At 61.8% G+C, this 114,285-nt stretch carries 102 protein-coding genes, 1 other RNA gene and 3 pseudogenes (1 of these 106 only partly in view); 59 read left to right on the top strand and 47 right to left on the bottom strand.

Features of this window, described 5'->3' with window-relative positions; translation table 11 throughout:
- Positions 1-2,020, bottom strand: partial view of a hybrid sensor histidine kinase/response regulator gene (locus tag ACSVIK_RS11390; protein ID WP_442444432.1) — the 5' portion only. 893 nt of this gene lie to the left of the window's left edge; only the first 2,020 of its 2,913 coding nucleotides appear in the window; the start codon lies at positions 2,018-2,020; the stop codon falls past the left edge of the window.
- Positions 2,021-2,146: 126 nt separating this feature from the next.
- On the opposite strand from ACSVIK_RS11390, the gene ssrA reads away from it, so the two are divergent.
- Positions 2,147-2,538, top strand: a transfer-messenger RNA (tmRNA) gene (ssrA, locus tag ACSVIK_RS11385).
- Positions 2,539-2,638: 100 nt separating this feature from the next.
- A complete protein-coding gene (locus tag ACSVIK_RS11380) occupies positions 2,639-3,691 on the top strand; it encodes a hypothetical protein (RefSeq protein WP_442444431.1) in 1,053 nt (350 codons plus the stop codon).
- Here the strand turns inward: ACSVIK_RS11380 and ACSVIK_RS11375 are convergent.
- Together ACSVIK_RS11375 and ACSVIK_RS11370 are read right to left on the bottom strand one after the other, a co-directional pair.
- On the bottom strand, positions 3,660-4,184 hold the full coding sequence (locus ACSVIK_RS11375; RefSeq protein ID WP_442444430.1) for a tyrosine-type recombinase/integrase: 525 nt from the start codon (positions 4,182-4,184) through the stop codon (positions 3,660-3,662). The two genes, ACSVIK_RS11380 and ACSVIK_RS11375, sit on opposite strands and share 32 nt — an antisense overlap.
- Positions 4,185-4,254: 70 nt before the next feature.
- On the bottom strand, positions 4,255-5,304 hold the full coding sequence (locus ACSVIK_RS11370; protein WP_442444429.1) for an AraC family transcriptional regulator: 1,050 nt from the start codon (positions 5,302-5,304) through the stop codon (positions 4,255-4,257).
- A gap of 155 nt (positions 5,305-5,459) precedes the next feature.
- Between ACSVIK_RS11370 and ACSVIK_RS11365 the strand changes: the two genes are divergently transcribed.
- The 3 genes from ACSVIK_RS11365 (at position 5,460) to qhpR (ending at position 8,923) form a co-directional block, all read left to right on the top strand.
- Positions 5,460-6,848 (top strand): flavin-containing monooxygenase, encoded by a 1,389-nt coding sequence (locus ACSVIK_RS11365; protein WP_442444428.1) that lies wholly within the window; start codon positions 5,460-5,462, stop codon positions 6,846-6,848.
- 12 nt (positions 6,849-6,860) lie between these two features.
- Positions 6,861-7,724: an SDR family NAD(P)-dependent oxidoreductase gene (locus ACSVIK_RS11360; protein ID WP_442444427.1), complete on the top strand. Its 864-nt coding sequence runs from the start codon at positions 6,861-6,863 to the stop codon at positions 7,722-7,724.
- Positions 7,725-7,870: 146 nt separating this feature from the next.
- The gene (qhpR, locus tag ACSVIK_RS11355; protein WP_442444426.1) at positions 7,871-8,923 is read left to right on the top strand and encodes an AraC-like transcriptional regulator QhpR; all 1,053 of its coding nucleotides are present in this window, start codon (positions 7,871-7,873) and stop codon (positions 8,921-8,923) included.
- Here qhpR and ACSVIK_RS11350 read toward each other — a convergent pair.
- Both ACSVIK_RS11350 and fabG read right to left on the bottom strand, forming a co-directional pair.
- Positions 8,920-10,230: an aspartate aminotransferase family protein gene (locus ACSVIK_RS11350; protein WP_442444425.1), complete on the bottom strand. Its 1,311-nt coding sequence runs from the start codon at positions 10,228-10,230 to the stop codon at positions 8,920-8,922. The genes qhpR and ACSVIK_RS11350 overlap by 4 nt on opposite strands.
- 14 nt (positions 10,231-10,244) lie before the next feature.
- Complete coding sequence (gene fabG, locus ACSVIK_RS11345) at positions 10,245-11,018, bottom strand: 3-oxoacyl-ACP reductase FabG (protein ID WP_442444424.1); 774 nt, start codon at positions 11,016-11,018, stop codon at positions 10,245-10,247.
- 213 nt (positions 11,019-11,231) lie between these two features.
- On the opposite strand from fabG, the gene ACSVIK_RS11340 reads away from it, so the two are divergent.
- Positions 11,232-12,209: a phosphotransferase enzyme family protein gene (locus ACSVIK_RS11340; RefSeq protein WP_442444423.1), complete on the top strand. Its 978-nt coding sequence runs from the start codon at positions 11,232-11,234 to the stop codon at positions 12,207-12,209.
- Here ACSVIK_RS11340 and ACSVIK_RS11335 read toward each other — a convergent pair.
- On the bottom strand, positions 12,203-13,084 hold the full coding sequence (locus ACSVIK_RS11335; RefSeq protein ID WP_442444422.1) for a LysR family transcriptional regulator: 882 nt from the start codon (positions 13,082-13,084) through the stop codon (positions 12,203-12,205). The genes ACSVIK_RS11340 and ACSVIK_RS11335 overlap by 7 nt on opposite strands.
- A 105-nt stretch (positions 13,085-13,189) precedes the next feature.
- Between ACSVIK_RS11335 and ACSVIK_RS11330 the strand changes: the two genes are divergently transcribed.
- The 4 genes from ACSVIK_RS11330 (at position 13,190) to ACSVIK_RS11315 (ending at position 17,516) form a co-directional block, all read left to right on the top strand.
- A complete protein-coding gene (locus ACSVIK_RS11330) occupies positions 13,190-13,888 on the top strand; it encodes a CoA transferase subunit A (RefSeq protein WP_442444421.1) in 699 nt (232 codons plus the stop codon).
- An 11-nt stretch (positions 13,889-13,899) separates the two neighbouring features.
- Positions 13,900-14,556 carry a CoA transferase subunit B gene (locus ACSVIK_RS11325; RefSeq protein WP_442444420.1) on the top strand — a complete coding sequence of 219 codons (657 nt, stop codon included), beginning with the start codon at positions 13,900-13,902 and terminating at the stop codon, positions 14,554-14,556.
- A gap of 197 nt (positions 14,557-14,753) precedes the next feature.
- Positions 14,754-15,932 (top strand): acetyl-CoA C-acetyltransferase, encoded by a 1,179-nt coding sequence (locus tag ACSVIK_RS11320; protein ID WP_442444419.1) that lies wholly within the window; start codon positions 14,754-14,756, stop codon positions 15,930-15,932.
- A 240-nt stretch (positions 15,933-16,172) separates the two neighbouring features.
- Positions 16,173-17,516 (top strand): short-chain fatty acid transporter, encoded by a 1,344-nt coding sequence (locus tag ACSVIK_RS11315; RefSeq protein WP_442444418.1) that lies wholly within the window; start codon positions 16,173-16,175, stop codon positions 17,514-17,516.
- Between the two features lie 22 nt (positions 17,517-17,538).
- Here ACSVIK_RS11315 and ACSVIK_RS11310 read toward each other — a convergent pair whose 3' ends face one another.
- The 9 genes from ACSVIK_RS11310 to ACSVIK_RS11270 all read right to left on the bottom strand — a co-directional run bounded on the left by ACSVIK_RS11310 (position 17,539) and on the right by ACSVIK_RS11270 (position 31,364).
- Positions 17,539-20,145, bottom strand: a complete 2,607-nt coding sequence (locus ACSVIK_RS11310; RefSeq protein ID WP_442444417.1) for a LuxR C-terminal-related transcriptional regulator — start codon at positions 20,143-20,145, stop codon at positions 17,539-17,541.
- A 170-nt stretch (positions 20,146-20,315) separates the two neighbouring features.
- Positions 20,316-21,683: a DUF1329 domain-containing protein gene (locus tag ACSVIK_RS11305; protein ID WP_442444451.1), complete on the bottom strand. Its 1,368-nt coding sequence runs from the start codon at positions 21,681-21,683 to the stop codon at positions 20,316-20,318.
- A 25-nt stretch (positions 21,684-21,708) separates the two neighbouring features.
- Positions 21,709-23,502 carry a DUF1302 domain-containing protein gene (locus ACSVIK_RS11300; RefSeq protein WP_442444416.1) on the bottom strand — a complete coding sequence of 598 codons (1,794 nt, stop codon included), beginning with the start codon at positions 23,500-23,502 and terminating at the stop codon, positions 21,709-21,711.
- Between the two features lie 333 nt (positions 23,503-23,835).
- Positions 23,836-26,589, bottom strand: a complete 2,754-nt coding sequence (locus ACSVIK_RS11295) for an AAA domain-containing protein (protein WP_442444450.1) — start codon at positions 26,587-26,589, stop codon at positions 23,836-23,838.
- 153 nt (positions 26,590-26,742) lie between these two features.
- Positions 26,743-27,897: a phospholipase D-like domain-containing protein gene (locus tag ACSVIK_RS11290; RefSeq protein WP_442444449.1), complete on the bottom strand. Its 1,155-nt coding sequence runs from the start codon at positions 27,895-27,897 to the stop codon at positions 26,743-26,745.
- 214 nt (positions 27,898-28,111) lie between these two features.
- Positions 28,112-28,432: an amidase gene (locus ACSVIK_RS11285; RefSeq protein WP_442444415.1), complete on the bottom strand. Its 321-nt coding sequence runs from the start codon at positions 28,430-28,432 to the stop codon at positions 28,112-28,114.
- Entirely contained in the window at positions 28,429-29,547 is a 1,119-nt protein-coding gene (locus ACSVIK_RS11280; RefSeq protein WP_442444414.1) for a serine hydrolase domain-containing protein, read from the bottom strand. Before ACSVIK_RS11280 ends, ACSVIK_RS11285 begins: the two co-directional genes overlap by 4 nt.
- Positions 29,548-29,621: 74 nt before the next feature.
- Positions 29,622-30,407 (bottom strand): MBL fold metallo-hydrolase, encoded by a 786-nt coding sequence (locus tag ACSVIK_RS11275; RefSeq protein ID WP_442444413.1) that lies wholly within the window; start codon positions 30,405-30,407, stop codon positions 29,622-29,624.
- 66 nt (positions 30,408-30,473) lie between these two features.
- A complete protein-coding gene (locus tag ACSVIK_RS11270; protein ID WP_442444412.1) occupies positions 30,474-31,364 on the bottom strand; it encodes an acyl-CoA dehydrogenase family protein in 891 nt (296 codons plus the stop codon).
- Positions 31,365-31,526: 162 nt separating this feature from the next.
- Between ACSVIK_RS11270 and olsB the strand changes: the two genes are divergently transcribed.
- Together olsB and ACSVIK_RS11260 are read left to right on the top strand one after the other, a co-directional pair.
- Positions 31,527-32,258 (top strand): L-ornithine N(alpha)-acyltransferase, encoded by a 732-nt coding sequence (olsB, locus tag ACSVIK_RS11265; protein WP_442444411.1) that lies wholly within the window; start codon positions 31,527-31,529, stop codon positions 32,256-32,258.
- An 83-nt stretch (positions 32,259-32,341) separates the two neighbouring features.
- Positions 32,342-33,124: a lysophospholipid acyltransferase family protein gene (locus ACSVIK_RS11260; protein WP_442444410.1), complete on the top strand. Its 783-nt coding sequence runs from the start codon at positions 32,342-32,344 to the stop codon at positions 33,122-33,124.
- Positions 33,125-33,182: 58 nt separating this feature from the next.
- On the opposite strand, the gene ACSVIK_RS11255 is transcribed toward ACSVIK_RS11260, so the two are convergent.
- Together ACSVIK_RS11255 and ACSVIK_RS11250 are read right to left on the bottom strand one after the other, a co-directional pair.
- Positions 33,183-34,031 (bottom strand): universal stress protein, encoded by an 849-nt coding sequence (locus tag ACSVIK_RS11255; RefSeq protein WP_442444409.1) that lies wholly within the window; start codon positions 34,029-34,031, stop codon positions 33,183-33,185.
- A gap of 178 nt (positions 34,032-34,209) precedes the next feature.
- Positions 34,210-34,803 (bottom strand): ACP phosphodiesterase, encoded by a 594-nt coding sequence (locus ACSVIK_RS11250; RefSeq protein ID WP_442444408.1) that lies wholly within the window; start codon positions 34,801-34,803, stop codon positions 34,210-34,212.
- A gap of 126 nt (positions 34,804-34,929) precedes the next feature.
- Between ACSVIK_RS11250 and ACSVIK_RS11245 the strand changes: the two genes are divergently transcribed.
- Together ACSVIK_RS11245 and ACSVIK_RS11240 are read left to right on the top strand one after the other, a co-directional pair.
- Positions 34,930-35,232: an ArsR/SmtB family transcription factor gene (locus tag ACSVIK_RS11245; protein WP_442444448.1), complete on the top strand. Its 303-nt coding sequence runs from the start codon at positions 34,930-34,932 to the stop codon at positions 35,230-35,232.
- A gap of 172 nt (positions 35,233-35,404) precedes the next feature.
- A complete protein-coding gene (locus ACSVIK_RS11240; protein WP_442444407.1) occupies positions 35,405-36,454 on the top strand; it encodes an alkene reductase in 1,050 nt (349 codons plus the stop codon).
- 161 nt (positions 36,455-36,615) lie between these two features.
- Here the strand turns inward: ACSVIK_RS11240 and ACSVIK_RS11235 are convergent, their stop codons facing one another.
- Positions 36,616-37,467 (bottom strand): ATPase, encoded by an 852-nt coding sequence (locus ACSVIK_RS11235; RefSeq protein ID WP_442444406.1) that lies wholly within the window; start codon positions 37,465-37,467, stop codon positions 36,616-36,618.
- A gap of 350 nt (positions 37,468-37,817) precedes the next feature.
- On the opposite strand from ACSVIK_RS11235, the gene ACSVIK_RS11230 reads away from it, so the two are divergent.
- On the top strand, positions 37,818-38,105 hold the full coding sequence (locus tag ACSVIK_RS11230; protein ID WP_442444405.1) for a hypothetical protein: 288 nt from the start codon (positions 37,818-37,820) through the stop codon (positions 38,103-38,105).
- Here the strand turns inward: ACSVIK_RS11230 and ACSVIK_RS11225 are convergent.
- Both ACSVIK_RS11225 and ACSVIK_RS11220 read right to left on the bottom strand, forming a co-directional pair.
- Complete coding sequence (locus tag ACSVIK_RS11225; RefSeq protein WP_442444404.1) at positions 38,096-39,094, bottom strand: NAD-dependent epimerase/dehydratase family protein; 999 nt, start codon at positions 39,092-39,094, stop codon at positions 38,096-38,098. The two genes, ACSVIK_RS11230 and ACSVIK_RS11225, sit on opposite strands and share 10 nt — an antisense overlap.
- Positions 39,095-39,134: 40 nt before the next feature.
- Positions 39,135-40,028 (bottom strand): LysR family transcriptional regulator ArgP, encoded by an 894-nt coding sequence (locus ACSVIK_RS11220; RefSeq protein WP_442444403.1) that lies wholly within the window; start codon positions 40,026-40,028, stop codon positions 39,135-39,137.
- A gap of 94 nt (positions 40,029-40,122) precedes the next feature.
- On the opposite strand from ACSVIK_RS11220, the gene ACSVIK_RS11215 reads away from it, so the two are divergent.
- Together ACSVIK_RS11215 and ACSVIK_RS11210 are read left to right on the top strand one after the other, a co-directional pair.
- Positions 40,123-40,536, top strand: a complete 414-nt coding sequence (locus tag ACSVIK_RS11215) for an ACT domain-containing protein (RefSeq protein WP_442444402.1) — start codon at positions 40,123-40,125, stop codon at positions 40,534-40,536.
- Positions 40,536-41,138, top strand: coding sequence for a LysE/ArgO family amino acid transporter (locus tag ACSVIK_RS11210; protein WP_442444401.1), 603 nt, complete (start codon positions 40,536-40,538; stop codon positions 41,136-41,138). Before ACSVIK_RS11215 ends, ACSVIK_RS11210 begins: the two co-directional genes overlap by 1 nt.
- Positions 41,139-41,147: 9 nt before the next feature.
- Here ACSVIK_RS11210 and ACSVIK_RS11205 read toward each other — a convergent pair whose 3' ends face one another.
- On the bottom strand, positions 41,148-41,711 hold the full coding sequence (locus ACSVIK_RS11205) for a lipocalin-like domain-containing protein (protein ID WP_442444400.1): 564 nt from the start codon (positions 41,709-41,711) through the stop codon (positions 41,148-41,150).
- Between the two features lie 96 nt (positions 41,712-41,807).
- Here ACSVIK_RS11205 and ACSVIK_RS11200 point away from each other — a divergent pair, with 96 nt between their 5' ends.
- The 10 genes from ACSVIK_RS11200 to ACSVIK_RS11155 all read left to right on the top strand — a co-directional run bounded on the left by ACSVIK_RS11200 (position 41,808) and on the right by ACSVIK_RS11155 (position 55,991).
- The gene (locus tag ACSVIK_RS11200; protein WP_442444399.1) at positions 41,808-42,698 is read left to right on the top strand and encodes a LysR family transcriptional regulator; all 891 of its coding nucleotides are present in this window, start codon (positions 41,808-41,810) and stop codon (positions 42,696-42,698) included.
- A gap of 402 nt (positions 42,699-43,100) precedes the next feature.
- Positions 43,101-47,036, top strand: coding sequence for a trifunctional transcriptional regulator/proline dehydrogenase/L-glutamate gamma-semialdehyde dehydrogenase (gene putA / locus ACSVIK_RS11195; protein ID WP_442444398.1), 3,936 nt, complete (start codon positions 43,101-43,103; stop codon positions 47,034-47,036).
- 983 nt (positions 47,037-48,019) lie between these two features.
- Positions 48,020-49,447, top strand: coding sequence for an arginine-ornithine antiporter (gene arcD, locus ACSVIK_RS11190; RefSeq protein ID WP_442444397.1), 1,428 nt, complete (start codon positions 48,020-48,022; stop codon positions 49,445-49,447).
- A gap of 159 nt (positions 49,448-49,606) precedes the next feature.
- Positions 49,607-50,857, top strand: coding sequence for an arginine deiminase (gene arcA / locus ACSVIK_RS11185; RefSeq protein ID WP_442444396.1), 1,251 nt, complete (start codon positions 49,607-49,609; stop codon positions 50,855-50,857).
- A 64-nt stretch (positions 50,858-50,921) separates the two neighbouring features.
- Positions 50,922-51,932 carry an ornithine carbamoyltransferase gene (locus ACSVIK_RS11180; protein WP_442444395.1) on the top strand — a complete coding sequence of 337 codons (1,011 nt, stop codon included), beginning with the start codon at positions 50,922-50,924 and terminating at the stop codon, positions 51,930-51,932.
- A 144-nt stretch (positions 51,933-52,076) separates the two neighbouring features.
- Positions 52,077-53,003: a carbamate kinase gene (gene arcC, locus ACSVIK_RS11175; RefSeq protein WP_442444394.1), complete on the top strand. Its 927-nt coding sequence runs from the start codon at positions 52,077-52,079 to the stop codon at positions 53,001-53,003.
- Positions 53,004-53,013: 10 nt separating this feature from the next.
- Entirely contained in the window at positions 53,014-53,379 is a 366-nt protein-coding gene (locus ACSVIK_RS11170) for a DUF5064 family protein (RefSeq protein WP_442444393.1), read from the top strand.
- 321 nt (positions 53,380-53,700) lie between these two features.
- Entirely contained in the window at positions 53,701-54,507 is an 807-nt protein-coding gene (locus ACSVIK_RS11165; RefSeq protein WP_442444392.1) for an outer membrane protein OmpK, read from the top strand.
- Positions 54,508-54,617: 110 nt separating this feature from the next.
- A complete protein-coding gene (locus tag ACSVIK_RS11160; protein ID WP_442444391.1) occupies positions 54,618-55,463 on the top strand; it encodes an EamA family transporter in 846 nt (281 codons plus the stop codon).
- Positions 55,464-55,517: 54 nt separating this feature from the next.
- A complete protein-coding gene (locus ACSVIK_RS11155) occupies positions 55,518-55,991 on the top strand; it encodes an LEA type 2 family protein (protein ID WP_442444390.1) in 474 nt (157 codons plus the stop codon).
- A gap of 14 nt (positions 55,992-56,005) precedes the next feature.
- On the opposite strand, the gene ACSVIK_RS11150 is transcribed toward ACSVIK_RS11155, so the two are convergent.
- Positions 56,006-56,806 (bottom strand): gamma-glutamyl-gamma-aminobutyrate hydrolase family protein, encoded by an 801-nt coding sequence (locus tag ACSVIK_RS11150; RefSeq protein WP_442444389.1) that lies wholly within the window; start codon positions 56,804-56,806, stop codon positions 56,006-56,008.
- 444 nt (positions 56,807-57,250) lie between these two features.
- Between ACSVIK_RS11150 and ACSVIK_RS11145 the strand changes: the two genes are divergently transcribed.
- Positions 57,251-57,592, top strand: coding sequence for a zinc ribbon domain-containing protein YjdM (locus tag ACSVIK_RS11145; protein ID WP_268181804.1), 342 nt, complete (start codon positions 57,251-57,253; stop codon positions 57,590-57,592).
- Positions 57,593-57,684: 92 nt separating this feature from the next.
- Positions 57,685-58,410 carry a substrate-binding periplasmic protein gene (locus ACSVIK_RS11140; RefSeq protein WP_442444388.1) on the top strand — a complete coding sequence of 242 codons (726 nt, stop codon included), beginning with the start codon at positions 57,685-57,687 and terminating at the stop codon, positions 58,408-58,410.
- A 3-nt stretch (positions 58,411-58,413) separates the two neighbouring features.
- On the opposite strand, the gene ACSVIK_RS11135 is transcribed toward ACSVIK_RS11140, so the two are convergent.
- Positions 58,414-59,166: a hypothetical protein gene (locus ACSVIK_RS11135; protein WP_442444387.1), complete on the bottom strand. Its 753-nt coding sequence runs from the start codon at positions 59,164-59,166 to the stop codon at positions 58,414-58,416.
- 213 nt (positions 59,167-59,379) lie between these two features.
- On the opposite strand from ACSVIK_RS11135, the gene ACSVIK_RS11130 reads away from it, so the two are divergent.
- Positions 59,380-59,730, top strand: a complete 351-nt coding sequence (locus ACSVIK_RS11130) for a hypothetical protein (RefSeq protein ID WP_442444386.1) — start codon at positions 59,380-59,382, stop codon at positions 59,728-59,730.
- Positions 59,731-60,709: 979 nt separating this feature from the next.
- On the opposite strand, the gene ACSVIK_RS11125 is transcribed toward ACSVIK_RS11130, so the two are convergent.
- Entirely contained in the window at positions 60,710-61,732 is a 1,023-nt protein-coding gene (locus ACSVIK_RS11125; RefSeq protein ID WP_442444385.1) for a ferrochelatase, read from the bottom strand.
- A 21-nt stretch (positions 61,733-61,753) separates the two neighbouring features.
- A complete protein-coding gene (locus ACSVIK_RS11120; RefSeq protein WP_442444384.1) occupies positions 61,754-62,653 on the bottom strand; it encodes a TIGR01777 family oxidoreductase in 900 nt (299 codons plus the stop codon).
- 199 nt (positions 62,654-62,852) lie between these two features.
- Between ACSVIK_RS11120 and ACSVIK_RS11115 the strand changes: the two genes are divergently transcribed.
- From ACSVIK_RS11115 to ACSVIK_RS11065, 11 genes are all read left to right on the top strand, one after another.
- Positions 62,853-63,833, top strand: a complete 981-nt coding sequence (locus ACSVIK_RS11115) for an NAD(P)/FAD-dependent oxidoreductase (protein ID WP_442444383.1) — start codon at positions 62,853-62,855, stop codon at positions 63,831-63,833.
- A complete protein-coding gene (locus ACSVIK_RS11110; protein ID WP_442444382.1) occupies positions 63,830-64,060 on the top strand; it encodes a TIGR02450 family Trp-rich protein in 231 nt (76 codons plus the stop codon). Before ACSVIK_RS11115 ends, ACSVIK_RS11110 begins: the two co-directional genes overlap by 4 nt.
- 345 nt (positions 64,061-64,405) lie before the next feature.
- Positions 64,406-65,356 carry a YbgA family protein gene (locus tag ACSVIK_RS11105; protein ID WP_442444381.1) on the top strand — a complete coding sequence of 317 codons (951 nt, stop codon included), beginning with the start codon at positions 64,406-64,408 and terminating at the stop codon, positions 65,354-65,356.
- Between the two features lie 4 nt (positions 65,357-65,360).
- Positions 65,361-66,317, top strand: a complete 957-nt coding sequence (locus tag ACSVIK_RS11100) for a MerR family transcriptional regulator (protein WP_442444380.1) — start codon at positions 65,361-65,363, stop codon at positions 66,315-66,317.
- Positions 66,305-67,744 carry a deoxyribodipyrimidine photo-lyase gene (gene phrB, locus ACSVIK_RS11095; RefSeq protein ID WP_442444379.1) on the top strand — a complete coding sequence of 480 codons (1,440 nt, stop codon included), beginning with the start codon at positions 66,305-66,307 and terminating at the stop codon, positions 67,742-67,744. The genes ACSVIK_RS11100 and phrB overlap by 13 nt, the downstream gene beginning before the upstream one ends.
- Positions 67,741-68,163, top strand: coding sequence for a nuclear transport factor 2 family protein (locus ACSVIK_RS11090; protein ID WP_442444378.1), 423 nt, complete (start codon positions 67,741-67,743; stop codon positions 68,161-68,163). The genes phrB and ACSVIK_RS11090 overlap by 4 nt, the downstream gene beginning before the upstream one ends.
- Positions 68,160-68,915, top strand: a complete 756-nt coding sequence (locus tag ACSVIK_RS11085; protein ID WP_442444377.1) for an SDR family NAD(P)-dependent oxidoreductase — start codon at positions 68,160-68,162, stop codon at positions 68,913-68,915. Before ACSVIK_RS11090 ends, ACSVIK_RS11085 begins: the two co-directional genes overlap by 4 nt.
- Positions 68,912-70,159, top strand: coding sequence for an NAD(P)/FAD-dependent oxidoreductase (locus ACSVIK_RS11080; RefSeq protein ID WP_442444376.1), 1,248 nt, complete (start codon positions 68,912-68,914; stop codon positions 70,157-70,159). The genes ACSVIK_RS11085 and ACSVIK_RS11080 overlap by 4 nt, the downstream gene beginning before the upstream one ends.
- Positions 70,156-70,956 (top strand): DUF1365 domain-containing protein, encoded by an 801-nt coding sequence (locus ACSVIK_RS11075; RefSeq protein WP_442444375.1) that lies wholly within the window; start codon positions 70,156-70,158, stop codon positions 70,954-70,956. The genes ACSVIK_RS11080 and ACSVIK_RS11075 overlap by 4 nt, the downstream gene beginning before the upstream one ends.
- Entirely contained in the window at positions 70,943-72,232 is a 1,290-nt protein-coding gene (locus tag ACSVIK_RS11070) for a class I SAM-dependent methyltransferase (protein ID WP_442444374.1), read from the top strand. The genes ACSVIK_RS11075 and ACSVIK_RS11070 overlap by 14 nt, the downstream gene beginning before the upstream one ends.
- A gap of 244 nt (positions 72,233-72,476) precedes the next feature.
- Positions 72,477-73,004 carry a DUF2878 domain-containing protein gene (locus ACSVIK_RS11065; protein WP_442444373.1) on the top strand — a complete coding sequence of 176 codons (528 nt, stop codon included), beginning with the start codon at positions 72,477-72,479 and terminating at the stop codon, positions 73,002-73,004.
- Positions 73,005-73,601: 597 nt separating this feature from the next.
- Here ACSVIK_RS11065 and ACSVIK_RS11060 read toward each other — a convergent pair.
- Entirely contained in the window at positions 73,602-75,965 is a 2,364-nt protein-coding gene (locus tag ACSVIK_RS11060) for a DNA polymerase II (protein WP_442444447.1), read from the bottom strand.
- Positions 75,966-76,173: 208 nt separating this feature from the next.
- Here ACSVIK_RS11060 and ACSVIK_RS11055 point away from each other — a divergent pair, with 208 nt between their 5' ends.
- From ACSVIK_RS11055 to ACSVIK_RS11020, 8 genes and pseudogenes are all read left to right on the top strand, one after another.
- On the top strand, positions 76,174-76,605 hold the full coding sequence (locus ACSVIK_RS11055; RefSeq protein ID WP_268181771.1) for a group II truncated hemoglobin: 432 nt from the start codon (positions 76,174-76,176) through the stop codon (positions 76,603-76,605).
- Positions 76,598-76,786: pseudogene (locus ACSVIK_RS11050) on the top strand (FKBP-type peptidyl-prolyl cis-trans isomerase); the annotation flags it as partial. The gene ACSVIK_RS11055 and the pseudogene ACSVIK_RS11050, both read left to right, overlap by 8 nt.
- Before the next feature lie 927 nt (positions 76,787-77,713).
- Complete coding sequence (locus tag ACSVIK_RS11045; protein ID WP_442444372.1) at positions 77,714-77,902, top strand: hypothetical protein; 189 nt, start codon at positions 77,714-77,716, stop codon at positions 77,900-77,902.
- Between the two features lie 202 nt (positions 77,903-78,104).
- A complete protein-coding gene (locus tag ACSVIK_RS11040; RefSeq protein WP_442444371.1) occupies positions 78,105-78,362 on the top strand; it encodes a hypothetical protein in 258 nt (85 codons plus the stop codon).
- Positions 78,363-78,710: 348 nt separating this feature from the next.
- Positions 78,711-79,430, top strand: a complete 720-nt coding sequence (locus ACSVIK_RS11035; protein WP_442444370.1) for a hypothetical protein — start codon at positions 78,711-78,713, stop codon at positions 79,428-79,430.
- Positions 79,431-80,098: 668 nt separating this feature from the next.
- A complete protein-coding gene (locus ACSVIK_RS11030) occupies positions 80,099-80,419 on the top strand; it encodes a hypothetical protein (protein WP_442444369.1) in 321 nt (106 codons plus the stop codon).
- Between the two features lie 19 nt (positions 80,420-80,438).
- The gene (locus ACSVIK_RS11025) at positions 80,439-80,924 is read left to right on the top strand and encodes a hypothetical protein (protein WP_442444368.1); all 486 of its coding nucleotides are present in this window, start codon (positions 80,439-80,441) and stop codon (positions 80,922-80,924) included.
- 312 nt (positions 80,925-81,236) lie between these two features.
- Positions 81,237-81,953 carry a recombinase family protein gene (locus tag ACSVIK_RS11020; RefSeq protein ID WP_442444367.1) on the top strand — a complete coding sequence of 239 codons (717 nt, stop codon included), beginning with the start codon at positions 81,237-81,239 and terminating at the stop codon, positions 81,951-81,953.
- An 835-nt stretch (positions 81,954-82,788) separates the two neighbouring features.
- Here ACSVIK_RS11020 and ACSVIK_RS11015 read toward each other — a convergent pair.
- Positions 82,789-82,869, bottom strand: a pseudogene (locus tag ACSVIK_RS11015) (hypothetical protein); the annotation flags it as partial.
- Positions 82,870-84,428: 1,559 nt separating this feature from the next.
- On the opposite strand from ACSVIK_RS11015, the gene ACSVIK_RS11010 reads away from it, so the two are divergent.
- The 3 genes from ACSVIK_RS11010 (at position 84,429) to ACSVIK_RS11000 (ending at position 86,879) form a co-directional block, all read left to right on the top strand.
- Positions 84,429-85,607 (top strand): LA2681 family HEPN domain-containing protein, encoded by a 1,179-nt coding sequence (locus tag ACSVIK_RS11010; RefSeq protein WP_442444366.1) that lies wholly within the window; start codon positions 84,429-84,431, stop codon positions 85,605-85,607.
- 61 nt (positions 85,608-85,668) lie between these two features.
- Positions 85,669-86,433: a hypothetical protein gene (locus ACSVIK_RS11005; protein ID WP_442444365.1), complete on the top strand. Its 765-nt coding sequence runs from the start codon at positions 85,669-85,671 to the stop codon at positions 86,431-86,433.
- 80 nt (positions 86,434-86,513) lie between these two features.
- A complete protein-coding gene (locus ACSVIK_RS11000; protein ID WP_442444364.1) occupies positions 86,514-86,879 on the top strand; it encodes a hypothetical protein in 366 nt (121 codons plus the stop codon).
- 83 nt (positions 86,880-86,962) lie between these two features.
- Here ACSVIK_RS11000 and ACSVIK_RS10995 read toward each other — a convergent pair whose 3' ends face one another.
- On the bottom strand, positions 86,963-88,648 hold the full coding sequence (locus ACSVIK_RS10995) for a recombinase family protein (protein WP_442444363.1): 1,686 nt from the start codon (positions 88,646-88,648) through the stop codon (positions 86,963-86,965).
- Between the two features lie 60 nt (positions 88,649-88,708).
- Between ACSVIK_RS10995 and ACSVIK_RS10990 the strand changes: the two are divergent.
- Both ACSVIK_RS10990 and ACSVIK_RS10985 read left to right on the top strand, forming a co-directional pair.
- Positions 88,709-88,873 (top strand): annotated as a pseudogene (locus ACSVIK_RS10990) (FKBP-type peptidyl-prolyl cis-trans isomerase); the annotation flags it as partial.
- Entirely contained in the window at positions 88,866-89,792 is a 927-nt protein-coding gene (locus ACSVIK_RS10985; protein ID WP_442444362.1) for a class I SAM-dependent methyltransferase, read from the top strand. The pseudogene ACSVIK_RS10990 and the gene ACSVIK_RS10985, both read left to right, overlap by 8 nt.
- Positions 89,793-89,913: 121 nt before the next feature.
- On the opposite strand, the gene norR is transcribed toward ACSVIK_RS10985, so the two are convergent.
- Positions 89,914-91,464, bottom strand: a complete 1,551-nt coding sequence (gene norR, locus ACSVIK_RS10980) for a nitric oxide reductase transcriptional regulator NorR (RefSeq protein WP_442444361.1) — start codon at positions 91,462-91,464, stop codon at positions 89,914-89,916.
- Positions 91,465-91,656: 192 nt separating this feature from the next.
- On the opposite strand from norR, the gene hmpA reads away from it, so the two are divergent.
- Positions 91,657-92,838 carry an NO-inducible flavohemoprotein gene (hmpA, locus tag ACSVIK_RS10975; RefSeq protein WP_442444360.1) on the top strand — a complete coding sequence of 394 codons (1,182 nt, stop codon included), beginning with the start codon at positions 91,657-91,659 and terminating at the stop codon, positions 92,836-92,838.
- A 17-nt stretch (positions 92,839-92,855) separates the two neighbouring features.
- Positions 92,856-94,031, top strand: coding sequence for an NnrS family protein (locus tag ACSVIK_RS10970; RefSeq protein WP_442444359.1), 1,176 nt, complete (start codon positions 92,856-92,858; stop codon positions 94,029-94,031).
- Between the two features lie 4 nt (positions 94,032-94,035).
- Here ACSVIK_RS10970 and ACSVIK_RS10965 read toward each other — a convergent pair whose 3' ends face one another.
- The 17 genes from ACSVIK_RS10965 to ACSVIK_RS10885 form a co-directional block, all read right to left on the bottom strand.
- The gene (locus tag ACSVIK_RS10965) at positions 94,036-95,280 is read right to left on the bottom strand and encodes an SLC13 family permease (RefSeq protein ID WP_442444358.1); all 1,245 of its coding nucleotides are present in this window, start codon (positions 95,278-95,280) and stop codon (positions 94,036-94,038) included.
- A gap of 138 nt (positions 95,281-95,418) precedes the next feature.
- Positions 95,419-95,961 carry a hydrolase gene (locus tag ACSVIK_RS10960; protein WP_442444357.1) on the bottom strand — a complete coding sequence of 181 codons (543 nt, stop codon included), beginning with the start codon at positions 95,959-95,961 and terminating at the stop codon, positions 95,419-95,421.
- A 2-nt stretch (positions 95,962-95,963) separates the two neighbouring features.
- Entirely contained in the window at positions 95,964-99,398 is a 3,435-nt protein-coding gene (locus tag ACSVIK_RS10955; protein WP_442444356.1) for an AAA family ATPase, read from the bottom strand.
- Positions 99,399-99,451: 53 nt separating this feature from the next.
- Entirely contained in the window at positions 99,452-99,820 is a 369-nt protein-coding gene (locus tag ACSVIK_RS10950; RefSeq protein WP_442444355.1) for a hypothetical protein, read from the bottom strand.
- 223 nt (positions 99,821-100,043) lie between these two features.
- Positions 100,044-101,126, bottom strand: a complete 1,083-nt coding sequence (locus ACSVIK_RS10945; RefSeq protein ID WP_442444446.1) for a diguanylate cyclase — start codon at positions 101,124-101,126, stop codon at positions 100,044-100,046.
- 128 nt (positions 101,127-101,254) lie between these two features.
- Positions 101,255-101,863, bottom strand: a complete 609-nt coding sequence (locus ACSVIK_RS10940) for an HD domain-containing protein (protein ID WP_442444354.1) — start codon at positions 101,861-101,863, stop codon at positions 101,255-101,257.
- A 39-nt stretch (positions 101,864-101,902) separates the two neighbouring features.
- Positions 101,903-102,466 (bottom strand): GNAT family N-acetyltransferase, encoded by a 564-nt coding sequence (locus tag ACSVIK_RS10935; RefSeq protein ID WP_442444353.1) that lies wholly within the window; start codon positions 102,464-102,466, stop codon positions 101,903-101,905.
- Between the two features lie 71 nt (positions 102,467-102,537).
- Complete coding sequence (locus tag ACSVIK_RS10930; protein ID WP_442444352.1) at positions 102,538-103,224, bottom strand: DUF4336 domain-containing protein; 687 nt, start codon at positions 103,222-103,224, stop codon at positions 102,538-102,540.
- A gap of 129 nt (positions 103,225-103,353) precedes the next feature.
- On the bottom strand, positions 103,354-103,854 hold the full coding sequence (locus tag ACSVIK_RS10925) for a metal-dependent hydrolase (RefSeq protein ID WP_442444351.1): 501 nt from the start codon (positions 103,852-103,854) through the stop codon (positions 103,354-103,356).
- 82 nt (positions 103,855-103,936) lie between these two features.
- A complete protein-coding gene (locus tag ACSVIK_RS10920) occupies positions 103,937-104,314 on the bottom strand; it encodes a DUF4288 domain-containing protein (protein ID WP_442444350.1) in 378 nt (125 codons plus the stop codon).
- Positions 104,315-104,331: 17 nt separating this feature from the next.
- Complete coding sequence (locus tag ACSVIK_RS10915) at positions 104,332-104,640, bottom strand: hypothetical protein (protein ID WP_442444349.1); 309 nt, start codon at positions 104,638-104,640, stop codon at positions 104,332-104,334.
- 81 nt (positions 104,641-104,721) lie between these two features.
- Positions 104,722-105,345: a suppressor of fused domain protein gene (locus ACSVIK_RS10910; RefSeq protein ID WP_442444348.1), complete on the bottom strand. Its 624-nt coding sequence runs from the start codon at positions 105,343-105,345 to the stop codon at positions 104,722-104,724.
- A 94-nt stretch (positions 105,346-105,439) separates the two neighbouring features.
- Positions 105,440-105,805, bottom strand: coding sequence for a hypothetical protein (locus ACSVIK_RS10905; RefSeq protein ID WP_442444347.1), 366 nt, complete (start codon positions 105,803-105,805; stop codon positions 105,440-105,442).
- Positions 105,806-105,896: 91 nt separating this feature from the next.
- Positions 105,897-106,538 carry a hypothetical protein gene (locus tag ACSVIK_RS10900; RefSeq protein WP_442444346.1) on the bottom strand — a complete coding sequence of 214 codons (642 nt, stop codon included), beginning with the start codon at positions 106,536-106,538 and terminating at the stop codon, positions 105,897-105,899.
- Between the two features lie 336 nt (positions 106,539-106,874).
- Positions 106,875-107,150 carry a putative quinol monooxygenase gene (locus ACSVIK_RS10895; RefSeq protein ID WP_442444345.1) on the bottom strand — a complete coding sequence of 92 codons (276 nt, stop codon included), beginning with the start codon at positions 107,148-107,150 and terminating at the stop codon, positions 106,875-106,877.
- Between the two features lie 31 nt (positions 107,151-107,181).
- Positions 107,182-108,402, bottom strand: a complete 1,221-nt coding sequence (sbcD, locus tag ACSVIK_RS10890; RefSeq protein WP_442444344.1) for an exonuclease subunit SbcD — start codon at positions 108,400-108,402, stop codon at positions 107,182-107,184.
- Positions 108,399-108,818 (bottom strand): Lrp/AsnC family transcriptional regulator, encoded by a 420-nt coding sequence (locus tag ACSVIK_RS10885; RefSeq protein ID WP_442444343.1) that lies wholly within the window; start codon positions 108,816-108,818, stop codon positions 108,399-108,401. Before ACSVIK_RS10885 ends, sbcD begins: the two co-directional genes overlap by 4 nt.
- A 125-nt stretch (positions 108,819-108,943) precedes the next feature.
- Between ACSVIK_RS10885 and yjeH the strand changes: the two genes are divergently transcribed.
- Together yjeH and ACSVIK_RS10875 are read left to right on the top strand one after the other, a co-directional pair.
- On the top strand, positions 108,944-110,197 hold the full coding sequence (yjeH, locus tag ACSVIK_RS10880; RefSeq protein ID WP_442444342.1) for an L-methionine/branched-chain amino acid transporter: 1,254 nt from the start codon (positions 108,944-108,946) through the stop codon (positions 110,195-110,197).
- Positions 110,198-110,455: 258 nt separating this feature from the next.
- Positions 110,456-111,781, top strand: coding sequence for a TAXI family TRAP transporter solute-binding subunit (locus ACSVIK_RS10875; protein WP_442444341.1), 1,326 nt, complete (start codon positions 110,456-110,458; stop codon positions 111,779-111,781).
- A 170-nt stretch (positions 111,782-111,951) separates the two neighbouring features.
- Here ACSVIK_RS10875 and ACSVIK_RS10870 read toward each other — a convergent pair whose 3' ends face one another.
- On the bottom strand, positions 111,952-113,562 hold the full coding sequence (locus tag ACSVIK_RS10870) for a M28 family metallopeptidase (RefSeq protein WP_442444340.1): 1,611 nt from the start codon (positions 113,560-113,562) through the stop codon (positions 111,952-111,954).
- A 337-nt stretch (positions 113,563-113,899) separates the two neighbouring features.
- Here ACSVIK_RS10870 and ACSVIK_RS10865 point away from each other — a divergent pair.
- On the top strand, positions 113,900-114,285 hold a 386-nt coding region (locus tag ACSVIK_RS10865; RefSeq protein WP_442444339.1), incomplete at its 3' end, for a nucleoid-associated protein.

Raw genomic sequence — 114,285 nt, 5'->3', positions numbered from 1 at the left:
GCTGACGCCGGCTCTCGATGCTGGAGAGATCGAGGATATCGTCCACCAGCGAGGTCAGGTGGCGGCTGGCATTGACGATCTCGTGGGCATAATCGGCCTCCTGCGTTGCATCGGGTTTGTCCTGTGTCTCGATCTCGATCAACTGGGCGAAGCCATGAATGGCGTTGAGTGGCGTGCGCAGCTCATGGCTCATGCTCGACAGGAATCGGCTCTTGGCCTGGCTGGCGGAATGGGCCTCGAGGCTGGCCCGGCGTAGTTCTTCCTGCACCTGCTTGAGGCGGGTGATATCCACATGGGTGCCGGCAATACGCTGCGGCCAGCCACTTTCGTTGCGCGCCAGCAATCGCCCACGGCTGAGCAGCCAGGCGTACTCGCCATGGCGGTCGAGGTAGCGGTATTCGGCATCGAAGTACTCCTCGCCCTGCTCGGCGAACAGCAGGCGCAAATGGCGCAGGCGCTCGAGATCGTCCGGGTGTACCCGGCGGTTGAACTCGCTCAGGGTCAGTTGACGAGCCCCGAGGCCGAAACGCTGGACGAAACGCTCGCTCAACTCGATGGTCTGGCTGCATACGTCGATCTGCCAGAGGCTCTCGGTGGTGCTGTCGATCACCAGTTGCAACAGCTCGTGGGTCTCCTGGCGCTTGCGCTCGCTGGCCTGCAATTGCAGACCAGCATGCTGCATCGCCGCTGCCAGACGGCTGACTTCGCGTATCGGGGTTTGCGGTACCGTCGGCAGGTAGTCACCCTGACCGAGGCTGCCGGCCATCTCGACGACACCATCGATCGGACGCGCCAGTTGAGCACTGAGCTGGCGCGAGCGCAGCCACATGCCCGCGAAGAACAACAGGTAGAAGAACAACAGCCCGGCAATCAGCAGATAACCGATCTGCAGATAATGCTCGGCCAGCAGATTGGTTTCCTCGAAGATCTGCGCTTCGTCGACCACCAGCATCAAACGCCAGCCGGTTTGCGGAATCTCGCTCCAGGCCACCAGTTGCTGACGCCCACCGAGCACGACCTCCTGCACATCGTTGGTGGCCACCTGCATGGCTGCAATCAAAGGCGCCATGCCGTTGTGCTTGCTCAGGTTGAAGTCCTCGGGTTTGAGCACTTCGCGGCGCACCGCCTCGTCGTAGGAATAGTGGGTCAGCTCGCGCAGGCCGAAGTCCTGCTCACCCGCCCTGGGCAACGCCATGATGCGATTGTCCGGGCTGACCAGCATGGCATAGCCATGCCAAGGCACGTTCAGCTCCTCGATCTCGCCCAGCATCTGGTCGATGGTGATGTCGAAGCCGACCACGCCTTCGAGAAAATCGTCGCGGTAGACCGGCGCAATGGCCGAGATCATCCAGCCCTGACCTGCCGGGTCGAGGTAGACCTCGGTCCAGACCACTTCACGCAGCGGATTGTGCTGAGCATCGGCCAGGTAGTAGAAGTTGTAATCCGGTATCACCATGTCGTGGGGATACTGGGCGGGTGTGTCGAACCAGGGATAGATGCGGTTGTAGCTGTCCCAGCTATTGAAGTAGAGCCCCGCCACCATGGGGTTGGCCTGGTGGATCGAACGCATCAGCGGATCGACCTGCGACAGGCGCAGCGCCTTGTCATGATCCTGCTGGGCCAAGGGCGTGCTGTTGGCATAGAAGGAAGCGGCGCGGCCATCGTCGCTACGGCTGTAGAACACACCACTGGACGTCACCGCATGACGCTGGCGTTCGGTGTCGTCGGGCTTGAACTCCTTATCGAGCAAGGCCCGCAGCACGGCGTCGCGAAATACCGGCACCTGCACCTCCACCGAACGCAGACGAGCATCGATGACCTGTGCCTCGCGCTGCGCTGCGGAGGTCAGGTCACGTACCGCCGCTTCTTGCAGATGGGCGATCTGCTCGTCACGAATGGCCTGGTTGCTCAGCAGATAGACCGCGATCAACACCGACTCCACCAGAATCAGCGGAATCAGCGCGCTCTGCACGAACGCCCGCCAGATCCATCGACGCAGAGGGTAACCGCTACTCGGCATGAGACAACTCCTCGATTGGCCCACCCGGGGCACAGAGGCCATCATAGCCGTCCTGAACCGAATACGCAGTCGACGCGATGGAACCTTTGCCGTACACTCTCGTCCCATCTGTAACCGCAAAGCTTTGGGGCCGATTAGGATTCGACGCCGGTAGCGAAGCTCGAGGTGCATGCCGACTTGGTAACAGAAGTCGTAAATCAACTGTTGCAACTTTCTATAGTTGCCAATGACGAAAACTACGAGGGCTACGCTCTCGCTGCGTAAGCGGCGCGACTAGTCCTTCTGGTAGCTTCGGCTCCAGCGATCACTAGGGGATGCCTGTAAACCCGAAGTGATTGTCATGCAGAACAGGATCGCCGCGTAGTACGTTGTGGACGAAGTGGCTAAAACTTACACAACTCGCCCAATGCACCCTGCCCGTCGGGCGGCTGAGGGTTAACTCAATAGACACGGCTAAGCATGTAGTACCAACAGTGGAGAACTGGCGGACGGGGGTTCAAATCCCCCCGGCTCCACCAAATAAGCCCCTGATTTTCCTAGAGAAAGTCAGGGGTTTTTCTTTGGGGTGTCGAAAAAGTGTCGACACCTATCATTAGGGCCGAAGGACAGCGATGCACTATGGACAACCTACAACCTAACCAAGAAGGTTTTGACAGCTTAGACAAGCTCTCTTTAGTCGTTAAAAGAAACCTCAAAAGCATTATAAAATCCGCGCCAGCCATAATAGGATTTTCGCTTTTCCTAATATACTTCTGCGAGAACCATTTCTTTCCCAGCTTTGATATATTCTCCTTAGGCTCCCTACTAATAGCAGCCTCAATACTAGGCCTACTTGTATTTGCAACACTCACATTTGGCATTTCAATGCCAGGCCTGATGTGGACAGATATATTCCTAAAAGACAAAGAAGTAAGCAACGAGTTCAAATACTACTTACCCAAAGACAACAAAAGAAAACTTAGCCAAGCACAACTACGGATAATTAGAGTCTATTTTTTTCTACCAGCCACCCTCTGCGCATACATTAATATCTATGCAATCACAAGCAACAGTGACTATGCGCTATATTCATTTGCCGCCCCTGTGGCAGTATGCTTAGCGCTCGCAACCTGCCTAAAACTTGAGTACCGCCTCTCAGCCCCAAGCCTACTGAAATTCGTACTCGCCAGCCTGATCTCATATTCACTCGCAAGCATAATAAGCCTGTTATTTGTAGTAATCTCTCTTAAAGGACACTTCCCCGACGCCCCAGAGCACCTGCAAATCATACTAGCTTTAATAGTAACACTCGCCATGAATGTTACATTTACCGTATGCGCCATCTCCTTTCAAAACTTAAAATATAGCCATACGATATTTTTTAGCATGCTGTTTGCTTTTTTCCTTTCATTCATCAGCAACATGTGGTTCACCCTACCTGGAGGCATTGCAAAAACATTAGGCATTGGAAACTACACCGCAACTGAGATTCACGTTAGCGGAGATCCATGCAAAATAAAAAGCATCCCCTGGGAAAACAATAACGACCAGTCTTGCACGCTGATAAATGCAAAAGTCGTATGGAGTCTTGGCGACACTCACCGAATCAAAGCGTATAACAAAGACATCAGCCTACCTACAAAGAATATAATTTCAGTAATCAAGGAAGGACAACAAAAGAATCCTGGCTAACTATATAACTAGGCCCATACCTCACCGCATCCTGCAGATGATCCGGAGCCAAGTGCGCATAGCGCATGGTCATGGCCAAGCTGGAGTGACCCAGGATTTTCTGCAGGGTGAGGATGTTCCCGCCGTTCTGGATAAAGTGGCTGGCGAAGGTGTGCCGCAGGGCGTGGGCGGCCTGCCCTTTCGGTAGGCGGATGGTTGTCCTGGCCAGGGCGCGGCGGAACGAGGTGATGGCCGAGTTCGGCTGGCAGTATTGCTTCCAGTGCCTGACGATCCTAGCTTCTAGCTCTGCAGTGATCGGCACCGAACGAACCTTGCCGCTCTTGGTTCCACTGAAGGTGATCACGCCATTACGCAGGCCGGTCGGTTTCAGCTTTTCAGCCTCTGACCATCGAGCACCGGTGGCCAGGCAGATCAGAGCGATTATCTCGACGTGTGGGTTGCCACAGCGGCGCCGGATTTCTTCCAGCAGCTCGACAATCTGTTCGGTGGTCAACCAGGGCAGCTCACGCTCTTGAACCTTGAGCGCACTGCCACCAACTGCTTTGCAGCTATATCCGAAAGCCCTACCCCATCTCCCCCAATTGCTGCAGCAAGCCCTTGCGCGCCTCGCGCGGGGCCACGCCGGTCCAGCGTTTGAAGGCACGGCGGAAGTTGCGTACGTCGCTGAAGCCGGTCTGCACCGCCACTTCGGCGAGGGGCAGGTCATCACGCCCGAGCAGAACCAACGCACGGGCGCGGCGGCTTTCGTCGATGATGCCCTGGTAGCTCAAACCCGCCGACTCGATGCGCCGACGCAAGGTGCGTTCGCTGATGTTGAGCTGGCGCGCCAGTTGCGCCAAGGAAGGCGGCGCGTCCAGTTGCTTGCGCACTTCGCGTTGCAGCCCTTCGATCAGTTCCGAGCGCTCCTGGTCGAGCCAGCGCGCTTCCTTGAGCAGTTCAACCACTTCGGCCGCCACGGCGTCATCCCGCGTCGCCAGCGGCATGGCCAGCCAGGCGGAATCGAACTCGATGGCGTTGACCTGCTCGGCAAAGCGCACCGGGCACTCGAACAGCGCCTCGTACAGTTCGGCGTGAGCCGGACGCGGGTAGTCCAGGCATAGCAGGCGTGGCCTCAGCCGCGCAGCGCTGAGGTGGCGCACGATGCTGAGCGAACTGGAGAAGGCTTCCTCCATGTAGAAGGCCTGCACGTCCGGCTCGTAGAACAGGGGCGTGAGCAGCAAGCGTGCGCTGTCGCCCTGAATCTCCAGGTCATGGCCGAGCATCGCTCCGGCATGCCGTTGGAATTGCAGCCCCAGCTCCAGGGCCTCACCAAGGGTCGCGCAGGCCTGCATGCCAAGGCCGACCAGCCCGAGGGATACCGCGCTCTGCCGCCCACCGACAAGCAGGCCCAGGCCGTTATCGCCGACCTGCTCGATCACCCGCCGCACCAGCAGGTAGCTCTGCCGATGCGACAGACGAAAGCCTGGCCTGGCCAGGTCGGTCGGGGTGAAGCCCAGCCCCAGGCAAACCCGCTCGGCATTGCCCTGGCGCTCGGCCACGACGCGCAGCAAGGCGCGCGAGACATGAGCGGGCGCCGAGGCGTTGGAAAAGCGCGGATCGGCAATGTCTTTCATGGCGGCATGAGTCCTCACGATGGCGGCGTGCTGTGCCGATGATAAACGACAATCAGGCTGTCCGTTCCGGCCCCCTTTGCTGTCCGTCAGCGACCTGATCAAGGCGACTGGCTGGGGATAACGTGAGCGTCACGATTCCAATAACGGAGGCGATCATGCCTAACGACGTGCCTTATGTGGATTGCGGCGACAGCGTCTGCATCATCGGCGGCGGCCCCGGCGGCCTGTGCATGGCCCGCGCCCTGAAACGCCAGGGCCTGGATTACCAGCAGTTCGAGCGCCACAGCGATTTCGGCGGCGTGTGGGATCTGGAAAATCCCGGCACGCCGATGTACGAGTCCGCGCATTTCATCTCCTCGCGCGACCTTTCCGGTTTTCTCGACTACCCCATGCCCAAGCACTTCCCGGACTACCCGAGCAACCGGCAGATCCTCGAATACCTGCGCTCCTTCGCCCTGGCCTTCGGCCTCTACGACAAGGTGCGTTTCAACACTGCAGTGGAGCGCGTGGACAAGGATGAGGACGGCCGCTGGATCGTCACCCTGAGCAATGGCGAACGCCGTCGCTACCGCGCGCTGGTGTGCGCCACCGGCTGCAACTGGGATCCGAACATGCCGGAGATCAAGGGCCATTTCAGCGGCGAGATTCGCCACTCGGTGACCTACCGCCGCCCCGAGGAATTCAAGGGCAAGCGGGTCATGATCATCGGCGCGGGCAACTCCGGGGCGGATATCGCCTGCGATGCCGCCGCCAACGCCGACAAGGCCTTGATCAGCCTGCGCCGGGGCTACCACTTCATTCCCAAGCACATCTTCGGCCTGCCGGCGGATGAAGTCGGCGAGAAAGGCCCGCAGTTACCCATGTGGCTGACGCGTCTGCTGTTCGGCGGCATCTTGCGCCTGGTCAACGGCAACCTGACCCGCTTCGGCCTGCCCAAGCCGGATCACAAGTTGTTCGAGAGCCACCCGCTGCTCAACAGCCAGTTGCTGCATCATCTGCAGCATGGCGATATCCAGGTGCGCCCGGACGTTTCCCACTACGAAGGCGACCAGGTGGTGTTCAAGGACGGCAGCCGCGAAACCCTCGACCTGGTGCTCTACGCCACCGGCTACAAATGGAGCTGCCGCTACGCCACCGACTACTTCGAGTGGAAAGGCGGGCGCCCGCAGATGTACCTCTCCATCTTCAGCCGCCAGCACCACAACCTGTTCGGCATCGGCTATCTGGAAACCAACTCCAGCGCCTACAAGCTGTTCGACAACGAGGCCCATCTGATCGCCTGCTACCTGGCCGACCAGCTCCAGCGTCCGCTCCTGGCCAGGGAGTTCGAGGGGCTGATCCAGCACGACGACCCCGATCTGTCCGGTGGCATCCAGTTCGTCAAATCGCAGCGCCACGAGGTGTACCTGGAGGTGCACGCGCTGAAGAAGCACATGCAGCGGCTGCGCCACCGCATGAACTGGAGCGACCTGAGCGAAGGCTATTTCGCCCCCGTGCGCCAGCAGCCGGGCTACGTCGCTGTCCCCCTGTCACGAGCCTCCTGAGCGAGAATCCCCATGAGCGAAGTCATTCTCATCACCGGCGCGGCAGGTGGCATCGGCCAGTGCCTGTGCCGGCAACTGATCCAGCGCGACGTGCAACTGATCCTGGCTGATCGCGATGCTGCGCGCCTGCAAACGCTGTGCGCCAGCCTGGGCGAACGGGCCACGCCCTTCTCCCTCGACCTCACCGACGAGCAGCAGGTCGAGGCGCTGATCAGCTTCATCGGCGAACGCTTCGGCCGCCTCGATGCCCTGATCAACAACGCCGCCATCGTCCATGTCGAGCCCTTCGCCACGCGCAGCCATACCAGCATCCGCCGCGAGCTGGAGATCAACCTGCTGGCTCCGTTGCTGCTGACGCGCCAGGCGGTCAGCCTGCTGGAGGCCTCGCGCAATGCGCGGGTGGTCAGCACCGTGTCGATCGCGGGTATCTTCCCCACCGCCGAAAGCCCCATCTACAGCGCCAGCAAGTTCGGCCTGCGCGGCGCCATGCTGTCGCTGGCCCTGGAGTTGGAGCCGCGTGGCATCAAGGTGTGCTGCGTGCTGCCCTCGGCCACCGACACGCCCATGCTGCGCCAGGAAGCCATCGATGGTGGCAATGCCCTGCAGTTCATGGATCCACCGCAAGCGCCGCAAGCGGTGGCCAGCAATATCGTGCGCATGCTCGACAAGCCGAGCCTGGAGAGTGCGCCGAAACGCAGCGAACTGTGGCTGACCAAGCTGGTGATGCTCTTCCCCAACCTGCTGCCGCGCCTGCTGCCGTTTTTTCAGAGCCGTGGCGAGCGTGGTCTGCAACGCTATCTGCAAGGCCTGGAGGCGCGCGGCCTGGCCGAGCGCAAGGACGGCAAGTGGCAGCTTATCGGCGAGGCCCTCGACTGACGCCTGGGTTTTGCCAGGGATGGTGTTTACCTGCTCCGGCCTCTACAGCCCGCTGCCGGCCAGTCGAAGACGCCACAACGCGCTGGCTGGTGCGTGGAACGCTTCTTGAATGCCGTGAGAGACCTGCGTTCCAGCGGAGCATCAAGGTGTCCTACACAGCAACGGACAGGTCTCATCGTGTTGGCGTTCTGGCCTCGGCAGCCACGGGCCTGGTGGCGTTCATCCAGCGGAGCGGGGGTGACCCGGATCGTATCCTCGGGCGCGCCGGCATCGACCCCGAATGCCTCAGCCAGCCGACCCTGAGCCTCGATCTGCACCAGTATTGCGCAGTGTTCGAGGAGGCCGCACGGCAGACGCACGACGCGCACTTCGGCCTGCGCTATGGGCGCCAGTTCAAGCCCGACGCCCTGGGCCTGCTCGGCTACATCGGCATGAGCTCGGCCACCCTCGGCGACGCCCTACGCAACGTGGTGCGGGCCTTTCCCTACCACCAGCAGGGCAGCCTGCTCAGGCTCGACGAGCAAGGCCCGCTGTGCCGGCTGGACTATCAGGTACAGCACGGCAGCATCCTGCACAAACGCCAGGATGCCGAGCTGTCGCTGGGCATGTTCTTCAACCTGATGCGCCACGCCCTCGGCACGCGCTGGGCACCGGAGCAGGTGCATTTCGAGCACGCCCGACCGGAGGCCTGGTATGAGCACTGCAAGGCCTTCGATGCACCGGCCTTCTTCGATCAGCCAAGCAATGCCCTGGTGTTCCAGCGCAGTGTGTTGGAACAGCCTATGCCGGGGCGTGACGCTCGCCTGCTGGCGCTGATGTTCGACAACCTGCGTCAGCTTGCCGGCAACACGCCTGAAGGCGCGCCACGCCCCGGCCTGATGGATGAGGCCAGGCGGCATATTCGTCTGTTGCTGGAAAGCGGCGAACCCAGCCTGGAGAAACTGGCCGACGCCCTGCGCCTGCCCAGCTGGACGCTGCAACGCCGCCTCAACGATGAAGGCCTGAGCTTCTCGACCCTGCTCGACCAGACCCGCCGCGAACTGGCCGGCCTGCACCTGGAACAGGGCGTTTGCCTGGCCGAGATCACCGCCCTGCTCGGCTATTCCGAGCTGAGCGCCTTCTCCCGCGCCTTCCGCCGCTGGCATGGGCTCAGCCCACGGCAGTGGCGGCAGGCGCGCCAGGGCACTGGACGCAATTAGCTTCTGGCCAGGACGGTTTCAAGCACTTGCAGGAAGCGCTCGCCCTGGGCTGCGCTCAGGCACAGCGGTGGGCGGATCTTGAGCACGTTGCTGGCCGGCCCGGAAGCACCGATCAGCACGCCCTCATCACGCAGGGCATTGACCAGGCGCCGCGCGCCACGGGTATCGGCGCGCCCCTCGCCATCGAGCACGTCGACGCCAATGAACAGACCAGCGCCGCGCACCTCGCCGAGCTGCGCATAACGCGCGGCGAGGCTGCCAAGCCCGGCCTGGAGCAAGGCCCCGACCCGCGCCGCATTGGCCTGCAAGCCTTCCGCCTCGATCACCTCCAGCACCGCCAGGCCCACCGCCGCCGCCACCGGGTTGCCACCGAAGGTATTGAAGTAAGCCGCGCACTGGCCGAAACGCTCGACCAGGTGCGGCTGGCAGATCACCCCGGCCAGCGGGTGACCGTTGCCCATCGGCTTGCCCAGGGTCACCAGGTCGGGCACCAGGCCATGCCGCTGGAAACCCCAGAAGTGGCTGCCGGTGCGGCCAAAGCCGGGCTGCACTTCGTCGGCGATGAACAGCCCGCCCGCTGCACGCACGGCGGCCACCGCCTCGGCAAGAAAGCCCGGCGGGTCGGCGAATACGCCATCGCTGGTGAACAGGGTATCGACCAGCAGGGCTGCCGGGCGGATGCCATGCCGGCGCATGTCCGCCAGTGCCGCGCGCACCTGCGCGGCGAACTGCGCGCCCACCTGCTCCGGCTGCTGTGGCCGGTGCAGCGGCGCATCGACCAGGCGCGCATCGCCGGCCAGCGGCACGTACTCGCCCATCGACGGCGACAGCTCGGCAATCGCCGTGGTGATGCCGTGGTAGGCGTAGCGAGTGACGATCACCCCCGTGCCGCCGCTATGGTCGCGAGCGATGCGCAATGCCAGGTCGTTGGCCTCGCTGCCGGTGCAGGTGAACATCACGTGCGCGGGCATCTCCGGCAGGGTCGCCAGCAAGCGCTCGGCATAGTCGAGGATGCCGTCGTGCAGATAGCGGGTATGGATGTTCAGCTCCCCCGCCTGGCTGGCCATGGCTGCCACCACGTGCGGATGGCAATGCCCCACCGAGGGCACGTTGTTGTACAGATCCAGGTAGGCGCGCCCCGCGCTGTCGAACACCTCGGCGCCCCGCCCGCGCACCAGGTGCAGCGGCTGGTCGTAGAACAACTGGTAAGCCGGCCCCAGCAGACGTTGCCGCCGCTCCACCAGGCGCTGACGCGCAGCATCCAGGCTGGCGATCTGTTCACTCTCGAAGGCATTGACCTTGAGCATCCTGCGCCTCCGCCTCAGCCCAGCGCCTGCAACGACTCGGGCAGGATCTGCCCACCGTCGATGATCAGGCTCTGCCCGGTGATGTAGCCCGCCTCACGCGAGGCGAAGAACAGCGCACCGGCGGCGATGTCGTCGACACTGCCGAGGCGCCGCAGCGGCACCGAGGCGGCCATGCTCGCCACATAGTCCGCGCCCATCTCCTGCAGCCCTTCGGTCAGCACGTTGCCGGGCAGCACGGCGTTGATGGTGATGCCGTCGCGCGCCAACTCGATCGCCGCGGTGCGCATGAAGCCCAGTTGCGCCGCCTTGCTCGCGCCGTAATGGGCCCAGCCGGGAAAGCCGGTGACCGGCCCGGTGATCGACGAGGTGAGGATCACCCGCCCGTACTCGGCCTGGCGCAGATAAGGCAACGCCGCCTGCACGCAGAGGAAGGAGCCCTTGGCATTGGTCGCCAGCACCTGATCCCAGTCCGCCTCGCTCAGTTCGTCGAGGCTGCCGGAGGGGAAGATCCCGGCATTGCAGCACAGCACATCGAGGCCGCCGAAGGCCTGCGCCACCTCATCGACCAGGCCACGCACCGACGCGGCACTGGCCACGTCGGCGACGAAGCCGTGCACGTCCAGCCCCTCCTCGCGCAAGGCCGCGACGCAGGCGGCGAGCCGTTCGCCATTGCGTGCGCTGAGCGCCACGCGTGCGCCTTCGCGGGCAAAGCCGCGGACGATACCCAGGCCAATGCCGGCACTGCCGCCGGTAACCAGTACACGCTTGCCTTGCAGGGAAGTGAACATGGAGGGCTCCTCATCGAATGGATGACGCCATCCTCGCCCTCCCCCACGCCAAACACTTGACCGCAGAACACAAGTTGCGCGGCGAGCGATCAAATCCACCCTTGCCGGGGCGCTGTCTGTGCCGAGCGGTCAAGTTTTCGCCAGGCGCGGTCAAGCCGCCTGCTCGCGCCATGGCGATGCTGGCCTCATCGTCAGCCATCAGGAAAGCTCGCCATGATTCAGGCCGCCACCTTCGATCACCTGGCCGAGGCCATGCTCGCGCGTTATCCCGCGTCATGCCGGGGCCGCCTGCAATTGCTCTGCCTGTCGGAGAACGCCACCTACGCCGTGCATGGCGACGGCGGGCGCCATGTGCTGCGCCTGCACCGCCCGGCCTACCACAGCGCTCAGGCGATCCGCAGCGAACTGCACTGGCTCGACGCCCTGCGCGCCTCGGGCGTGGAGGTGCCCAAGGCCCTGCCCGGCCTGGATGGCGACTGCCTGCAGCAGCTCGAACTGGCCGGCCAGCCCCGCCATGCCGTGCTGTTCGAGTGGATCGAGGGCACGGAGCCGGATCCTCGGCAGGATCTGCTGGCCTCCTTCGAGCGCCTGGGTGCGATCAACGCCCGCCTGCATCGCCAGGCCCGCGACTGGCGCTTGCCAGCGGGCTTCGAGCGCCTGCGCTGGGATCACGCCAGCATGCTCGGCGCCGATGGCCACTGGGGCGACTGGCGCCAGGCGCCCAACCTGAGCGCGGCGCAGCAGCCGCTGATCGAGGCCACGCTGTTGCGTCTGGCCGAGGAACTGGCCGCCTATGGCCAGAGCAGCGAACGCTTCGGCCTGATCCACGCCGACCTGCGCCTGGCCAACCTGCTGGTGCAGGGCGAACGCACGCGGGTGATCGACTTCGACGACTGCGGCTTCGGTTGGTACCTGCACGACCTCGCCTCGGCCCTGAGCTTTCATGAGGATCATCCAGACGTGCCGCGCTGGGTCAGCCACTGGCTGCAGGGCTACACCCGCGTGCACAGCCTGAGCGACGCCGAGCTGGCGATGATTCCGGCCTTCGTCGTGCAGCGCCGCCTGCAACTGTTGGCCTGGACGGGCACCCATGCCGAAACGCGCACCGTGCAGGAACTGGGGCCGGACTGGGCCAGCCGCTGCCTGCCGCTGTGCGAGGCCTATCTGGAGGGGCGGCTGCGCCTCTACTGAGCCGGGCGCAACAGCACCTCGCTCAAGGCCTGCGCTGCGCTGGATAGCTGGCGCCCAGCCAGGTGCAACAGGCCGACGCGGCGCGACACCTGCGGCTCGCTCAGCGGCAGGCAGCGCGCGCCGAGATCCTCCATCTGCTGCCGGCACAGTTGCGGCACCGCGCTGACGCCCAGGCCTTCGGCGACCATGCGCCCGACCGTGACCAACTGGTGGCTCTCGAAGGCCACCGGCAGCTTGCCGTGGCGGGCGATCACGCTGTCTTCCAGCAGCAGGCGCACTGCCGAAGGCCGTTGCAGGGTGATGAAGGGCTGCTCCAGCAACTGCGCCCAGGTCAGCACTTCGTGGTCGGCCAGATGGCTGACTGCCGGCACCACGGCGACGAAACGATCCTCGTACAGCGGCGTGAATTGCAGGCCATCGAGGGTTGCTGGCTCGAAGGCGATGCCCAGCTCGACGCGACCGTCGCGCACCATCTCCATCACCTGCTCGTTGATCACGTCGTGCACCGCCACATTGACCCTAGGGTAGGCGTCGCGAAACGCGCGCAGCACCGCCGGCAGGCGGTTGCCGGCGAACGACGGCATGGCCGCCACCGCCACCTTGCCCATCTGCAGGGTGAAGTGCTGGCGCAGCAGGTCCTCGGCGTTGTCCCAGTCGGCCAGCAGGCGCACGGCGATCGGCAGCAACGTCTCCCCCTCGGGCGTCAGCGCCACGCTGCGGGTGGTGCGCACCAGCAACTGGCCGCCGAGCGACTGCTCCAGGTTCTTGATCGCCAGGCTCAACGCCGGCTGCGACAGATGCAGGCGTTCGCAAGCCTGGGCGAAGCTCAGGCTCTGCGCCACGGCGAGAAAGGCGCGTAGCTGCTTGACGGTCATTGATTTATTTACCTGATCAATCAAGAGAAAAAACAAACTTAACAAATAAGCTCACAGCGCAGAAGCTTGGCCTCACACCCGATAACAACAAAGAGGCAGCCTCGAATGAGCGGACTCGACAAACGCGTCGCCAGCTACGCAGAAGCCCTGGACGGCCTGCAGGACGGCATGACCGTGCTGGCCGGCGGTTTCGGCCTGTGCGGCATCCCCGAGAATTTGATCAATGAGATCCGCCGCCGTGGCGTGCGCGACCTGACCGTGGTGTCCAACAACTGCGGTGTCGACGGTTTCGGCCTCGGCGTGCTGCTGGAAGACCGGCAGATCCGCAAGATGATTGCTTCCTACGTCGGCGAGAACGCCCTGTTCGAGCAGCAACTGCTCTCCGGCGAGCTGGAAGTCGAACTCACCCCGCAGGGCACCCTGGCCGAGAAGCTGCGCGCTGGCGGCGCCGGCATCCCCGCCTTCTTCACCGCCACCGGCTACGGCACCCCGGTCGCCGAAGGCAAGGAAGCGCGCGAGATCAATGGCCGCCACTACATCCTCGAGCCGGCCATCACCGGCGACTTCGCCATCGTCAAAGGCTGGAAGGCCGACCACTTCGGCAACGTGGTCTACCGCCACACCGCGCAGAACTTCAACCCGGTGGTCGCTACCGCCGGGCGCATCACCGTGGTCGAGGTCGAGGAGATCGTCGAACCCGGTGAACTCGACCCGACGCAGATTCACACCCCCGGCATCTACGTCGACCGGCTGATCTGCGGCAGCTTCGAGAAACGCATCGAAAAACGCACCCTGCGCGCCTAGGAGAGACCGGCATGGCACTGACCCGTGAACAAATGGCCCAGCGCGTGGCCCGCGAGCTGCAGGACGGCTTCTACGTCAACCTCGGCATCGGCATCCCCACCCTGGTGGCCAACTACGTACCCGAGGGCATGCAGGTGATGCTGCAGTCGGAGAACGGCCTGCTCGGCATGGGCGCCTTCCCTACCGAAGACGAAGTGGACGCCGACATGATCAACGCCGGCAAGCAGACCGTTACCGCGATCAAGGGCGCGGCGATCTTCGACTCGGCGCAATCCTTCGCCATGATCCGTGGCGGCCACGTCGACCTGACCGTGCTCGGCGCCTTCGAGGTGGACGTGCGCGGCAACATCGCCTCGTGGATGATCCCCGGCAAGCTGGTCAAGGGCATGGGCGGTGCCATGGATCTGGTGGCCGGCGCCGACAACATCATCGTCACCATGACCCACGCCTCGAAAGACGGCGAATCCAAGCTGCTGGAACACTGCAGCCTGCCGCTGACCGGCTGCGGCTGCATCCGCAAGGTGCTGACCGACCTAGCCTACCTGGAGATCGACAACAACGCCTTCATCCTGCGCGAACGCGCGCCGGGCGTAAGCGTAGAGGAGATCGTCGCCAAGACCGCCGGCAAGCTGATCGTTCCCGAGCACGTGCCGGAAATGAGCTTCTAAAGTTGTCTACCGTCTCGAAGGCGCCACCACGCATGGCGTCTTCGGGGCGTTTTTCTGCATTGTGGGAGGGGCTTTCGGCTCGGGCATCCTGCTTCGCTCTACCTCCTGCATCCATGCAGTCGTAGCGGCGAGCCTTTCTCGTCGCGGCTAAAGCCCCTCCCACAATACGCGGCCCATCAGCCGAGAGGAGTCACCCCATGCAAGACGTCGTCATCGTCGCCGCCACCCGCACCGCCATCGGCAGCTTCCAGGGCAGCCTGGCGGAGATTCCCGCGCCGGAGCTCGGCGCCATCGTCATCAAGCGCCTGCTGGAGCAGACCGGCCTCGACGCCGCCCTGGTCGATGAAGTGCTCCTCGGCCAGGTGCTGACCGCAGGCTCCGGCCAGAACCCCGCACGCCAGGCCGCCATCCGCGCCGGCCTGCCCCATGCCGTGCCGGCCATGACCCTGAACAAAGTCTGCGGCTCGGGTTTGAAAGCCCTGCACCTGGCCACCCAGGCCATCCGTTGCGGCGACGCCGAGGTGATCATCGCCGGCGGCATGGAGAACATGAGCCTGTCACCCTATGTGCTGCCGAAAGCGCGTACCGGCTTGCGCATGGGCCACGCTCAGATGCTCGACAGCATGATCGTCGACGGCCTGTGGGACGCCTTCAACGACTACCATATGGGCATCACTGCGGAGAATCTCGTCGAGAAGTATGGGATTTCCCGTGAAGCCCAGGACACTTTCGCCGCCGCCTCGCAGCAGAAGGCCGTGGCGGCCATCGAGGCCGGGCGCTTCGATGCCGAAATCACCCCAGTACTGATCCCGCAGCGCAAGGGCGACCCCATCGCCTTCGCCCGTGACGAGCAACCGCGTGCTGGCACCACCGCAGAATCCCTGGCCAAGCTCAAGCCCGCATTCAAGAAAGACGGCAGCGTCACTGCCGGCAACGCCTCCAGCCTCAACGACGGCGCCGCTGCCGTACTGCTGATGAGCGCAGCCAAGGCACAAGCGCTGGGCCTGCCGGTGCTGGCGAAGATTGCCGGCTATGCCAATGCCGGGGTCGACCCGGCGATCATGGGCATCGCCCCGGTATCCGCCACTCGCCGCTGCCTGGACAAGGCCGGCTGGAGCCTGGCCGATCTGGATCTGATCGAAGCCAACGAGGCCTTCGCCGCCCAGGCCCTGGCCGTGGGCCAGGAGCTGGGCTGGGATGCCGACAAGGTCAATGTCAACGGCGGCGCCATCGCCCTTGGCCACCCCATCGGCGCCTCCGGCTGCCGCGTGCTGGTGACCCTGCTGCACGAGATGATCCGCCGCGACGCGAAGAAGGGCCTGGCCACCCTGTGCATCGGTGGCGGTCAGGGCGTGGCCCTGGCCATCGAGCGCTGATCCGTAGGGTGGATCACGCTTCATCGATCCACCGTTTTGGTGGATGTAAAAAGCGACATCCACCCTACACCGTAGCCCGGATGAAATCCGGGGAAATCTGGCAGGGAATTCCCGGATTGCATCCGGGCTACGCCAAACCGCTCGGCCTGGTGTCGGGCGTTGTCATATCCATTGCAACGACCAGGCGCAGCTAGAATCCCTGGTCAAAGCCACACAACCATAAGAAAGAGGCATCCCCCCATGTTCAACACCCTCACTCGCATGAGCGTGAGCCTGGTACAGAAGTACCTGCCTTCACCCTTCGTCTTCTCCGCCTTGCTCACGCTGGGCGTCCTGCTCGCCGGCATCGTCTCCACCGGGCAATCCTTGCCGGCCATGGTGCAACACTGGAGCAGCGGTTTCTGGACCTTGCTCGGCTTCGCCATGCAGATGGCGCTGATCTTCGTCACCGGCCATGCCCTGGCCAGTGCACCGATCATCAACCGCCAGCTCGACCGCCTCGCCGGCATGGCGCGCACGCCGGGCCAGGCGATCATCATGGTCACCCTGGTGGCGCTGGTCGGTTGCTGGCTCAACTGGGGCTTCGGCCTGGTGATCGGCGCCGTATTTGCCCGAGCCCTGGCGCGCAAGGTCAAAGGTGTCGACTATCCGCTGCTGGTGGCCTCGGCCTACTCGGGCTTTCTGGTCTGGCACGGCGGCCTGGCGGGTTCGATCCCGCTGTCGATGGCCACCGGTGGCCCGGATCTGGCACGCATCACCGCCGGCGTGCTGACCAGCCCGGTGAGCATCAGCGACACCCTGTTCAGCCCGCTCAACCTGACCATCGTCGCCCTGCTGGCCATCGGCCTGCCGCTGCTCAACCGCGCCATGCACCCCCGGCAGAACGCCAAGGTGGCCGATGCCGCGAAGCTGGTGGAATCGCGCGCCGAACTGCCGACCCGGGAAACCCCGGCGCAACGCCTGGACGACAGCCGCATCCTCGGTCTGGCACTGGTGGCCATGGCCGGCATTTACCTGTTCAACCACTTCGCCAGCAAGGGCTTCGTCCTCGGCCTGGACGTGGTCATCGCCATCTTCCTGTTCTGCGGCCTGCTGATGCACGGCACCCCGGAGCGCTACATGCGCGCCGTGGACGAAAGCGTGCGCGGCATCGGCGGCATCGTCCTGCTGTTCCCCTTTTATGCCGGGATCATGGGCATGATGATGGGCGCCAACGCCGACGGCATCTCCCTGGGTCGGCAGATCAGCGAGGCGTTCATTTCCTGGTCGTCGGCCGACACCTTCCCGCTGCTGGCCTTCTTGAGCGCCGGCGTGGTCAACGTGTTCGTGCCGTCCGGTGGTGGCCAGTGGGCCGTGCAGGGGCCGATCATGCTGCCAGCCGCTCAGGCCCTGGGCGTCTCGCCCACCGTCACCGCCATGGCGATTGCCTGGGGCGACGCCTGGACCAACATGATCCAGCCGTTCTGGGCGCTGCCACTGCTCGGCATCGTCGGCCTCGGCGCGCGCGACATCATGGGCTACTGCCTGATCATGCTGCTGTATTCGGGCGTGGTGATCTGCGGCGCGTTCTACTTGCTCGGCTGAATCACGCTGCAGCAGACCGAACTCAATCCCCCATCAGCCCCTGCGCCTTGGCCATGGCCACGGCCTGGGTGCGCCGCTGCACACCGAGCTTGACGTTGATTCGCCGTGCATGGGTCTTGACCGTGTGCAGCGAGATGAACAGGCGATCGGCGATCTCCTGATTGGAGCAGCCCTGGGCGATCAACTGCAGCACCACCAGCTCCCGCGAGCTGAGCAGCGCCGTCCCGGCACTGGCCGGCTCATCCAGTGCAGGCGCCGGCTGCAACAGGCGTCGATGCAAGTCATGCGTGGCCTCGCCCGGCAGCAGGCGCTCGAGCCAGTGCTCATGGCGCTGCCGCAGCTCCTCCACGGGGCGCAGCAAGCGCAGTTGCCGCGCCTCGCCCAGCGCCTGTTGCAGCAAGGCATCGGCCTGCTCCTGCCGCCCCTGCAGCAACACTCCCTCGGCCAGCGCGAAGCGGCACTCGCACGCCATGCTGCGATGCCCGGCGCGCAGGCACTCCTCCAGCAACAACTGCAGCGCATGCTCGCCCGCAGCATGATGGCCGAGCAGCAGATCACTGATCGCCAGATAACGGCGTAGCCGTGGCAGCAGGTCGTAGAACTCCGAAGGTGCCAGTTGCTGGCGCTGTTGCAATTGCTGCAGGGTCTGGGCGAACAGCTCGCGCGCCCGTTCGTTCTGCCCCTGGCGCAACAACAGACGCCCGGCGTGCAGTTGCAGCACGCCGCGGTAACGCACCTCCGGCACGTGCGACCATTGCATGACCCGCTCGGCCTTCTGCAGCCACTGGTAGGCCTCGTCGAGATCGCCACGCACCTCGGCCAGCTCCAGCAGGCCCAGGTAGCCGGAAATGGTGTAGGCATCCTCGCAACGCTCAGCCTCCTGCAGGCCTTGGCGATAAGCCTGCTGCGCCACCTCGTCCAGCCCCTGGCGGGCGAGCAGGCTGGCTCGCAGCAGGAGCAGACGGCCGAGCACCGGGCTGTGATTGCAGTGCTCGCGGAGAAAGGCCAGGGACTGCTCGGCCAGCTCGGCGGCGCGCCCGGTCTCGCCAAGCATCTGCAGCAGCAGGCAATGATCGGTGTTGAGCAAGGCCTCGAAGATCAGGCTGCCATGACGGCGCGCCAGATGCAGCCCCTGATCCAGCGCCTGCTTGGCCTGGCTCAGTGCCTGCTCGGCCATGTGCTGCTGCGCCAGGGCCTGGTAGCAGAGCACGCGCTGCGACCAACTGCCCTCGTCCAGCATCGGCAACGCCTCCTGGCAATGCAGCCGTGCGTCGCGACGCCCGCACTGGCGCGCCAGCACCCCCATCAAGGCCTGCCAGTGGGCGACCAGCTTGCGCTGGCGGCGGGCATCGGGTTGCGGCATGAAGTGCGCCAGCCCCTGCATGCAGGTGCGGGCCTCGTCGAAACGGGCACAGATGATCAGCGCCCAGGCCTGCAACACGATCAGCCGTGGCGAACTGGCGAACAGCCAGGCCGGCAGTTCCTCGCGCCATTGCAGCAGTTGCGCGACCGAATGCCCCTGCAGCAGTTGCTCCTGATCGAAACGCTGCAGGTAGTTGACCGCGACTTCCACCTGCCCGGCCTGCAGGGCATGTTCGACGGCCTCACGAATGTCGCCGCGCTGGGCGAACCACTGGCAGGCGCGCACATGGATCGCCGCGGGCAGCGGCGCCCCCGGCAAGCGCCGCAGCACCTCGCCCAGTGGCCGCCACAGGCGGAACCAGGTACCGCTGCTGTCGAGGCTGCGCACGAACAACTGGCGTCGTTGCAACTCGGCCAGCAAGTCGTTGCCGTGCCCTTCCAGCAGGTATTCGCAGAGCGCCGCAGAGAAGCGTGGCAGCAGGGCCAGGGCGTGCAGGTGGCTACGCAGCTCGTCGTCCAGCTCGGCCAGCACTTCGTGCTGCACGTAATCGCGCAGCAGTGGGCAACCGTCCTGCAGACGCTGGCGCAGCGCTGCCTCGTCGGCATCGAGCAACAGCAGGCGAATGGCCGCCAGCCAGCCCTCGCTGCGCTGCAGCAGCAGTTGCCGACCGTCATCGGCCAGCTCGATGTGCAACTCGGCCAGCAGCTCGCTCAATGTGTCTGCGTCCAACGCCAGTTCCCCGCCCTCGATCTCCAGCAGATCGCCCTGCAACAACAGGCGCGGCAGGTTCCAGGCAGGCGTGCGGCGGCTGGCGACCCACCAGGTGACCTGCGCTGGCGCAGCCGCGAACAGCCGGTCGAAGCAGGCATCGAGTGCGTCATCGGCCTGGCGCGGGTAGTCGTCGATGAAAATCCACAGACGCCCGGCGCGCTCATGCAGCCGCTCCAGCAGCGCGGTTTCGTCGGCGTCGTCCAGCGACACCTGCAGCGCCTTGGCCAAGCGCTTGCAGAATTGCGCGGGCGTCAGGCTGCGCCCGCCGAGGTCCAGCCAGACCCGCTCGATGGCCGTTGGCGTCTGCCGGGCGCACTGACCGAGCAACACGCTCTTGCCAGTCCCGGCCGGCGCACAGAGCAAACGCAGGCGCGACTCACTGCAGAGCAGGCGCTGGAGCAAGGCAGGGCGGGAAACGACGCACGGCGGCAGGCGTGGCAGGTCGGCAGGTTGCAGCTGCTGCGCACTCGGGCGAGCGATGGCAAGGGTCGGCATGGCAGCGGTTCTCTCGGCTTGTCATTGTTGAACCACCCGACGATGGTACCCCGCTCACCTCACACCACCACCCCTTGGTGCTTATGGTGTGAGATTCACGTGGGCGAGGCGCGCAGAAAAAAGCCGGCGACGCACAGGGCGACGCCGGCTTGTCTGCAGCGGCAGCAGGATCAGCGCACGCCCGCATTGCGCAGCGCTGCCGGCGTGAAGTCCTTGGCCGAAGCCTCGGTGCCGTACTGAATCGCGCTACGCTCCTCGTTGGCCATGCCGATGGCCAGATAACGTCCGGCAATGATGTCGTAGAGCGCCTCCAGGGCGTACACCGGCACCTGCTTGTCGTATTGCTGGAACAGCATCGCTTCACCAACCCGCCATAGCTGGCCACGCCCGTCGTAGTGCTCGGACAGGGCGATCTGCCAGGAGTCCTCGTCGACGAAGAAACGGCGCTTGGCGTAGATGTTGCGCTCGCCCTCCTTGAGCGTGGCCTCCACCTCCCAGACCCGGTGCAATTCGTAACGCGCCAGATCCTGATTGATATGGCCGGCCTTGAGGATGTCGCTGTACTTCACCTGCGGCGAGGCCAGGCGGAAGTTGTTGTAGGGGATGAAGGCCTCGCGCTTGCCCACCAGCTTCCAGTCGTAACGATCCGGCGCACCGTTGAACATGTCGAAATTATCCGAAGTGCGCAGGCCGTCGGCGGCGGTGCCAGGGCCGTCGTAGGCCACCTGCGGAGCACGACGCACACGGCGCTGGCCGGCGTTGTAGAGCCAGGCCATGCGCGGCTCCTTGACCTGGTCGAGCGAGTCGTGCACCAGCAGCACGTTGCCGGCCAGACGCGACGGCGCGGTGACCCGCTGCTTGAACAGCAGCAGGGTGTTCTCGGCCTTGGCCGGATCGAGATCCGGCACATTTTCGGGGAAGGCCACCTCGTCCTCGAAGTGCACCAGGGTATAGCTGCCGTTGGTCTGCGGTGCGGCCTGCACGATGCTGCGCTTGAGGTTGCCGCCGCGATAGCGGGTGATGTGGTTCCACACCACTTCCAGACCGTTCTGCGGAATCGGGAAGGCGTAGTAGCGGCTGTCGGTGAAATCGGTCAGGCCGTTGCCACCGTCGCGCAAGCCGGTCTTCAGAGCGCTGGTCTTGGCTGCTGCATAGATCGCATCCGGCACCGCTGTGCTGCGGTGAGCCGGGTAGACGGCCATGCGGTAGCTCTCCGGGTAGCGCTTGAACATCGCCAGTTGCCCGGCGGTGAGGCGCTCGCGGTATTGCTCCAGGTTCTGCGCGGTGATGGTGAACAGCGGTTGTTCGTTGGCGTAGGGGTCAGCCAGGAAGCCGCGCTCGTCCACGGCGCCGGCGTCGACCGGCAGGCCGCCGTTCCAGGCCGGGATGCTACCAGCGGCGTTGCCGGCCATCTCGGCGCCCAGCGGGGTGAGGCTGGTGCCGAGCTTGGCCGCTTCCTCGGGGCTCACCGCAGCTTGCACGCTGCAGGCCAGCAGGCCGAGGGAAAGCGCGCCGATCAAGTTCAAGGTGGTGTTCATCTGCATGCCTCTGATCCTGTACGTCTTAGAAGCTCACGCCGAAGCTGAGCGCGAGGAAGTCGCGGTCGACCGCGGTGTTGTAGTCGCCACCGAAGAAGTCGGTGTACGACAGGCTGGCGCTGTAGAGCTGGCGGTAGTCGGCATCGATGCCGAAGCTCACGGCCTTGGCGCCCTCGTTGAACAGGCCGTTGGGGCCGTAGCCGTCGACGTCGTGCGACCAGGAGATGTTCGGCTTGAGGTTCACCCCGGCGAACACGTTGCTGTACTCCCAGATGCCGCGCACGCGATAGCCCCAGGAGGTGCTGGTGACGAAGCCATGGGTGTCGCCACGGAAGCCATAGGCGCCGAACAACGAGTCACGGCCATAACGCAGATCCTCACGGCTCTCCAGCCCGCCAACATGGGCCATGCCGACCTCCCCTACCAGGGTGAAGCGCCCGGCGCCCATCACCTGGTCGAAGAAGTGGGTGAAGGTGGTCTGCACCTGGGTGACTTCCTTGCGCCGGTAACCGACGTTGTCCTGCCCTGGCCCTGCCGAGACCGGCGCGGTGCCGGGTGCGATGGGGTTGAGCAGGCTCAGGGTCATGTCGGTGGTGTTGATCTGCAGCGGCAGGTTCGGTCGATAGCTGATCTCCCCCGCCCAGGCGGTGCCGGTGGGCAGCGTGGTGGAGAAGCTCAGACCGTAGAGGCGAATATCCTCGGGGTACTCCAGGTAGTAGCGACCGTTGCCGAGCATCACGCTCTGCGCCAGGCCCGCGCCGCTACCCGGGGCGATACCATTCGCCGTGCCGATGATCCCCGGCAACGCATTCAAGGTCGCCAGGCCAGCGTTCTGCGTGCCGACGATGGGCGTACGGCTGTGGTAGTTCATGAAGTAGGCGCCGTACTCGGTCTCGTCCCCCAGCCAGCGCAGGGCCAGGCCCCACTGGCCGCTGTCGCGGGCATCGCGATCACCGCCACGCGGCAGGATCACCCCTTCACGGTCGACCCGGAAACCCTGGCCGAATGCGGCAGCGACCGGCTGCAACGGCGCGATGGCCGGCGAGCCGATGTGATAGCCATCGTCACAGCCATCGGCGGCCACGTCGGCGGTGGAGAAGAAGGTGCCGCAGTTGTCGATGATGGTCTGATCCCACTCCAGTTGGTAGAAGGCCTCCATGCTCAGACGGTCGCTGAGGCTCTGCGACAGGTAGAGCATGTTCACCGGAATCAGACCTTCCTTGATCTCCGCACCCGGGCGGCGGAAGGCAGCCACGTCGATGGGGTTGATGGAGTTGATGCTGTTGCCGATGAAGGTGCTCTCGCCCCAGCTCACCACCTGCTTGCCGACGCGCACCGTGCCGGGCAGGTCGCCGATGGCGTAGTTGTGGTAGACGAAGGCATCGAGGATCTCCGCTCCCGAGGACTTGGCGCCCTCCTTGCGATTGTGGTCATCGATATCCTTGAAGCGGCGGCCTTCGTCCTTGAGCTCGAAGTCGTACCAGTACTTGCCGCGCACGAAGACGCCGGTATCGCGGTAGCGCAACTCCAGATCGTGGATGCCCTTGAAGATCTTCGAGAAAGTCTCGCCCTTCTTGAAGTTCAGGCGGCCGTCGTCACCGGTCTGCGCCTGGCCCTGACCACCGTTGTTGGGGCCGATCAGGTCGCGATCCGGGCTGCGCATCGACCAACTGGCGCCGACCGACAGCGAGCTGTCGAACTGCCCTTCGATCTCGCCGATGTTGAAGGTGACGGCCTGCGCCGGCGCGGCGCAACCGAGGGTGACGGCCAAAGCCAAGGTGCGTGGCTGGAATAGTCCGGGCCCTGTTGTTCTTGTCATGCGGGTCTCCTAGGTGTTGGGTACGGCAACGCCAACCCTAGGCGGGCAGAAGACGGCGGATAAGCGCACCAAGGAGGGATTTCGCCTGTCGCCCGAAAGGATGAACGGCGCCCTGACACGGGCGCAAACGGGCCGACCTCAGCTTGCTGAATGATGGGTCATCAGGTCGGTGGGGAACTATTTTGCCAGCGGTCGCGAAGAGCACGGCCAGAGCCAAAGCAGAGCCTGGATCGACATGATCCAGCCGCTCTGGACGCTGCCACCGCCCGGCAGCGCACCCAACGTCATGGGCTACTTGCTGCCGCATGCGGGCTTGGGTGTTCTGCAGCGCGTTTACAGGCTCGGCTGAACGTCATCCTGCTCGCTCGCGCTGATCGAAGGGGCTGATGCCGGGCTCGCCCACTGAGCCAGAAAATCGCGCACTTTGCTCTCGATAGCGCTCTCGACCGTACGCACACGAAGAATGGGAATGCCGCTTTTCGCCAGAATGCTGTTCTTCAAGGCATCCCGCTCGATCTGATCGGGTTTGTCATGCGAGCCGCCGTCCACCTCGATCACCCCAACCGGCCGTTTACCGACCCTGAAATAGATCACGAAATCACAACTGGAACGGCGCATGAACTGGCGCTCGCGATCAGTCAACGCAGGATTTTCCGCGACGGCGATCCCGTTCAACGCCACCTGCTTGTGCCACTTCAGCGCCTGCAACGAATCGTCTGCCAATGCTTCGCGTAGGATCTGCGCCATGATCTGCTCGGAGACGTAGCGTGAATCCTCCTGCCTCAAGCGGCCGCGCAGACGCTCCAGAGATGCGTCGTACTCCTTGTAGAGCAGGTCGAACGCCGACACCACTGGCGCACGCTGGATCTCTTTATCCTCGGCGTAGTATTCGATGTAGCGGATCAGGGCCGCGACAGGGCCATTGTTCCTGGCGAAGACCTCGTCCCCCGTTACCAGGGTGAAACGGTGCTTGGCCCGCGAAACGGCCACGTTGACCATACGTGAGTCATCGACGAAGCTCAGGCGAGTTTGGCTCTGGTTGTACTGTTTTTTATCCAGCACCGTGGAAAAGACGATTTCATCGCATTCACGCCCCTGAAACTTGTGCACGGTATCGGTCACGAAATCATCGGGCAGGTGTGCCTTGGAAAGCGTGGCCTGCGCTCTGAACGGTGCGATGAAGCCGCGCCCATCGCCGTCTACCCACGCACCGTCACCATCGCCCTCGAGCACCTTGAGCAAGGATTCCACTTCTCTGAGGTTGATGTTCTTGCGGGCATGATTGCCCTTGGCAGTCACCACCAGACGCAAGGGTGCTTCACCCTTGTCCACGGTCATGGGCACCAGGGCATCAGCATAGAACTGCTGGTTACAGAACTGGATGATCCTGGGGTGGCAGCGGTAGTGCTCCTTGAGCAAGGTCTTGGGCAGTGCGTCCTTGAACACCTGCACGCAGGAGTCGAGCAAGCTGTAACGCTCGCAATCGTAGCTCGGTACTGGCGCGCTCAGGCCCGTCGGTGCAGGGATATGCGCCAACTGCTTGCGGTCACCGACCACGATCAGGTTCTTCGCACAACCCAGGGCGAGGATGCCCGGCACGATGTCCTGCTGTGAGGCTTCGTCGATGATGACGTAGTCAAGCACTGCCCCAGACTCGATCGAATTGACGATCGAATGGGTGCTGCTGCCGAGTATGGGAAAGCGCTTCACGAATGCATCGAAATTCCTTCGATAGGTCTTGGCGTCGAAGGCGTGGGAGTCCTGTACCTGCTGATGCAAGCGATACTTCAGAAAACGCATCGAACCAGCCATGAGCTCTTCCAACAGGGCGCTGAAGTTACCGCGAGCCAATGCCTCGTTGCACTTGCGCAGTTCATCCTCTTTGTTGCGCAACAGTTCGTCGTAGAAGTGCGACTGCAAGGCATTGAAGAAGGACAAACGCGCGCCTTCATCGGCAAAAGGCCCGGTGCGCCATATCCTGAACTTGAAGAGCAGCTCGAAGCGATCCTTGAGCCGCAGCCGCTGCCCATCCAGATAAGCCAGGTAGGCCATCAGATCCGTGGTCTTGCTCGGTGAGAGGTGATACCTGGCCAGGGACGAAGGTTCCTGGACGCCATTGTCCTTCTGCCATTGCTTCAGATAACGCCGCTCGATCTGCAACTCGTCGATTTCCGCCTTGAGTTGAGCTGCCCGGTTCTGGTCGTGCAGGAGGCCTTTCAGTTGCTCCAGCACGCCCTGGATCGACTCCATGGTAGGCGCAGGCTCGGGCTCGCCCGACGGTATGGGCAATACACTGGCGAAGAAGCCTTCGCGATTCTCCTGGTTGCCCAGTTTGGCCACCAGATAATCCAGGCCAGACTTGCCCAGTTTCTCGTAGACGTTTTCCACAGCGGCATTGTTGTTGGACAGCACGGCAACGGTCTGTCCCCGCAGCAGGATATTGGCGAGAATATTGAGAATGGTCTGGGTCTTGCCGGTGCCTGGCGGCCCCTCGATCAGACTGATTTGCGCACTGAAGGCTTGCTCGACCGCCATGAGCTGGCTTTCGTTGATACCGAAGGGATAGATCAAGCCTTCGCCCGTTGGTTGCACACCATTGCTGGCCGAGCAATAGGCCTGCAAGGCACTGCCCGCAAGCACAGGCAGCGCTTGCAGTTGCTTCACCACGTTGGCGGCAATCTGCTTGTCGTTGGCGGTTTTCGCGGTATTGACCCGAGCTTCGGCGACCGACCGGAAATAGTGGAAAACGGGTTCGTTCTTGACGTGGGTAGGCGCAACGAACCGGGTGCCGTCCATGTTACGGATATAAGGCCGTTTCCCATTGGGGTAATAGACCACGGCATAACGCTCATCGTAGATCTCGACCCGCTCAACAGGTTTGCTGACGATGCTGCCCTGCTCCTCCAGCAGTACATTAAACAACTCGCGCATGGGTTCGATGCGACAAACACTGAGTGGGCGAATGTATTTCTTCGTGGACGGGTAATGGCACGTCAGCTTCAAGAGCTTGGCTTTTTCATCCCACCAGATGCGCCAGTCGCTGATCTGCTTAGTCTTGTCTTGCCCATCGACATAAATCGAAACCATACGTCCCTTACTCATACCTGAGTGCTATCCACAGCTAACCCAATGGGTTAGCACGGATCTCACAGCTTCCTGAAGCCGGGCATCTTGCCATCATTTGCAGCTATGGGCAGCTAGGACATAAGTCGGCACGCAGCCGGCGTCAGCATCGCGCCCTCAGCGCCAACGATCCAGCAGGTTCACCGCCAAACGATCCAGCCAGCCCCATAGCCTTTGCTGCACGCGGCGCCACCAGGGGCGCTGGCGCCAGTCGTCGAGGGTGATCTCGCGGCTGGCGGTGAAGTCGGCGATGAAGCTGCTCGCCACCGCCTGGGTGAACGCGGGGTCGAGTGCCTCGACGTTGGCGTCGAGGTTGAAGCGCAGGTTCCAGTGGTCGAAGTTGCACGAGCCGACGCTGACCCAATCGTCCACCAGCACCATCTTCAGGTGCAGAAAGCGCGGTTGGTACTCGAAGATACGCACGCCCGCCTTGAGCAAACGCGGGTAGTAGCGCTGGCCGGCGAAACGTACCGGCGGATGATCGGTATGGCGCCCGGCCAGCAGCAAGCGCACTTCCACGCCACGGGCGGCGGCGCGGCGCAGGGCGCGGCGTACCTTCCAGGTGGGCAGGAAATAAGGCGTGGCCAGCCAGACTCGCTGCTTGGCGCCACGCAGGGCGCGCAACAGCGACAGCAGGATGTCACGGTGTTGCGCCGCATCGGCATAGGCCACCCGCCCCAGACCCAGCCCGGCCGCCGGGCGCTCCGGCAAGCGCAGAGGCTCGGGCGTGTGATTCGGTCGCCAGGAGAAGCGCGTGCGCCACTGGTGCTCGAACAGTTGCTGCCAGTCCTCCACCAGCGGCCCTTCGATTTCCACCATGGCCTCGTGCCAGGCGCTCTGCGGTGCATCCGGCAGCCAGAATTCGTCGGTGGAACCGGTGCCGCCGACATAGGCCAAGCGCCGATCCACCAGCAGCAGCTTGCGGTGATCGCGATGGAAGTTGCGCATTCCCCGCCGCCAGCGCACCGGGTTGTACCAACGCAGTTGCACGCCCGCCACCAGTAGCTGCTGGCGCAAGGCAGCGCCCAGACCGGCTGCGCCATAGGCATCGAACAACCCACGCACGCTCACGCCGCGTGCAGCGGCGCGGCACAGGGCCTGCACCAGACGTTCGCTGCAGCGGCCGTCCTCAATCAGGTACAGCTCCAGCTCCACTTGGCGCTGCGCCGCCTCGATGGCCGCCAGCATGCGCGGAAAGAATACCGGCCCGTCGAGCAGCAGCTCGAAGCGGTTGCCACCGCGCCAGGGGAAGATGCTGCCGCGCACGGCCATGCTCAATACGCCATCATGATGGGCAAGGCAGCGGTCAGCAGCGGTGCGAAAGGCGAAGGGTGCATAAGAGCTCGGCGAACGGAGTATCCAGCCGGCAACGATAGCCGCCATGCCCGACGTTGCAAAGCCTGGCAGGCGCTCCCGGAAAGAAGCAGCGCGGATGCAATCCGGGAGCCTTTTACCAAGCTGCCCCGGATTTCATCCGGGATTCGCGCTATTCGTTGGGCAGCAACTGGCAGCCCTGACGCTCGCCCAGCCAGGCCGCACTGTGGGTACGACCGAGGCCACTGGCGGTCACGCGTTTGCTGCTCTCGTCGTCGATCAGGCTGCTGATCGGCACGTACTGCTTCACGTAACCAGCGCAATAAGGCGCTGGATTGCCGCTTACGTAACGGCAGGAGCAGTATTCCTTGGCCGTATAGGCACCGATGATGTCGGGGAAGGCCTGCAGGTAAACGCGGTTCGGCCAGGCCCAGGCCAGCAGCACAACGAGCAACAACGCCAACACGCTGAGAATCGGATGACGGCGGATCATGGCTGCACCTCCGTGGCGAAAGCCGCCTGCACGCGCTTGAGCAGTTCGTTGTGCTGGAAGCTGCCGTCGCGGTCATCGGCGTAGCGCACCACCACCAGCTTCTCCTTCGGCATGACGTACAGGCCCTGGCCCCAGTGACCCAACGCGGCAATGGTGTCGGCCGGGGCATCCGGCCAGGGCCGCGAACTGCCGGGCAGTTCGACATTGAGCCACCACTGCCCGCCCGGCACCGCATCGCCCGGTTTGGCGGTCTGCGGCTGATAGGCAGCGAAGGGTGTGGAGACGAAATCGACCCAGGCGGTCGGCAGCAACTGCCGCTCGCCCCAGCGCCCGCCGCGCTGCATCAAGAGGCCGACACGGGCCAGATCGCGCGCGCTCAGGTAGGCATAGGACGAGGCGATGAAGGTGCCGCTGGCGTCACGCTCCCACACCGCGCTGTGGATACCCAGCGGCTCGAACAACGCCGTCCAGGGGTAATCGGCGTAGGCCTGCGCGCCGACCATGCCACGCAGCGCCGCCGCCAGCAGGTTGCTGTCGCCGCTGGAATAGCGAAAGCGCGTGCCCGGCGCGGCATCGGCCGGGTGCGCGGCGGTGAAGGCGGCCATATCGCCCCGGCCACGGGTGTAGAGCATGGCGATCACCGAAGATTTCAGCGGGGCGTACTCGTAGTCCTCTTGCCAATCCAGGCCCGAGGCCCAGTTGAGCAGGTGGCCCATCTTGATCTGCGGGTGCTCGGCCATCGCCGGGTAGTACTGCACCACCGGTGCATCGAGCTTGAAGCGCCCTTCGCCGTAAGCCACGCCAAGCACGCTGGCGAACAGGCTCTTGGCCATCGACCAGGTCAGGTGCGGCGTCTGCGCCGTGGTCGGCGCGGCATAGCGCTCGTAGACGATCTGCCCATCGCGCACCACCAGTAGGGCGTCGGTGCGCACACCCTTGCGCTCGGCATCATCGCGCGGGACGAAGGCGTAGGCTTCCAGCTCGGCGATGGCGGCGGACGGTGGCGCAGCCTGGCTGTGCCAGTCGGGTTGCGGCCAGTTTTCTGCCTGAACGGCCCCGGCCAGCAGGCAGAGGCCGAGCGTCAGGCTCAGACGACGAAGGGATAAGGTGGGCATGGGCGGCCTCGATGGGGAACCGAGGCGCACCCTAGCATGCCGACGATGACGACTTGAAGCGTCGGCCGCGCCACTCATTTGGGCAGGCAGTAATCCTCGGGGCCCATCAGGTCGAGGCCGCATTCGAGGTTCTCGATCCAGTGCAGGAAGGCGCTGATCATTTCCGGGCCAACGAAGGGCCGGCCGTGTTGCGGCACGATCATCGCCACATCCATCGTGCGCACCATCGCCGCCCACAGGCGACAGGCCTTGTTGCCGGCCATGTAACGGCGGTGGAAGCCCTCCATGTTCGGCACATGGTTGACGAAGTCGCGCACCGGCGTGGCGTCATCGACCATGGACGCGCCCATGTCGCCGGAGAAGAGGATCTTGCTCACCGGGTCATAGAGCTGGAAGTTACCCACCGAGTGCAGGAAGTGCGCTGGCACCGCCTTGAGGTTGCACTTGCCCAGCGGCACGCTCTGGCCGCGATCCGGCAGGGCGATGATGCGGTCGAAGGTGTTGATGCCCCGGCTCAGGGCCAGGTAATTGGCCGTCAGGTGCGGCAGAAAGCGCGCCCACAATTTGGAGCAGATCACCCGCGCACGGGTGTGCAGCAACCATTTGTCCAGCGAGGCGATGATGTCCGGATCCTGGTGGGAGGCGAAGATGTAGGTCAGATCCTGCACCGGAATGTGCTTGGACAGCTCCAGCGACAGCGGCGTATAGGTCAGGTCACCACCTGGATCGAGCAACAGGTAGTGCTCGTGGTCGGTGATCAGGAATTGGTTGGATTGCACGCCTTCGCCGCTGACCAGGTCATCGAACATCAGGCATTGGTGGCTGCCGTTATCGAACAGCACGATGGGCTCGCGGCGCATGGAAACCTCACAGGTGAATCGCCAGGTCACCTTATGTGCACGAGGACCAGCCAGTACTGATATGGGTCAACGCGCGGCGACAATCTGCCGCGCTTTCTCCAGGCGTTTGCCGCGCGCCGCCTCGGCAATGCGCAGCAGGCCCTGGTCACGCCGCCACAACTCGGTCCAATGCGCCGGCCCCGCAGCCATGGCGGCCTCCAGCTCGTCGGCCAGGGCCTGCTGCTGGGCAAACAGCCCAGCCAGCAGCAGGTGAGTGGTGGGCGCATTGGGCGCCTGCCGCGCCACCTCGGCGCAACCGGCGAGTAGTCCCTGCAGACGCAGCAGCAGGGACTCCGGCCAGGCGCTTTCGCGGCCGATACCGAACAACCAGGCACAGACCGCCGTGAGCACGTGCACGTCTTCCAGGGTGCGGAAGGGTTTGACGTAATCATCCCAGCCGTCACCGGCCAGACGCTCGCACTGCGCCTGCTCCAGATGCAGGCGGGCATGGCCGATATCCGGCATCAAGGGCAGTGCCGGCAATGGCTCGATGCGTACGCCCGGCGCGCCCTGGCGCACCACGCCCAGGGCCAGCCGCGGCGACTCGTCGGCCTGCTCCTCACGTGCCGCCACCAGCAGCCAGTCGGCGCATTCGGCGGCGGTGACGAAATCCTTGCGACCGCTGATGTACAGGCCGTAGATGCGCGTGCTCATGTCCGCCGGGCGGGTGCTGCGGTTTTCCGTCACGCACAGGGCGCCGGCCGTCCACGGCGCGGCCGGCCACAACATGCGCAAAGCGGCTTGGTAACCGGCGAGGAAGGCCAGCCCCGGTGTCGCGGCCTGCAAACCGCCCGCCAGCGCCAGCTCGAAAGGCTGCGGCGTGCCGCCCAGGTGCGCCAACAGGCGGGCGTACCAGTCTTCCAGGCCCTGCTCGGCCGACAGGCGTTGGCTGGGCTGATACAGGCTCGACCAGGGCATCGCAGACCTCCTCACCTAGTGTTTTCAGAGGTGCCCGTCCGGGCCACCGTCATATAAGCATCAAATAATCGTCACAGTGATGACATTGCCTCGACCTAGCCTGAGCTTGCCCAACAAGATCGACCGGCTGCAAGTATCCAGCCGGCACACGGAGGATCCGGCATGACTCAAACCGCTCGTAGACTGCAGGCCGAACGCTTGCACGGCCCCGCTGCCCTGCAGGAAGCCCAGGCATTGCGCTACCGCGTATTCAGCGCGGAGTTCGACGCCAAGCTCAACGGCGCCGAACTGGGTCTGGACATGGACGATTACGATATTCACTGCAGCCATATCGGTGTGCGCGACATGAACAGCGGTGAGCTGGTCGCCACCACTCGCCTGCTCGACCACCAGGCCGCTGCCGGCCTCGGTCGCTATTACAGTGAAGAAGAATTCGCCCTGCATGGCCTGGCCAAGCTGGAAGGCCCGGTGCTGGAAATCGGCCGCACCTGCGTCGACCCCGCCTACCGCAATGGCGCCACCATCGCCGTGCTCTGGGGTGAACTGGCCGAAGTGCTCAACGAAGGCGGCTACCGTTATCTGATGGGCTGCGCCAGCATCTCCATGCAGGATGGCGGCATCCAGGCCCAGGCGATCATGCAGCGCCTGCGCGAACGCTACCTGTGCACCGAGCACCTGCGCGCCGAGCCCAAGCACCCGCTGCCCAAGCTCGATGTGCCGGGCAACGTCATCGCCGAGATGCCGCCGCTGCTCAAGGCCTACATGCGCCTGGGCGCGAAGATCTGCGGCGAGCCCTGCTGGGACAAGGATTTCCAGGTGGCCGACGTGTTCATCCTGCTCAAGCGCGACGAGCTGTGCCCGCGCTATGCCCGCCACTTCAAGGCCGCAGTCTGAAACCAGACGGCATGACGCCCGATAATGGCCAAACGACGCTATCCATGGATAATGCCGTCATTCATCCTCAAGCGGAGACCTCGATGGCCAAACTGCGCCTTTCCCTGCGCCTCGCCCACCTGGCCCTGGTGATCCTCTTCGGCACGCTGCTGGCTGGCATCGTCAGCCTCTGCGAACGTGTCGTCCGGCACGATCTGATGCCCTTGCGTCAGCGCCTTACGCGCTGGTTCCTGGCCCGACTGGGCGGCGCCCTGCCGTTTCGCGTGCGAGTCGAGGGCGAACTGCCCGAGCGGCCGATGCTGTGGGTCGCCAATCACGTGTCGTGGACGGACATCCCTCTGCTCGGCGCTCTGCAGCCGATCTCCTTCCTGTCCAAGGCCGAGGTGCGTACCTGGCCGGTGGCCGGCTGGTTGGCGCACAAGGCCGGTACCCTGTTCATCCGACGTGGCTCGGGCGACAGCAGCCTGGTGGGTCAGCAGCTCACCCGCCATCTGCAGCAAGGCCGCCACCTGCTGATCTTCCCCGAAGGCACCACCACCGACGGTCGCGCCCTGCGCACCTTCCATGGCCGACTGCTGAGCAGCGCCATCGACAGCGACGTGCCCCTGCAGCCGGTGGCCATTCGTTATCTGCGCGACGGTCAGCTGTGCCCGGTGTCGCCCTTCATCGGTGATGACGACATGCTCTCGCACCTGCTGCGCCTGCTTTCCAGCCCGGCCTGCGAGGTGGAGATCCGCCTGCTGCAACCGATTCCCTGTGAAGCACGCAGCCGTAACGAACTGGCCCGTCACAGCCAGGCCATGATCGCCCGCGCCCTGCAGCTCGAAACGCCGGTAGTGGTTGTGCCCGAAGCCGAAGCCGCCTGATCCGCCGCCCGGGGGCTTACCAAGGCTCCCTGGATTGCCTCCAAGGCTAGCAGGTCATTCAGCCAGCCGGCGGCACGATCAGCGCATCGACCTCCACCGACGCCAGCAGGCGGATGGCCACGCTGCCCAGCACGAAGCGTGACAGCCCCTCGCGGGCATGGGTGCCGAGCACCAGCAAGTCGGCACTGAAGCGTTGCAGGGCATCGCCAACCACTGCCTCCGGCGACCCCACCCGCACCCACAGGCGCTCAGGCGTCAGCTGCACGCCCACCTCGGCGAAGCGCTCGGTCAATTGCTTGCTCAGCATCTCGCACTGGTTCTCCAGCACCTCAGCGCTGATCCCCGCGTCCATCACCATGCCACTGGCCAGCGGCTCGACGGCGCTGGCCACGGCGCAGCGCTGTTCATCCAGCAAGCCCAGGTCGCGGGCCTGGGCCCAGGCCTGTTGCGACGTGCGCGACAGGTCGGCAGCCAGCAGCGCTTCACGGTACTCATGAGTGACCGGCCCATTGACCCGCAACACCGGCAGATGGCTGCTGCGCACCACCCGCTCCAGCGTGGTGCCGACGAAGAAATCACGCAGCGTGGATTTGCGATGGGCGCCCACTACCAGCAGGTCGGCGCCCATGCCCTGGGCGGCCTCGACCACCATGGACGGCACCTCGCCAGTGCTGACCAGCACGCGGGGGCGGCTGCCGGCCTGTTCGGCCAGGCGCTCGGCCTGGGCCTGCAGCAGCGTCTCGGCCTGCTGCACCTGGCGCTGCACGTGTTCGGCCGGCGCATCGTCATCGATCACGTGCAACAGGCACCATTCGCCACCACCCTGGCGCCGAATCAGTTGCGTGGCACGCTGCACGGCATGCGCCGAACGCTCGGACAGATCGGTCGCCACCAGAATCTTGATCATCTCGTTTCCTCCATGGGTTCGATACCGAGTTCCATTCAAGCCCTTTCTGCCGCCCTGCTCCTTGATGCAGGTCAGGCACGCCGCGTCGAGCCTTCAGCTCGCAGCAGGTGCAACGAATGAGCCCTCTCAGTTCTAGTGACAACACCTGGCCGCAGATGACTGCACGCCATCGGCACAGTTATCGAGCGCCCCGTGCCGCGCGAAGTTCGCCAGCGGCAAAGGCCATGAGTTCGGGATAGAAGGCGCGGAAATCCTCGCTGAGCGGCACGTACAAACGCTCCAGCTCGGCCAGGCTGCCGTCGAGCAGGTGCGGCCGCGACAGGCGCCGCTGCATGCCGGCGATCACCTGCTCCAGCACCGCGAACTCGCGGTAGCTGCCCAGCCAGTCCTGCGCTGCCATGCGTGGCGCCATCAGCGCCAGGCGCCCCGGCAAAGCCGGCTCGGAGGCCAACACCTGATACACCCGGCCGGTGAAAAGCTCCAGCGGCTGCGCAGCATAGGCGGCCCAGTCGCGGGCCAGGCAATGGTCGAAGAACAGATCCAACAGCATGCCGGCCATGCGCCGCCGCTCAAGGGGAAAACGCGCCCGCGCACGGGCCTGCAAAGGGTGACTGTCGGTAAAGGCATCGATACGCCGATGCAGACGGATAGCCGCTTCGATGTCCCTCGGCCAGCGCCCGTCCAGCGGCCCCTTGACGAAGTCGCCATACAGGCTGCCGAGCAGTTGTTCCCGGGCGTCACCGCCCAGGTGCAGATGAGCCAGATAGTTCATGCGTCGAGCTTACTCGCAGCAGGGCTGGAATCGAAATCGTTGATGACGAGTATCGGAACAAACGATCTGTATATCGCTCAGAGACGATATATGGTTCGCCCCATGACGATACGCAGCGACGCCAACATGAACCTCGATCTCGACGCCATCATCAAGGCCCTCGCCCACCCCGTGCGCCGCGACATCCTCGCCTGGCTGAAGGAGCCCGAACGGCACTTCGCCGAGCAGGATCACCCGCTGGAGATCGGCGTGTGCGCCGGCAAGATCTACCAGCGCACCGGGCTGTCGCAGTCCACCGTTTCCGCCCACCTCACCAGCCTGCAGCGTGCCGGCCTGGTGACCAGCCGCAAGGTCGGCCAGTGGCACTTCTTCAAACGCAACGACGACTTGATCCAGGCCTTCGTCGAGCGTCTCGGCCAGCAACTCTGAACCCACAGCAGGCCGTTGAAAAACGTAGGCGAGGCAGCCAGTGCAAGGCAAAAACGGGCGAAAAAGCGCAGTTTACGAGTTGTAAATGAGCATTTTGAGGCTGTTTTTAACGCAGCAATGGCAACGCAGGTAGTTTTTCAACAGCCTGATAGTTCCAACCGGAGGATTCACCATGCATACCCTGTTCGACCCTATCCAGATCGGTGATCTGCAACTGAACAACCGCATCATCATGGCGCCGCTGACCCGTTGCCGCGCCGACGAAGGTCGCGTGCCCAACGCGCTGATGGCCGAGTACTACGTGCAGCGCGCCTCCGCCGGCCTGATCATCAGCGAGGCCACCGCTGTGACGCCGATGGGCGTCGGCTACCCGAACACCCCCGGCATCTGGTCGGACGCGCAGATCCGTGGCTGGAGCAACGTCACCCAGGCCGTGCATGCCAATGGCGGCAAGATCGTGTTGCAGCTCTGGCACGTCGGCCGCATCTCCGACCCCATCTACCTCAACGGCGAGCTGCCGGTAGCGCCGAGCGCCATTCAGCCGGCGGGGCACGTCAGCCTGGTGCGTCCGATCAAGGACTATGTCACCCCGCGCGCCCTGGAAACCGAAGAGATCGCCGATATCGTCGAGGCGTACCGCCAGGGCGCCGAGAATGCCAAGGCTGCTGGCTTCGATGGCGTGGAAATCCACGGCGCCAACGGCTACCTGCTCGACCAGTTCCTGCAGAGCAGCACCAACCAGCGTACCGACCAGTACGGTGGCAGCGTCGAGAACCGTGCCCGCCTGCTGCTGGAAGTCACCGATGCCGCCATCTCCGTGTGGGGCGCAGGCCGCGTCGGCGTGCACCTGGCGCCACGTGCCGATGCCCATGACATGGGCGACGCCAACCGCGCCGAGACCTTCGGCTATGTCGCCCGCGAACTGGGCAAGCGTGGCATCGCCTTCATCTGTGCCCGCGAAAAGGCCGGCGACGACAGCCTGGTGCCACAGTTGAAGAAGGAGTTTGGCGGCGTGTTCATCGCCAACGAGCGCTTCACCAAGGAGCAGGCCAACGCCTGGCTGGCCGAAGGCAAGGCCGATGCCGTGGCCTTCGGCATCCCCTTCATCGCCAACCCGGATCTGCCGGCACGCCTGGAACAGGACGCTGCACTGAACGAGCCGCACCCGGAAACCTTCTATGGTTCCGGCCCGGTCGGCTATATCGACTACCCGCGTCTGTAATGGGCCTGACGTAGGGTGCGCTGTGCGCACTAACCGGGCGAGAAGAGCAATATCGGTGCGCACAGCGCACCCTACGCCTCAGCCCGTGGAAGGGGCTTTAGCCGCGCCCCATAAAAGAACGCCCCGCATTGCGGGGCGTTCTTTTGTCGAGGCATCGCCCCTCAGCGCAATGAGTCGATCTGCTGCTGCAGATTCACCACCTGACTACGCAGGGTATTGACGTTGCGCGTGACCTGCGCGCGGAAGGCATCGAACTCGGCGGTGTCCGGGCCAGCGCTGGCAGCCGGGCGGTTGTCCAGTTCGCTGCGCAGCACCAGCAGATCCTGCTCCAGGCTGCGAACGGCCTGGCTCTGATCGCCCTGCTTCTTCAGCTTGTCGATATCGCCACTGAGGCTCTTGATGCGCGTATCGAGCTTGGCCAGCTCGGCCTGGGTCGCCTTGGCGTCGCCCTGCGTGGCCTTGAGCGCCGCCTGCTCAGTGCTCAGCGCCTGCAGGCGCTTGTCCAGCTCGGCGCTGGCCCCGGCACCACTCTTGAGTTCCGCACCCAGTTGCTCGACGCGCTTGTCCAACGCGGCCTGGGCCGTGGCGCCCTGTTGCTGCTGCTTGGTCAGCTCGGCCAGTTGCCCCTGCAGTTGCTTGACCTGCAGCTTGAGCGCCTCGCTGTCCGTAGTGACGCTCGACTCGGTGGCCACCACCTTGCCGGAGATGTCCTGGATGCGCCCAGCCGCTTCTTCGCTGATACGCGCGAAGCTCTCCTGAGTGGCCACCAGACGCTGCTCCATCAGGGTGATCTGTTGCAGGCTCCACCAGCCCAGGCCGGCCAGGGCGATGCTCAGCGCACCGACCAGAGCCCACAGCGGGCCAGTGCTAGCCCCCTTGGCCACCGGCGCCTTGGCGCTGGCGGCACGCAGCGGGCGCGGTGCGGGTTCATCCACGGGTTCGGCGAATTCCTCACGGCGCTCAGGTGTCAGGCTGGGCAGGTTGTCGAGCTCATCGTTGGCATCGTTGCGCATGGTTGAACCTATGGTTGGAACGGGTAAACAGAAGTGCCGCGCAGTATACCGATTCGCCATCATGCCTTCAGCGTCGCGCCAAGCAGGTGCGCGGCGCACCGACGAAGGGCGCGACAGGGCCATCGACCCTGGCTGCAGGCCAGCAGTTCCGCAAAATTTGAACTGGTACGCACTTTGCTTTTCGCCTTGTCGTGAACGCACCACGAGCGCGTCGCAAACAGCCAGCAGACGGCACGAGAGTTCTGCATTGCACACAGATGCATCCCCAGCCGCTGGACGCCAGGCTGGTTCGGTTACGGAGGGCGACGGACGCCTGCCCCGTGATCCTTCAAGCAAAGGGGGTAGTGGTAATGGAACTGAACAAGGAAATTCTCGACTGCATGAAAACCCTGCGCCGTCGCTTGCGCGAGGAACAGGCCATCGACATCCGCCTGAGCCAGGTCGATGCGATCAACGCCCTGCTCGACGGCAGCCTGAAATCCACCGACGAAGAAATTCGCAGCCTGGGCCAACGCCTGGCACAACTCTCCGATCAGCCGCAGTACCTGGCGCCCAAGGCCGAACAGGCCGCGCCCCTCGCCACCGACACCCACGGCGGCTCGGTGCGCATCTATCGCGGCCAGCGCATCTACGCCTGAGCCCCCGTTTGCGCCTGCCACCAGGCGCAGAACTCATCCAGGGCCTGCCACAGGCTCACCTGCGGCTGGTAGTCGAGGTATTCGCGGGCACGGCCGATGTCGAGGGAAAAATCCCGCGCCATCACCGCCACGCCCAGGCGAAACAACCCCGGCTCCGGCCGGCCGGGTAGCAGGCGGCAGATGCCCTCGTTGATGCTGGCTGCGGCATAGGCTAGGGCAAATGGCAGATGCCGGCTGACCGGCGGCAGCTCGAGCCGGCGCAGCACGTAATTGACCACGTCCCACAGCGGCACCGGCTCGCCGTTGCTGATGTTGTAGGGTTTGCCCAGCGCGGCGCCCTCGACCCTGAGCGCGCTGAGCAGCGCGGCATTGAGGTTGTGCACGCTGGTGAAGTCGACCTTGTTCAGACCATTGCCGATGATTGCCAAGCGCCCCTTGCGCTGCATGGCGATCAGCCTTGGAAAGATGCTGGTATCCCCCGCCCCGGTGACGAAGCGCGGACGCAGGGCGATCACCTCCAGCCCATCGCGCTGGGCGGCGAACACCCGTTGTTCGGCCAGGTACTTGGTGCGCCCGTAGTGATCGGAGAATTGCCGTGGCAGTTGCTCTTCCCGCACACCGACATGGGCCCGCCCGTCGAAATAGATCGACGGCGACGACAGATGCACCAGGCGCCGCACCTTCTGCTTCAGGCAGGCGTCGACCACATGCTCGGTAAGGGTGACATTGCCCCGGTAAAAATGCCCGTAGTCGCCCCACACCCCGACTGCACCAGCGCAATGCACCACGGCCTCGATACCCTCGCATAGGTGCTGCACCAGCTCGGCATCGGCCAGATCACCCGGGATGAACTCAGCGCCCCGGCTGAGCAGATGCTGCACGCCCTCGGCACGGCGCCCGTTGACGCGCACCTCGAGTCCCTGCTCCAGGGCGAAACGAGCGAAGCGCCCGCCGATGAAGCCGCTCGCGCCCGTGACCAGAATCTTCATCCTTCCCCCTGTCCTCGCTCTACCCCTGCCTGGCCCAGACTCAGGCCTTCGCTACCAGCACACCAGCGGTCGCCTTGCGCAGATGCTCGGTCAAGCCGGCCAGCAGTTCACCGCCGTTACGCCAGTGGTGCCAGTACAGCGGCACGTCGATGATGTGTCCAGGCAGCAGCTCCACCAGCGCGCCGCGGGCCAGCTCCGCCGCCACCTGCAACTGCGGCACCAGCCCCCAACCCAGGCCGCTCTCGGTCAGACGCACGAAACCTTCCGAGGACGGGCACAGATGATGGACGAAGCTGCCCGTCACCCCCAGGCTGGCCAGGTAGCGGTGCTGCAACTGATCGTCCGGGCCATAGACGATGGCCGGCGCGCGCGCCAGGGCCTCGGCCGTGACACCGCCTGCGAAGTGCCGGGCGATGAAGACCGGACTGGCCACGGCCAGATAGCGCATGGCCCCCAAAGACAGGCTGCGCGCCCCCGCCACCGGACGCTCGGCGGCGCACACGCAAGCGGCCACCTCGCCAGCGCGCATGCGTTTGAGGCCAACCTCCTGATCCTCCACCACCAGCTCCAGCAGCAGGCGCTGCTCGGCGCAGAACCCGGCGACCGCCGCTGCCCACCAGGTGGCCAGGCTGTCGGCATTGAGGGCGATACGCAGGCGCTCGGGTGCAGCCTGCTCGTCCAGCCCCGGCACCTGCCCCTGCAGATCGCGCTCGAGCAGGCGCACCTGCTGCACATGGTTGAGCAGGCGCCGGCCTATGTCGGTAGGTGCAGGCGGCGTGGCGCGCACCAGCACCGGCTGGCCAACCCGCGCTTCGAGCAGCTTGATGCGCTGCGACACCGCCGACTGCGACAGCCCCAGCACCTGCGCCGCACGCTCGAAGCCGGCCTGTTCCACCACCGCCGCCAGGGCGGCCAGGAGTTTGTAGTCGAACAATCGATTTTCCTAATGAGAGATCAGCAGTATTGCTTTCTCTTATACATTCATAGACAGCAGAATCGCCAGCATTCAGCCCGATCAGGAGCCTGCCATGTCCGGCGAAACCAACCTCGCACGCCTGCTGCAGAGCATGACGCCGCAGCTCAACCCTGGGCAGTACGTGTTCTGCTGCGTCCCAACCACGCAGGACTGCACTGCCCTGCACCCCATCGCCAGCCTGCGTGAAAGCGAAGGCCTGAGCCTGGTGCTGGCGCGCGAAGTCGCCGACGCCCATGGCCTGAGTTACGACTACGTCGCCGCCTGGATCACCCTGCAAGTGCATTCGTCACTGGCCGCCGTGGGCCTGACGGCATCCTTCTCCGCGGCCCTGGCGCAGGCGGGCATCAGTTGCAATGTGGTTGCCGGTTTCCATCACGATCATATCTTCGTCCCCATCGAGCGCGCCGAACGAGCACTGTCCACCCTGCGCGCCCTGTCGGCCGCGTCAATGCCGGAGCCTGTGTGATGTGGCAGAGCTACAGCAACGGCCTGCTGGTGGCCATCGGCCTGATCATGGCCATCGGCGCGCAGAACGCCTTCGTCCTGGCGCAGAGCCTGCGCCGTGAACATCATCTGCCGGTGGCGGCGCTGTGCATTCTCTGCGATGCGCTGCTGGTGAGTGCGGGCGTGTTCGGCCTGGCCAGCCTGCTGGCACAGAGCCCTACCCTGCTGGCCATCGCCCGCTGGGGCGGCGCCGCGTTTCTGCTCTGGTACGGCAGCCAGGCGCTGCTGCGCGCCACAGGCTCGCAAGCCTTGCAGGCGGCCGACAGCCAGCCACGCTCGCGGCGCGCGGTGCTGCTCGCAGCCCTGGCGGTGACCCTGCTCAACCCGCACGTCTATCTGGATACGGTGGTGCTGATCGGCTCGCTCGGCGCCCAGCAAGCCGAGCCGGGCGCCTATGCCGCAGGCGCCGCCAGCGCGTCGTTGCTCTGGTTCAGTGCCCTGGCATTGGGCGCCGCCTGGCTCGCCCCTTGGCTGGCCAGACCGCTGACCTGGCGGCTGATCGATCTGGGGGTAGCGGTGATGATGTTCGCCGTGGCAGCGCAATTGATCTTCGTTGCAGACTAGATTCTAGCCTTACCTGACCCGCACGAACTCGGCACTGAAGCGCCCACCATCCGGACGGGTAAAGGTCTCGTACATCCGCTCACCTTCGACTCTGAGCTGCAACTCCTTCGTCGTGCGTATGCCGCCGATCCAATTGGGGAAGGTGGCGCCCTCGACACGGTTACCGGCAAAACGCCCCTGCTCGTCGACGCTGTAAGTGCCGAAGAAGCCGATGCTCGAAGCCATGGCGCGACGGTTCTCCTCGTCACTACCGCCGCCACGTGCCTCGGATGCAAAGCGCGGCGTATCACCGTCGGTCAACACTTCGACGAAATGCATATCGGGAGTGAATACCAGCATGCCCTGAGGGTTTTCGCCGTATGGGCGCTCGACCCTGCCATTTTCCGTCAAGGTCGCGGAAACCATACGCCACGTGCCCAGCACCTGATTGCCTGCATCGGCCGCACGTTCGCTGGCCGTGGCCGCCAGAGAATGGATCAGCAAGCCGGCCACCCATGCCGCCCGTGACAGCATGCTGGCTCTGTGAATCAGGCTGGGCCTGGATGGGGTTCGTGCGTTCGGCTCAATCTTCATCGGCAATCTCCTGTGTAGGTCATGCCGAGGGTAAGAGACGGTTGGAGCTATGATAAGACGCACCAATACGAATGACCTCGTGAAGAATATTCACCAATGAGCCACGCCAACCTCTCCGATCTCAAGGCTTTCACCCTGGTCGCCCAGCAGCGCAGCTTCCAGAAGGCCGCCGACTCCCTGGGCGTATCGCGCTCCTCCGTCAGCCATGCGCTCAAGGGGTTAGAGCGACGCCTGGGGGTGCGCCTGTTGCACCGCACCACCCGCAGCGTGGCCTTGACGCAAGCCGGGGAGCAGTTGCTACAACGCCTGACGCCCCTGCTTCGCGATCTGGACGCAGCACTGGACGCGGTCAGCCATGGCCCCGAGGAGCTCGCCGGCACGCTGCGCATCAACGCCAACAAGGGCGGCGCACGCTGGTTGCTCGAACATGTGGTGCCGACCTTCCTGCAGCGCCATCGACATGTGGAGCTCGACCTGGTCAGCGAGGGCAGGCTGGTGGATATCGTCGCCGAGGGCTTCGATGCCGGCGTGCGCCTGGCCGAATCGGTGCCCAAGGACATGGTGGCCGTGCCCTTCGGCGGTGACGTGCGCTTCGTCACCGTGGCCTCGCCGGCTTACATCGCCACCTTCGGCCGGCCCGCTACGCCTGACGATCTGCGCGCCCATCGTTGCATACGCCAGCGCCTGCCCAGCGGCAAGCGCTATCGCTGGGAGTTCCAGCGAGGCACGCAACAGCTCGCGCTCGACGTACCGGGTGCACTGAGCCTGGACGATAACGACCTGTTGGTCGAAGCGGCCTGCTCCGCTCTGGGGATCGCCTACGTTCCGCAGGCATTTGCCAGCAAGGCACTGAAAGCCGGCAAGCTGATCCTGCTGCTGGAAGACTGGACGCCACCCTCGGCAGGTCTGTGCCTCTACTACTCCTGCTATCGCCATGTTCCCGCGCCTCTGCAGGCCTTCATTGCCGTCATCCGTGAAAACACCTGATCCCGGCGAATGAAGCCCCAGGCCACTGGCCCGGTCTATTCTGCAAAAGTACGCCGCAATCGTACCAACGCTCGGCGCAGGGCACGCCGCTTAGGGTCTGTTGTCATTTCGCGCATGGTCGCGTCGAAACGAAAGGCCTAGTGCAGCACAACGCGCCTGGGTTGCACCATGCTGTCGCAGCCGGCGCTATCAGGCCAACAGAGCGAATCAGGCGGACATCCGTCGGGGCGCAGAAAATATTGGTTGCACCTGGTTGCACCTTGCGTATTCTCGGGTTTACTCTCCCGCAGCTTTTGCTGCCTGCCATCGAAGGCGGCAGCCCTTCGGGCCGTCGCAAGCGACGTAAAGATTGCCCAGGCAATCTTTTACCGTGCATAACCTGACAATAAGTAGGAATCACCCATGGCTACCACCACTCTTGGCGTAAAGCTCGACGATGCCACCCGCGAGCGTTTGAAGAAGGCCGCTGCACAGATCGACCGCACGCCGCACTGGATGATCAAGCAGGCGATCTTCAATTATCTGGAGCAAGTCGAGAGTGGCCTGACGCCCGCCGAGCACGCCGGCCTGGCTGCTGCCGCCGGTGAGGAGAGCCTGGAGTCGCTGAGCGATGCGGGCCTGCAGGTGTTCCTCGACTTCGCCGAGAGCATCCTCCCGCAGTCGGTGCTGCGCGCCGCCATCACCAGCGCCTACCGTCGCCCGGAAACCGAAGTGGTACCTGTGCTGCTGGAGCAGGCACGCCTGACCCAGGAGCAGGCCGAAGCCTCGCAAAAGCTGGCTCTGGGGATTGCCGAAAAACTGCGCAAGCAGAAGAACGCCAGCGGCCGTCAGGGCCTGGTGCAGGGCCTGCTGCAGGAATTCTCGCTGTCGTCGCAGGAAGGCGTGGCGCTGATGTGTCTGGCCGAAGCCCTGTTGCGCATTCCCGACAAGGCCACCCGCGACGCGCTGATCCGCGACAAGATCGCCAACGGCAACTGGAGCCAGCACCTCGGCCAGAGCCCGTCGATGTTCGTCAACGCGGCGAGCTGGGGCCTGCTGATCACCGGCAAGCTGGTGTCGACCCACACCGAAGCCGGCATGACTTCGGCGCTCAACCGCATCATCGGCAAGAGCGGCGAGCCGGTGATCCGCAAGGGTGTGGACATGGCCATGCGCCTGATGGGTGAGCAGTTCGTCACCGGCGAAACCATCGCCGAAGCCCTGGCCAACGCCGCCACCCTGGAAAGCAAAGGCTTCCGCTATTCCTACGACATGCTCGGCGAGGCCGCACTGACCGAGGAAGACGCCAAGCGCTACCTGGCCTCCTACCAGCAGGCCATCCATGCCATCGGCAAGGCCTCCCATGGCCGTGGCATCTACGAAGGCCCGGGCATCTCCATCAAGCTCTCCGCCCTGCACCCGCGCTACAGCCGTGCCCAGTACGAGCGCGTGATGGACGAGCTGTACCCGACCCTGCTGAGCCTGACCCAACTGGCCAAGCAGTACGACATCGGCATCAACATCGACGCCGAGGAAGCCGACCGCCTGGAGCTGTCGCTGGATCTGCTCGAGCGCCTGTGCTTCGAGCCATCGCTGGCCGGCTGGAACGGCATCGGCTTCGTCATCCAGGCCTACCAGAAGCGCTGCCCCTACGTGATCGACTACGTCGTCGACCTGGCCAAGCGCAGCCGTCATCGCCTGATGATCCGTCTGGTCAAGGGCGCCTACTGGGACAGCGAGATCAAGCTGGCCCAGGTCAACGGCCTGGAAGGCTACCCGGTGTACACCCGCAAGCCATACACCGACGTGGCCTACATCGCCTGCGCGCGCAAGCTCTTGGCCGCGCCGGAAGCCATCTACCCGCAGTTCGCCACGCACAACGCCCATTCGCTGTCGGCCATTTACCACCTGGCCGGGCAGAACTACTACCCGGGTCAGTACGAATTCCAGTGCCTGCACGGCATGGGCGAACCGCTGTACGAGCAGGTGGTGGGCGCACTCAAGGATGGCAAGCTGAACCGCCCGTGCCGCATCTACGCGCCGGTGGGCAGCCACGAGACGCTGCTGGCCTATCTGGTACGCCGCCTGCTGGAAAACGGCGCCAACACCAGCTTCGTCAACCGCATCGCCGACCACAGCATCTCGCTCAAGGATCTGGTGCTCGACCCGGTCGTGCAGGTCGAGCAGATGGCCGCGCAGGAAGGCACCGTCGGCCTGCCCCATCCGCGCATCCCGCTGCCGCGTGACCTCTATGGCAAGGATCGGGTCAACTCGTCGGGCCTGGATCTGGCCAACGAACATCGCCTCGGCTCGCTGTCCTCTGCGTTGCTGTCGAGCGTCAACCAGAGCTACCTGGCCGAGCCGATGCTCGGTTGCGATGGCGCCAATCCGGGCGAGCCGGAGCCAGTGCGCAACCCGGCCGATCACCGCGACCTGGTCGGCCATGTGCGCGAAGCCAGTATTGCCGACGTGGACAGCGCCATCCTCTGCGCCATGGCCAGCGGGCAGATCTGGCAGTCCACCCTGCCGGCCGAGCGCGCCGCCGTACTGGAACGCGCCGCCGATCTGATGGAGGCCGAGCTGCAGCAACTGATGGGCCTGCTGGTGCGCGAATCCGGCAAGACCTTCGCCAACGCCATCGCCGAAGTGCGCGAGGCGGTGGACTTCCTCCGCTATTACGCGATCCAGGCACGCAGCTTCGGCAACGACAGCCACCGCCCGCTGGGCCCGGTGGTGTGCATCAGCCCATGGAACTTCCCGCTGGCGATCTTCAGCGGCCAGGTCGCTGCGGCACTGGCCGCCGGCAACACCGTGCTGGCCAAGCCGGCCGAGCAAACCCCGCTGATCGCCGCGCAAGGCGTGCGCATCCTCCTCGAAGCCGGCGTACCGGCCGGTGCCGTGCAACTGCTGCCGGGCCGTGGCGAAACCGTCGGTGCGCGCCTGGTGGGTGACGAGCGCGTGCGTGGCGTGATGTTCACCGGCTCCACCGAAGTGGCCGGCATCCTCCAGCGCAACATCGCCGGCCGCCTCGACGCCCAGGGCCGCACCATTCCGCTGATCGCCGAAACCGGCGGCCTCAACGCCATGATCGTCGACTCCTCGGCGCTGACCGAGCAGGTGGTGATGGACGTGGTCGCTTCGGCCTTCGACAGCGCCGGCCAGCGTTGCTCGGCCCTGCGCGTGCTGTGCGTGCAGGACGACGTGGCCGACCGCGTGCTGACCATGCTCAAGGGCGCCATGGCCGAATACAGCCTCGGCAACCCGGAGCGCCTCAACACCGACATCGGCCCGGTGATCGATGCCGAAGCCAAGGCCGGTATCGAAACCCATATCGCCAAGCTGCGCGAAAAAGGCCGCAAGGTCACCCAGTTGGCGCGCGTCAATGGCGAAGAGATCAAGCGCGGCACCTTCGTCGTGCCGACCCTGATCGAGCTGGACAGCTTCGACGAGCTCAAGCGCGAAATCTTCGGCCCGGTGCTGCACGTGGTGCGCTACCAGCGCGCCAACCTCGGCAAGCTGTTGCAGCAGATCAACGACAGCGGCTACGGCCTGACCCTAGGCGTGCACACCCGTATCGACGAGACCATCGCCCAGGTGGTCGGCACCGCCAAGGTGGGCAACCTGTACGTCAACCGCAACATGGTCGGCGCCGTGGTCGGCGTGCAGCCCTTCGGTGGCGAAGGCCTGTCCGGCACCGGCCCGAAAGCCGGTGGCCCGCTGTACCTGTACCGCCTGCTGTCGACCCGCCCGCAGGAAGCCGTTGCTCAACACCTGCAACAGGCCGAGGTGCAGGCACTGCCGGTACCGAGCGAGCTGGACAAGGTGCGCAGCGCCTTCGCCGAGTGGGCGAGCAAGCAGGAGCCGGCCATCGCCGCGCTGTTCGAGCAGTACCGTGCGCTGTCGCAGAGCTACAGCGCCCACACCCTGACCGGCCCCACCGGCGAGCGCAACAGCTACACCCTGCTGCCGCGCGAGCACGTACTGAACCTGGCCGACGAGCGCAACGACCTGCTGGCGCAACTGGCCGCGACCCTGGCCGTCGGCAGCCAGGCGATCTGGCTGGAAAGCCAGCGCGCGCTGTACAGCGAGCTGCCGAAAGAGGTGCAGAAGCACGTCAAGCTGGTGGCCGACTGGAAGGGCGTCGACGTGGAGCTGGACGCCATCCTGCACCACGGCGATTCCGACCAGTTGCGCGCGGTCAGCGAACAGGCGGCGCAGCGCAAGGGCGCCATCGTCGGCGTGCACGGCCTGAACAAGGGCGAAACCGACATCCCCCTGGAGCGCCTGCTGGTCGAGCATGCCCTGAGCGTCAATACCGCAGCCGCTGGTGGTAACGCCAGTTTGATGACTATTGGTTAAGCGCAAGAGCCATCAACAAGGATAGACCGTTTAGAAACGCAGGTAGGGACGTAGGCCGTACCGGGACGCCAGCCGCTCGGAAGCAGTACGCCGTTGGTAGGAGTATGAATTTGAGCCGTGTGCCGAACTCGGCATGGCCCGGCGGACTGTTCGCTGGCGCTCCTGAGTCCGCCCTACGGCTGATCTCGTACTCAAGCACTCTGTGCTGCGTCTGGGTTACCTCGGGTTCAGGCGCGTGCAGAGCCCGCCCAGGAGGGCGAACGCAATCGTCGTGGAAGAGGTTGAGCGACACGGATGTCGCGAGAGCCGCGATGGGCCAGGGATGGCCCACCGCGGCGGGCCTCTGGAGCGGCGATGGAGTGAGCGAACCCTCGCGCAGCGAGGGCCGGATGATCGGGCGGAGGGTTTTGGTTACTTTGCCCGCAAAGTGACTCGCCCGGGAGGGCGAAACCAAAAACATCAACAAAAATGCGGCAATTCGGAACAGGCACAAGAACAACTCACACCGTATTGCCAGTCCGGTCTCAAAACTGGCTTTCCCGAGATTCCGCGAAGAGCCATTTTTAAACGGACTGTCATGCCGTGGAAAGCTTACTGAAAGCTTTCCACGGCATGCTGTAACCACATGACGCAACTGCCTGCAGGGGTTACCCACCCGGCGTCGTGCTCCTTCCTTTGACCTTAGGGTCTGCGCCAGCCTACCCGGCCGGCGCGTCGAGCGGGGCCAACCGCCCCGCCCGCTCCCTCCCACTCCCCATCGCAAAAAGCCAGCATTGCATCCCGGAAATTCAGGGCTATGGTATTGGCACTGACGTACCATCTACGCCAGCCAGAGCAGCAGTCCTGATGCTTCTCGGGTGCTCGACAACGCCTGCAACAGGGATGTGCGTTGACGAAACCTGACCATTGATTCAAGTCAGGATGCAGTGCTCGCCAAACGCGCTCAATACCCATGTCCCCCTGGTGACACGGAGGTAATTGAGATGTCTGACTCGACGCAAAAACTCCACCTCGGCGCGCTCGTCGCGCTGGTCGTCGGCTCCATGGTCGGCGGCGGTATCTTCTCCCTTCCCCAGAACATCGCGGCCAGCGCCAGCGCCGGCGCCACCCTGATCGGCTGGCTGATCACCGGCGTCGGCATGCTGACCCTGGCCTTCGTGTTCCAGACCCTGGCCAACCGCAAACCCGAACTCGACGGCGGCGTCTACGCCTACGCCAAGGCCGGCTTCGGCGACTACATGGGTTTCTCCTCGGCCTGGGGCTACTGGATCAGCGCCTGGATCGGTAACGTCAGCTACATGGTGCTGCTGTTCTCCACCCTGGGTTACTTCTTCCCTGTGTTCGGCGAAGGCAACACCCTGCCAGCGGTGATCGGCGCCTCGATCCTGCTGTGGCTGCTGCACTTTCTGGTGCTGCGCGGGATCAAGGAAGCGGCCTTCATCAACACCGTGACCACAGTGGCGAAGATGCTGCCGCTGGCGCTGTTCATCGTCATCGCCGCCATCGCCTTCAAGCTGGACGTGTTCACCCGCGACTTCTGGGGTGCTGGTAATCCCGAACTGGGCAGCGTGCTGGATCAGGTGCGCAACATGATGCTGGTCACCGTCTGGGTGTTCATCGGCATCGAGGGTGCAAGCATCTTCTCCGCGCGTGCCGAGAAACGCAGCGATGTCGGCAAGGCCACGGTGATCGGTTTCGTCGGCGTGCTCCTGCTGCTGGTACTGGTCAACGTGCTCAGCCAGGGCATCCTCGCCCAGGCCGAACTGGCCGGGTTGAAGAACCCGTCCATGGCCGGTGTGCTGGAGCAGGTGGTCGGCCCCTGGGGTGCGCAGTTGATCGCCATCGGCCTGATCGTCTCACTGGCAGGCGCCTTGCTGTCGTGGACTCTGCTGTGCGCCGAGATTCTCTTCGCCAGCGCCCGCGACCACACCATGCCGGAGTTCCTGCGCAAGGAGAACGCCAATCACGTCCCGGCCAACGCGCTGTGGCTGTCCAACGGGCTGATCCAGCTGTTTCTGATCATCACCCTGTTCAACGCCTCCACTTACCTGAGCCTGCTGTACCTGGCCACCTCGATGATCTTGGTGCCGTACTTCTGGTCCAGTGCCTATGCGGTGCTGCTGGCCGTGCGTGGCGAGACCTACGAGAACGCCGCCGGTGAGCGCAACAAGGATCTGCTGGTCGCCCTGATTTCCACCCTCTACGCGGTGTGGCTGGTGTATGCCGCCGGCGTGCAATACCTGCTGCTTTCCGCCCTGCTCTACGCCCCCGGCGCAATCCTTTTCGCCAAGGCCAAACACGAGCTGGGGCAACCCATTTTCACCGGCATCGAGAAACTGATTTTCGCGGCCGTGCTGATAGGCGCCGCCATCGCGGCCTATGGGCTGTATGACGGTTTCCTGAGTCTGTAAGACCCTGTTTGCGAGCTGCTGCGCGTCGGCCCTACTGCGTTAAAGGCGGGCTCGGACTGCTCATTTACAGCTCGTAAACTCCGCATCCTCGCCCGTCTTTGCCTTGTATGGCTCTAGCTCGCGAGGTCGAAAACACGCTCTACGAGAAGGAGTTCTTTCATGAGCAAGAAGCCCCTCGGCGTTCATTCCGAAGCCGGCAAACTGCACAAGGTGATGGTCTGCTCCCCAGGCCTGGCCCACCTGCGCCTGACCCCCGCCAACTGCGACGAACTGCTGTTCGACGACGTGATCTGGGTGTCGCAGGCCAAACGCGACCACTTCGACTTCATGACCAAGATGCGCGAGCGTGGCATCGAGGTGGTGGAGATGCACAACCTGCTCGAAGAAACGGTGCGTGATCCGCAGGCACTGAAGTGGATTCTCGACCGCAAGATCACCGCCAACAGCGTCGGCCTTGGCCTGCTGACGGAGGTGCGCGACTTCGTCGAGGCCCTGGAGCCACGGCGTATTGCCGAGTTCCTCATCGGTGGCGTGTCCGGCGCGGATCTGGCCAAGCACAAGGATTCCGAGGCGGCGAAGATGTTCAACGCCTACCTGGGCGAGTCCAGCTTCATCTTCCCGCCGCTGCCCAACACCCAGTTCACCCGCGACACCACCTGCTGGATCTACGGCGGCGTCACCCTCAACCCCATGCACTGGCCGGCGCGTCGCCAGGAAACCCTGCTGGCCAGCGCCATCTACAAATTCCACCCGGACTTCGCCGGCGAGCAGTTCGAGATCTGGTACGGCGACCCGGACAAGGATCACGGCTCGGCCTCCCTGGAGGGCGGCGACGTGATGCCCATTGGCAACGGCACCGTGCTGATCGGCATGGGCGAACGCAGCTCGCATCAGGCCATCGGCCAGGTGGCCCGTGCGCTGTTCGCCAAGGGGGCGGCGGAGAAGATCATAGTCGCCGGCCTCGACCGCTCGCGCGCGGCCATGCATCTGGATACGGTGTTCAGCTTCTGCGACCGCGACCTGGTGACCATCTTCCCGGAAGTGGCCAACTCCATCGTGCCCTTCACCCTGCGCCCGGACGAGAGCCGCCCCGGTGGCATCGACGTGCGCCGCGAGGACAAAGCCTTCGTCGATGTGGTCGCCGAGTCTCTCGGCCTGAAGCAACTGCGCGTGGTGGAAACCGGTGGCGACGCCTACGAGGCCGAGCGCGAGCAGTGGGACGACGGCAACAACGTGATCTGCCTGGAGCCCGGCGTGGTGATCGGCTACGACCGCAACACCTACACCAACACCCTGCTGCGCAAGGCCGGCGTCGAGGTCATCACCATCAGCGCCAGCGAACTGGGGCGCGGTCGCGGCGGCGGCCACTGCATGACCTGCCCGATCATCCGCGACCCCATCGACTACTGATCCAGCCAACCCCGGTGGCCATCCGCTGCCGGGGTGTTTCGACAGCCCAAAAGGAGAGAGAACCATGGCGCTCAACATGCACAACCGCAACCTGCTCAGCCTGATGCACCACAGCACCCGCGAGCTGCGTTACCTGCTCGATCTGTCGCGCGACCTCAAACGTGCCAAGTACACCGGCACCGAGCAACAGCACCTCAAGCGCAAGAACATCGCGCTGATCTTCGAGAAGACCTCCACCCGCACCCGCTGCGCCTTCGAGGTGGCGGCCTACGACCAGGGCGCCAACGTCACCTACATCGACCCCAACTCGTCGCAGATCGGCCACAAGGAATCGATGAAGGACACCGCCCGTGTGCTCGGGCGCATGTACGACGCCATCGAGTACCGTGGCTTCAAGCAGGAAATCGTCGAAGAACTGGCCAAGTACGCAGGCGTGCCGGTGTTCAACGGCCTGACCGACGAATACCACCCGACACAGATGCTCGCCGACGTGCTGACCATGCGCGAGCACGCCGACAAGCCGTTGCATGACATCGCCTACGCCTACCTGGGTGACGCGCGCAACAACATGGGCAACTCGCTGCTGCTGATCGGTGCCAAGCTCGGCATGGACGTGCGCATCGCCGCGCCCAAGGCGCTGTGGCCGAGCGACGAACACGTCGCCGCGTGCAAGCAATTCGCCGAGGAAAGTGGCGCACGCCTCCTGCTTACCGAAGACCCGAAGGAAGCGGTCAAGGGCGTGGACTTCGTTCACACCGACGTCTGGGTTTCCATGGGTGAACCGGTCGAGGCCTGGGGCGAGCGCATCCAGGAACTGCTGCCCTACCAGGTCAATGCCGAGATCATGAAAGCCGCCGGCAACCCACGGGTGAAGTTCATGCACTGCCTGCCGGCCTTTCATAACAGCGAAACCAAGGTGGGCAAGCAGATCGCCGAACAGTACCCGCACCTGGCCAATGGCATCGAGGTCACCGAAGAGGTCTTCGAGTCGCCCTGGAACATCGCCTTCGAGCAGGCGGAAAACCGCATGCATACGATCAAGGCGATTTTGGTCTCGACCCTGGCGGATATATAGGTTCACGTAGCCCGGATGTCATCCGGGGATGGGCTTGTCTCCCCTCTCCCATTCATGGGAGAGGGGCCGGGGGAGAGGGTCTGGCCGGCGACGCCGAACGCCACACCACGCCCCGGATTCAATCCGAACGCCAAGGAGAAAACCATGCGACTCGTCATCGCCCTGGGCGGCAACGCCCTGCTTCGTCGCGGCGAAGCCATGACCGCCGACAACCAACGTGACAATGTGCGTATCGCCTGCCAGCAGATCGCCAAGGTGGCGCCCGGTAACGAGCTGGTTATCGCCCATGGCAATGGCCCGCAGGTCGGCCTGCTGGCCCTGCAGGGCAACGCCTATGATGCCGCCAACCCCTACCCACTGGACGTGCTAGGTGCCGAGACCGAAGGCATGATCGGCTACATGATCGAACAGGAACTGGGCAACCTGCTGCCCTTCGAGGTGCCCTTCGCCACCATCCTCACCCAGGTGGAAGTGGACGGCGCCGACCCGGCCTTCAAGCACCCCAGCAAACCCATCGGCCCGGTCTACAGCAAGGAAGAGGCCGAACGCCTGGCCGCCGAGAAAGGCTGGAGCATCGCCGCCGACGGCGACAAGTTCCGTCGCGTGGTGGCCAGCCCGCGCCCGCAGCGCATCTTCGAGATCCGCCCGATCAAGTGGCTGCTGGAAAAGGGCAGCGTGGTGATCTGTGCCGGTGGCGGCGGCATTCCGACCATGTACGACGGCAAGCAGTTGAAAGGCATCGAGGCGGTGATCGACAAGGATCTGTGCTCGGCACTGCTGGCCGAACAGCTCAACGCCGACCTGCTGGTGATCGCCACCGATGTCGACGCCGCCTATGTCGATTGGGCCAAGCCGACGCAGAAGGCCATCGCCGAAGCCCACCCCGACGCAATCGAAGCGCTCGGCTTCGCCGCTGGCTCCATGGGGCCGAAGGTACAGGCTGCCTGCGAGTTCGCCCGTAACACCGGCAGCAGCGCGGTGATCGGTTCACTGGAAAACATCGAAGCCATCGTCCAGGGCCGTTCCGGCACACGTATCAGCCTGGACGGCATTGGCATCGTCTATCGCTGAGGGCTCGAGCATGTTCACCCCTGGTCATCTGCACCGCGACAACCTCGACCGCCCGCCATCGATGCGCCATGCCCCGCCCTTCTCGGTGGATTTCGACTATGACGTGCGCCAGGATGCCGAGCGCGGCCCCATGCTGCACATGCGCCTGGCTGGCGAAATCGATGGCAAGCCGTTCGCGGAAGAGTTCGAGCTGCATCGCGATGTTGCCTACAACTTCGCCAGCGTCGCCACGCGAGTGGCCGCTCGCCATGGCCTGCCAATCAAGGCCAGCCCGGTGATGCGCAGCCACGACGAGTACGACAGAGTCTTCGCCGATATCCGCGCCAAGCTGCATGCCAAACCCGGTGAGCCGGTTAATCTCGATCACGTGCTCTGATGTAGCCCGGATGCAATCCGGGGACGCTCGGTGCATTTCCCGGATTGCATCCGGGCTACATGGCTTACGCAGAGCATCAGTCCCTAGGGGGCACCGCGCGCCCCAGTCGGCAGCGCACCAACTTATGGCCAACCTTGTCCTACTGGTCAGAAAACAGTGCAACACATCCCTCCTGAAAGATCCTAACCGACAGCTATCCAATTGATTTGCAACGCATAGGTGCAATCAAGAGAATTGGCGCCGTTTTTGCTGTAGCAGCACCAGCCTGACCACCTGGACAGGTTCATAACCATAACGACACGACATCATTCAGGAGCTCCCATGAACCGCACCCTTTCTTCGCTGGTGCTCGCCAGCGGCCTGCTGGCAGGCGGCCAGGCCGTTGCCGGCGATCTGCTGCAGTGGCAGAACAACAGCCTCACCTACCTCTATGGCCACGACTTCAAGGTCGACCCGGAAATCCAGCAGACCATCACCTTCGAGCACGCCAGCGGCTGGAGCTTCGGTGACCTGTTCTTCTTCACCGACCTGATCAAGTACAACGGCGAGGCGCAGAACGGCAACGGCGACGGCCACACCTACTACGGCGAGTTCAGCCCACGCCTGTCGTTCGGCAAGATCAGCGGTGCAGACCTGTCCTTCGGGCCGATCAAGGACGTGCTGCTGGCCTTCACCTACGAGTTCGGCGAGAAGGACGTCGACGCATTCCTGCTCGGCCCGGCGGTCGATCTGGACATTCCTGGCTTCGACTACTTCCAGCTCAACACCTACCTGCGCAAACCCAACAGCAGCCGCCCCGGCAAGAACGTCTGGCAGATCACCCCGGTGTGGAGCTACACCATCCCCGTGGGCGAGTCCGACATCCTCTTCGACGGCTTCATGGACTGGGTGGTGGACAACGACGAGAACCACCGTGGCGACTACCACGCCAACCTGCACTTCAACCCGCAGATCAAGTACGACCTGGGCAAGGCCATGAAGTGGGGCGAGAAGCAGCTCTACGTCGGCCTCGAGTACGACTACTGGAAGCACAAGTACGGCATCAGGGATGGTGGTTTCGTCAGCGACAACTTCGTCGGCCCCACCAACCAGAACACCGCCAGCCTGCTGGTCAAGGTGCACTTCTGAGTTCAGCGCAAGAACCAGGGTCGCAGGGATTTGCGACCTTCTGCCAATGCCCTCGGCCATCCTGACGTGCTTAGCTGCCGGGCATCACCAGATTGCCTCAAGGATGGACGATGCCAGCGCGCACCCTGCTGCTCACCGCTCTCGCCATGCTGGCCTTTGCCGGCAACTCGCTACTGTGCCGCCTGGCGCTGCGGGAAACCGAAATCGACGCGGCCAGCTTTACCCTCATACGCCTGCTCAGCGGTGCCCTTACCCTGTGGATACTGTTGCAACTGCGGCACACCCGGCGGCCCATGGCCGGCAACTGGCCGGGGGCACTGGCGTTGTTTCTCTACGCAGCAGCCTTCTCCTTCGCTTATCTGCAACTGGATGCCGGCGTCGGTGCCCTGCTGCTGTTCGGCGCCGTGCAACTGAGCATGCTGCTCTGGGGCCTGCTGCGCGGTGAGCGCCTTAGCCCCCTCGCCACGCTCGGTACCCTGTTGGCCAGCGCCGGCCTGCTGGCCTTGCTGCTGCCGGGCGCCAGCGCGCCGCCATTTTCCGCCGCGCTGCTGATGCTGCTCGCCGGCATCGCCTGGGGCGCCTATTCGCTGCTGGGACGCGGCCAGGGCGATCCGCTCGCGGTAACGGCCGGCAACTTTCTGCGTGCCACGCCGCTGGCGGCGCTGCTTGCCGTGGTGCTATCGAACCAGTTGCAATGGGATGGGCCTGGTCTGCTCTATGCCCTGCTTTCCGGCGCACTGACCTCAGGCATCGGCTATGCCATCTGGTACAGCGCCTTGCCCGGTCTGCGCGCCAGCCAGGCCGCCACCGTGCAACTCAGCGTGCCGATCCTTGCGGCACTGGGCGGCAGTCTGCTGCTTGGCGAAGCCCTGAGCCTGCGCCTGCTGCTCAGCGCCGCGGCGGTACTCGGCGGAATCGCCCTGGTACTGGGCAGCCGGCAACGCGCCGGGAGCTAATGGCGCTGGCAGCGGTCTTTTATCCTGAGCCCACAACGCCTGGGGAAGATCGCCATGTCTCGCCTGCTTCGTCTCTGCCTGCTCACGCTGCTCGCGGCCAACCTTGGCGCCTGCGCCAGCCTGAGCAATCGCGATCCGCTACGAGTCGACCTGGTTGGTCTCGAACCACTGCCCAGCCAGGGCCTGGAAGTGCGCTTCGCCGCCAAGCTGCGGGTGCAGAACCCCAACGACAGTGCGGTGAGCTTCAATGGCATGGCGCTGGATCTGGATGTCAACGGCCAGCCACTGGCCAGCGGCGTCAGCGATCAGAGCGGCAGCGTTCCGCGCTTCGGCGAAACGCTGGTCAGCGTGCCGCTGAGCATTTCTGCGTTTTCCATGGTGCGTCAGGCCTGGGGCGCCGCCGGTTATCAGCCCGGCCAGGAACTGTCTTATGAACTGCGCGGCAAACTGGCCGACGGCCTGTTCGGCACGCGCCGCTTCAGCGACAGCGGCACCCTGAGCTGGCCGCAGCCGCCAAATCCCTACTGACGGCTGCGCCTGCCTCAGGCCGCGCAGGCCGGCTGGCCACGACGCCTCGCCACCTGCTGGCGGCAGGCCTCACCAAAGGCCTGGAAGATCTTCACCGAATCCGGGTTCTGCGCTGCCTGCCATTCCGGATGCCATTGCACGGCGAACAGGAAGGGCGACAGGCTCGGCCCATGGATCGCCTCGATCAGGCCATCCTCGGCGGTGGCCAACACTTCCAGCCCCTTGCCCAGGGTACGGATGGCCTGGCCGTGCAGGGAATTGACGCGAATCTCCTCCTGCCCCATCAACTCGGCAAACCAGCTACCGGGAACCGGCTTCACGCCATGGCTCGGTGCGTATTGCACCTCGACCGGATCCTCGGGGTTCTCGCGGTGATCGTTGAAACCGGGCTCGGCATAGACCTTCTGGTAAATGTCGCCGCCCAGCGCCACGTTGATTTCCTGCATGCCACGGCAGATGGCGAAGATCGGCAGGCCGCGAGCAATGGCTGCCTTGATCAGTGGCAAGTCAAACAGGTCGCGGTCGCGATCCTGGGTCTTTTCCGGCGTGAGGTTTTCCTGGCCATAGAGGCTCGGATCGATGTTGCTGCCGGCACCGGTCAGATAGATACCGTCGGCCATATCCAGATACTGCTCGAGGTCATCGGTACCACAGCAGGTGGGCACCAGCAGCGGCACGCAGCCGGAGAAGTCGACCAGGGGCTGAATGTACTTGTGGGTCATGACCTGATAGGCATGGCCCTTGCGCTCCTGAGCGCCCATGGACATCAACACGACGGGTTTGCGCGGGGTATTGCGGATCTTGTTATCGGACATACGTCACCTTGGGACAGGCCGGGCCTGTCGTTGCTGTACAGGCCCGGCGAAATGCTCGCGACCTGGTTGGCTAACTCCGCACGCAACCGAGCGTCCTGCACGCTGGCCACCTTCCGACGGCGACATGACCCAGGCCTTTTCGCTCCATGAAAAGGGTTGCCCAACATGGCAACCAATACCCGAACCAGTAGCGGAATCTGCCGCCAGTGTGCCCGAGCCGTAAAATATGTCAAACATCAAACCGATCTATTTTCTTGCTGCCACATCAGGCAATTGGCCTATAGCAGAGAAAATATGCGGACAAGGAGATCAGGGAAGCCGTCAGACACCATATTGGAAGTCCAATATTTTTGACATCCTGAATCAGCGCGGCTTTGCCAGGCGGGCATCGGGCGCTAATTCCCTATACACTATGCGGTTTCTAACCACCTCCGAGGACGCCCCTTGAGCACCCTGCCGCCCTGCCCCAAATGCAACTCCGAATACACCTACGAAGACGGTGAGCAACTGGTCTGCCCCGAGTGCGCCCATGAGTGGAAAGCTGGCGAAACCAGCGCCAGCGAGGATGACGCGCGAGTGATCAAGGACTCGGTGGGCAACCTGCTGCAGGACGGCGACACCATCACCGTAATCAAGGATCTCAAGGTCAAGGGCTCGTCGCTGGTGGTCAAGGTCGGCACCAAGGTGAAGAACATCCGTCTGGTCGACGGCGATCACGATATCGACTGCAAGATCGACGGCATCGGCGCGATGAAACTCAAGTCCGAGTTCGTGCGCAAGGTCTGACGCCGCGTCGTCGACGCTGTGACCTTCTGCCCAGCAGGCAGCACCAGCAGGTGCTAGCCTCAAGGGCAGAACAGTCTCGGAATTACCGCTCCATGCGCCACCTGCTGCCACTTCTGCTGGTTCTGCTCAGCCCCGTGCTGCATGCGCAAACCTGGCGCGTGGTGGGCGACGAGCAGTTCGCCCCCTACAGCTTCATCACTGACGACAGCGATACGCCACTCGGCCTGGACGTGGAGCTGGTCGACGCCGTGCTGCAGGAAGCCAAGGTGAGCTACGCCATCCGTCTGTATCCCTGGGAGCGGGTCAAGCGCATGCTCGATCGCGGTGAGGCGCGCATGGCCTTCCAGTTCGCCGGCACCGCGCAGCGTCAGGCGCAATACCAACTGGTCGGGCCATTGCGCAGCGGCACCACCGTCTTCATGACCCGAACCACCACCGCCATCGACGACTGGCAGACGCTGGAGGATCTGGCCCCTTACGTGATCGGCCAGGTACGTGGCTATGCCTACGAGGAAGACTTCGATCAGGCCGCCCTGCTGCGCGACACCTCTGCGCAGAATCCGCGGCAACTGGTGTCGATGCTGCTGGCCGGGCGCATCGACCTCATCGTCGGCGACCGCACTCAGCTCCTGTATTTCGTGCGTGAACAGCATGCCCTGGAGCGTGTGCGCATACTGCCCAGACCCCTGGTGCGGATGCCGCGTTTCGTCGCCTTCGCCAAAGGCGATATCGAGCACGCCCAGCAGTTCTCTCAAGCGCTGGTGAAATTGCGGGAAAACGGCACGCTGCAGCGCATCGAGCAACGCTGGGCACAGTGACATTCACTGCACGGGCAGGAAATTCAACAGGAACAGGCTCTGTGCATAGTTGGCGCCCATGCGTCGGTAGCGTTCTTCCAGCACGTGCGTCAGCAGATCGAGGCGCGCCACCATCTTGCCGAACTCCACGGCAAAGCTGAGGTTGCTGCCCTGCTCGGACACCTCGTTGGACAACAGCAGGGGCCGACCACTGGCATCCCGCCGCTGGCCGAGCATCCAGGCGGCCTTCTCCAGGTTGCGTGCGGCGTTGTAGATGAACTGCGCATTGAAGCTGTCGGTCAGGTAGAACTCGGTGCGCCCACCGTGCGCGGTGACCAGCATGCTGCCGATGGCATAGGTGAAAGCGGCCACCCGGTCGCCCTGGAACGCCGGGCTCAAGGCGTAATCCAGGGCCGCCACATCACGCAGGCCGCCCAGGCTTGGCCAGCCCTGATTGTGTTCGATGGCGTACTGGATCTGCCGCTCCATGCTGGCGCTGTCGGGCATGGCGTTCTTGCGCCATTCTCGCGGGTTGCGCCGGTAGAGCTTGTGCATCAGCCGGTAGAGGCTGTTGAGGTTGTTGCGCATGGCCAGGGTCGCCATGCGGTCGACGTCGGTTTGCAACAGCTCGCCGGGCTTGAGCGGGCTACGCTTGTTAATGATCGAGTCATTGTCCAGACGCCCGCTGCAACCACCGAGCAATGCCAGGCACAGCAGGGCCGGCAGCAATCGCCGCCAGCTTGTTGGTACCCTTCTCTGGTCTCGATCCGAACGCATCGCGCCGCCCCCAGCAGCCTCGATCCCGCCAACAGCGCGGCACCGTTCAGATACCCAGTAAAGCGCAAAATTCCCTCGTCCGGGTCTTGCCGCTGCGATTAGCCGAACGCGTCACCTTTACCCAAGCCTTACACAAGCCCGAACAACGAAGCCGAACGGCGACAGTCTGATTCATTGCGCGAAGACATTGCGCATTCTCAGGAGGTCACCACCATGCAAGCTCGTGCCCCTCTCATCGCCGCCCTCGCTGTCAGCCTGACGCTGGCCGGCCTGGGCAATGCCCAGGCGTCGAGTCGCAGTGACGCTGCCATCGCCGGTGTGGTGGCGGGTGCGGTCATCGGCGGCGTGATCGCGTCCAGCCGCCCTGCTCCGATTCATCGTCCACCACCGCCACGGGTCTATTACTACCCGGCGCAGCCAGTGCATTACGCACCACGGGCCTACTATGCGCCGCCTCCGGGTTACTACTACCCGCCGACGCGGGTGGTCGTCGTGCCGGCTTACCGGCCTTACCCACCGTCCCCTTACCGTGAGCCCTATTGGCGGCGCGACAGGCGCTGGTAGTACGCATGCGAAAGGCCCGTATCGTGGATGCGGGTCTTTCTTGGGTTTTTCGTGGAATCTCGGGAAATCTGTCTTGATATCGAACTGGCGGACAGGTTTTTTTGGGTGCTTGTTCCGAATTGCCGCGTTTTGGCTGATGCTCTTGGTTTCGCCTTCCCAGGCGAGTCACTTTTGCGGGCAAAAGTAACCAAAACCCTCCGCCCTTTCATCCGGCCCTGGCTTCGCCAGGGTTCGCTCACTCCATCGCCGCTCCAGAGGCCCGCCGCGGTGGGCCATCCCTGGCCCATCGCGGCTTTCGCGACATCCATGTCGCTCAACCTCTTCCACGACGACTCCGTTCGCCCTCCTGGGCGGGCTCTGCACGCGCCTGAACCCGAGGTAAACCAGAATTAGCGTGGAGTGTTTGAGAGGGCAGCCGTAGGGCGGACTCAGGAGCGCCAGCGAACAGTCCGCCGGGCCATGCCCAGTTCGGCACCACAACCTACGTTCAATACTCCCACCAACGGTGTACTGCTTCCGAGCGGCCGGCGCTCCGGTACGCCCTACACACATGAAAGTTTTGGTTTAACCCGACGAACTCACAATTACCAGCACACGTCATGCATACCCTGAAATGCCTGTTCGTTCAGGCGCGCAAATGGCCCCTGAGTGGAATCGTTGCGTAGAGGGGCGAGCGGCATGGATGCCGCGAGATACCGATGGCGGCCCCGCTTAAAGGGCCAGGGACGGCCCTTGTAAGCCGACCCTCGGAGCAGCGATGGAGCAAACGAACCCCGGCGCAGCCGGGGCCGGATGTCGGGGCCAAGACCTTTTGCCTTCTTTTGTGGCGTTTGACAAAAGAAGGTCGCCGGGGGGCGAAACAGGAGACGTCAGCTAAACACCGATAAACAGCTTGAACACCCGAAAACAACCGAAACCAGCACACAAACTTGCCAGTCCGGTCTCCCCCAAGCATTCCCGCCCCCTGCAGCCAAATCCCTCACACGGCCTGCGGGGCTCGCTCGCACAGGAGGCTCAGCGCCGCTGCCCACTGCGGATGATCGTTCAGGCAAGGCACCAGTTGCAGGCTTTCACCGCCGGCCTCGACGAACTGCTCGCGGCCACGGTCGCCGATTTCCTCCAGCGTCTCGATGCAGTCGGCGACGAAGGCCGGGCACATCACCAAAAGTTTCTTCACCCCCTGCGCGGCCAGCTCATCGAGTCTGTTCTCGGTGTAGGGCTCGATCCACTTGTCACGCCCCAGGCGCGACTGGAAGCTCACCGACCACTGCTCCGGCGCCAGGCCCATGCGCTCGGCGAACAGCTCGGCGCTGCGCAGGCACTGGGCGCGATAACACTTGGCCAGCACCTCGGGCGACGCCGTGCGGCAGCAGTCCGGCCCCTTCAGGCAATGGCCGCTGGCATCGAGCTTGCGCAAGTGCCGCTCCGGCAGGCCATGGAAGCTCAACAGCAGATGGTCGAAGCCCTGATCCAGATAGGGTTTGGCGCTGGCCACCAAGGCGTCGAGGTACTCGGGTTGCTCGAAGAATGGCGGCAGGATGGAGAAGCGCATGTCGAGGCCATGCTCGCGCACGACCCGTTTGGCTTCCTCGATCACCGTGGTGGTGGTGCTATCGGCGAACTGCGGGTAGAGCGGCGCCAGGGTGATTTCGCAAATGCCCTGCTCAGCCATGCGCAGCAGGGTCGATTCGATGGATGGCTCACCGTAGCGCATGGCCAACTCCACCGGGCCACGCGTCCAGTGCGCCTTCATCGCTTGCTGCAAACGGCGGCTGAGCACGATCAGCGGCGAGCCCTCTTCCCACCAGATCGAGGCATAGGCGTGCGCCGAGGCGGCCGGGCGCTTGATTAGAATCAGCGACACCAGCAACCGGCGTAGCGGCCAGGGCAGGTCGACCACATAAGGATCCATGAGGAACTGGTTGAGATAACGGCGCACATCGGCCACCTCGGTGGACGCCGGCGAACCCAGATTAACCAGCAGCAATGCGTGATCGGTCATGCGAAATCCTAGTGATAAAGGTCAATGGCCCAGCACATCCGTCAGGGCGACATCCAGATGGGTGAAACGAAAACTGAAACCGGCATCGAGCAAGCGGCTCGGCAAGGCACGCTGGCCACCCAGCAGCAGCTCGGCCATCTCACCCAGGCCGGCACGCAAGGCGAAGGCCGGTGCCGGCAACCAGGTCGGCCGACTCAGGGCCTGCCCCAGTGCCTTGGTGAATTCGGCGTTGCGCACCGGCAGCGGCGCGCAGGCATTATAAGGACCCTGCGCCTCGGGCCGCTGCAAGAGAAAATCGATCAGCTCGATTTGATCGGCAATATGGATCCACGGCATCCACTGCCGGCCATCGCCGAGACGACCGCCCAGCCCCAAGCGAAACGGCAGGCGCAACCGCGCCAGCAGGCCGCCATCGCGCGCCAGCACCAGCCCCGTGCGCAGCAGCACCACCCGCATGTCCAGGCTCTGTGCACGCAGCGCGGCCTGCTCCCAGGCGCCACAGAGCTGCGCGGCGAAGTCATCGCCCAGCGGCTGCATGTCCTCGCGCAGTTCCTGATCGCCGCCGTCGCCGTACCAGCCCACGGCGGAGCCGGAGAGCAGCACCGCCGGACGTTGTTCGCGGCGCTCCAGCCAGGTCACCAACTGCTCGGTGAGGTCTATACGGCTGGCCCACAGCAACGCCTTGCGCTTGCGGCTCCAGGGCCGGTCGGCAATGGGCGCACCAGCCAGATTGACCACCGCATCGAGCGGTTCGCCGTCGAGTTCTTCGAGCGCGGCGATACCACGCACCGCCTCGCCGCACAGGCGCGCAACCTTGGCTGGATCACGGCTCCAGACAGTGAGACGATGGCCCTGCTCGTGCCAATGCGCGCAGAGGCTGCGGCCAATCAGGCCGGTGCCGCCGGTCAACAAAATATGCATGGTCTGCTCCTCAGTGGGCAAAACTCGAGTGTGCCGCTAGCACCTACCCAGACAAAGCGACAGGTGCCTTTATTCATTGCCAGGTTTGTCCTAAACCTAGAATAGGAGCAAAGTACGAGGCCATGTACATGAAAACATCCCTGTATAGCTTTTGTCTAAGTCTTAGCCTGTAAAGCATTCAGCGCTGAAGAGGTAAACCATGACCATCGCCATCATCGGCACCGGCCTCGCCGGATTGTCCGCCGCCCAGACACTGCATGCAGCCGGCCACGACGTCGAGCTGTTCGACAAGAGCCGTGGCAGCGGTGGGCGTATGGCCAGCAAGCGCAGCGACATCGGCAGCCTGGATTTGGGTGCCCAATACTTCACCGCGCGGGATCGCCGCTTCGTCGAGGTGGTGCAGCAGTGGCAAGCCCGTGGCTGGGTCGCGCAGTGGCTGCCAAGCCTCTACAACAGCCAGTCCGGGCAACTCAGCCCGTCGCCGGACGAACAGGTGCGCTGGGTCGGCACGCCACGCATGAGCGCCATCACCCGCGCCTTGCTCGGCGCGCTGCCGGTGCATTTCTCCTGCCGCGTCACCGAAGTTTTCCGTGGTGATCAGAACTGGACGCTGCTCGATGCCGAAGGCACCAGCCACGGCCCCTTCAGCCAGGTCATCGTCGCCACGCCCGCGCCCCAGGCCAGCGCCCTGCTGGCCGCCGCCCCGAAGCTGGCTGGCACTGCGGCCAGCGTGGTGATGGAGCCGACCTGGGCCGTCGCCCTGGCTTTCGACACCCCGCTCGACACGCGCCTCGAAGGTTGCTTCGTGCAGGACAGCCCCCTCGACTGGCTGGCCCGTAACCGCAGCAAGCCGGGTCGGGAGCAGCAGCCCGACACCTGGGTGCTGCATGCCAGCAGTGCCTGGAGCCGGCAGCATGTGGATCTGCCCAAGGACGCGGTGATCGAGCACCTGCATGGTGCCTTCGCCGAGCTGATCGGCTGCGCCGTGCCGGCGCCCAGCTTCACCCTCGCCCACCGCTGGCTCTACGCCCGCCCGGCTCAGGCCCACCAGTGGGGCGCGCTGGCCGATGCCGACCTGGGCCTGTATGCCTGTGGCGACTGGTGCCTGTCCGGCCGCGTCGAAGGGGCCTGGCTCAGCGGCCAGGACGCCGCGCGCCGCCTGCTCGAACACCTGGCATGAACGCACCGCCCAAGCGTCGACTGAATCCCGCCAAGCTGCTGCTCTCGAAGTGGACGGCCAGCCGTCCACAGAATCGCGAGCGGCATTTCCTGGTCACCGAACTGCTGCGTGACGAGCAGGAGCGGGTCGTCGCCGTGGAGCTGCAGGCCGTGCTCACGGGGCGCAGCGAACGCCTCGACTGGCAGCAATTGCTGGATACCGAGCGCTGGCAGCAAGGCTGGCGCTAACAGGCCGTTGAAAAACTACCTCGGCTTTGGCTTCCTGCGTCGCTCTACCTCCTGCATCCCTGCAGTCGTGCGTTGGCAATACTGCGTTAAAAACAGCCTCGCGTGCGAGCCCAGTCAAAATGCTCATTTACAACACGTAAACCCGAGTGCGGGCCCAGTGCTTTTTTCGGCTGTTTTTGCCTTGTCTTGCCTACCTCGCCTACGTTTTTCAACGGCCTGCTAAGCCCCTCACAAAAAGCAATACAGAAGCTGTACAAAAACATTGTGCACGTACAATTCTGTGCCTATGATTCCCCCTAAGTTGTACATGGCAATAGCCATGTACAAGATCAGAGGGGAATATCGATGCAAGCGAGCAGACCCAAACTGGGTATCAGCGCCTGCCTCATGGGCGACGAAGTGCGCTACAACGGTGGGCACAAGCTTTCGCAACTGTGCAGCCGCGAACTGAATCGGCATTTCGACTTCATCAAGACCTGCCCGGAAGTGGGCATCGGCATGAGCGTGCCGCGAGAACCCATTCGCCTGGTGGGTGATCCGCAAGCACCGCGCGCAGTCGGCAGCGTCGACCCTACGCGGGACGTCACCGAAGCACTGGCCGCCTACGGCGAGCGCATGGCCGATGAGCTGAACGGCATCGATGGCTTCATCTTCATGCAGCAGTCCCCGTCCTGCGGACTGCACCGGGTCAAGGTGTATCAGCAAGGCGGTCGCCCCAGCGAACCGGGACGCGGCATCTTCGCCGCCCACTTCTGCGCCCGTCACCCCGATCTGCCCGTCGAGGAGGCCGGCCGGCTGATGGATCCGGTGCTGCGCGAAAACTTCATCACCCGCGTCTATGCCCATGCCGAATGGCGGCGCCTGCTGCGTGAAGGGCTCAGCCGTGGCGCGCTGATCGCCTTCCACTCGCGCTACAAGTACCTGCTGATGGCCACCGACCCGCTGCGCTACAAATCCCTGGGCCGCCTGCTCGGCAACCTCGCCCAGCACGAACTCGACAGCCTGGCGCCGCAATACTTCAGCGAGCTGATGAAGGCGCTGCAAAAGTGCGCCACCCGCGGCACTCACAGCAACGTGCTGCAGCATCTGAGCGGCTACCTCAAACGCGCCCTGAGCGCCGACGAGAAACAGGAAATGCAGCAACTGATCGGCCAGTACCGCGACGGCATCGTGCCGCTGGTGGTACCGCTGACCCTGCTCAAGCACCACTTCCGCCGTCATCCGGATCGCTACATCGCCGAGCAGGCCTACCTGCAACCGCACCCGGAACCCCTCAGCCTGCGCAATGCGTTGTGACCCGATGAATACCGATACCCTGGTCGAAAGCGAAACCGGCAACGACTATCGTCAGGCCCTCGATGAGGGCTACCTGCCGATTCGCGAAGTGGCACGCAGCACCGGCGTCAACGCCGTGACCCTGCGCGCCTGGGAACGCCGCTATGGCCTGATCGTGCCGTACCGCACGCCCAAGGGCCACCGCCTCTACTCACCCGCCAATGTCATGCGCATTCAGGCCATCCTCGCCTGGTTGACCAGGGGCGTGGCCGTGGGGCAGGTCAAGTCGCTGCTCGATCACGAGCAGGTACCGCAGCCGACGAGCACCGATAGCTGGTCGCGCCTACGCAACGAGCTGTTGACCTGCATCGCCCAGTTCAACGAACGGCGCCTGGACGATCGCTTCAACGCCAGCCTGGCGCTGTACCCGGCAGCCACACTGGCCGCGCAGTTGCTCTGGCCCCTGCTGGGGGATCTGCGCATGCGCTGGCAGGGGCAGTTCGGCAACCGCGCCGAGCAGGTGTTCTTCTTCTCCTGGCTGCGCAGCAAGCTGGCCACCCGCGTCTATCACAGCAACCGGCAGACGGGCGGCGCACCGCTGCTGCTGGTCAACATCGGCGACGCACCGATGGAGCCCGGGCTCTGGCTCAGCGCCTGGCTGGTCAGCGCCAGCGACTGCCCGGTGGAAGTCTTCGACTGGCCGGTGCCGCCCAACGAGCTGCTCGGCGTGCTGGAGCAGATGCTTCCACGCGCCCTGCTGCTGTATGCCGAACAGGCGCTCGACGGCAGCCTGGTGCACCGCCAGTTGCCACGTCTGGCCGAGCAATCTCCAGTGCCGCTGCTGATTGCCGGCCCTGCCACTCATATCCATCGCGATGCCCTGGCCGAGCTGAACGCTGCCAGCGACCCACTGGCGGCCCACGCCTGGCTTTGCAGCAATGGCCTGCTAGGCCCTCAGGAGGTCTCGTCATGCGCCGACTGATCTGGTTTCGCAGCGACCTGCGCGTGCAGGACAACAGCGCCCTGAACCAGGCCATGGGCGCCGGGCCGAGCATCGCCTTGTACCTGATCACCCCCATGCAATGGCGCTGCCATGACGACGCCCCGTGCAAGGTGGATTTCTGGCTACGCAACCTGGCCCAGCTAAGCCAGGCACTAGGCGCCCTCGGGGTGCCACTGCTGATACGTCGCTGCGACGACTGGCAGGCAGCCCCGGCGGTGATCGCCGAGCTGTGCCATGCGCACGAGGTCTGCGCCGTGCACGTCAACGAGGAATATGGCGTCAACGAAAGCCAGCGTGATCGCACCGTCGCGGCCTATCTCGCCCAGCAGGCCATCGACTGGCACAGCCATCTCGACCAGATTTTATTCCGCCCTGGTAGCGTCCTGACCCGCTCGGGCGGTTACTTCCAGGTCTACAGCCAGTTCCGCCGGGTCTGCTACGAGCGCCTGCACGCGAGCCTGCCCGCTGTGCTACCCAGGCCCAGGCCACAGGCGCCTCTGTCGCTGCAGGCCGACCCGGTGCCGACTGCCGTGCAGGGTTTCGCCACGCCCAGTGAGCCGTTGCGCAGCCTCTGGCCAGCCGGTGAGGAGCAGGCACTACAGCGCCTGGCGCGCTTCGCCGACGAGCAGATCGCCTACTACCAGGACGAACGCGACTTGCCCGGCAAACCCGGCACCAGCCAGCTCTCGCCCTACCTGGCCGCTGGCGTGCTATCGCCACGTCAGTGCCTGCATGCAGCGTTGGCAGCTAACAGAGGCGAATTCGACAGCGGCAATCCCGGTGTCGTCACCTGGATCAACGAGCTGCTCTGGCGCGAGTTCTACAAGCACATCCTGGTGGGCTACCCGCGCGTGTCGATGCATCGCGCCTTCCGCCTCGACACCGAAGCCGTGCCCTGGCGCCATGCCCCCGAGGAACTGGCCGCCTGGCAGGAAGGCCGCACCGGCCTGCCGATCATCGACGCGGCCATGCGCCAGTTGCGCGAAACCGGCTGGATGCACAACCGCCTGCGCATGATCGTCGCCATGTTCCTGACCAAGAACCTGCTGATCGACTGGCGCGAAGGCGAACGCTTCTTCATGCGTCACCTGATCGACGGCGACCTGGCGGCGAACAACGGCGGCTGGCAGTGGAGCGCCTCCACCGGCACCGATGCCGCGCCGTACTTTCGCATCTTCAACCCCATCAGCCAGTCGCAGAAGTTCGACCCCGACGGCCACTTCATCCGCCAGTGGCTGCCGGAACTGGCAGGCCTGAACAAGCGCGACATCCATGACCCGTCCGCACTCGGCGGCCTGTTCGCTCCGGCCGGCTACCCGCGCCCGATCGTCGACCTGGCGCGCTCCCGGCAACGCGCCCTGGCCGCGTTCAAGAACCTGGCCGGCAGCGAGGAGGCCCTGGCATGAGCGACTTTCTCCGCCAGTTCGGCGAGCGCTTCGCCATGCTGAACAAGGACAACCTTGAGCTGCTCGGCGAGCTGTACAGCGATGACGTGTCGTTCCGCGATCCGCTGCATGAGGTGCATGGGCTAAGCGCCGTGCGCCGCTACTTCGCCGAGCTGTACGCCAATGTCGAGGCCCTGCAGTTCGAGTTCCATGGCTTCGATCAGGTCGCCGAAGGCGAGGGCTACCTGCGCTGGACCATGCGCTACCGCCATCCGCGCCTGCGCGGCGGTGCCGAAATCGCCGTGGAGGGCTGCTCGCACCTGCGCTGGCGCGACAAGGTCTACCAGCACCGCGACTACTTCGATGCCGGTGCCCTGCTCTATGAACACCTGCCCCTGATGGGCAGGGTCATCGCCTGGCTGAAGCGGAGGTTGGCATGAAACGCATCTGGCTTACCGGCGCCAGCAGTGGCATCGGCGCGGCGCTGGCCGAAGAACTGCTGCGCGCCGGCCATCAGGTGGCCCTCAGCGCGCGCAGCGTCGGCCCGCTGCAGGCCCTGGCCGCTCGCTATGGCGAGCAGGTGCTGGTGGCACCGGGGGATCTCACCGACGCCGAACAGGTGCGCGCCATCGGCCAGCGCATCGCCCAGGCCTGGGGCGCGCTGGACTGCGCCATCCTCAATGCCGGCACCTGCGAATACGTCGAGGTGCGCCAGTTCGAGGCGGCGATGATCGGGCGTGTGGTCAGCGCCAACCTGTTCTCCACCAGCCATTGCATCGAGGTGGCACTGCCCCTGCTGCGTAATGCCGAGCGCCCGCATCTGGTCGGCGTGGGCAGCTCGGTGACCTACCTGCCGCTGCCACGCTCCGAAGCCTACGGAGCCTCCAAGGCCGCCGTGCGTTATCTGCTGCAGAGCCTGCGCATCGACCTGGCCGCCGAAGGCATCGACGTCACCCTGGTCAGCCCCGGCTTCGTCGACACGCCGCTGACGCAGAAGAACGACTTTCCCATGCCCATGCGCTGGCCGGTGGAGCGCGCCGCCCGTTACATCGCCGAGCGCCTGGACAAGCGTCCGCACGAAATCGCCTTCCCCACCCCCTTCATCGCCGTGCTGAAACTGCTCGGCAGCCTGCCCAGCCGCCTGCAACTGGCCATCGGCCGGCGCCTGGCACGTAACGAGGACGCTCAATGAAAATCGCCATCGTCGGCAGCGGCATCGCCGGCCTGACCTGCGCCTACCTGCTCAATCGCCACCACGACATCCAGGTGTTCGAGGCCAGCGACTGGATCGGCGGCCACACCCATACCGTGGATGTGGAGGTGAATGGCCGCGCCTACGCCATCGACACCGGCTTCATCGTCTTCAACGACTGGACCTACCCCAACTTCATCCGCCTGCTGAAGGAACTGGGCGTGGCCTTCAAGCCCACCGAAATGAGCTTCTCGGTCAGCGACCCGGTGACCGGTACGGAATACAACGGCCATGACCTCAACACCCTGTTCGCCCAACGCAGCAACCTGCTATCGCCAGCGTTCTGGGGCATGGTGCGTGACATCCTGCGCTTCAACCGCAAGGCCCTGAACGACCTCGAGCAGGGCCGCATCGCCGCCGACATGACCCTCGGTGACTACCTCACCGAGAACGGTTACGGCCGGCGCTTCATCGACCACTACATCGTGCCCATGGGCGCGGCCATCTGGTCGATGTCGCTGGTAGATATGCTGGCCTTCCCGCTGCAGTTCTTCGTGCGCTTCTTCAAGAACCACGGCCTGCTGTCGGTGAGCGAGCGCCCGCAATGGCACGTCATTGAAGGCGGCTCGCGCAGCTACGTGGCGCCGCTGACCGCCAGCTTCGCCGAGCGCATCCGCCTCAACTGCCCGGTGCTACGCGTGGAGCGCGATGCCGACGGCGTGACCCTGCACAGCGCCGCCGGCAGCGAACGCTTCGACAAGGTGGTGTTCGCCTGCCACAGCGACCAGGCCCTGGCCCTGCTGGCCCAGCCCAGCCAGGCCGAACGGGACATCCTCGGCGCCCTGCCCTACGCCAACAACGACGTGGTGTTGCACACCGACACCCGCCTGCTGCCCAAGCGCCCCCTGGCCTGGGCCAGTTGGAACTATCGCCTGGGTGGCCCCAGCGAACATCCCGCCGCCGTTACCTACGACATGAACATCCTGCAGGGCATCGACAGCGACACCACCTTCTGCGTCAGCCTCAACCAGACCGCCACCATCGACCCGCGGCAGATCCTCGGCCGCTTCCAGTACGCCCACCCGCAATACAGCCTGGCCGGCATCGCTGCGCAGGCACGCTGGCAGGAGCTGGCCGGTGCGCAGCACAGCTATTTCTGCGGCGCCTACTGGGCCAACGGCTTCCACGAGGATGGCGTGGTCAGCGCCCTGCGCGTGGCCCGCGAACTGGGGGAAAGCTGGTGATCAGCGCCCTGTACAGCGGCTGGGTGCAGCATCGCCGCTTCACCCCGCGCGCGCATGCCTTCCGCTATCGCATGGGCCTGCTGTACCTGGATCTGAGCGAGCAGGCGCAACTGTTCGCCCTGTCACGCCTGGCCGGTGCCGGTCGCTGGGCGCCCTTCGCCTTCCGCGAAAGCGACTACCTGCCCGAGGCCACACGCCAGGGCACGCCACTGCACGAGGCGGTGCGCGACCGCGTGCAAGCGGCCCTCGGCATCCGCCCGCAAGGGCGTATCTGCGTGCTGACGCAACCGCGGAGCTGGGGTCTGGCCTTCAACCCGGTGAGCATCTTCTACTGCCACGACGCCGAACAACGGCTGATGGCGCTGCTCTGCGAAGTCAGCAACACGCCCTGGCGCGAGCGTTATCACTACGTGCTGCCGGCCAGTGGCGAAGGGCGCCAGCGCTTCAGCGTGGACAAGGCCTTTCACGTCTCGCCCTTTCTGCCGCGCGAACTGCAGTACCGCATGAGCCTCAGCCCGGTGGGCGAACGCCTGGGCGTGCACATGGCCGACTGGCAGGGCGACACCAAGGTGTTCGACGCCAGCCTGTCCTTGCAGCGTCAGCCGCTGAGCCGCGCCAGCCTGCACCGCTACCTGCTGAGTTTTCCCTGGATGGCCGGCAAGACCCTGCTGGCCATCTACTGGCAGGCCCTGCGCCTGCTGCTCAAACGCATCCCGATTTTCGACCACCGGCCCGCAGAAGGCAGCTTCCGCGTCGCCCGCCCACAAGCGAAGGACATGCCCCATGAAAAGCTCTAGCCTGAACTCCGCGAAGAACCTGGTGCGCAGCGGCAACGGCATCGGTGCCAGCCTGCTGCGCCGCGCCGTGCTGCGCCAGTTGCAGAACCTGCGCCACGGCCTGCTGACCATCCGAGAGGCCGGCGATAGCCTGCAGTTCGGCGACCCGCAGGCGCGTCTGCGCGCCGAGATCGAGGTGCATGACCCGGCTGTCTGGGGCCTGGTGGCCGGCAACGGCTCGATCGGCTCGGGTGAGGCCTACATCCACGGCTACTGGAGCACCCCGGATCTGACCGCGGTGATCCGCGTGTTCGTCGCCAACCTCGATGTGCTCGACGCCATGGAGGGCGGCCTGGCGCGCCTGGGGCGCCCGCTGATCCAGGGCCTGCACTGGCTCAACCGCAATACCCGCAGTGGCTCGCGACGCAACATCGCCGCGCACTACGACCTGGGCAACGAGCTGTTCGAGCAGTTCCTCGACCCCACCCTGATGTACTCGGCGGCGATGTTCCGCAGCGACGACGAAAGCCTGCTGCAGGCCCAGTTGAACAAGCTCGAGCGCATCTGCCAGAAGCTCGATCTCAAGCGCAGCGACCACCTGCTGGAGATCGGCACCGGCTGGGGCAGCATGGCCATCCACGCCGCCAGCCGCTACGGCTGCCGGGTGACCACCACCACCCTGTCACGCGAACAGTACGCCCATACGCAAAAGCGCATTCGCGAGCTGGGCCTGGAAGACCGCATCACCCTGCTGCTGGAGGACTACCGCGACCTGAGCGGCCAGTACGACAAGCTGGTGTCCATCGAGATGATCGAAGCCGTCGGCCATCGCTTCCTGCCCACCTACTTCGAGCAGTGCGCCCGCCTGCTCAAGCCCGATGGGCTGATGCTGCTGCAGGCCATCACCATCCGCGACCAGCGCTATGAACAGGCGCGGCGCAGCGTCGACTTCATCCAGCGCTACATCTTCCCCGGCGGCGCACTGCCGTCGATGCACAAGATGCTCGACGTGGTCAGCCGGCATACCGACCTCAACCTGCACCACATGGAGGACTTCGGCCTGCACTACGCGCGCACCCTGCGTATCTGGCACGAAAACCTGCGCCAAGCGCGGCATCGCCTCGAGCAGTTGGGCTACGACGACTATTTCTATCGGCTGTGGGAGTTCTACCTGTGCTATTGCGAAGGGGGCTTCCTCGAACGCACCATTGGCACCGCGCAACTGCTGCTGGCCAAACCATCGGCGCGGCCCGCTCCCCTGTTAGGAAACCTAGGGTCTGCTGCCGTTTCGTCGTGAGCCGTGTTGTAGCGCCAAATGGCGCCAGGCAAGGCGCGGGACGCAGGTAATGGTCATTCCCTTGGCAAGGCCCGCAACGCGGCATGGCGCCATTTGCCGCACAACCCGAAGGGCCGGGCCTGTTTTTGCGCGATGCGCATTGCTCGTCGCTTATTTGGAATGACCAAACTTCTCTCCTCGCGCCTTGGCTCGCGCAAAAACGGGCTCCGGCGCGGCCATGAACGAAACGGGAACAGACCCTACTATGCCTAAACTGATCGCCAACGCCTTCCTCTTCCAGCTCGGCTGGTTCGCCTGCGTGCTGGGCGGCGACAGCCCCTGGCTGCTGCTGGTGGCGGCGGTTTTGCTGGTGCATCTGTTGTGGCTGAGTAGCTGGGCGGCGGAAGGCAAGCTGCTGCTCAGCGTCTTTCTTGCTGGCAGCGCGCTGGACAGCTTTCTGCTCAACCTCGGTGTGTTCGATTTCGGCGAGCCACGCCAGTTGATTCCGCTGTGGCTGGCCCTGCTCTGGCTGCTGCTGGCGACCACCCTCAACCACTGCCTGGCCTGGACGGCGCAGCCCTGGTGGCGCGGCAGCCTGCTCGGCGCCCTGGGTGCGCCGCTGTCCTACTACGCTGGCGCGCAGCTCGCCGACGTCAGCCTGCCCCTCGGCACCTGGCCGACCCTGGCTCTGCTGGCGGTGATCTGGGCGGCGGTGATGCCAGTGCTGCATGGTTTTGCCAGGTTGTATCGAGCGCAGTACGAAGACCAGTTGCGCCGCCAACGCGGCGCATGAAGGCACCGGCAAAAACGTAGGCGACGACGGCGTACTGCTTCCGAGCGGCCGGCGTACCGGTACGCGCGCTGGTATCTCAGGGCATTCCCGGCATGTTCTGCTAACGGTGAAGCCACAACTGGCCGTCGAGTTAAACCAAAACTTTCATTTGCGAAGTTCAGCATGCCGGCTTGCAGCCGACATTCCGGTCAGCCCTACGGCTGACCCTTTGCTCAAACACTCCGCGCTACTTCTGGGTTACCTCTGGCTCAGGCGCGTGCAGAGCCCGCCCAGGAGGGCGAACGGAATCGTCGTGGAAGAGGTTGAGCGACATGGATGTCGCGAAAGCCACGATGGGCCAGGGATGGCCCACCGTGGCGGGCCTCTGGAGCGGCGATGGAGTGAGCGAACCCTCGCGCAGCGAGGGCCGGATGATCGGGCGGAGGGTTTTGGTTACTTTTGCCCGCAAAAGTGACTCGCCCGGGAGGGCGAAACTAGAAACATCAGCCAAAACGCGGCAATTCGGAACAGACATCCGAAACAACAACACAAACTTACCACCCCGCTCTCAAACTGTTTTCCACGAAGTGTCAGCGTTCAGAAGTCTTCATAAAGCCTTCAGAACAACCCCAACTGCCCATCCAGCAGCCTCTCGAAGTCGCCGCCAACGAACGGCAGGATGGCATCGGCCACCGGCTTGAGCTGGCGGCTGAGGTAGTGCTCGTAGTCCAGCGGCGACAGCAGGCGCTCCAGCGGTTGCGGCCCGCCCGTGGTGATCAGGTAGCTGATCCAGCCGCCGCGCTGGTATTGCAGCGGCCTGCCCAGGCGCTGGTTGTGCTCGTCGGCCAGGCGCGCGGCGCGCACATGCGGCGGCACGTTGCGCTGGTAGTCGTCGAGGCGCCGACGCAGGCGCTTGCGATACACCAGCAGCTCGTCCAGTTCGCCAGCCAGGGTGCGCTTCACGTAATCGCGCACATAGTCCTCATAGGGCTGGCCGGCAAATACCAGGCGGTACAGTTCCTGCTGGAAGCGCTGCGCCAGTGGCGACCAGTCGGTGCGCACCGTCTCCAGGCCCTTGAATACCATGCGCTCGCTGCCATCGGCGGTGCGTACCAGGCCGGCGTAGCGCTTCTTGCTGCCCTCCTCGGTGCCGCGAATGGTGGGCATGAGAAAGCGTCGGTAATGGGTCTCGAACTGCAGCTCCAGGGCGCTATTCAGGCCGTACTCACTCTGCAGATGTTCGCGCCACCAGGCGTTCACACGGGCCACCAGCGCACGGCCAATGCGCGTCGCCTCCTCCTCGTCGTGAGCGCGACCGAGCCAGACGAAGGTGGAGTCGGTATCGCCATAGATCACCGCATGGCCTTCGGCCTCGATCAGCTCGCGGGTGCGTTTCATGATCTGGTGCCCGCGCAGGGTGATGGACGAGGCCAGGCGCGGGTCGAAGAAGCGGCAGCCGCTGGAACCGAGCACGCCGTAGAAGGCGTTCATGATGATCTTCAGCGCCTGCGACAAGGGCTGGTTGCCGTCGCGCTTGGCCGCCTCACGGCCCTGCCAGACGCGCTCGACGATGGCCGGCAGGCAATGCCGGGTACGCGAGAAACGCGCGCCGCGAAAGCCTTCCACCGAGTGCGCGTCATCCGGTTGATGCAGGCCCTCCACCAGTCCTACGGGATCGATCAGAAAGCTGCGGATGATCGACGGGTACAGGCTCTTGTAGTCCAGCACCAGCACCGAGTCGTAGAGGCCGGGGCGCGAATCCATGACGAAGCCACCGGGGCTGTTCTCGCCACGAATGTCGCCGAGGTTGGGCGCGACGAAACCCAGGCGGTGCATGGGCGGCAGGTACAGGTGGGTGAAGGCCGCCACCGAGCCGCCGCTGCGGTCGGCGGCCAGGCCGGTGACACTGGAGCGCTCCAGGAGGAAGGCGAGCAGATCGGTATGGGCGAAGATGCGCGTGACCAGCTCGCAGTCCTTGAGGTTGTAGCGGGCCAGGGCCGGCTTGTCCTCGTCGAACATGCGCTGAATCTCGTCCATCCGCGCATAGGGCGTGTCGATGGCCTTGCCCTCGCCGAGCAGGGTCTGCGCCACCGACTCCAGGCTGAACGAAGAGAAACTCCAGGTGGCCGAACGCAGCGCCTCGATGCCATCGATGATCAGCCGCCCGGCTGCCTCGGCGAAATAGTGCTGGCTGCTGTTGTGCTGGCGCCAACCCATCACGTCGCCGCCCCGCCCCAGCAGCAGCGGCAGCTTGAACTGCTCGGCGTGATCGCGCAGCACGCGCAGGTCGAACTGCACCAGGTTCCAGCCGATGATGGCGTCCGGGTCATGCCGCTGCAGCCAGGCATTCAGGCGCTCCAGCAGCGCCTTGCGGCTGTCGCAGTACTCCAGGTCGAAGTCGACGATACTCGCGTCGCCATTGGCCGGGCCGAGCATGTAGACCTGGCGCTGGCCACAGCCTTCCAAGGCGATGGAATACAGCTCGCCACGGGCGCTGGTCTCGATATCCAGCGACACTAGGCGCAGCGCCGGGCGGTAACCGGCGGCGGGTTTCAGCGATTTGCACAGCAGGCTGCCGTCTTCCTGCACGGCGCCCTCGAAGCTGACGGAGGCGGTGATAAAGCGCTCCATCAGGTAGCGATCCGGCGGGCGGATATCGGCCTCAAAGACGTCGACGCCGACCTGGCGCAGCTTCTTCTCCAACTGCAGCAACTGGCGGTACTGGCGGCAGTAAAGGCCCAGCACCGGGCGGCGCTTGAAGTCGCGCAACCCAAGCCCGCGCAGCTCGACCCCCTTCTCATTACGCAGCAACGGTTCGGCCCAGGCGCGCTGCTCGGCGGGGATAAAGGCCACCGACTCCTGAGGCGGCAGGCGCACCTGGCGCGGGCCGGCATCGGTGGCCAGCCAGAAGGCCACCTCGGTGCCCTCCGGAGTGTCGCGCCAATGGCGGCTGAGCACGAAGCCTTGCTGGGGTTGCGTCATCATTCATCCGAGCCTGCGGTTGCACTCCCCTCTCCCATTTATGGGAGAGGGGCTGGGGGAGAGGGTTTCGCTCTTTCCCTTTCCCCGGCCCTCTCCCGCAAGCGGGAGAGGGAGAACAGCACCTGCATGCAGCTCCAAGCCTCAAACCAAACTGGTCGGCCATTCTACGCCAGCGGTTACAATGGCGCCTTTTCTGGACGATGGTTCGATGAGCGACACCCCTCCCTACGGCACCCTTGATGCGTCCTACCAAGCCGCTGGTGGCATCGATGGCCTGCGCCGGCTGGTCGACGACTTCTACCGGCTGATGGACGAGCGCCCCGAGGCCGCCGCTCTGCGCGCGCTACACCCGGCCGACCTGAGCGCCGCCCGCGACAAGCTGGCGTGCTTCCTGAGCGGCTGGTTGGGCGGGCCGCGCCTGTTCGCCGAAAAGTACGGCAGCATCAGCATCCCCGCCTTCCATGCCCAGTGGCCGGTGGACGCCGCCCTCGCCCAAGCCTGGCTGGACTGCATGGCCGGCGCCATCGCCCTGCAAGACTACGACCCGGCCTTCGCCGACTACCTGCTGACCCAGTTGCGCGTGCCTGCGCAGCGCATCCTCCAGGCCGCCCATAACCGACACGGAACCCGACATGACTGACCAACTGATCATCGAAGACCTGCAACCGGGCGACGGCAAGGCCGTGGTCAAGGGTGCCCTGATCACCACCCAGTACCGTGGCTGGCTGGCCGACGGTACGGAGTTCGACTCGTCCTTCTCGCGCGGCAAACCCTTCCAGTGCGTGATCGGCACCGGCCGGGTGATCAAGGGCTGGGATCAGGATTCTTATTAGTGACAACACGTCACTTTCTACAATTTTCCGACGAGCGGTAGTTGCATTTATTGCGCACACCAACTCCGACACAAGCCGCATAACTACTGGCTTTAATAAAACATAACCTCCTAATTTGCTCTGAAAGTTTCATTCTATATGCACTTTTTTGCGCTGAAAGTTGAAATAATACTTGACAAATGAGCAAACTAATGTTATTATATGTCATGGATAAATGAAAATTTATCCATTCCTTCTAGTTCCTTCTAAAGTTTCCTTGTAATACTGCTGTTAGCATTAGCAGCAACTCTATTCAGATAGTTCCTTATTTGATTCCAAGCCCTCAGGCTTTCTTCTACCTGTCTGAGGCAATTTGCCGGCATTACATATTTTCTCCTATCTATGTAAATGTTGGCCTAATTTCTAAAAGCCCCTAATCTATGGGGCTTTTTTATTGCTCAAAATTCAGTATTCAAACAACTTTAATCTATTAATCAACCTAATGGAGGTGAAATATCGTGTCTAAATTCACTAAAGATTGCATTTGGTGCAATTCCCCATACGTATTTGAACGAAGCTCTAAGAGGACGTGTAGTGCCGCTTGTTCTACAGCATTCCGGCGCTGGGCTGAATCATTGAATATCAACAACATAACAGGATTTGCTTATTTAGAAGCTATCAAGCTATTCAATGGTCAACACCCAAACAAGAAGTATGGAGAGTGCGCATGAAGCCGACTCAATGCTATGTATGTAGCAAACCCCTAACACAGCCTGCAATCGGAAGGCCACGCACAACATGCTCAACAACATGTCGAATGAAACTGTTCTACAAGCGCCAGCGTGTTTCAATAATTCTTAATCAGCTTCTAATGTCGGCAGATGGCAACCGAATAAAAGAAATCGAATCACAATTAACCAGAAAGGAGAAATCATCATGTCCATCAGAGATGGTCGTCATCAGCGCTTAACCCTCAACCTTCCAACCGGCTTATTCAATCGGTTGAAACGAGCTGATTTAGGAAAATCAATTCCTGCACTGATCACACAACTATTGAAATCTCACCTCACTGACCTAGAGCTGAAAGAGGAATTCTATAAATTGAATAATAGAACCATCAATTAAATTAGATTATTCTTAGCAATTAAGACTGTTGCGCGCAGAGTGTTGCAATGATAAAAAGTCGCTTCTCATCACACTGAGAAAACACAACAATTAAATATACAAATAGAGACTATCAAATTCACACAAGCTAAAAGGACAACAGAGAGGAACCAATCCCTGTCAGGCTGTAAAGAACAAGAAGTCTCCTACATAGGAGATAAAAATGAATTATTTCGTTGTACACAAGCAATCCAATCTAATCGTAAATGTAATTTCCACCAGTGGTTTTCCCCAAACCTCTACAGAACACAAGTTCATCAGGGCAAACGACAAATCACTTGATGTTTATCATCTGTGGTTAGCAAAACATCCTGATCTTTGTCCAGATATTGGTGATATTGCAGTTAAAGCCCCATACCTTCAGCAAGAAAGCGGTAAGGTGAAATATACCACCACGATTGATAACCGCCGCTATCGCTAACGGCTATCGCTAACAACGTATTTATTGGCTTGTAGAGCATCAAAGTGTGTTTTTGAGGATGACCTATGTCTCACACATTTTAGTGCTCTGCAGCCTTAGTGCCACGCGGCACGGATTGCGGAATTTGGCAAACCCTAGATCAAATTCCCAACACACCATAAAAGCACTAAACACAGGTGCAATTAAACAAGAAAGGAAAACAGATGAAAATTGTATTGAATGACAACAGTAGGCAACTGCTACTACAGATTATGCAAGCCATGGGAACTGACTCACCAACTCATGCCGTGCAGTGCCTGATCACGAATAAATTTAAATCCCTAGTTCCACAAATGGAGAACAATACTAATGACAAATGCAGTAAAAGCTAAACCACAAACCACTGATGAAAATTTTCTGGCGATCCCTCATCGCCTTTTAAAAGCTCCTGGCTTTGTATGCCGCAAAAAGGGAACAAAGTTCGATCTAAACCTAACTCAGCTTGTGATTTTTCAATACATGAAAGACTTTTATGAAAGCTGCAAAAGGGTAGGGAACCCCTATCACGAATCACAACGGAGTATTGCCAAGGCTTGCCGCGTATCGAGAGATATCGTCATTAAGGCTATGAAACTGTTTGAACAACACGGATACCTGATTAAAGAACCAAAACGGGAAGGTTGCAAATGGGTACTGCCCTACGCATTAGAAGTAGTGTCTGAAGACGTGCAAGAGCATGCAGAGAATACCCCTACAAGCCCCGTACAAGCATTTTCTAGTGAATCTAATGCAGACGGAGCGCCTACACCTAAAAACGCCTCTAACGAGCTTATAGAAGGGAATTCAAAAGATATCCTTTCTATCGATATTGAAGAGAAGCCAACACCAGCAGTTGTTAACTCTGCGATAACTAAGCCTAATAAATTGGTTTTTAACAAGAAGCAAGAAGAATCATCACCCCAGCATCCAGCACCAACAGTGATGCCATCACACCTACAGGAAGATATCCCTGATGGTTACTACGACGAACATTGTAGGCGTGAATATGATTATCTCGGTATGGAAATAGACGAGAGATACGGATTCTGACCGACAGCAGAATCACCTAATGGAAATCCAATTTCCCAAAATCAGGCTGTAAGCCCCTAAATGCTGGGGCAAGCAATTAGACATACATAATAATATGTGCATGCAGTGATTCGGTCAGCTTGGTTGAGAAAGCATCTTTCACGAGAGTTGGATTTTACAACTTACGAGAGTTGGATTTTACAACTTACGAGAGTTGGATTTTACAACTTACGAGAGTTGGATTTTACAACTTAAGAGAGTTGGATTTTACAACTTACGAGAGTTGGATTTTACAACTTACGAGAGTTGGATTTTACAACACAATAAGAATAATAAGACTATCTATAAGAATAAATAATAAGAATAGAAAGAAAGAGCATGTCCTATTCGCTCACTGCGTTCATTCATAGGACATTAGAATAAGAAAAGCAGAAGCAAAAGCCCCGACACTGAATATGATGATATCTAAAATGACTGCCTGCATTCCTTCAGTTAGAAATGTTGTTGTGTTAGGTCTTTTAGTTTTTATTCTTATTCATCAGAAATAAGAAACCATAGATATACGCTAGTGTGTATGTACACCCTTGCACCTCCCATACTATATAGTAGGAAAAAAAGTGCAGGGGATGAAAAATGACCAAGGGTCTGCCAGACCTTCGGATAATAAAATCAATAATGGAGATTAAAACATGAAATATTTTGTACTAAGCAATAATACAATAACAGCAGTGATTAGCAGTGATCTAAACCTTGAGCAAGGCTCAGCTAGATTCATTCCGGCATCGAAAGAGACGTTAGCATCATACAATGCCTGGATGAACAAACATCCAGATAAACAGCCAACGCTTACAGATATCTTTTCCACTAGCACCAGCAAGCCATCACCAGCTAAACCAGCGATAGCTAAAGGCATCACAAATGCCACCACCAACACCAGCAGTGTTAGCAAGGAAGAAGCTGACAAGAAAGCTGTAGTTAAGCAATTTCAACAATTCATTAACAAGCGCTAATTAACAGGAGAATAAGAATATGAAAACAATCATCAACGAGAAAGAATGTACAGTGAAAACTCCAAGTCAGTTCAATGCTGAAGAATTAGCACGTATGCAAGACGTTGCGTGTAAGCAGTGGCTAGCAGCTCCAGGCAACACCACATTCGCTATTACAGAGACAAGCTTTATGATCGCGTGTCAGCGCATTGTCGAACTGATCCAGCAGGGCTATGAGCATGTGAGCCACGGCCACCACCTAACAATGCCTTATCTAATTCCGTTCAAGAAGAAGCAGGAAGAAATCGACAAAGAGCTTGAGAAGGTGAAAAAAGAAGTAGAGGAAAGCTATAAAGCTAAGATTATGAAAGAAGTAGAAGATGCGAAAGCAAATCTAATTGCCCAGCGTAAGGCCCACCATGAACGGAAAGAGAAAGAGAAGGCAGAACAGAAAGAACAAAAGCTACTAGCTGAATTGGAGCAAGAAGCGGCAGAGCTGTTTGATAGTTACCTGAATTTCAACTGAAATAATCCTGTATCACCAGAAATAACCCTATAAAAATGTAGGAATAATGGGGGCAATACGGTCTCCCGCCTCCCCGCTCCAACATTAGATGTAGCTCCAAGCCCGCATTCCTCCTAGCCCTCTGTTGTTCGTGTTTAGCAAAATTCTTCCTCGCTATGTCATGCAACCGTGTTCAGGGGATGAAAAATTCATCCAACAATCGGCATTCCTCCCTGGAGGAATCCCTGGGAACCCCCATTTACATCTTGCAGACGACCGACAACGATATGTAAAATACGCCTCAACATGATGTAAACGAGATGGGGTGTAGGAATGAATATTGTCAGTTACCTGCGTGTATCGACTGCCAAGCAAGGTGATTCCGGGTTGGGCCTAGAGGCTCAACGCTCTTACATCTCGCAAGCTGCACAAGCCATGGGCTGGAACATCGTTGCTGAGTACGTCGATACAGCCTCAGGCTCTATAGCCCCTACAGACCGTGTTGAGTGCATCAAGGCCTTGAATGCCTGCAAAGAGCTTGGCGCCGTGTTGGTAGTGGCGAAGCTTGACCGCCTCAGCCGCGACGTTGAGCACATCGCCGGTCTGATGAAGCGTGTTCCTTTCAAAGTGGCAACGATGCCAGAGGCTGACAGCTTCCAATTGCACATCTACGCCAGCCTTGCTGAGCAAGAACGCAAGTTCATCGCTCAACGCACTAAGGATGGTTTGAAGGCTCTTGCTAGCCGTGCTGATGCTGGCGATGCCAATGCCCAAGCCAAGATCGAGAAGCGCAATGCAGGCCGCACAGCAGCCCACAAAGCCCATACGTACAAGATCGCCCAGCAGGCTAACAAGCAAGCCGCCTTAGCCCGTGCTGAGGACTACGCCAGCCACATCAAGGCAGCAATGTTTGACAAGGTGAGCACGCTCAAGGGTTTGGCTGAATGGCTGAACACTAAAGGGATTGCATCGCCCAAAGGTGTAGTGGGTAGCTGGCAAGCTGTGCAAGTGTCCAGGCTTCTCAGTAAGCTAGATATCAAATTCCCTTGAGGCGATAGCTATATACGCTGCACAAGCCACCAAATAGCCTCATACAGCGATTTTCTATGCGAGGCAATACGATGATAGCCCTATCGGCTTAAAACGCTTCTCAGGGCCTCGCAGGGGCCTTATAGAGCATTCCCTATAGTGGTTAGATATTTTGATATTCAAGAAAAAGAAGGACGGGAGAGTTCTCCACACCGCTAAGCCCGACTCCTGTCACACCAAAGCAGAATGGTGTACTTGAATCTGCGCGTGCCACTCCAATAGAAAGGGGCAGTTTCCTGCCCCCCAGCCACTCAGAACTCAAAAGCTAGCTGCGTTCCTGGCGGACTACGCCAGTGCTCGCAAACGCTCTCCCAACGCCCAAAGCGGAAACGGGTGTAGGGATTCACGTGAACAGTTTTGATACGTGAGTGAAGGTGCCGGCGAGGCCGGCGACGGCGATGACGCGAGGTCATTGGACATCTCCTAGAGATAGCCCGACCGGTAGCGGGACGCTCGATTTCCTCGCTTTCCTATTGACCTTTCGGCCGATAACGGCCTAAAAAGGTTGTACGAGGTTGTAGCAATCCTTAGAATCTCGTGCCCCTTTTGCTCCTAGTCGAGTGAAGGTTGTGCAGTCTTTGAGATTGAGTTTCCTAGGCCCGTCTCTTTGACCGCTTCAAGTAAAGCTCTGGCCCGCAAGGGTCAGGGCTTTTTTATTGGCACAAAAAATGCTGCCACTAAAAATTGTCACTGCATCCCGTGCGACTTTCAAGCTCTTTTTACTGTACGGTTACACAGCTTTTTTGACGCTGGTAAACCACCGCTTCCGGTAAACAGGTCTAATACCTCTATCCCTGGTCACGTACGGCGGTTCGCGCATAGTAACAGCAATGTCCAGCCAAATTGCACAGAGCGCGGCAAAGCCAAAAAACACTCCGTGCCCCCACCATTTGGAGAGCCGTTGCACGCGTGCAAGTAGTTGATATTTGGGGTTCTCAGCCGCAACAGGCATCCCGCGTGCCTACTCTGGCTTGGCCCTGTTCCCAGCGCGCTAGACCCTATCCCCTCATCATCAGCTATTGGTCGTAGCGCCTACCGACCGCCATCCGTCTCCCCGCAATTGACGAATACTGTACATCCATACAGCATCCGTAACACCCAAATCATTGACCATCAGGGCTGTAGAGATGGCTAAGCCGAAACCTTTCACCCGTGCTCATGGCATGATCGTCATCCGTAACAGCCGTGAAGACTGCATACAGCACACTCTTACGCCTCAAGAGCTGGCTACCGTCGCCCTTGATCTACTGATTAAAGAGCTAGGCACGGAAGGTGCTCGCCAGTTCCTGCGCAAGGAATTCGCCCGGTATCACCGCGACTACCTCGGGGACGGCCGAGACGAAAGGCTCCCTAGGATCGCTGACTACAACCCCAGCAACGTCGCTGCGAGCGCACACTCACTCTCCCGCTAGTTAGCGTTGAATCTGGTTCATCCTGGGGTGGGGCTGCGACATATCCCTCCCTAGCGCCAGCAACACAAGGGGTTTCGCCTCATGCTTTCTGCCATTGAGGCACTTTGTCGCCGGGGATTTTCAACATCTTTCCGATAGCTCGGCTAGACACGCCTGTTCGTCGTAGCTAGCCTCTGGCCATCAGCGCGCATGTTCTGATGTGTTTTTGAGAGTAAGTCCTTAGCCTAAAGTCCATGCTGTCTATAGTTAGTCGTTACAGGGAGCATACCGTGACCCCAAATGCTAGAGCATGTATTGCTTATATTATTGCCTGCCTATCCGGCTCAAGGGCATCGTCAATTTATGACTACTCACAGTCGAAGCATATAAATATAAGTGGAACCGTAAGTAATGGAAAAATCAATATCTATGATTACGACAGAGGCTGCTATGTTTCAGGATCACCAACTAGCCTATATGATTACGGCAATAGCGCATACATCCAATTAACAACAAACAACAACAACTTTAAAGGCTACGATTACCACACAAGCAGCCACTTTAGCGGGCAAATAAAAGGAAGAACAATCTCAATTTACGATTACCAAACCTCTTCCCACTATAATTTTACTACTTAAGCCCGCACCAACACATTACGCCTTGACAAATGCCTCACCCAGCGCCCAGCCATTTTATAGGGCAACACACTTAATAGAAATGATTTTTTGCTCTATTCCTTTCAGGCGAGGGATTCATTCTGAACAATGATATTGATCTATTAAACTCTCTCGCTCTAGACATCGATAGCGCCATCGATAATGAAAGAGCTGATTTACTGATCATTTTATCTGATCAAATTAATCGCCTTACAAAAGATGAAAAGGCGGGATCTGACAGCTTCAGAAGCACTTTAACGTTCTATCTGTCGAATATATATCAGTTCCTTGGGGCGCGCACTGGCGACATTTGGGAAAACCCTGACTATGCAAATGCCATCATTTGCCACAGGAAGTTTTATAGATTTAAGGAATGCACTGAGAATATTTTGCACAAGGTTCAAATCAACCACGCAAATTCTCTTGAGTATTTATGCCGGGTATTTGAAGCTATTCCTTTATGGAAGAAAGGCATAGTTAATCCGGGCGAACCGCAGGAGGTTGGGCTATATAGACTGGCAAGCGGACTTTTGAATTTGTCTGGCCACCTCTATGATGATTCACATACCTACTACTACCAACTCTATTCTTATAAATACTTAAAAGCACTTAAATCAAAAGGATTCTTTTATCATTCAGGCATACAGTCTAGCCTTGCAGCAGGAAGCGGCTCTCTAACTTCAAAGTTCCTTGAGCATGTACAGGATTCATTTGATTCCGCCCCCGACTTACTAGGGCACGATTACACGCCGAGACATGCTAAAGAAGAAATGAGATATCGAGCATGGTGTAAAGATAATGTGCTATTTTTGAACCCATTAAATGATCTTGATTCTGCCTGGGTTGTAGATCATGACGTTCTTAGCTTTCCTTCATATAGAACCCCCGTTTCTCAAGGCCCTTATCTCTCTGCATCATTTTCCTCTATGAAAAACGAATTTTGCTATTATCGCCACGTTTTCTATGAAGGAATAACTAAGCAGTACAAAAGATTTATCGATAAAGACAAGTACCTTACAGACACTCTAGACGGAGTAATCTATGAGGGTCACATTGAGAAAGTAAAAAGCGCACTAAGAGGATGCTTTAGTGTCTTAGATAAAATATCAAGATTACTTGACAAATATTACAACCTAAACAGCAAGAATATTGCCTTTAATCGCCAGTGGTTTTGTCAACAGAAGATTCTTCAAGATCAAATCAATCCCTTCTTAACGGCACTGTATTGGTTAAGCAAGGACTTCAGTCCGCATGATGGCAATGAACTTAGACCTTCATATTGGCTTGAAGATTCAGCATTTGAGGTGCGCGAACTCAGGAACGAACTTGAGCATGGTTGGGTGCGAGTAGTGAACGACAAAAATCACCAAGCAGCGTTTTGGGGAAACGAACATGATTACGCCTATAAGATCACAAGTTTAGAGCTTATTGAGAAAGGAATGTATGTATTAAAGCAAACAAGGAATGCCCTCATGTATATGTGTCTCGCTATAAACCACACAGAGAAAAACAATCCCAAAAAGGATGACGATATAATCCTAAGCAATTATATTCCAACCATTGATTAGAACTTTTATAGGTTCTTTCACTAAAAACAACTACTGTGGATAATACTCACGGAGAAAAAATTTGACCAAAGAAAAATACCAAATTCCGAGAAAAGCAGATTTCATAGGCTTCACAATACTTCTACACGACCTGAAATGCTTTGACGAAGAGCTCTCTAGCGTGGCCGATGGAATTGACAGCCTTACAAAAAAAATGAGAAGCACTAGAAATGTTTTTGTTTCCCTACACAACCTTAAGGATTTAATAAGCAGAATAAGAGTTAGCGGCGACTTACAGTTCACCACTGAAACTAGAAAAATAAAGCGAGAGCTTGATTTTATTGCACACATCAGAAACAAAGGTGTAGGCCACCTTGATAGCGCCCTTTTGGAAAGAGCAGCGCAGTGGACTCCAGAGTTATTTTACGAACACTCGCACGCAAACCCAGATTATCTAAACTTCCTATCATACAAATCCGTTCTTGAGTCAACCATCAATTCATATATAAACGAAGAAGGCGAGCAAAAAGTTTTTAATACGGAAATTGACTTTCTATATCCTCCAGATGCAAAGCATTTTTTTACTTTTCTCTCAGACATAGTAAAACGATCAATCGCATGGATTGAATCCGCATTAGAAGTCATTAAACCAGAAATAACCCTACACTCGCACGATAAAATTAAAGAGATGGGAGTTATAGCGGGACAAACAAATTTCAATCTGAAGTCCGAATCCGAATTCAGATACAGTGATAGAGAAACAAATGAAATGATTGAATCTATGATAGGCACCTTGAGAGAGATGGGTGTGAGCGAAGAAATCATCACACGCCTGAGAGAAATATGAACACCTATACCTTCAATTAAAATGGCTTTTCCATCTACTACTTTGACCACCGTAGCAATCCTTAGGTAAGAGACTTATACATGAACGACGAATGGATAACTAAAACAGCGCTTGGAGAGTCTCAAGCTAAATTAGCAGAAGTATGGTTCACATATTTAGGCTTTCTTACTGTTACAGCAGTATTTCATGGTATAGCTGAGAAGTCCGGAGCCTTTGGCTTTGTTGCATTCAAATGGATTTGCTATTTAGCGCTATGGCGATGGGTGATGTTCAAGATTGACAGCCTAATCTGGATACTTTTCCCTAAGGTCAAGCCTGAAATAGGTAAAGAAATAGGAGGCAAAGGCTTTTTTTGGTCTATTTTTATTTCCACCCAGATAGCTTGCTACTCTTATTTTATTTCCCTAAAGGCTATCGAAATTATTAATAATATTGGCAGTGCCTAATCCATTTTAGTCCTACTTCTGCGTTTGCCTATACACTGCACTTCGTTTGAGTGCGATTATAGACAAGAGAAGCTAGAACAGTGTCAGGTAAGACCATGACGTACGTTAGGTGTCGGAATCTTTACATATGGTGTGTCTAGGTGCTCTTCTTCTCCCCCACCATTCATAGCTGACAAAACAAGCCCTGAATATTTCTGATATCGAATGTTTGTTTCTCCCTCTGACAGCAAGTCACTTGTGTGGATAGGAGGGACTTCTATAGAGGGATCAGGATTCACCATGATCATGGTGTATGGTTTTTCATAGAGCCTATATGCTTCTGTGCTGTTGCTCTTGGGCTTGCGCTTCACACCTAGGTATCCCCATTCCTCCCTCCCCTCAGTGGTTGTAATACGGCCATTCCTATCGCATTTGATTGCATACCCAACATCTCTAAGCATGGCATTCAGCACAATAGGGTCAGAATGCATTAATGTGCTTTCCTCCCTCAACACTGTCAAAGATTCACTTACAATAATATCCCCAGTGTTCAGGGAAGAAAGCTCTGCCTCTAATGCTTCCCTATCGGCCTTCAGCGCTATCAGTTTGCTTTGAATCTCTGGTAGATCAACAGCGAGCGCCAGCACCACCAGCTTGTTAATCTCCTGGGTTGCCTGTGCTATTTCAGCTTCCAAGGTGATTCTACGCTTATCACTGTTGGATAGTGTTTGTTTGGCAAATGCTCGTTTGAATGCTCTGTTTGAGGTAAGCACCTGAACAAGCTTGATGATGTTTACAGGGATCGATTTATTATTAATACACCCAGCAGTCTTTAGGCGATGATGTGTCAGGCAACGCATAGCCGCTGGGATTCCATTAACCGAATGAAACACCATCGATGCACCGCAGTGATCACACTTCACTAATCCGACAAGAAAGTGTTTACTTGTGCGTTTTCGCTCCGTCTTACGCTCTTCTAGAAGCTTCTGAACAAGATGGAATGTTTCAGGTTCTACAATTGCCGGATATACACCATGGATTAAATCTCCTGTGCTATCACTGTTCGCCCATGCACCAATAGCAGCAGGATTAGTCAACCACCCCTGCACTGTTGGCCCTGAACATTTAGAAAGCTTTTCAACACCAGATTGTCTAATTCTTGATGCAATTGAATGCTTGCCGACACCGGAAATATACCAATCAAAGACAAGGCGGATTTGCTGTGCCACCTCTTCAATTACATTACCGTTTGAATCGAGCCAGAGAGGGGTATAACGCTTAATTCTCTCTCCACCCTTAGCTCTGGTACGCCTTGCCTCATAAGACGCTGATACGCGCTCTGAGAGCGTTTTAGAATAGCTATGTGCTGCCTGTATCTTGGCCATCAACAGGAATATCTGAGTGCCAAGCAAGCTCTGCTCGGTGTATTCCTGGCCATCCTCAATAGTTACGATGGACACTCCAGCTCGCAGAATCGGCGCCAGCAAATCGAAAACATCCCAAGTTCCCCGCCTGGTAGCCCTGTCGATTGCCTCCAGTAACACACAGTCGCCGGCCCGGATCGCCCCCGCTTCGATTGCTTCATGAATCTTAATGAAGCCCGAAGCTTTCTTGCTCTTCTCCGTAGAAAAGCCACTCTTAGCTAGGTCCTCAAATGTCAGGTTTGAGCGTGTGTATTCGGGGTGTTGAGCAAGCCACCTGTCTATCAACTCGGCCTGTCGCCTGTAGCTATCGCCTACGGTTTGCCGGTAGCTGGAAAATCGAATGTAGGGGATTGCTTGCTTTGTCATACTGCGCAACCTGAATCAGAGGGGGTACAGAGCGTCATGATACGGGAATATCACAAACCGAAAAGCTGGGATCAGGGCCTGATGGGCATGCAGGTGGGCGGCAAGCGCAAGCTGCAGGTGCCGGCGCACCTCGGTTATGGCGAACGCAGCGTGGGCTCGATTCCGCCCAATTCCGACCTGACCTTCGAGATCGAACTGCTGGAAGTGCTGACCCGCGATGACTGATGCCGCCCTCGCCACACTGCGCGAGCACCTGCTACACGCGCTGGACAACCACCCCGGCAGCGAGACGCGCCGCCTGTTCCATGGCCGTGGTCGCTGCTGGCCGGCTCTGGAGCAGATCACCGTCGACTGGCTGTCCGGCATCGTCCTGGTGATGCTGTTTCGCGAGCCGTCGCCGGCGCTGCGACCGCTGCTAAAGGAACTACTGCAGACGCCGCAATGGCAGGCCAGTGGCGCCCGTGGCCTGCTGCTGCAACACCGCTACGTGCAGGGCAGCGAAAGCGAATGGCTGGCCGGCGAGCCGCAGGCGCAATGGCCGATCATCGAGGACGGCCTGCATTACCTGCTGGATCTGGGCAGCAAGCAGAACAGCGGGCTGTTCCTCGACATGCGCCAGGGCCGCCAGTGGGTGCGCCAGCAGGCCGCCGGCAAGCGTGTGCTCAACCTGTTCGCCTACACCTGCGGTTTCTCCGTGGCGGCCATCGCTGGTGGTGCCGAGCGGGTGGTCAATCTGGACATGGCGCGAGCTGCACTGTCACGCGGGCGTGAGAACCATCGCCTGAACGGCCATGACCTCTCCCGCGTGGAGTTTCTCGGCCACGAGCTGTTCAAGTCCTGGGGCAAGGTGCGCAAGAGCGGGCCTTATGACCTGGTGATCATCGATCCGCCGAGCTTCCAGAAAGGCAGCTTCGCCCTCACTCAGGACTACGCCAAGATTCTCCGGCGCCTGCCCGAGCTGCTGACCGAGGGCGGTACCGTGCTGGCCTGCGTCAATGACCCGGATATCGGCCCGGACTTCCTCATCGACGGCATGGCCGCCGAGGCGCCGCAGTTGCGCTTCGTCGAGCGCCTGGACAACCCGCCGGAGTTTCCCGATATCTCGCCCGAGAGCGGCCTCAAAGCCTTGGTGTTCCAGTTGTAGTCCGGATGAAATCCGGGGCCTGGGCGTCGAAAAATCCCCGGATTGCATCCGGGCTACGCACTGATATTCCCCCGTAGGTTGTGCTGTGCGCACCACCTGCCAACGGTGCGCACGGCGCACCCTACCGAATACCCAGACGCTTGGCCAAGCGGCTGAGGTTGGCGCGATCCACCCCCAGCTCGCGCGCCGTGTCGGCCCATTTGCCCTGATGCCGCGCCAGGCACTGTTCGATCAAACGGCGCTGGAACGCATCCACCGCCGGGCGCAGTTCCATGCCGGCCGGCACGGGCTCGTCGGCCGCCATGTCCGCCTCGACAGCAGCACTCGCCTCGCCCGCCGGCAAGTCCAGATCCTGCACATCGAGGCTGAGAATGCGCGGCCGCTCGTCATGGCGCGCCAATGCCTTGATCGCCGCGCGGCCGATCAGGTGCTCCAGCTCACGCACGTTGCCCGGCCAGTCGTGGCCCAGCAGCGCCTTCTGCGCCTCCGCACTCAGGCGCAGGCTGCGCAGCCCGAGCCTTGCGCGATTCTCTTCGAGGAAATACCCCGCCAGCAGCAGCACATCGCGGCCCCGCTCGCGCAGCGGCGGCACCGGCAACGGGTAGACGCTGAGGCGGTGATAGAGGTCGGCGCGGAAGCGCCCGGCGCGCACTTCCGCCGCCAGGTCGCGGTTGGTGGCGGCGATCACCCGCACGTCGACGCGGTGCTCGCGATCCGAGCCGACCCGCTGCAACTGGCCGCTCTGCAGCACCCGCAGCAGCTTGGCCTGCACCGCCAGCGGCAGCTCGCCCACCTCGTCGAGGAACAGGCTGCCGCCGTCGGCCAGCTCGAACTTGCCGCTGCGCTCGCTCATGGCGCCGGAGAAGGCACCGCGCACATGGCCGAACAGCTCGCTCTCCACCAGGGCATCCGGCAGCGCCGCGCAGTTGATGCTGACCAGCGGCCGCTGCGCACGCGACGAAGCAGCGTGGATGGCCTCGGCCACCAGCTCCTTGCCCACCCCGGTCTCGCCGGTGATCAGCACGGTCAGCGGGCTGTCGCCGACCAGACGGATTTCGCCCTGCAGCTTGCGCAGCGCCGCGCTCTGCCCCACCAGTTCGCGCGGCTGCTGGCGGGCCTGCTGGTACAGCGCGTTGAGCTGGCGCTCGGTCTCCACCCGCCGCGCCAGACCGCTGATACGCTCGCTCACCTTGACCGTGGCAGCGGCCAGACTGGCGAAGGCCTCCAGCCCATCCAGATCGACCTGGCCAAAGCGCGCCGGGTCGAGCGAATCCAGGGTCAGCAGGCCCCAGAGCTGCTCGTCCAGATACAGCGGGCAGCCCAGGCAATCGTGCACTTCCAGATGGCCATGCAGCCCTTCGACCAGGCCGTCGTAGGGGTCGGGCAGCCCACTGTCGGCGGCGAAGCGAGTCGGCCCGACATGCTCCAACAGGGCCGCCAGGCGTGGATGCTCGCTGACCCTGAAGCGGCGCCCCAGGGTATCGGCACTCAGCCCCTCGACGGCCAAGGGCACCAGCACCTCGCCATCGAGCCGCAGCAAGGCCACGGCATCGCAGGGGAACAACTGGCGCAAAGCGGCAAGCAGGCGCCGATAGCGCTCACCATCGTCCAGCTCACGGGACAGATCGGCCACCAGAGGGATCAGGGTCTGCAGCAGCGGGTTAGCGGTCATTTCGACTACTCATTGTCTTTATGACCCAAGATCAAGACGAGTCATTAATACAACAAAACAAGCAAACCATTGATATTTAAGGACTAATTAAATGGCACGCTTACTGATAGATATCTCGCGCCAACGCTAGCACGCCCCAACTGGCCAAGCGAGCCATACCGGCGTCTTCATTTGCCTTGCGGAGAACCCCAGATGCTGACCAACGCGCAAAAAGACCTGATCAAAGCCACCGTCCCCCTGCTGGAAAGCGGCGGCGAAGCGCTGACCACCCATTTCTATCGCATCATGCTCGGCGAGTACCCCGAAGTGCGCCCGCTGTTCAACCAGGCGCACCAGGCCAGTGGTGACCAGCCGCGCGCGCTGGCTAACGGCGTGCTGATGTACGCCAGGCATATCGACCGCCTCGAGGCGCTCGGCCCGCTGGTGGCGCAGATTGTCAACAAGCACGTATCGCTGCAGATTCTTCCCGAGCATTACCCCATAGTCGGCGCCTGCCTGCTGCGGGCGATTCGCGAAGTGCTGGGGGCCGAGATCGCCACCGACGCGGTGATCGATGCCTGGGCCGTGGCCTATCAGCAACTGGCCGATATCCTTATCGGCGCGGAAGAACGCCAGTACGCCGAGAATGCCGCTGCGCCCGGTGGTTGGCGCGGCGCCCGGGCCTTCCGGGTGGCGCGCAAGGTGAGCGAAAGCGCCGAGATCCTGTCCCTGTACCTGCAGCCGGTGGACGGCGGCGCACTGCTCGCCCATCAGCCCGGGCAGTACATCGGCCTGCGCCTGCTGCTGGATGGCGAGGAGGTGCGCCGCAACTACTCGCTGTCGGCCCTGAGCAACGGCCGCGAATACCGGATCAGCGTCAAGCGCGAGCCCGGTGGCCGGGTGTCCAATCACCTGCATGACCAGGTGCAGGTCGGCGACGAGCTGGAGCTGTTCCCGCCGGCTGGCGAATTCACCCTGAGCGAATCGGACAAGCCACTGGCGTTGATCAGCGCTGGCGTCGGCATCACCCCGGCACTGGCCATGCTCGACGCGGCGCGACACAGCGGCCGGCCAATCCACTTCATCCATTGCGCGCGCAACGCCGAAGTGCACGCCTTCCGCGACTGGGTCGCGGCCCAGGCCGCCGAGCACCCGCAGATTCGTCATTACGTCTGCTACAGCGAACCACAAGAGGGCGATCAGGCCGACGCCACGGGCCTGCTCAGCCGCGATCTGCTGGAACGCTGGCTGCCCGCCGAGCGCGACCTGGACGCCTACTTCCTCGGCCCGAAACCCTTCATGGCCCAGGTCAAGCGCCACCTGCAGGCGCTGGGCGTGCCCGCCGAACAAAGCCGCTACGAGTTCTTCGGCCCGGCGGCAGCCCTGGATAGCTGAACGAGAGGAAATCCCCCATGCACGTGCTCGACCGCCAGCAAGCCATGGCCATCCCCCCGCTCTGGCGCCTGGGCTTTCGCCCGTTCTTCCTTGCCGGCGCCCTGTTCGCCGGGCTCGCCGTTGCCCTCTGGGCGGCGGTGCTGCAGGGGCTGGCGAGCCCAACGGTGCCCGGTGGCATGCTGGCCTGGCATCGCCACGAGATGCCCTTCGGCTTCGGTCTGGCGATCATCGCCGGCTTCCTGCTCACCGCCGTGCAGAACTGGACGGGCCGTCCGGGCCTGAGCGGGCGTCCCTTGATGCTGCTCTGCGGGCTGTGGCTGGCGGCGCGCCTGGCCTGGTTCGTCCCCGCGCCACTGGCTCTGCTGATCGTGCTGCAACTGGCCTTTGTCAGCCTGTTCATCGTGCAGATGGCGCGTCAGTTGATTGCTGCGCGACAGCGCAACAACTACCCCATCCTGCTGGTGCTGAGCCTGCTCGCCCTGTGCCAGGCGCTCACCCTCACCGGCCTGGCGCAGAGCGACGATGGCCTGCAACGCCGTGGCGCCCTGGCCGCGTTGTGGCTGATCGGTGTGCTGCTGAGCCTGATCGGCGGGCGGGTGATCCCCTTCTTCACCCAGCGCGGCCTGGGCCGGGTCGAGGCCTTCGCCGCCCATCCCTGGCTGGATCGTCTGCTGCTGGTCTGCGGTGTGCTGGTGGCAGCGGCGTTCGCCAGCGGGCACAACCTGCAACCCCAACCCTGGTTGGCCATCCCCTTCATGCTACTGGCGGCGCTGCACGGCCTGCGTCTGTGGCGCTGGCACCTGCCCGGCATCTGGCGCGTGCCGCTGCTGTGGTCGCTGCATCTGGCCTATGCCTGGCTGCTGCTCGCTGCACTGGGCATGGCGGCCTGGCATCTGGGCTGGCTGGCGCAATCCAGCCTGGCCAGCCATGCCTTGGCGGTGGGCGCGATGGGCGGGCTGATCCTGGCGATGATGGCGCGGGTCAGCCTCGGCCATACCGGGCGCGCCCTGCAGCCACCCAAGGCCATGGCCTGGGCCTTCGCCCTGGTCAATCTGGGCGCACTGATCCGGGTCGCAGCAGGCGGCGGCTGGTTATGGCTGGCGGCGCTCTGCTGGGGCCTGGCCTTCGCCCTGTTCGCCCTGCACTACGCGCCGATGCTGTGTCAGACGCGGGTGGACGGGCATCCCGGTTGAACGCCTACCAGGCTAGCCAGCCGCCCAGCCCCAACCACAATCCGGCCACGAGCATGCTCAGCAGCGTCACTGGCACGCCACTGCGCGCATAGTCGCCGAAGCCCAGGCTGACACCCTGGCGCTTGGCCCCCTCGGCAACGATCAGGTTGACCACGCTGCCGATCAGCAACAGGTTGCCCGCCAGGGTGGACATCACGGCCAGGCCGATCAGCACCGAATGCGACAGCTCCGGCATCAGCCCCAGCAGCAACACCACGAATGGCACGTTGCCGATCAGGTTGCTCGCCACCAGCGAAGCACTGGCCAGCGACCACACGCCCTGCGGCAACAGGCCATGCTCGGCCAGCCACGCCGCCCCCTGGGCAAGCTGCGGCAGTTGCAGCGCCGCACCACTGACCAGGAACAGGCCGACGAACAGCAGCAGCAGGTTCCAGTCCACCTTGTGCACGTAGTCACGGCTGTCCACCCGGCGCGACACCATCACCAGCACCGCCACCAGCAAGGCCGACAGTTCGCGCGGCAGGCTGGTGGCGAACAGCGCCAGCAGGGCCAGGCTGGCCAGCAGCGGCTTGAGGTAACTGCGCGCACCATAGACCTGCTCCACCGGCATGTCGCTCGCAGTCAGGGGCTTGGCTTGCCCCCAGCGCCGCCGCCACTGCAGCCAGATCACCCCATGGACGATGAGCATGGCCGCCAGCGCCGGCGGGCCGGCCACGGCAACGTAGCCCCAGAAATCCAGGCCGCCGGCCTGGCCGATAAGGATGTTCTGCGGGTTGCCGATCAGGCTGGCAGCGGAGCCGGCATTGCACGACAAGGCCAATGCCAGCAGGAAGGGCCGCGGCTCCAACCCGCGTTGCTGCAGGCTGCGGCAGAGCAGCGGGGTCAGGGCGAAGGCGACGATATCGTTGACCAGAATCGCCGACAGCAAGCCGCCCAGCAGCACCACGCCGGCCAGCAACAGGGTCGGGCGCGTGGCGTGGCGGGTGAGGTAGCGATTGAGCCAGGCATAGACGCCGGAAAAATCGAACTGCGCGGACACCAGCATCAGCGCCAACAGCAGCAACAGCGCGCCGGGGTCGAGGTGCTGCGCGGCCTCCGGCATGCTCAGTGCGCCGCTGACCAGCAGCAGCACGGCGGCACTGCAGGCGATCCAGCTACGGTCGACACGCAAGCCGCGGATACCGCCGGCAGCCATGCCGAGATAGGTGAGCACGAACAGCCCAAGGGTCAGCCAGGCAGCGAAGGTCATGGGGGATATATTCACAAGCATGGGAGGGCAGCACTCTAGCGCTAGTTCCAGCGCGGCGGAATGCTTGTTCCATCTATCGCGGCTAAAGCCCCTCCCACAGCCCAGGCGACCGTAGGAGGGGCTTTAGCCGCGACCGGCTCAGCGGATAAAGGCCCGGCTGACCTCGCGAAAAGTCTCGGTGCCGGCCTGTTCCAGCCACTCGAAGGCGACCATCTCGCGTGACACGATCACGGCCCCGGCGCGCTCCATGCGCGCCAGGCCCAGGGCCTTGTCGCGCGGGCGGCGCGAACCCACCGCCTCGTCCACCACGAACACCTCGCGCCCCGCCGCCAGCAGGCCGAGCACCGTCTGCAGCACGCAGACATGGGTTTCCGTGCCGCAAACGATGAACTGCTGGCGCTCGCCGCCGGGCAGGTCGAACACCCCTGCGCCTGCGGTGGCCGAGAAATGAATCTTCTCGCGCAAACCGGCACTCGGCAGCAGCGCGCGCAGTTCCGCTGCGGTGGTGCCCAGCCCCTTGGGATACTGCTCGGTGGCGATCACCGGCACGTCGAGCCGCTGCGCCACCTGCACCAACCAGGCGGCCTGCTCGACCACCGCCATACCGCCGTCGATAGCCGGCAGCAGGCGCTCCTGCAGATCGATCAGCAACAGGGTGGAATCCTTCGCTCGCATCAGCATCGCTATGCTCCTTCCTTCACCGCGAAACGCGCGTCGAGCCGGCTGTAGCCGAGGCCGACGCCCTTGTGCACCCGCAACTGCACGGGAATACGTTCCTTCATCGCCTCGACATGGCTGATCACACCGATGGTCTTGCCGCTGGCGTTGAGGTTGTCCAGGGCATCCAGCGCCACTTCCAGGGTTTCGCCATCGAGGGTGCCGAAGCCCTCGTCGAGAAACAGCGAGTCGATGCTGGTCTTGTGGCTGACCAGATCCGACAGCGCCAGGGCCAGCGCCAGGCTGACCAGAAAGCTCTCGCCACCGGACAGGGTGCGGCAATCGCGTGCCACGTCGGCCTGCCAGGTGTCACGCACCTCCAGCTCCAGTTCGCCGCTGCTCTTGCGCGCCAACTGATAGCGGCCATGCAGGCGCGTCAGTTGGCGGTTGGCCAGGTGGATCAGGTGGTCGAGGGTCAGGCCCTGGGCGAACTTGCGGAACTTGGCGCCATCGGCCGAACCGATCAGGCCATTGAGCTGCTGCCACAGGGCATGTTCGTCGGCCTGCGCTTCGATCTCGGCGAACAGCGCCTGCTGGCTGCTGCGCCGTGTATCGTCGGCCTGCAACTGCGCGCGCAGCTCGCCCTGGCGCTCGCTCAGACTGCGCAAACGCGCCTGTAAGTCCTCAATCTGCTCCGCCAGTTCGGCCAGGCTCAAGGGAGTCTGCGGTTCGGCCTGCAAGCGCTGCACCTCGGCCTGAGCGGCGGCCAGCAAGGTCGTGGCCTGGGTGTGAGCGCGCTCCAGTTCGGCCTTGAGCGCCGTCAGCCGCTGGCGCTCGTCTTCGCTCAACACGGCAGCCTCGAACGCCGCCTGATCGGTGAAGGGACTGCTTGCCAACGTCTGTTGCCAGGCCCGCTGGCACTCGTCCTGACGTAGTTGCAGGCGTTCCAGCAAGGCCACCTGAGCCTGCTCGCTGCCGGCCAGACCGTCGCGTTCGCGCTGACTCGCGGCCAGCCGCTCGGCTGCGTCGCCCAGGGCCTGCTGGGGATTGGCCGGCGCTGCGGGTTCCTCCAGGCTCGATGCGCCCGCGTCCTGCCAGCGTTGCTGCCATTGCTCGGCCTGAGTCTGGGCTTCATCCAGTTGCCGCTGCGCCTCGCGCTCAAGTTCGTGCAATTGCTGCTGGCGCGCCTGCGCCTCCTGCCAGGCCAGCCAGTTGGCTTTCTGCTGCGCCAACCAGCCTTCGCCATCGGCGGGCAGCTCGCTGGCGAAGCCCTCCAGGCTTACCAGCAGCGCTTGGGCCTGCTGCGTCTGCTCGGCCTGGAGCTGGCCGAGGTGCGCCTGCTGCTCGGTCAGGCGCGCCTGGGCGTTGTCGATATCGCGATCGAGCAATGCCTGCTGCTGTTGCGCCTCGGCCTGCTGGCGCTCGGCCCTCTGGCGCTGCTCGCCCAGGCGCTGCAGCTCAGCCTGCTGAGCCTGCACGGCCTCCAGACGCGTTTGCAGTGCGGCCAGTTGCTGCTCGTGCTGCTGTTGCAGCGGGCTCAGCTCGGCAGCATCTTGCAGCGGGATGTGATGCTCGCGCAGTTGCTGCAGCCACTGCTGATCCAGCGGCTGCAACTGCGCCTGGGCCTGCGCCTGTTGCTGCTGCACCTGCTCGATCTGCGCGGCCAGGCGGGTCAGCTCATCACGCAGATCGGCACCCTGGCTTTCCAGCTCGCTCAACTCGCTGCGGCACTGCGCCAACGCCTGTTCGGTGGCGGAGACGTTCAGCGCCTGGTACTGACTGATCGCCGGATGCTCGTGCGAGCCACACAGCGGGCAGGCATCACCCGGTTGCAGGCGGGCGCGGTACGCCTCCAGATCCTGGATGCGCTGCTCCTGCTCCAGCAGCTTTTCCTTGTCGGTGACCTGCTGCTTGAGTGCTTTGTAGCGCTCACGCAGGGCGTTGATCTCGGTGTTCTTGTCCGCCTGCTGGCGCTGCAACTCGGCCAGGCGCGGCGGCAGCTCGGCCAATTGGGCGTTCAGGGCCTCACGGCTCTGCGCCAGTTGCTGCAGGCGGTCGAACACCCGGCTGCGTGCTTGCAGGCGCTGCCAGTCCTGGCGCAAGCCGGCCTCTCCTGCCTCACCCAACAGGTCTCGCATGCTTGCCTGCTGCTGCGCCTCGGCATCGCGCGCCTGCTGCACCTGCTGCTGCGCCTGCACCAGGCGGGCGCCCTGCTCCTCACGCTGACGTTGCAGGGTGGCGAGCTGCGCGCTGGATTCGTTCAGGCGCGCTTGCGCAGTCTGCAGTGCCTGCTCGGCCTTGGCCCGTTGCGTGAAGCGCTCGTCCCAACCACTGAGCAACCCGCCCAGGCGCGCATGCTGGCTGCGTTCACTCAGCCATGCCTGCACCTCGGCGTGCTGGCGCTGCACCTGGGTCAGCGCCACCTGGCGCTGCTCACGCCAGCGCGCCGCATAACGGCAGGCCTGCCACAGGGCCTGGCGTTCACGCTCGGCGCACGCCTGCATTTGCTCACGCAGCTCAAGCAAAGCTCGCTCGGCCTGCTGACTGTCGTGCTGCGCCTGCTGCCAGGCCTGGTGCAGCGGCAGCAGGCGCGCGGCAGGCTCGCTGGCGGCCAGGCGCTGCAGATCATTGGCCGCAGCGGCCTGGCGCTGCTGGGCCTGCTCCAGCCCTTGTGCGGCCTCGACGGCCTGCTGCTCGGCACGCTGCAGCGCCTCACGCCAGCGCTGCCCGGCCAGCAGCCCTTGTTGCTCGGCCAGCAGCGGCGTCTGCTCCTGCGCCAGGCGCTCGGCTTCGGCCTGCAGCTCGGCACGTTGCGCCTCGTCCAGCAGTTCCATGCCCTGGGCGCGGCTTTTCAGCAGGCCCAGTGCCTGTTCGGCGGCCTTGGTGCGCTCATAGACCTGCTGGGAAATCTGCCCATAGACCTCGGTGCCGGTCAGCTCCTCCAGCAGCTCGGCGCGCTGGTTGGCATTGGCTTCGAGAAAGGCCGCGAAACCACCCTGGGCCAGCAGCATGGATTTGGTGAAGCGCTCGAAATCCAGGCCAGTCAGCTCGGCGGTGAGATGTTCCTTCTCGCGGATCTTGTCGGTAAGGATTTCGCCATCGGCGATACGCGCCAGCTCCACCTTGGGCGCCTGCAACGCGCCGTCGATCTTGTCGCGCGCGCGGCGCTGGCTCCAGAAGGCGCGGTAGCCCTGCCCCTTCACCTCGAACTCCACCTCCGCCAGGCAGTCGGCGGTGTGCCGGGTCATCAGTTCGTTGCCACTGGCCGACAGCGTGCTCATGCGCGGCGTGCGGTGATACAGAGCCAGGCAGATGGCGTCGAGCAAGGTGGTCTTGCCGGCGCCGGTCGGCCCGGTGATGGCGAACAGGCCGCTACCGGCGAAGGGCTCGGCGGCGAAGTCGATCTTCCATTCGCCCTTGAGAGAATTGAGGTTCTTGAGGCGCAGGCTGAGGATTTTCATGCACAGGTCGTAAGCCGTTGAAGGCGGTCATTCTGGCATATCCAAGCGAGGATTCAGTCGCGGCAATAGCCCTCGCCGCTGCGCACAGTCAGGCAGTTGTGCTTGTCCTGCAACCATTTCATGCCGGTGGCTTCGCCATCGGTGGCCGTGAGGGTCTCGACCACGCCATCACGCACGAAGACGATCTGCGCTCCCTGCGCACGCCCGACGAAACGCCGTGGGCCGTCGAGGTTGGCAATGGTCAGGCGGTAGTCATCGGGGGTGCCGGTGATCTCCAGGTAGGTGCCTTCAGGCCCGCTCCAGCGGCCCAGCCATCCGTCCGTAACAGCACCTGCCGTGGTTCGGTCGGGCGTGCCGCTGCATGCGGCGCAGGCCAGCAGCACAGTCAGGGAAATGGCAATCTTGAGTGAAGGTAAGTGCATGGCAGCCTCTGCTCGATAACGCTTCTTATGCCTGTTCGAGGTCGGCCCGGCACCCGAGTTCTAACAGGCCGTTGAAAAACGTAGGCGAGGCAGGCAAGACAAGGCAAAAACAGCCGAAAAAGCGCAGTTTACGTGCTGTAAATGAGCATTTTGAGGCTGTTTTTAACGCAGTATTGTCAACGTAGGTAGTTTTTCAACAGCCTGCTAACGCTCTGCGCTGGACTCACAGCACCTCGATGCAATCACGGCCTGCAGCCTTGGCCCGGTACAAAGCCTGATCGGCGCGCAGCATGAGGTTATCGGCGCTTTCACCCGCTCGATACTCGGCGATGCCGAAGCTGGCCGTCTTGCTCTGCACGGTATCGAACTCGAAGCCATTGATACGCCGTTGCAATGCCTTTACCGCCAGTTGCGCCTGACGCGCGCCGATCTCCGGCAAGAGGATGAGGAACTCCTCGCCACCCAGCCGCCCGACCCTGTCCACTACCCGCACGCTGTCACGCAGCAAGGCGGCGAACTGGCACAGCACCTTGTCGCCCACGGCATGCCCATGGGTATCGTTGACCTGCTTGAAGTGATCGATATCGATCAACACCACGGAAAACCGAGTGCCATAGCGATTGGCGCGCTCCACCTCATCGGCCAGGAAGCGCTGCGTGCAGGAGCGATTCCACAAGCCGGTCAGGCTGTCGAGGTTGGCACTCCGCTCCAGGCTGCCCTGATGCAGGAACATCAGCTTGTGCGCCCGCTCCAGCATGAAGGCGCTGAGCAAACCGAAGGAGAACGACGCCAGTATCCAGATCAGGTGCAGCCGCTGTGGGCCAGGCGCGAGCGAGTCCTCGAGGGTGACCAGCAGAATCGCTGCCAGCGACACCAGCGAGGTGCCCATGGCCCGCTTCAGCGCCAAGCCCGAGATGGCGAAGGTCCACATCAGGTTCAGATAGATTTCCGGCGCATAGAGGGCAAAACGCGGCGTGCCGAAGTTGAAATAGAGATTGGCCACCACCGATACGACAGGAGCCACCATCAACAGACCCTGCATCCAGGACTGCCGCCTGGGATAAAAGCTCAGCAAACCGATGGCCAGCAGCGCACCGGGCACCAGCAGTGCGTGGATGAGCAATCGCGCAAGCGGCTGATCGCTCTCCACATTCTGCTCGATGCCAGCGTAGATCAGGTACAGCATCATGGTCAGGAAAGCGACGTAACGAATCTGCGCAATCTTGGCCTGCCGATACCACTCCTCGAACGCCTGTCGTGTCGCCTCGGGTACACCCTGCAACGGATCCAGCGAGCGCGCCAACATATTGATCACGGCACTTTCGCTCCCCAATCAGAAAGCCCTCGCTCACAGCATAGAACGCCTGGAGCGAGAGCTGTCAGCCTTTATAAGCCATGCGGCGCATGAAATGGTCTGCTCAGTGTCGGTAACGCTTAGCCGATAGCACCCGCCAGGTTGATTCGCGCCTGCGCCTCATAGAGCTGCCTGAAGTGCTGCGTGCAGTAGAGCCGGGGGCGCGCCAGAAAGGCCTTGAGCACGCTGCGCCGCTTCATGCGGTACACCCAGCCCGGCACCCAGGCGTACTCGGCACGCACCTGGGCGTCGTATTCAGCGAACCGCTCCGGCGTGGCCCCGAGAATGGCCAGGTCGATATCCACCAGCAACTGCTCATCCGCGGCGCTTGGCGTCGCATCATGCCGGGTGGCCATGATCAGCCGCTCGACGCGCGCCAGCGTCGCCTGATCGGCCTGCGCAGCCGCCAGCGTCTCGATGGCCCAGTTCGCGCTACGCCGCTCATTGTCCTTGCCACGCACATCGTAGATGGCGTCATGAAACCAGAGCGCGATGGCCACTTCGCCCGGCTGCTGCGCCAGATGCCGGGCCTGCTCGAAGTGGGCCAGACACTCACGCAGGTGCTGCAAAGAGTGATAGTGCCGCTGGGGTTCCTCGTAGGCACGGACGAGCTGCTCGAACAGGCCTGGCGGTGGCTGCACGCCGAGGTCTGACCAGGCGTTAGCCCAGGATGAGGCTAGAAGATTCATTGGGGTTACCCGAGGTTGCAATCACGCACCTGTAACGCGCTAAACATGCCGCGTTGGATGATCACTTAGCAGTCGCCCATAGATTGCAGAGTCAGAGACGACGCCATTGACCTCCCAACGCTGCCTCAACAGGCCCTCGTGGGCAAAGCCGAGTTTCTCCAGCGCTTTTGCCGAAGCCTGGTTCGCCGGGTCGATCTCTGCCTCGATACGGCGAAGCCCCAATACCTCGAAGCCATACTGAACCAACGCATCTCCGGCCTCGCTGATATAGCCTTGCCCCCAACAAGAACGGGCCAACCCGAAACCTATCTCAGCACGTCTGGAGGCCTTATCGTAGCTGAACAACATGCATTTCCCTGCCAGTTCGCCGGTAGATCTCAGCCATATTCCAAGCACAAGTGACTGCTGGACTCGCATCGATTCATTACTCTGCTCGATGAACGCGATGGCCTCCTGAACATCGGCCCAGGGGGCCGTATTCCAATAACGCATGACCTCCGCATCGGAGAAAATCGCCAACAGCCCTGGGGCGTCAGATGGCAGCAAGGGTTTGAGTATCAAGCGCTCGGTTTCCACTCGGGGGAAAAACACGTCCTGTGACATCGACGACTCCTTTGCAGTTGTACATATTGCTCGAACGCGGGAACCGCCAACCGGGTGTGAAACCGAGCTGCTCACGCCAGCCATTTGAATGACCGAGTCAAGAACTCGCTGGCTCCATCCCTGATGATTTCACCATGCGCCATGATCAGTGTTCGTGGTTTCCATGCCAGTATCCGCTCGAAATGCTGACGCGCCTCGGCCTTGGCAAAGATGAAGCTCAAGCGCCAATCCAGAGGCATTTTGCCGTTGGGCGCCAGGATACCCGCGCACCTGGCAGCGAACCGCTGACAACAGTTGAAGTCCTTGCCGGAAAAGTTCTCGACCAGATCCGCAACGATCAAGGTGGCCGAAGCGCAATGGAAAAATACGCACTCCTGCATGAATGGAGAGCCAGAAAAGATGCGCTGTTCGATCTCATCCTGCCACGTCCAGGTACCCGGATCATTCAGTGAGCCATGAAACGCTATATCAGCCCGCTTCTTGATCACCTCGTCCGTGCCGTAAACCTTGGCTTGAGGATAAGCCTCGACCCACTGCACCAGAAACAGATGGTGCAAATGGTTCGGCGCGACCAGATACCTCACCGGCCCGAACCTCTCGAGCTGCGTCTTGATCGCTGCCGATAATCTGATGGGGCTGTGAACCCAGAGGTCGCCGTCGGCAAGGCGTACAACGGTCATGCGAGTTGAATATGGCAGACTCATGAAGCGAACCGGTTCGCCCTCGAATATCCATAGGCCAGTCGCCAGCTCTTCCATACACACCTCAATCGTATAAATCTTGACATAGCAGGGATACAGATTCGCTTCTCAGGCGAACCACTAAGCCCCGTAAAAACCAGAAACTCAAATCTATAACGTAAGCGTGGCGAAAGCCCTGAATCACCCTTACAGCTTCGTCGGCTTGGAGCGCCATAAGTAACAAGCCCAAGCCAACACCAGAATTTCAAGCAAAAACGACCAGTGCAAAATAAAATTCAGCCACCAAGGCTTATAGACCGCTTCCACAGTGAACATGGCGTAGGGCTTATCTATGAATGGCGCAAACCACCATATATCGCCCACTATCGAGTCCAGCAGCATATGAATGAATCCACCAATCGAAAAGATCAGCATGAGCGCAGCACCTGATCTATTAGCTGCGAATTTGAACCACGCACACGACACGGCAAGAAGCCCCAGCCAAAGCAACGGATAATGCGGCCAGTAGGTATGGTGGTGACTTTGCCTGTTATCGACAAAATAAAAATAGAACATGTCAAAATCCGGCGCGAGTCCGCCGAGCACTCCGAAAAAGATAAAGAGCCTTGCGGAAATTCCAGTATTTGCGAAGCGCTTGAGCAGCAACTTTGCGGAAATATATCCAGCAGGCAGATGGCCAATGAACATACAAGCACTAACCTGAGGTTAAGGGACGGAATTCAGTTCGCCCCAGCGAGCGAATTGAATAGTTTGAACACCGGCCAGGAACTTACTGCCGAAATTCACTACGGCTTCGCACAAGCCTCTGCAAATTCTTAAGCTTTCTAGGTCGGTGCTCTGCCCACATGATTTCAGCACCATCTTCAAGATCCTCATAAATGGGAAGCAACTCGGTTATACCCACAAAAACCCATTGAACAGGTACTGCATCAGGGCCGCCAAGATACGGCTCAGTTGTTTCGCGAGCGATCTTTACGGCCTTGTCATAAGCATTATCCAGGTCAGTAGCTCTGATAATAATTTTATTTTCCCAAGACATAAATCTTTCGTCTTGGCTTTCATTATTCGGATCGTTTATCTCTGTGAAGCGAATTAAATATGAAGCCACGTACCAGCCGACAGGAGAAATATTTTTGTCATGGGCCATTGTCGGATCCTAACGCCTTAGCTAAGCCGCGGGCCGGATTTATGGCCCGTCGGCTTGAGCGCATGGTTAGCCCTGCGACGCCATAAGCGGTAGGAAATCTGCGTCACGGCGACCGCTAAAAGGCCGAATGCTGGGAGGCACCAGACAAAGCCTGCATCTGTGTAAACCACCTGATTCTCAGCGTCGTAGTAACGCCCAAGTTCGTTGAACTCAAGCCGCAGATACCGGAAATACCATACCCAAAAGAAGAAGCCAGATGCCAACAGCGACAAAACAACTCCGATGGAGAAGAGCTTCTTGGAATGCTTAGGTCGTGAGCTTTTCATAGGGCTAACGTTTGGTTAAGGGGCCGGCTTTAGCCGGTCCCAGTGAGCGCAGTGAACGGTTTGAACCAATTATTATGCGATTCATACGACACTAATTCGCTCTTTACGGGTAACTAACCCGCCAGTGGCTTTTACGATTTTTTCTATAATTTCTTCTGATGATGTTTGTTTGGCAGCAATTAGCTCGGCTGGTGTAATGCCTACTACCTGAAGTAGGTCGACTTGACCAGATTTGATAGTGAAGCTTGGTGTGAAGTTTGTAGGCTTGGAAAACAGCATTGTTTTAATGGATTCTGATAGAGCAAGAGGAACGCGGTGCCCATAGTCTAGAGGCGGAAAGTCTCCCATTCTGCCTGCAGTAAGAAGTAGGTTGTATGCCATGAGGGTATGCAGAACCTCAATGGCCCAACTTTCTTCTTTATCTGTTTCCATCAGGAACTCTACGCCAAGGCCAGAGTATTCTTCCGACACTTCACTTTCCCAAGGGTTTGACATGCCTGAGGTAACATAGGCCCATGTTTTTCTATTTTTATTGGGTGGGCATTTGAATACGCCATGAGTAAGCCAGCGAGGATCAATTGCGTCCGCATTCATTTGATTAAATATCTGCGTGGATAACGGGTAAATCCCTGGCCCGGTATCGCCAAATATTTCTTTATATGATTTTTCTTCCCTTTCTTCCCAAGAGTCTTCAAGGAAACTCATGCTTGTTCCTTTGCATAACGTTTGGTTAAGGCGCCGGCTTTAGCCGGTCCCGAGTGAGCGAAGCGAACGACTTGAACCAGTTGCTATGAGTAACTCATGGTGCATATGAGCCAAATGGGCCATAAACCACCCCGCCAGCTTCTATATGCTCCTCAAACTGAGCTTGAGCAGGTAGATTTCCCACATGGTCACTCCACTGTTCATTTATATGGACTGTCCAACTGGAGGTCAGCATTTCATGTATGGGCTGAAGAATTTCTTGTGGATGCAAGCCATCAGCAGCCAGCTTTTTCAAGGCTTTCTCGGTTGCTTCTAAATAGCTTGCGCCCGATGTATAGCAACTTACATATGCTCCGCCAATATCAGGGGGCATAATCGATTGATCAAGAGCCTTTACATGGAAGGGGATGATAAATACTTTTTCTGGAGTCTTGTTCTTGCCGAATAATTTTCTAAACATGTGGGAGTCCGGCTCTATGGCTCATAACGTTTGGTTAAGGGGCGGGTTTTAGCCCGTCCCAGCGAGCGAAGCGAACGATTTGAACCATTTGTTATGAATTGCTCTCAACTGCTGCTGTCTTTCCCTCAATGAAGTTCTTTGCGAATAAAACTAATGCTACTGCGTCAAACAATTGCAGGGGGGATTTCTTGGGCAGCTCTGTTATATATCTTCCGTGTTGAGACCAGTGGCGATTTATCATGTCAATCTCTGTTTCGTTGAAGTTGCTTTGGCAGAATGCCATTTCAAGAAAAAAAGCTATCGATGTTAGGGGTAATATTTTTGGGTTTTCACCAAGGGTTTGAATTTTATCCCTTATTCCTTTGGTGTATTTGGTATTTACACGATCTTGGCCATTGGACAGTTCAATTAGCAATCCTTCTAGGGTTGCAAATAGAGCAGGGACGCAAATCTGATAGTGACCGTTCTCGTAAGAAATAAAGCACTCTTCTAGCAAGCTTTCAATATGTTTTGGTATTTCTGAATAGTATTGTCGGATTGGGGTTTTGACGGTTTTCTCAAAGTCTGAATGGAAGTATTCAGTAAAAAATTCGTCTATTTCATTTTTGCTTGATTTAAATTGCGATATTATTCTTATGTAGTTTTTAAGTGGGTATTCAAGCGGGAATACCCATCCGATCCTTGCCCCGTCTTTTAGGGTTTTATCGTGGGCCTTATACGATATTTTCGCCATTTTCTTGGGCTTCGTATATTTTTGCATAACAGTGATTAGATGGAAGGCGGTACTAATCCGATAGTAGAGCCTTCCATCTAACTCCGCACCACCGTCATACCTGCCCTAGAAAAAATCTTTTCAAATCATGGGATTACTAGCCAGCCTCTGAAGCCTGGACGTATTCGCTTGACTTCCTCTTTTGGCTCCACGATTACGACTGTACAAAAACACAGCCATGGAACACTCCAACAAACCTCGCCTGCAAGAGCAGCACCGTAGGATGGGTAGAGCAACGCGAAACCCATCGAATCTCCCCTGGGTTTCGCTGCGCTCTACCCAGGCTACATGCTCGACCTACTCGAAAACTTCATAATGCCGCGCTACGTCGACGGTCACTTGCCCCCAGCGAGAAGCACGCACGCGGGCCTGATGAAAATCGAAGGCCTGTCGGTCAACGAACTCTTCAAAGACGTCAAAACGCAGTGGGTTCTCGACACTTTCGGTGACGGTAAAGCTGATGCAGCCAGACTCCTCCAGCGTCAGGCGCCGATGATTGATCAGCTCGCGACGAACCTCTTGCAAATCCTTTTCCGGCACCAGGATGTAACCCTTCAGTGTCACTTTGGCCATAAGCGTCCCTCTCGATGGATCGTCAGCGTCGTTATTGCCCCTGCACAGCCTCCAACACCTGCCGATACAACCCCTGCAAACGCTGGGCATCCTCTTCCTCCAACGCCTCCTGCTGCAGGCGACGGGCGAAGACGTCTTCCACGCTCAGCTCATCCAGCGTTTCCCGTGCTTCGCTGGCCAGGCTGGCTGCCACGTTGCCGCGTTCGCGGCGGATGCGTAGCACTTCGACGGGATGCCCTTCGCACAGGGCGTTGATGCGGCTTTGCAGATCGCTCAGGTAGTCGTCGCTGCTCACTTGCACTTCCAGCCATACGGGCCGTTCGGGTGTGCCCTGTTTGGCGACCTCGTCGATGGCATCGGCCAGTTCCTTGAGCGAGCCGCGCAGGCTGGCCATGGGCTGGAATACCGGTACAGGCAGCGGCGTGATCGATTGCAAGGCGGCCTCGCCGAACTCCAGCAACAGCACTTCCTTTTGCTGGCGCGCTTCGTCGAAGGACAGGGCAATGGGCGAGCCGCTGTAGCGGATATGCTCCAGGCCGCCGACCTTCTGCGGACGGTGGATATGGCCGAGGGCGATGTAGTCGACCGGGGGAAAGGCGCCGGTGGGAAAGGCCTCCAGGCTGCCGACATAGATTTCCCGCACCGATTCGCTGGCACTGGCGCCAACGGTGGTGAGGTGGCCGGTGGCGACGATCGGCAGCGCCTGGCTCAGCTCTTCACGCTTGTTCAATGCCAGTTCGTACAGCGCTCGGTAATGTTCGGCGATGGCCTGTTGCAGCGAGTGCTGCTTGTCCTGCGCGCTCTGCCCGGCCTGGCTGGCCATGACGTCACGCGGACGGATAAAGGGAGTGGCGCAGAGGATGGCGCCCGGCTGGCCGGCGCGATCATCGAGCACCAGCACCTGTTCGCCCAGGTCAATGCCCACGCCCGGCACCACCTGGGTGCCCAGTTGCGCCAGCAGGCTGCGGCTCTCGCCAAGCATGGCCGGTGAGTCGTGGTTGCCGCCGAGTACCACCAGGGCGCAACCGGCATCGCGCAGTTCCACCACTAGGCGGTAGTACTGCTCACGGGCATAGCTGGGCGGCGCGCCGGTGTCGAATACGTCGCCAGCGATCAGCAGCACGTCCACTTCATGTACCCGCACCTGCTCCAGCAACCAGGCGCAGAAGGCCTGGTGCTCGGCCTGGCGGGTCTTGCCCATGAAGTGCTGGCCCAGGTGCCAATCGGAGCTGTGCAGGATGCGAAGGCTCATAGCGGCCACTCCTGCACGACGATATGGGTCTTGACCCGCTGCATCTGCGGGAAGGCTTCGATGGCTGCGCGCACTTCGCTCAGGCGCGCCATGCTCGGCGCCTCCACCAGCACCAGCATGTCGGTCTCGCCGCTGATGCCGCTGCAGTGGCGGATTTCCGGGTATTCGCGCATGCGCTCGACGTAATCCTGGCAACGGGCGTTCTGATAGAAGAGTTCGAGGAAGGCCTTGACCCCGCCCTCGCCCGGCACCGCGACCTGGGCGTGATAGCCGCGAATCACCCTACTCTCTTCCAGATGACGAATGCGCTCGCTGACCGCCGAGCGTGACAGGTTGACCTCACGGGCGATCTGGCTGACGGAGGTGCGCGCGTCGCTGCGCAGCAGGGCGAGGATCTGGCGATCGAACTTGTCCACGGAGGTGTTTCTCGGGCGGCAATCAGGTTGACGGGAAGAACCGCCATTTCGTCGGTGAAAGGCGACGGCCTGCACTCGGGCGGCGCCTTACCATAGCGGCTTCTGCAAAGGCGAGAGCATACCCCATGAGTCGATTGAACAAGGAATTGGGCCTGCTGCAGGGTGTCGCCCTGCTCAGCACCTCGCTGCTCGGCACCGGCATCTTCGTGGTGCCGGCACTGGCGGCCACGGCGGCAGGCGAGGCGTCGCTATGGGCCTGGATGATCCTCATTGCTCTGGTACTGCCGGTGGCCTTCACCTTCGCCCAGTTGGGCAAGCGCTTCCCCCATGCCGGCGGTGCACCGCATTTGATCGGCCGCGCCTTTGGTCTGCGCATGGAGAGTGTCAGCGCCTTGCTGTTCCTCGCCGTGCTGCCGGTCGGTTTGCCTGCTGCGCTGCATATCGCCAGTGGCTTCTGGCTGGCGCTGTTCGATCTCGACCGCGTCGGTCTGCTGGCCATCGAACTGGCCACCTTGGCCGCGATCCTCCTGCTCGGCCAGCGCCCGCCGAAGGCCTCGGGTTTGCTGCAGGGGTTGATCGCCGTGGCCATCGTCGCCAGCGTGGCGCTGATCTGGTGGATGGGTGATCTGCCCCATGCCGACCAACCGCTATTGCCCGCCATGGACGGCCAGTGGCATTTGCTGCCAGCGGCGCTGGGGGTGATGTTCTGGTGCTTCGTCGGCATCGAGGCCTTCACCCACCTGGGCGAGGAGTTCAAACACCCGGAACGGGACTTCCCCCTGGCGCTGTTGCTCGGCGTGCTGCTGGCCGGCCTGGTGTACTGGGCCTGTTCGGTGGCGGTGCTGAGTTTTGCCACCTACGGCGACGTGCACAGTGACACCACCGCCCTGCCCCGCCTGTTTGAAGAGTTGCTGGGCGAGCGCGCCCGCGTGCTGGTAACGGTGCTCGGCTACCTGGCCTGTTTCGCTTCGATGAATGTGTATATCCAGGGCTTTGCCCGGCTGATCTGGAGCCTGGCCGATGAAGGCCGCCTGCCCGCCGCGCTGGCCGTGCGCAACCGCCAGGGCGTGCCCGGCATGGCGCTGCTGCTGGTGGTGGTCAGTTGCGCGCTGTGCGCCGTGCTCTCGGCCACCTTGCAGTTGTCGGTGGATGACCTGATCCGCTACGCCAACGGCAACTTCGTGCTGATTTATCTGCTCAGCATGGCCGCCGGCTGGGTGCTGTTGCGTGGCGTCTGGCGCCTGCTGGCCGGGATCAGCGCGCTGCTCTGTGCAGCGGTGCTGATCATGCTCGGCAGCGATGCCCTGTATGCCGTGGCGCTGCTCGGCGGTTTGCTGCTGCTCGATCATCTGCGCGCCAGGCACAAGGCGCTGGCGTAACGATCCTCCGCGCAAGCCTGGTGGTGGTGGATGAAAGAGCGTCATCCACCCTACGGATGACCTGGAGGCCCATGGGGTTCTATCCTTAGCAGGCTGTTGAAAAACTACCTGCGTTGGCAATACTGCGTTAAAAACAGCCTCAAAATGCTCATTTACAGCACGTAAACTCCGCTTTTTCGGCTGTTTTTGCCTTGTCTTGCCTGCCTCGCCTACGTTTTTCAACGGCCTGTTAGGTTGAATTCGCCGAAAGGAAGCCTCATGCGCCGCGTACTCAATGACCTGAAAATCATGATCCTGGCCAACCTGTGGATAGTCCCGGTGGTGGCCGGCCTGGTCTGGGCGCTGTTCCAGTTCGTCGCACCGCCACCGCCGATGAGCGCCACCATGGCGACCGGCGCCCAGGGCGGCGCCTATCTGCAGTTCGCCGAGCGCCTCAAGGAAGAACTGGCCAAGGAAGGCTTCGAGCTGAAGCTGGTGCCCACCTCCGGCTCGCGTGACAACCTGCAACGCCTGCTGGCCAAGAACCCCAAGGTGCAGATCGCCCTGGTACAGAGCGGCCTGGAGCGTCAGTTGGCCCCCGACGAACAACACCAGTTGCAGAGCCTGGGGGCGATCTATCAAGAACCCTTGTGGCTGTTCTATCGCCGCGATATCAGCCTGGATCGCATCGCCGACCTGCTACCGCTGCGCCTCGGCCTCGGTGGCGCAGGCAGCGGCACTCGCGCCGCCAGCGATGCCATTCTCGGCGCCAACGCCATCTCGCCTGAGCAGTACCCCGACACCTGGCAGAGCCTCGGCGGCGGCAAGGCTGCCCGCGCGCTGATGGCCGGCGAGCTGGACGCGGCCTTCTTCGTCGGCCCGGCGGAAAACACCCTGGTGCAACAACTGGCGGCCAACCCGGATATCGCCCTGGCGCACTTCCGTCGCGCCGCCGCCTACGAGGCACGCCTGCCCTTCTTCAATCAGGTGAAGGTCGGAGAAGGCCTGCTCGACCTGGCCAGCAACGCGCCGGATCGCGACATCGTCACCCTGGCCCCGGTGGCCACGCTGGTGGTCAACGACGACTTCAACCCCGGCCTGGTGCCGCTGTTTCTCGACGCCAGCCGTGAGGTGATGAAGAACGGCACCCTGCTCGACGCCGCCGGCACCTACCCAAGCGCCGAGCCGCGCACCTTCGAGCTGCACAAGGACGCCGAGCACTACTACGCCAAGGGCCTGCCGATCCTGCAGCGCTACCTGCCGTTTCGCATCGCCTCGCTGGCCGACCGTTACATCATCCTGCTGATCCCGTTGATCGTGGTGATGATCCCGCTGTTCAAGGCGGTCGGGCCGATCTACCAGTGGCGCATCCGCGCGCGCATCTACCGCTGGTACAAGTACCTGCGCGAGATCGACCGCAAGCTGCACGCCGGCTCCATGCCAGATGAGCTGGACAGCGAGATCGAGCGCCTGGAGCAGATGGAGGACGAGCTGGCCACGGTGGATGTGCCGCTGTCGTACTCCAACCAGCTCTATGAATTGCACCTGCACGTGCGTTACGTGATCGAGCGCTTGCGGGTGTTGCAGAAGCGTCGGCAGTCGTAGGGTGGACATCGCTTTTCATGTCCACCGATGGGCAGGTTCTGATGCCGAAGCGGTGAATGAAAAAAGCGTCATCCACCCTACGGCACTGAGCGCAGCTAGCTTCGGGCAAGCGGCCATGAAAAAGCCCGCGAATCGATCGCGGGCTTTCTTTCCCAACACGGCAAACGACGCTATTTGACCCAGTGCTTGCCCCAATGGGTGATGTCGTAGGACTGGACGCTACGCTTGAGCATGCGCGAATCCTGGGCAGCGGCGATCTCGTCATCGACGATCTTGGTCGACAGCGCCAGCCAACTGGCGACGAATGCCATGGCATCGCCGTTGACCTCCAGCGCACGCATATCGAGGTTGTTCAGGTCATCGCAGGCTTCGTGGTAGCACGGATCGAAAGCCTCGCCAGCCGTGCCGCCATAACGGCTGGCCTGCGCTTCGGACTTGACCACCTCGGCCCCGGTGAACAGCCCGCCGAAGGCGATGCCATCGGTAAAGAACTGCGCATAGTCGGAACGGAAACTGATCTCGTCGCCCTCGAACGGCAGGCCGCGCAGGCGGTAATACTCGCCGAACAGACGCTCGATCGCCGCCGAACCGGGCGGGCCCTGCAGGCCGAAGTCCGAACCGTCGCCGTCATAGACGAAATAGGCGAAGTTCGGTGAGGCGATCATGTCGAAGTTCAGGTACGCCTTGATCTTCGCCTTTTCCTCATTGGGCAACTGGTTGACGTAGTAGGTCGAGCCCACCAACCCCGACTCCTCGGCGCCCCACCAGGCGAAACGCAGCTTGTTCTTCGGCTTGGCCTTGGCCATCTGCACGGCCAACTCCAGCAGCGCAGCGCTGCCCGAACCGTTGTCGTTGATACCGGCCCCCTCGGATACCGAATCCAGATGCGCGCCCAGCATCACCACGTTGCCCGCGTTGCCGCGCTTGCTCTCGGTCACCAGGTTGTAGGTCTGGGTTCGCTCGCGTACCACGTTGGCGACCATGCGCACCTGCTGCTCGGCCGTCTGCGCCAGGCTCACGCCCACGTCATAGGTGCTGAACAGCACCGGAATGCCGCCGGAATAGGCGTCACCCAGCGTGGCGCTGAGCAGGCCCTTGCGCTCCTCGTTGTCGCCCTGGTTGAAGATCACCACGCCGGCGGCGCCTGCGGCAGCGGCGTTCTCGGCCTTGATCTGGAAGTTGCAGGCACCACGTTGCAGCAGGGCGATGGAGCCAGCCGGGAAACCGGCGAAATCCTCGGCCTCGCAGCCGCTGCTGGACTGGTTGCCCTCGCCCAGGGCGATATCCACCGCCACCACGGGGGCGCTGACATCGCCGGCATCGGTCTGCGACAGGTAGGTGAAGTCCACCTCCCACTCGAACTGCGCCGGGGTTGGCGCCAGGCTCTGCAGCACGCCGGGGCCCTGCGGGTAGAACACGCTGAACGGGAAGGCCTGGCGGGTGACCGTGTAGCCGGCGCTTTCCAGCGTCGCCTGCACATAGTCGAGCGAGCGCTGGTAACCGGGCAGGCCGGCAGCACGGTTGCCGCCGTTGGCCAGGGCGATGTCGTTGAGCATCTGCAGGTGGATCATGCTGTTGGCCGCCTGCATGCAGCGCGGCAACAACAGCGGCGTTGCACGGAGCACACCCGAGCGACACTCCGCCGCCCCGAGCCGGGTCGGGCTCCAGAACTGATCGAACAGCTCGGTGACATCAGGCCCCTTGGCCGCAGCGGCCTGCCCGGAAATGGCCGCCAGCAAGGCGGCACCCAGTAGACGGCGATTATGGGTCTTGTTGCGCATGTAATCCTCCAATCCATATCTGGAGATCGAGAAAGGCGGCAACGCTTGTGGCGCCACCGCGGTGCGTCCCTTTACTGCGTCGCGTGGACGTGAAAGACGCTAGCCCGAGTTGCGCCATCGCGCGAATCGAAAACCTTATTTTTTGCAGAAAATAGAGATCTATCACTGCAGATAGCGGCAATTAGCCAGCAAAGATTCATCCAGCCCCAGCGCCCTCCGGCATCTCGTGACGATGTCAGGTAGACTTCGCCCATACCGCTGCAGCCACGGCGCGAGCACTCACTTGCCCGGCCCTGCAGCCAACCCCATCGCGAACCCGCCAAAGACCGAAGCCCCCATGCCGATCCGTCACTGCATCGTCCACCTGATCGACAAGAAACCCGACGGCAGCCCCGCCGTGCTGCACGCCCGCGACAGCGAGCTGGCCACTTCGCAAGCCATGGAAAACCTGCTGGCCGACCTCAACGAGAGCTACAACGCCAAGCAGGGCAAGGCCTGGGGCCTGTTCCACGAGGAGTCCGGCGCCTACCCCTTCAGCGGCTGGCTCAAGGCCTACCTCGATAACGAGCAGGATTTCACCGCCTTCAGCCGCCAGGCCGTGGAACACCTGCAGAAGCTGATGGAAGAATCCAACCTGTCCACCGGCGGCCACGTGCTGTTCGCCCACTACCAGCAGGGCATGACCGACTACCTGGCCATCGCCCTGCTGCACCACAGCGAAGG

Origin of the sequence: Pseudomonas sp. NCHU5216 (assembly GCF_052156495.1) — a bacterium.
Classification (GTDB): domain Bacteria; phylum Pseudomonadota; class Gammaproteobacteria; order Pseudomonadales; family Pseudomonadaceae; genus Aquipseudomonas.
Note: the sequence above shows the minus strand (reverse complement) of the source record. Positions and strands in the feature narration are given on the sequence as shown.

Coding starts and splice junctions, on each gene's coding strand:
- ACSVIK_RS11205 (WP_442444400.1), bottom strand. CDS start 41,711: ATGAAGATTGAGCCGAACGCACGAACCCCATCCAGGCCCAGCCTGATT.
- ACSVIK_RS11230 (WP_442444405.1), top strand. CDS start 37,818: ATGGAACTGAACAAGGAAATTCTCGACTGCATGAAAACCCTGCGCCGT.
- ACSVIK_RS10905 (WP_442444347.1), bottom strand. CDS start 105,805: ATGTTTAGAAAATTATTCGGCAAGAACAAGACTCCAGAAAAAGTATTT.
- ACSVIK_RS11295 (WP_442444450.1), bottom strand. CDS start 26,589: ATGGTTTCGATTTATGTCGATGGGCAAGACAAGACTAAGCAGATCAGC.
- ACSVIK_RS10920 (WP_442444350.1), bottom strand. CDS start 104,314: ATGGCCCATGACAAAAATATTTCTCCTGTCGGCTGGTACGTGGCTTCA.
- ACSVIK_RS11100 (WP_442444380.1), top strand. CDS start 65,361: ATGAATACCGATACCCTGGTCGAAAGCGAAACCGGCAACGACTATCGT.
- ACSVIK_RS11200 (WP_442444399.1), top strand. CDS start 41,808: ATGAGCCACGCCAACCTCTCCGATCTCAAGGCTTTCACCCTGGTCGCC.
- ACSVIK_RS11150 (WP_442444389.1), bottom strand. CDS start 56,806: ATGTCCGATAACAAGATCCGCAATACCCCGCGCAAACCCGTCGTGTTG.
- ACSVIK_RS11285 (WP_442444415.1), bottom strand. CDS start 28,432: ATGATCCGCCGTCATCCGATTCTCAGCGTGTTGGCGTTGTTGCTCGTT.
- ACSVIK_RS10950 (WP_442444355.1), bottom strand. CDS start 99,820: ATGCACTTACCTTCACTCAAGATTGCCATTTCCCTGACTGTGCTGCTG.
- ACSVIK_RS11300 (WP_442444416.1), bottom strand. CDS start 23,502: ATGACAAGAACAACAGGGCCCGGACTATTCCAGCCACGCACCTTGGCT.
- ACSVIK_RS11370 (WP_442444429.1), bottom strand. CDS start 5,304: ATGAAAGACATTGCCGATCCGCGCTTTTCCAACGCCTCGGCGCCCGCT.
- ACSVIK_RS11360 (WP_442444427.1), top strand. CDS start 6,861: ATGAGCGAAGTCATTCTCATCACCGGCGCGGCAGGTGGCATCGGCCAG.
- ACSVIK_RS11030 (WP_442444369.1), top strand. CDS start 80,099: ATGAAATATTTTGTACTAAGCAATAATACAATAACAGCAGTGATTAGC.
- ACSVIK_RS11130 (WP_442444386.1), top strand. CDS start 59,380: ATGCAAGCTCGTGCCCCTCTCATCGCCGCCCTCGCTGTCAGCCTGACG.
- ACSVIK_RS10965 (WP_442444358.1), bottom strand. CDS start 95,280: ATGACCTTCGCTGCCTGGCTGACCCTTGGGCTGTTCGTGCTCACCTAT.
- yjeH (WP_442444342.1), top strand. CDS start 108,944: ATGAGTCGATTGAACAAGGAATTGGGCCTGCTGCAGGGTGTCGCCCTG.
- ACSVIK_RS11340 (WP_442444423.1), top strand. CDS start 11,232: ATGATTCAGGCCGCCACCTTCGATCACCTGGCCGAGGCCATGCTCGCG.
- ACSVIK_RS11250 (WP_442444408.1), bottom strand. CDS start 34,803: ATGAACTATCTGGCTCATCTGCACCTGGGCGGTGACGCCCGGGAACAA.
- ACSVIK_RS11115 (WP_442444383.1), top strand. CDS start 62,853: ATGACCATCGCCATCATCGGCACCGGCCTCGCCGGATTGTCCGCCGCC.
- ACSVIK_RS11110 (WP_442444382.1), top strand. CDS start 63,830: ATGAACGCACCGCCCAAGCGTCGACTGAATCCCGCCAAGCTGCTGCTC.
- ACSVIK_RS11035 (WP_442444370.1), top strand. CDS start 78,711: ATGACAAATGCAGTAAAAGCTAAACCACAAACCACTGATGAAAATTTT.
- arcD (WP_442444397.1), top strand. CDS start 48,020: ATGTCTGACTCGACGCAAAAACTCCACCTCGGCGCGCTCGTCGCGCTG.
- hmpA (WP_442444360.1), top strand. CDS start 91,657: ATGCTGACCAACGCGCAAAAAGACCTGATCAAAGCCACCGTCCCCCTG.
- ACSVIK_RS11260 (WP_442444410.1), top strand. CDS start 32,342: ATGGCCAAACTGCGCCTTTCCCTGCGCCTCGCCCACCTGGCCCTGGTG.
- ACSVIK_RS11170 (WP_442444393.1), top strand. CDS start 53,014: ATGTTCACCCCTGGTCATCTGCACCGCGACAACCTCGACCGCCCGCCA.
- ACSVIK_RS11290 (WP_442444449.1), bottom strand. CDS start 27,897: ATGGCCGTGCGCGGCAGCATCTTCCCCTGGCGCGGTGGCAACCGCTTC.
- arcC (WP_442444394.1), top strand. CDS start 52,077: ATGCGACTCGTCATCGCCCTGGGCGGCAACGCCCTGCTTCGTCGCGGC.
- ACSVIK_RS11045 (WP_442444372.1), top strand. CDS start 77,714: ATGTCCATCAGAGATGGTCGTCATCAGCGCTTAACCCTCAACCTTCCA.
- ACSVIK_RS10895 (WP_442444345.1), bottom strand. CDS start 107,150: ATGGCCAAAGTGACACTGAAGGGTTACATCCTGGTGCCGGAAAAGGAT.
- ACSVIK_RS11140 (WP_442444388.1), top strand. CDS start 57,685: ATGCGCCACCTGCTGCCACTTCTGCTGGTTCTGCTCAGCCCCGTGCTG.
- ACSVIK_RS11240 (WP_442444407.1), top strand. CDS start 35,405: ATGCATACCCTGTTCGACCCTATCCAGATCGGTGATCTGCAACTGAAC.
- ACSVIK_RS11090 (WP_442444378.1), top strand. CDS start 67,741: ATGAGCGACTTTCTCCGCCAGTTCGGCGAGCGCTTCGCCATGCTGAAC.
- ACSVIK_RS10970 (WP_442444359.1), top strand. CDS start 92,856: ATGCACGTGCTCGACCGCCAGCAAGCCATGGCCATCCCCCCGCTCTGG.
- ACSVIK_RS11060 (WP_442444447.1), bottom strand. CDS start 75,965: ATGACGCAACCCCAGCAAGGCTTCGTGCTCAGCCGCCATTGGCGCGAC.
- ACSVIK_RS11255 (WP_442444409.1), bottom strand. CDS start 34,031: ATGATCAAGATTCTGGTGGCGACCGATCTGTCCGAGCGTTCGGCGCAT.
- norR (WP_442444361.1), bottom strand. CDS start 91,464: ATGACCGCTAACCCGCTGCTGCAGACCCTGATCCCTCTGGTGGCCGAT.
- ACSVIK_RS11155 (WP_442444390.1), top strand. CDS start 55,518: ATGTCTCGCCTGCTTCGTCTCTGCCTGCTCACGCTGCTCGCGGCCAAC.
- olsB (WP_442444411.1), top strand. CDS start 31,527: ATGACTCAAACCGCTCGTAGACTGCAGGCCGAACGCTTGCACGGCCCC.
- ACSVIK_RS10910 (WP_442444348.1), bottom strand. CDS start 105,345: ATGAGTTTCCTTGAAGACTCTTGGGAAGAAAGGGAAGAAAAATCATAT.
- ACSVIK_RS10945 (WP_442444446.1), bottom strand. CDS start 101,126: ATGTTGGCGCGCTCGCTGGATCCGTTGCAGGGTGTACCCGAGGCGACA.
- ACSVIK_RS11210 (WP_442444401.1), top strand. CDS start 40,536: ATGTGGCAGAGCTACAGCAACGGCCTGCTGGTGGCCATCGGCCTGATC.
- ACSVIK_RS11120 (WP_442444384.1), bottom strand. CDS start 62,653: ATGCATATTTTGTTGACCGGCGGCACCGGCCTGATTGGCCGCAGCCTC.
- ACSVIK_RS10995 (WP_442444363.1), bottom strand. CDS start 88,648: ATGACAAAGCAAGCAATCCCCTACATTCGATTTTCCAGCTACCGGCAA.
- ACSVIK_RS10935 (WP_442444353.1), bottom strand. CDS start 102,466: ATGTCACAGGACGTGTTTTTCCCCCGAGTGGAAACCGAGCGCTTGATA.
- ACSVIK_RS10930 (WP_442444352.1), bottom strand. CDS start 103,224: ATGGAAGAGCTGGCGACTGGCCTATGGATATTCGAGGGCGAACCGGTT.
- ACSVIK_RS11105 (WP_442444381.1), top strand. CDS start 64,406: ATGCAAGCGAGCAGACCCAAACTGGGTATCAGCGCCTGCCTCATGGGC.
- ACSVIK_RS11280 (WP_442444414.1), bottom strand. CDS start 29,547: ATGCCCACCTTATCCCTTCGTCGTCTGAGCCTGACGCTCGGCCTCTGC.
- ACSVIK_RS11330 (WP_442444421.1), top strand. CDS start 13,190: ATGAGCGGACTCGACAAACGCGTCGCCAGCTACGCAGAAGCCCTGGAC.
- ACSVIK_RS11125 (WP_442444385.1), bottom strand. CDS start 61,732: ATGACCGATCACGCATTGCTGCTGGTTAATCTGGGTTCGCCGGCGTCC.
- sbcD (WP_442444344.1), bottom strand. CDS start 108,402: ATGAGCCTTCGCATCCTGCACAGCTCCGATTGGCACCTGGGCCAGCAC.
- arcA (WP_442444396.1), top strand. CDS start 49,607: ATGAGCAAGAAGCCCCTCGGCGTTCATTCCGAAGCCGGCAAACTGCAC.
- ACSVIK_RS10870 (WP_442444340.1), bottom strand. CDS start 113,562: ATGCGCAACAAGACCCATAATCGCCGTCTACTGGGTGCCGCCTTGCTG.
- ACSVIK_RS11380 (WP_442444431.1), top strand. CDS start 2,639: ATGGACAACCTACAACCTAACCAAGAAGGTTTTGACAGCTTAGACAAG.
- ACSVIK_RS10955 (WP_442444356.1), bottom strand. CDS start 99,398: ATGAAAATCCTCAGCCTGCGCCTCAAGAACCTCAATTCTCTCAAGGGC.
- ACSVIK_RS10940 (WP_442444354.1), bottom strand. CDS start 101,863: ATGAATCTTCTAGCCTCATCCTGGGCTAACGCCTGGTCAGACCTCGGC.
- ACSVIK_RS11180 (WP_442444395.1), top strand. CDS start 50,922: ATGGCGCTCAACATGCACAACCGCAACCTGCTCAGCCTGATGCACCAC.
- ACSVIK_RS11040 (WP_442444371.1), top strand. CDS start 78,105: ATGAATTATTTCGTTGTACACAAGCAATCCAATCTAATCGTAAATGTA.
- ACSVIK_RS11085 (WP_442444377.1), top strand. CDS start 68,160: ATGAAACGCATCTGGCTTACCGGCGCCAGCAGTGGCATCGGCGCGGCG.
- ACSVIK_RS11020 (WP_442444367.1), top strand. CDS start 81,237: ATGAATATTGTCAGTTACCTGCGTGTATCGACTGCCAAGCAAGGTGAT.
- ACSVIK_RS11270 (WP_442444412.1), bottom strand. CDS start 31,364: ATGCCCTGGTCGAGCCTGTATCAGCCCAGCCAACGCCTGTCGGCCGAG.
- ACSVIK_RS10985 (WP_442444362.1), top strand. CDS start 88,866: ATGACTGATGCCGCCCTCGCCACACTGCGCGAGCACCTGCTACACGCG.
- ACSVIK_RS11335 (WP_442444422.1), bottom strand. CDS start 13,084: ATGACCGTCAAGCAGCTACGCGCCTTTCTCGCCGTGGCGCAGAGCCTG.
- ACSVIK_RS11080 (WP_442444376.1), top strand. CDS start 68,912: ATGAAAATCGCCATCGTCGGCAGCGGCATCGCCGGCCTGACCTGCGCC.
- ACSVIK_RS10960 (WP_442444357.1), bottom strand. CDS start 95,961: ATGCTGATGCGAGCGAAGGATTCCACCCTGTTGCTGATCGATCTGCAG.
- ACSVIK_RS11215 (WP_442444402.1), top strand. CDS start 40,123: ATGTCCGGCGAAACCAACCTCGCACGCCTGCTGCAGAGCATGACGCCG.
- ACSVIK_RS11055 (WP_268181771.1), top strand. CDS start 76,174: ATGAGCGACACCCCTCCCTACGGCACCCTTGATGCGTCCTACCAAGCC.
- ACSVIK_RS11365 (WP_442444428.1), top strand. CDS start 5,460: ATGCCTAACGACGTGCCTTATGTGGATTGCGGCGACAGCGTCTGCATC.
- ACSVIK_RS10900 (WP_442444346.1), bottom strand. CDS start 106,538: ATGGCGAAAATATCGTATAAGGCCCACGATAAAACCCTAAAAGACGGG.
- ACSVIK_RS11160 (WP_442444391.1), top strand. CDS start 54,618: ATGCCAGCGCGCACCCTGCTGCTCACCGCTCTCGCCATGCTGGCCTTT.
- ACSVIK_RS10925 (WP_442444351.1), bottom strand. CDS start 103,854: ATGTTCATTGGCCATCTGCCTGCTGGATATATTTCCGCAAAGTTGCTG.
- ACSVIK_RS11225 (WP_442444404.1), bottom strand. CDS start 39,094: ATGAAGATTCTGGTCACGGGCGCGAGCGGCTTCATCGGCGGGCGCTTC.
- fabG (WP_442444424.1), bottom strand. CDS start 11,018: ATGTTCACTTCCCTGCAAGGCAAGCGTGTACTGGTTACCGGCGGCAGT.
- ACSVIK_RS11350 (WP_442444425.1), bottom strand. CDS start 10,230: ATGCTCAAGGTCAATGCCTTCGAGAGTGAACAGATCGCCAGCCTGGAT.
- ACSVIK_RS11135 (WP_442444387.1), bottom strand. CDS start 59,166: ATGCGTTCGGATCGAGACCAGAGAAGGGTACCAACAAGCTGGCGGCGA.
- ACSVIK_RS11025 (WP_442444368.1), top strand. CDS start 80,439: ATGAAAACAATCATCAACGAGAAAGAATGTACAGTGAAAACTCCAAGT.
- ACSVIK_RS10875 (WP_442444341.1), top strand. CDS start 110,456: ATGCGCCGCGTACTCAATGACCTGAAAATCATGATCCTGGCCAACCTG.
- ACSVIK_RS11245 (WP_442444448.1), top strand. CDS start 34,930: ATGAACCTCGATCTCGACGCCATCATCAAGGCCCTCGCCCACCCCGTG.
- ACSVIK_RS11070 (WP_442444374.1), top strand. CDS start 70,943: ATGAAAAGCTCTAGCCTGAACTCCGCGAAGAACCTGGTGCGCAGCGGC.
- ACSVIK_RS10915 (WP_442444349.1), bottom strand. CDS start 104,640: ATGAAAAGCTCACGACCTAAGCATTCCAAGAAGCTCTTCTCCATCGGA.
- ACSVIK_RS11065 (WP_442444373.1), top strand. CDS start 72,477: ATGCCTAAACTGATCGCCAACGCCTTCCTCTTCCAGCTCGGCTGGTTC.
- ACSVIK_RS11165 (WP_442444392.1), top strand. CDS start 53,701: ATGAACCGCACCCTTTCTTCGCTGGTGCTCGCCAGCGGCCTGCTGGCA.
- putA (WP_442444398.1), top strand. CDS start 43,101: ATGGCTACCACCACTCTTGGCGTAAAGCTCGACGATGCCACCCGCGAG.
- ACSVIK_RS11275 (WP_442444413.1), bottom strand. CDS start 30,407: ATGCGCCGCGAGCCCATCGTGCTGTTCGATAACGGCAGCCACCAATGC.
- ACSVIK_RS11305 (WP_442444451.1), bottom strand. CDS start 21,683: ATGAACACCACCTTGAACTTGATCGGCGCGCTTTCCCTCGGCCTGCTG.
- ACSVIK_RS11235 (WP_442444406.1), bottom strand. CDS start 37,467: ATGCGCAACGATGCCAACGATGAGCTCGACAACCTGCCCAGCCTGACA.
- ACSVIK_RS11000 (WP_442444364.1), top strand. CDS start 86,514: ATGAACGACGAATGGATAACTAAAACAGCGCTTGGAGAGTCTCAAGCT.
- ACSVIK_RS11320 (WP_442444419.1), top strand. CDS start 14,754: ATGCAAGACGTCGTCATCGTCGCCGCCACCCGCACCGCCATCGGCAGC.
- phrB (WP_442444379.1), top strand. CDS start 66,305: ATGCGCCGACTGATCTGGTTTCGCAGCGACCTGCGCGTGCAGGACAAC.
- ACSVIK_RS11315 (WP_442444418.1), top strand. CDS start 16,173: ATGTTCAACACCCTCACTCGCATGAGCGTGAGCCTGGTACAGAAGTAC.
- ACSVIK_RS11325 (WP_442444420.1), top strand. CDS start 13,900: ATGGCACTGACCCGTGAACAAATGGCCCAGCGCGTGGCCCGCGAGCTG.
- ACSVIK_RS11310 (WP_442444417.1), bottom strand. CDS start 20,145: ATGCCGACCCTTGCCATCGCTCGCCCGAGTGCGCAGCAGCTGCAACCT.